The sequence below is a fragment of the Clostridium neuense genome, from assembly GCF_045310695.1.
Lineage (GTDB): Bacteria > Bacillota > Clostridia > Clostridiales > Clostridiaceae > Clostridium_S > Clostridium_S neuense.
In genome coordinates, this window is the sequence record NZ_JBJIAA010000003.1 from 69,443 (window position 1) to 179,141 (window position 109,699).

A 109,699-nucleotide genomic window follows, 5' to 3' on the forward strand; every position below is an offset into this window, starting at 1 on the left:
AAGAAACTGAAAGCAGATTATTAAGTGAGGCCGCGGGGTTTGGGCAGCAGAAGTATTATTAAATTTAGATTATGAGTTATGTATTAAGACTTAGTTATAAGTTGATTTGAAGGGAGCATATTAATTGGCTAAGGTTATTGGTATTGATGCAGGAATTAGCACTACTAAAATAGTAGGTTTTGATAAAGGTGAGATGTTTAGTCCAATGTTTGTAAAAGCAAGTGATCCTATTTCATGTATTTATGGTGCATTTGGAAGATTTATGAGTGTCAATAAGCTTGCAATTTCAGATATTGAGAGAATTATGGTAACGGGAGTTGGAGCGTCACATTTAAAGGAAAGAATTCATGGTATACCCACAGGTAGGGTAGATGAATTTGATGCAATAGGAAGAGGAGGACTGTTTTTAACTAAACTTGATAAAGCTATAGTTGTAAGCATGGGGACAGGTACTACTTTTGTAATGTCGGATAAAAATGGAGTTAAGCATATAGGAGGAAGCGGAGTAGGAGGAGGAACGCTTTTAGGGCTTTCTAATATAATGCTAAATGTACGTGATTTTAATGATATTGTAAAAACTGCACAAGGTGGAAGTCTGTCAAATGTAGATCTTAATATAGGAGATTTAATTACGGAAAGTTCAGCAGAATTACCTGTTTATGCTACTGCATCAAACTTTGGAAAGATAAGTGACCTTGCATCAAAAGGAGATATTGCGCTTGGAATAATTAATCTTGTATTTCAAACAATTGGAGTTATGGCAGTGTTTGCAACTAAAATATATGATACAAATGATGTTGTACTTACAGGAAATTTAACTAATGTTCCTCAATCTAAGGATATAGCAAAAGCTGTAGAGGATATGTTTCATATAAAATTCTATACTCCTTTAAATGCTCAATTTGCAACAGCAGTAGGTGCGGCGATAATGTATGGTCAGGGAATAAACTTTAGGGAAGTTTGAAATTCACATAATTTGGTTTGAATTATTCCTTCGATGATTTTACTTCGTTTCTCTAACAAAAAAATTAATTGGTTACAAAGATTTATACCTAAAATTCCGTAGGTACGGAGGAATTTTTTTCGTGCACTACCGTGGGAGTTAAGTAACAATGCTAAAGGAACAGTTTAAAAAAATTATAATAAATTTTTGAGGCTTAGATTTATAGAATTTTTTTAATGTGACGAAGCATTGTTACTTAGCAGTAGTTTGATTACATATGTGTAAAATTTGAATAATATAGATATAAAGGGTGGTGATTTTATGACTAAAAAGTTGTATTTATCTAGTGATGATAAAAAAATTTGCGGTGTCTGTGGTGGAATTGCAGAGTATTTTGATATAGATTCTACTATTGTAAGGATATTATGGATTCTTTTTATTATGGCTGGTGGCAGTGGAATAATTGGATATATTATTTGTGCTTTAGTTATTCCTAAGAATAGATATTATTAAAATAATATTGTGAATTTTAAGAACTAGGAGTTATATACTTTATGTTCTTATTTTTTTATACAACATACTTTGACAGGCGAGGTATATTATGATATTGTATATATAAGATAGAATACAAGGAAGTGATTACTTGTCTATAACATCAGATATAATAAGAGGTCATACAGAAACAATAATTTTATCGCATTTAGCTGAAAAGGATAGTTATGGATATGAGATTAATAAATCAATAAAACAGAAAACTAATAATAAATATGAGCTTAAAGAGGCAACGCTATATTCTGCATTCAAGAGACTTGAAAAGCTGGGATTAATTAGATCTTATTGGGGCGATGAGACTACTGGGGCAAGAAGAAGATATTATTCAATAACTCCTTTAGGCTTAGAAGCTTTACAAAAGAATAAGGCAGATTGGGATGAATCTAAGGTTTTAATTGATAAATTGATCAATGGAGGAAAGTAGTATGTATGAAAAATTAAGAGTTAGGGTTAATAAACTCTTTGAGAATGCGCCTAATACAAAAGCGGCATATGAAATTAAAGAGGAATTTACGGCTAATCTTATTGATAAATATGATGACTTGATAAAGGAAGGAAAAAGTGAAGATGAAGCTATTAATATTGCAATAGCTGGGGTTGGCGATGTAGATAGCATAATAAAAGAATTAGATGAAAAAGAAAATAACAATAAAGATGAATACGATAAAATAGAAAATCAAAGAAAAAAATCTGCTGTGCTTGTTGCAACTGCAGTTGCACTTTATATAATAAGTGTAGCAGCGGAAATGTTTTGCAATGATTATTTGAATTTGTCAAGTGGTATAGCTGATGTTGTAATGTTTGTAATAATTGCTGTGGCTACGTTTATATTAATATATAATGCGCTTTCAAAGCCTAAAACAAAGTATGATAAGGTAGATGACTCAATGGTAGAAGATTTTAAGGAATGGAGAAATCAAAATAATACTCAAAAAGAAGTAAAGAAATCATTGAGGGTTATAGTTTGGTGTATAGTTTTAGTCGTATATTTTGCAGTTAGCTTTACCTGGTATAACTTTGAAATATCTTGGATTATATTTATAATGGGAGTAGCAGTGGATAGGATTGTGTGTTTAGTATTGGAGCTTAGGAAGTGATAATATGAATAAAAGAATGATAAAGCTGACTATCGCAATACTAGTAGTAATAATTATATTGCTTATAGCTGTACTTGTTAGAGGAACAAAATATGGAGATAGTTTTATGATAATAAAAGGCAGCTCAAAGCTTCAAAAACAGGAAACAATGAGTATTGAAAATTGCAGTGAAATTAATTTTTTAGATTACTCAGGTTCCGATATAGAAATACAAACTACTGAAGATTCAAAACTTAAGGTTGTACAAACAGCATATAACAAAATTAATGATGATGAAAAATTCACCATAGGCAAAAGCATAAATGAAATAAATATAAAATGTGATACTGAGCGTAGAAGCTTTAATCTATTTAATTTTAGGTTTAATGAAAAGATATATTTGTATATTCCTAAAAATTATGAAAAAGATTTAATTATAGAAGATTCTTCAGGAAATATTAAGTTTTTATCTGCTATGAAATTAGATGAGTTAAGGTATACTGGACATTCTGGAAATATAAAAAGCAACTATAGTATTGATGCTAAAAAAGCTTCTTTCAAGCTTTCTTCTGGAAATATTGAATTAGAAAAATTAAAAGTTAATGAGTATGATGTAGATTCTCATTCGGGAAATGTATATATAAATTCTATTTCAGGTTCTGGAAAGATAAGCAATAGATCTGGTAATATTAGAATTTTATATGCGGATATAAAAGATTATTCAAGGGTTGAAGCAAGTTCGGGAAATATAAGATTAAATGTACCAAATAATTTGAGTTTTGAGTTTAATGGAAGTTATTCTTCTGGAAATATAAAAACTAATTTCCCTACAGATAAGGATGATGATGAAAGAACGGTATTGGGGAAAGTTGGAAATGGGCCTTATAAGAAACTAGATGCCAATATAAGTTCTGGAAGTATAGAAATAATAAAATAAATAATTTTTGCTAGGGAACTATTATAAATTTAGTAGTTCCCTAGCTCTATATTAAAGATTCCAGATACTAGGTGTAATAGTGAGCTGAGCTGATTGACCACTTACTACAGATTGAACAGCTGCACGTACATAAGCCATATGACCCCTAGTATTTAGAATAATGCTTTGACCAGGCTCCAGTGAAGGAAGCGTCATAACAGGTGATATATCATCTATCCAAGTTGTACCATCTGGACTAAGCTGCAAAGTAACATAACCGCTATTTGAAGTGCCAGTATTTTGTATAGCAAATGTTGCAGAGTTAGTTCCAAGAGGAATAGGATTTGAACCTATTAAAGTATCAGCAGTATTGATTGTTTGTGAAGGGGATTGAGTTATAGTTCCTTGGTTTACGTTTATAATAAGCGTAGGTGTAAAAGAGTTAATTGGATAGTTTGCACTTGTAAAACCAACTAAAGAAGTTTGGGTTTCATCACCCCTTAACAGAAATCCTAAATTTTTAGAGAGACCGCTGTACCAATTTTTTATAGAGGCTGTAACATCAATAGAAATTACGGTACCAATTTCATTTGTTATTGTGGTTGAACCTTCAGCAGTTGGAAAGGTTAATGGTTGATTACTGTAGGTTACGGTATTAATGTCATAGTTTTGCAAAATTCTATAAACATATATTGGCTTTGATAATGCTGGGACATCATTCCTAGCTATATAAAGTAATAATGTGGCAGAAACTATAGAATAATTTATAGGGATACTACTAATATTAAATTCGATTATACTTCTATAGTTATCTGTAGGTCCGGAAAATTGACCGACATATATCAAAGGACTTGAACTATAATTTAATGTTGGATTGTTTTGAGAAATAAAAGTTGTACCAGTTGACTGAAATGTCAATGTTGGCATAGTTAAAACACTTCCCAATTATAAAATAAAAAGCCATATTTATAGCTCTATATATTATATGCACATAATTGCATAAGGTGAAGTTATAAAAATTAATAGATAAAAAAATAATGGGCAATTAAAAAGATTAAAAGTATTTTAATTGCCCATTATTTTCTTATTTTAAATATCCTTCTTTGTATAAAAGTTCGGCTGTGAGAAGTGCACCACCGGCAGCACCACGAAGTGCATTATGTGAAAGTCCTACAAATTTATAGTCAAATAAAGAATCTTCTCTAAGTCTTCCAATGCTAATTCCCATGCCTTTTTCTAAATCTCTATCAAGTTTTGGCTGTGGCCTAAAGTCATCTTCAAAATAAGTTAGGAAATGCTCTGGAGCTGTTGGAAGTTGTAGAAGCTGAGGTTTTCCTTTAAAGTTTTTAAAACGCTCTAGTATTTCTTCTTTTGAAGGCTTTTTTTCAAAGGAAACAAATACAGCAGCAAGATGACCATCTGATACGGCGACTCTTATGCACTGTGAAGTTATTTTGGGGTTTACTGTGGAAACAATCTTATTTCCTTCTATATGGCCCCATACCTTAAGCGGCTCGTCTTCACTTTTTTGTTCTTCACCGGGTATATAAGGAATTGTATTATCAACGATATCTGGAAACTCCTTAAAAGTTTTACCGCTGCCGGATATTGCCTGGTAAGTGCAAACAAGTATTTTAGTTGGTTTAAATTCAAGAAGCGCACTTATAGCAGGTACATAACTTTGAATTGAACAGTTTGGTTTCGCAACTATAAAGCCCTTCTTTGTTCCTAATCTTTCTTTTTGCTTTTCAATTATTTCAAGATGTTCAGGGTTTATTTCTGGTATAATAACAGGTACATCAGGAGTAAAACGATGTGCAGAGTTATTTGATACAACAGGTACTTCATGCTTTGCATATTCTTCTTCTATTTTTTTGATTTCATCCTTTGGCATATTTACAGCACAAAATACGAAATCAACTTCACTTGAAATTTCATCTATTTCATAAATATCTTTTACAACCAAATTTTTAATATATTCAGGAATTGGCTTGTTTAACTTCCATCTATCCTTTACGTTCTCGTAGTATGTTTTTCCAGCAGAACGTTTGCTTGCAGCAATACATTTTACTTCAAAATATGGGTGATTTTCAAGGAGAGTTACAAATCTTTGACCAACAAGACCAGTAGCCCCAAGTATACCCACTCTTAGTTTTGTACTCATTTATGAATCCCTCCACGGTTTTTATATTTATACATCTTTCTATATTATAATAGATAATTATGGAGTTGTATATGCAATAAGAGTATAATTAAATTTGCATTTATCGCATTTATGAAAAAAATTGTATTGAGTATCTATTTTTGGTATTGTATATATGGAGGTGATGATGGTGGAAAAGATAATTATGCTTGGAAATGGAAGTGCAATGGTAACAAAATGCTATAATACTTGTTTTACAATTTCAGATTCGGATGAATATTTTTTAGTTGACACAGGTGGTGGAAATACTATACTTTCTAATCTTGAGAAGAAGAATATTGAAATAAGTAAAATTCATAATGTATTTATTTCTCATGCACATAATGATCATATTACAGGAATTGTATGGATTATAAGAGCTGTTTGCCAAAAAATTATAGACGGAAAGTATGAGGATAATTTGTACATATATAGCCATAATAAAAATATAGAAATTATAAAAACTATAAGTAATTTGCTTTTACAGAATAAATTTACAAAATATTTAGGTAATAGGGTTAAATTTATTGCCATAGAAGATAAAAAATGCTTGGACATACTTAATTGGAGGGTGGAGTTTTTTGATATAAAAAGTACTAAAATGCTTCAATTTGGATTTAAAATTACACTTAATAGTGGTAAAAAAGTTGTCTTCCTTGGAGATGAGCCCCTTAATGAAAATTTGGCGGATTACGTTAATAAATGTGATTATTTAATGCACGAAGCATTTTGTTTATATTCTGAAAAAGAGAAATTTAAACCTTACGAAAAGCATCATTCAACAGTTAAGGATGCATGTATCAACGCATCAAATTTGGAAGTGAAAAATATCATTTTAATTCATACTGAAGATAAAAATTTAAGCAATAGAAAAAGGTTATATTCAGAAGAGGGAAAGAAATATTTTGATGGAACTATAATAGTGCCTGATGATCTTGAAGAAATATATCTTTAAGCTGTTAAGTGTTCTAGGGAGAGAAAAATGGAAGAATACACTATAAAAAAAGTATTGAATAATAATGTTGTTATAGCAACAAATCACGATAAGGATTTTGTACTTGTCGGAAAAGCAATAGGTTTTAACAGTAAAAAAGGCGGTAAAATTTCAAAGGATAAGGTAGAAAGTACATTTGTTAAACAATCATTAAAGAAAACAAATTTTGATGAAGTTATAAAAAATATAGATGGAAAAGTTATAGGAGTTTGTGAAGAGATAATTTCTATGTGTGAGAAAGAACTTAATTTAAAGTTTACAGAAGCTATACATGTGTCTCTTCCTGACCATATAAATTTTGCATTTCATAGAATTGAGAAAGGTGTCAAAATTGAAAATCCTTTTCTTTATGAAATTTCAGCTTTATATCCTAAAGAATATAGATTGGCTCAAAGAGCATTGGATATGATTAATGGTAGATTTAAAACTAATCTTCCAGAGGATGAAATAGGTTTTATATGTATGCATATAAATGCGGCAATAAAGCAAAGGGGTGTAAGTGACACACTAGCATATACAAAAAAAATAGGAAGTATAATGGAGCTCATATCAAAATTATTGAGGAAGAAGTTCGATAAAGGTTCGTTAGCATATGTGAGAACTGTTACACATATAAGCTTTGTTTTAGATAGAGTAATAAATAAAAAAACAATTAAAAATGATTTACTTGACAACATAAAAAAAGAATTATATAATGAATACGATTTAGCAATTAAGGTTGTTATGAAAATTGAAGATTTGTTTTCTGTTAAGGTACCGGAAGATGAGATAGGCTATATAGCTTTGCATCTTAAAAGGTTAGAAGAATTATAAAAGTAGTGTTACTATTAAATTAGGCACGAGCTTTATTCATGATATAGGTTTATATTATGGATTTGCTCGTGTTTTGTTTTTTTGTTTAGGATTACAAATCTTATCATTGCATAGTTTAAATGCTAAATACTAACACTATTATTAAAATATATAGTGCAGTTAGATTTTTTTATTGTGTTATTAAAATACGCGCGCTAAATTTTAAAACACAAATATACAGAAATTTATTCTATATATAATGTAAACATTTGTTAAAAAACAGGAGGAGAAACGTATGAAGGGAAAGACTTTTGCAGTACTTCAAAGAATAGGTAAATCACTTATGCTTCCAGTATCAGTACTTCCAGCAGCGGGAATACTTCTTAGAATTGGTCAGCCAGACCTTCTTAATATTCCTTATATTGCTGAAGCAGGTAATGCAATTTTTAGTAATCTTCCAATGATTTTTGCAGTTGGAGTTGCTATAGGATTTTCAGGTGGTGAGGCTGTTGCAGCACTTGCAGCAGTAGTAGGACAATTGATTTTACAGGCTATTCAAACTTTAGCAAGTACAACAGCAGCAGCAACGCAAGCACAAACTGCAGCAGCTGCTAGACACATGACACTTGCAGCTTTTAAGGCTACTCAAGAATATAGCAATATAGTTACAAGAACAACAGTAAATATGAGTGTGTTTGGTGGAATAATAATAGGTTTAGTAGCAGCACTTTTATATAATAGATTCCATAATATTAAGGTACCTCAGGTACTTGGTTTCTTCGGAGGAAAGAGATTTGTTCCGATAATTACATCTGTAGCAGCAGTTATTATTGCTATAATTGGAGTTAACATATGGCTTCCAGTTCAAGGATGGATAAATGACTTTGCAAGCTTTGCAAGTAGTTCACCTGTTGGACCGGGAATGTATGCAGCTGGAAAGAGACTTTTAATACCACTTGGACTTCATCACATTTATTATCCAGTATTCTTGTATCAATTTGGACATTTTGTTGCAAATGGTGTGACTTACATTGGAGATACAGCAAGATACTTCCATGGCGACCCTACTGCGGGACACTTTATGGCATCTGAATATCCAATTTTGATGTTTGGTCTTCCAGGAGCAGCTTTAGCTATGATTGCAACAGCTAAGAAATCCAAAAGAAAACAAATAGCAGGTATGATGGTTTCAGCAGCTTTTGTAGCTTTTGTAACAGGTATAACAGAGCCAATTGAATTTTCATTTATATTTGTTGCACCTATTTTGTTTGTATTTCATGTACTTGCAGCATTTTCGGCAGGTATTATTACAAGCTTACTTAATATAAGACTTGGATATACTTTCTCAGCATCATTTATTGATTACGTACTAGGTTTTAAATATGCTGGTCATCCTTGGCTTATATGGCCAGTTGGAATTGCCTACTTTGCACTTTATTTTGTAGTATTCTATTTTGCAATTAGAGCTCTTAATATAAAGACTCCGGGAAGAGAAGACGAGGACGATGATGATGACATAAAGCCTATAAATGCTAAGGGAAGTGCAAAAGCAGCTAAGGTTCTTGAAGCTATAGGTGGAAAGGATAATATAAAGGTTTTAGATGCATGTATTACTAGACTTAGACTTAATTTAAATGATCCAACTGCTGTAGATAAAAAGACACTAAAAGCACTTGGAGCAGCAGGTGTTATGACATCAGGTGATAGCGTTCAGGTTGTTTTTGGAACTGAAGCCGAAAGAATTAAGGATGATATAAAAGCAATAATTCAAAATGGCGGTTTTGTAGAGACGTCTGCTGAAGAGGAAGCTGCCCCAGAAGAAGAAAAGAAAGTAGATAGTGGAGTTCATGAACTTATGAGCCCTGCTGATGGCGAAATAGTACCTCTTGAAAAAGTTCCTGATGCAGTTTTTGCTGAAAAAACTTTAGGAGATGGATTTGCAGTAGAACTTTCAGGAAACGAAATACACTCACCAGCAGATGGTGAAATCACTGTATTGTTTCCAACAAAACATGCTTTTGCAGTTACAACAACAAATGGTCTTGAACTTTTAGTTCATATAGGAATTGATACTGTTGAACTTAATGGGGAAGGATTTACTGCACATGTAAAACAAGGCGATAAGGTAAAACAAGGTGATAAAGTCATTACCATAGATAAAGCAGCAATAGAGGCAAAAGGTAAAAATACTATTACACCAGTTATCGTCACTAATATGAATATTGTTGAGGATATTAAAATAAAAGAAGGAAAGACATATCATGGGAATGTAGCCGCTGAAGTTACAATTAAATAGAAAAATGCGAATTAGCAATGCTTCGTCACATTAAAAACTCTCTATAAATCTAAGATAAAAAAATCCTAAAATCCTAAGATGTTTCAATAACTCGCCTTTGGCTCAAACAGATTGAAACATCTAAGGATTTTAGGATTTTTTTACCAAGATTTATTAGAGATTTTTTAAACTGTTCCTTCAGCATTGCTAATTCGCTCCCACGGTGGTGCAAGGAAAAAATTCCTACGTGCCTACGGAATTTTGAAGCAGTGAACAATTTACAGTTAACGCGGATTTAACTTTTATTGTTTTTCTTTACCTCCAGATTTCGTCTGCTATTTCATTTACAAGGTGAATTTTTGCCCACTGTTCATCTTCTGTTAAGGTATTTCCCTCTTCGGTAGATGCAAAGCCACATTGTGGACTTAAAGAAATTTGATTAATATTAACATATTTAGCAGCCTCTTCAATACGTTTTATTACAGCTTCTTTCTCCTCAAGCTTGCCAGTTTTTGAACTTATTAGACCTAAAACTACCTGCTTGTTTCCTAAAAATCTAAGTGGACTAAAGTCTCCTGCTCTATCTGTATCATATTCTAAGTAGAAGCCATCTACGTTAACCTCGCCAAGAAGAAATTTAGCAATAGGTCCATATCCACCTGAAGCAGCAAAGGTTGAGCTGTAGTTACCACGACATACATGAGTTGTAATAGACATATCTTTAGGATGATTTTTTATTGCTTCATTGCTTAAATTTGCATAAAGCTTTGCAATATCATCTACATTTATACCTTCACTTTGGCGTGCTTGCCAATAATTTTTATCGCAGAGCATTCCCCAGGTACAGTCGTCTAATTGGAGATTTCTACAACCTAGTTCATAAAATGAATTTATTGCATCACTATAGGCTTTTGCTATATCAGATAAAAGTTCATCTTGACTTTTATATATGCTTAAAGTTTTTTCTTTATTTTCTGCTCTTTGAAGTTCTGCAAGAAATTGAGCTGGGGCAGGTATTGTTTGCCTAGCTAAAACGTCATTTCCTGCAATGTTTTTTAAAAAGGCATAATGTTCTAGCATTGGATGATCCTTAAAACTTATTTTACCACTTAAGCTTGCTGTTTCTGCTCTAGTTTTTAAGCCATTAAAGCTATAGCCTTCTTTAATATTTTTCTTTTCTACGCCATTTAGCCCCCACATAAAATCTAAGTGCCACCAGGAACGTCTAAATTCACCGTCCGTCACAGCTTTAAGACCAGCAGCTTTCTCTTTATCTACAAGTTTAATGATTTCTTTGTCCTCAATTTCTTTTAATTCATCTATAGAAATTTTGTTTTGCTGGAATTTATGGCGAGCATCTTTAAGTTCCTTTGGCCTTAAAAAACTTCCAACTATATCTGCTCTAAAAGGAGCTTTATTTCTTTTTAATGCGTTCTTAAAAAGTTCACTCATACTATATACACCTCTATTTTTTAATATGTAGAGAGTATACCACTACTTAGTAACGCTGCATAACTCCAAAAAACTATTGCTTGTTATAGTTAAATTTTATAACAAGCTATTTCCAAATTTCATTGGCAACTTCAATCATAAGCTCTAACTTATTCCATTGTTCTTCTTCTGTTAGAATGTTCCCTTCTTCTGTAGAAGCAAAGCCACATTGAGGACTTAAACATAGTTTATCTATATTAATATATTTAGCAGCTTCAAATATTCTTCTTTTAAGCTGCTCTTTACTTTCAAGCCCACCATGTTTTGTAGTTATAAGACCGAGAACTACAAATTGATTGTTTATAAACCTTAAGGGATCAAAATTTCCGGAACGTTCATCATCATATTCAAGAAAAAAACCATCAACCTTGCATTTAGAAAAAAGTTCTTTTGCTATAGGTTCATAGCCACCAGCGGCAAACCATGAAGAGTGTAGGTTTCCTCTACATATATGAAGAACTATGGTCATATCCGTAGGCTTATACTTGATTGTTTCATTAATAAGGGTTACATATTTTTTAACTATATCATCTGGGTTTTGTCCTAATGCTTTTAAATATTCTCTATGTGAAGAGTTGCATAAAGTACCAAAGGAAGTATCATCAAGCTGAAGGTATCTGCAGCCTACATCGTAAAAAGCTTTTATTGCGTCTCTATATACTTTTACAATATCATGAAAAAGATTTACTTCATTATCATAAACATCATTCCCATTCCGATTTTGAACAAAATGAAATAATGCTGGTGATGGAATTGTAAATTTAGGGATGCAATCTTTTGATATAGCTTTTAGATATTTGAAATCTTTAAGCATTGGATGCCCTTTAAATTCTATTTTATCTATTATTTTAAAGCTTTCTGCCTTTATTCCTTGTATCTTAAAATTACTTAGATTTATCTTTTGTGTTCCTTGTATCCCAAGGAAGAAATCAAGATGCCACCAGCTTCGTCTAAATTCACCATCAGTAACGGCTTTAAGTCCTATACTTTTTTCCTTATAAACTAGCTTTTCTATTTCTATATCTTCAATATTTCTTAGCCCCGCCTTAGTTAGGTCGCCATTTGCATATTGCCTGCGAGCTTTTTTTATTTCATCTGTCCTAAGAAAGCTGCCAACTATATCATACGAAAAAGGCGGCATATTTCTTTTATGTCCTATGATTTTATTACTCATATATGTTTTCCTCCACTTTGATTATAATAGACAGTAATCCAAATTAAAATAATCCTTTGAAATTACATCATTCAATGAATTTATATATTTAAGAGCTATTTTACTTAGGTTCATATCTTTATGTGTAATCCAACCGACAGTTAAGATTTCTGTCTCTTCCAGTGGTAGTGCTTTTATTCTTTTTTCATTAAATTCAGAAATAATAATTCCTGTGCCAATGGTATAGCTGTCAGTGGAAACTAATAAATTTGAAAGAGTTGCTCTGTCACTTACCTTTATAGATTTATTGACATCAACTATGTTAACCATTTCTTCAGAAAAATGTACAGAAGAATTCTCTCCTTGCTCAAATTTAATATATGTAAAATTTTTAATATCATCAATTTTTATACTTTTTTTGTTTGCCAGAGGATGCTTTATACTTACGAATACATGGGGAGTTGTATTAAATAGAGGAGTGAATTTTAAATTATTATAACTAAATAATTTGTTTAAAATTTTTGAATTAAATTTGTTAATATATAGTACTCCTATATCACTTCTAAGTGTTTTAACATCTTCAATTATTTCGTAAGTTTTAGTTTCTTTTAAATTAAAGTCGTACTCATTATAATTAATGCCATTAATTAATTTTGAAAAGGCTTCAACTACAAATGGATAATGTTGAGTGGATATAGAAAAGCGGATTTTGCGTTTGCTTTTGCCATTATATCTGTTTTCTATTAATTCAGTTTGTTCTACAATCTGTTTGGCATACCCAAGAAATTCAGCTCCTTCTAATGAAACTTCAATGCCTCTATTAGTTCTGTCAAATATAGATATGCTAAGTTCATTCTCAAGTTCTTTTATGGCATTTGAAAGACTTGGTTGAGATATAAAAAGCCTTTTTGCAGCTTCATTCATAGAGCTGCAGTTTGCAATTTCGATGGCATATTTTAATTGCTGCAGCGTCAAAATATCCTCACTCCATTCAATTTTATATTTTAAATCATTGTAATACAAACTTAATGCACTTTCAAGAATTTATATAGTAAATATTATTTGGTATCTTGCATTATACACTACTAAGTGATATAGTATAGTTGTACAAATTAAACAAGGAGAGTAAAGATTATGAATACACAGCTAAAAAAAGGCATTTTGGAACTTTGTGTACTCGCGGTGCTTGATAAGAAAGATTGCTATGGATATGAGCTTGTAAATGAAATATCCAAGGACATAGAGATTTCAGATGGAACTATTTACCCTATTTTAAGAAGGTTAAGCAAAGAAGGTTATTTTACAACGTACTTGCAAGAGTCTACAGAAGGACCGCCTAGAAAGTATTATAGATTAACTGAGCTTGGAAAAGAAACGAGACAAAAGCTTACAGATGAATGGGAAAATTTTGTTAAAAAAGTAAATAATATTTTAAAGGAGGCTGACATTGATGAGTAAAAAGGAAGAGTTTATGGATGCCTTGAGACATTATTTAAGTGATTTTGGTGATGGTGAAAGGGAAGAAATTCTTTATGATTATGAGGAACATTTTAGAATAGGTATGGAAAGCGGCAAAACTGAAGATGAGCTTATAAAAGAACTTGGAAGCCCAAGGGACATTGCTGCTCAATATAGAAATACAGATGATAATGTGATAAATAATAGTAAAGTTAATTCAGGCCAGTCGTCTATCGGTTCTATAGGAATTTTTATTGCGTTGGCATTTTTTAATCTTGTATTTGTATTAGGACCATATCTTGGAATAGTATGTGCACTTATAGGAATGTGCTTTGGAGCTATTGGTGTTTTAGTAGGTGGAATTGCTACAATTGCCTGCATCATAATAAGGCCGATATTTCCTGGACTTGTTAGCATACCTAATGGTATTCCCGAGATATCAATATTTTTTGTAGGAATAGGAACAACTGCTTTAGGAATTTTGTTTTGTATAGGTATGTTTTATCTTGTAAAGTTTTTTATGGGAATTACAGTTAAGTACGTTAAGTGGAATATAAAAACAATAAAGGGGGAGTAGGAGGTCATGAATTTTAATAATAAATTTAATATAAAAAAAGTTGTTTTGTGCTTACTTGGAGTAATGTTAGTATCATATGGTATAGCAGCTTTAATATTTTTTTCTTTTGGAAATTTTTCATTTGTTAAAAATAGCAAGCCTGGAAAGCATGGACTTTTTCAACTAGCTGGTAGTACTTATGATTACCACGCTAGTAAGAGTATGGATCTTAACGGAATAGATGAAATATCAATTAATTTTTATTCTGGAGATATAAAATTTAATAATGACGGCACAAATAGTATAAAGGTAAAAGTAGATGGGGATATAACTGAAAGTGGTGCTTATAGAAAGCCAGAACTTAAATGTTATAAGGAAGGTAAAACTTTATATGTAGAATTGAATAAAAATCATATGGGTTTTTTCTTAAACTATAGTTCAGATATAACTGCAAATATAAGTATACCAACCTCATATAAAAACAGTTTAAAAGTAGTATCTTCAGCAGGAGATGTTAATATAAGTGGATATGAGCTTAAAAATTTGGATTGTAAGCTTAGTGCAGGTAAATTACAAATGGAGAATATGTCGGCAGATACCTTCATATATAAAAATTCTGCTGGTGATTTAAAAGCAGACAATTTAAAAACTAGGAGTTCAAATTTTAGAGCATCAGCAGGAAAAATTGAAGTCACAAAATTTACTGGCGATATAGAGGGATCAAACTCTGCAGGTAATACAGATATTCAATATGATAAATTTAATAATAATATTGATTTTTCAGCTTCTGCTGGACAAATAAAATTAGCACTTCCTAAGGATTCGCAATTTAAATTAGATGCAGAAGCAAGCGCTGGAAGTATAAAAAGTGATTTCTCTAGTATAAATATAAATGGTGAATTCGGTGAAAAAACAGCGAAGGGTGAGGTAGGAAAGAGTAATAATGTAATCCAGTTAAAAAATAGTGCAGGTAGTATAGAAATAAATAATTATTAAATAAGAATTTACAACAAACAATTTGCAAATTATAATTAAAAAGGTAATATTGTTATTTTAAGCTGTTTATTTTGCTTAACTAAATATTGTTTCATCTATTATTAAATAATAAAATCAACTAAGAAATTTAGCGCGGTAAGGTTATTTACCGTGCATTTTTATACTATAAAATACTGCTGGTGTTATTTTTGCCGCAGTATTTTTGTGGAAAAAAATATGAATTAGAGTAAAGCTTACAGAGTATAAAGTACAGTTAAGGATAGACTATAAAATTTAGTGGTGTGGATGAAGCTTTTAAAGATATAGAAGAACTTGCAAAGGAATGTAAATTTAGTGATTGTAAACATGAAAATGAGCCGTGGTGCCGCGTTAGAAAGGCAATAGAAGAAGGTATTTTAGATGAGAAAAGGCTTGAAAGATATTTAAGACTAAAAAGAGAAACTAGATTTATGGAGTCTAAGCAAAAAAGAATAATGATGGTGCAGCAAAAAAATTCAATTAATGGTAAAAGTAAAGGATATAAAAGGGAAAATCATGTAAGATATGAATACTAAAAGATTGGCTTGATATGGTTTAATTGTTGATGATAAAATATATGTTATAGACGAATAAATTGGAATTTGAAAAAGAGTAGAGTGAAGGAGTGTTTGTAAATGGAAAAGAACTTGGGGTTCACTAGTAAAGAAATTGAGGTTTCAATAGATAAATTAAGTATAGAGTCAATTTTAAACGTTACCTATTCACAGCCGCCTATATTAGGATACAGTAGTTCTCCACTTAAGATGGATATTTTAAGACCTAGAAGTGATGAAAAGTATCCTGCAGTTGTATTCGTAACAGGTGGAGGATTTTTAGCTTCCAATAAAGGTAGCTATATTCAGCAAAGACTTGCTATTGCTGAAGCAGGATATGTAGTTGCAAGTATAGAGTATAGAGTTGCACCTGCTAGTGTATTTCCATCAGCATTAGAAGATGTTAAAGCGGCAATTAGATTTTTAAGAGCTAATAGTGAAAAATATAATATTGATAAAAGTAAAATTGCAGTAATGGGAGATTCAGCAGGAGGATATTTATCTGCATTCGCAGGACTTACAAATGGAAATAGAAAGTTTGATAAGGATGATAACTTACAGGAAAATAGTGATGTACAAGCAGTTGTTGATATTTACGGTGTATCAGATTTAACTAAAGGTGATGAAGCTTTGGACAAACTCGGTAATTCTCCACAAGCGTTGTGGATAAACGGATGCCCAACATTCACCAATTTAAATTATAATGAATCAAAGAGATTTTTAGAGGCGAGTCCAATAAGTTATATTGATAAAAATAAGAGTATACCACCATTTTTAATTATGCATGGAGATGCAGATACAACGGTTTCACCAGAGCAAACAAGAATTTTGCACGAAGCTTTAATAAAGGTAGGAGTTGATTCAACTCGCTATATTGTTAAGGATGCTGATCATGCTGGAATTCGTTGGGTTCAACCTAAAATTGTTCAAATAATAATAGAATTTTTGGATAGAGTATTAAAATGTTAGACAACCTTAACTGTCCTCTGTTAATTGTCCATTGTTAACTGATATATGTTCAGATAACCAACATATTCGAAAATAGAATTCAGCTGATTTTAATATTTCAACTTGTCTAGATATAGTTAAAGAAGCCTATATGTTATAATAAAATATAATGTATAGGCTATAATTATTGAAAATTAGTATATAGTAAACACGCTGGGAAACCAAAGTTTTTTAATATTAAAAAATATGAGTTGATGTTATGGTTTGTTGTAATCCAGAAAAGTTTAAAGGCTCAAAGTATGTTGGAATTCCGGCATTGCATTACCGTGGGAGCGAAGTAACAATGCTGAAGGAACGATTTGAAAAAGTTCTAATAAATCTTGGCTCAAAAATTGTAAAATGCTTAGATATTTGAATTGTCTGAGTGTATGCGAGTTATTGAAATTTCTTAGCATTTTATGATTTTTGAACCTTAGATTTATAGGACTTTTTTAACGTGACAAAGCATTGTTACTTCGCATTATTTTTATAGTAGTGTGTTAAATAATTTTTCTAACTCTTTAGTGTCTGTTTTGCTTCTTTTAGCATAATCTTCTAGTTGATCTTTTCCTATTTTGTTTATTGTAAAGTATTTAGCTTCTTTATTTGCAAAGTATAAGCCGCAGGTGCTTGAAACAGGATCCATCATATAGCTTTCAGTTAAATTAACTCCAATGTTTCCTTCTTTATAAAGCATATCAAATAGCTTTGCTTTTTCAGCATGATTATTAAGACAAGGATATCCAAAAGCAGGGCGAATTCCTCTGTAAGCGCCTTTAAGTAAATCAGAAAGAGGCAAGTTTTCATTTGGTGCATATCCAAAGTAGGATTTTCTAACTTCAAGGTGGAGTACCTCGGAAAATGCTTCTGCGAGCCTATCGCATAGTATTTTAACCATTGCAGCTCCATACTCGTCGCCATTTTTCTTTAACTTTTCAGAGTATTCCTTTGCGCCAATACCAGCAGTAACAATAAAACCTCCAAGGTAGTCTTTTATTCCACTTTCTTTTGGGGCAATGTAGTCCGAAAGACACTTAAAGCTGTTACTTTTTAATACTTGCTGCTGACGTAGCATATTAAAGGTTATAACTTTTTCATTATGGTATACTTCGATGTCATCTCCAGTTGAGTTTGCAGGAAATATTCCAAGAACTCCATTTGCACTTATTATATTTTTGCTTTCAAACAAATCTAGCATTTTATTAGCATCACAAAGAAGTTTCTTTGCCTCAGTTCCATATTTAGAGTCTTCTAATATTTGGGGGTAAATCATACCCATATCCCAGGCTGTAAAGAAAAATGTCCAATCTATATATTTCCTAAGTTCTTTTAATGGGAAATTAATAAATTTCTTTATTCCAATAAAGTTTGGAGTATTGATTTCAGTTTTCTCAAAGTTAATGTTGAATTTATTTTTTCTAGCTTCTTCTATAGACACGAGTTCGGCTTTGTGTTCTGAAAAAGTTTTGCGTATAGTTTCATACTCATTATTAATTTTATCTATATAATTTTTACTACTAGAGCTCATAAGATTTTTAGTGACTTCAACTGCATTAGAAGCATCTGTGCTGTGAATTACCTTGTCATATTTAGTTGCAATTTTTAAAGCAGTGTGAGTTTTTGAAGTTGCAGCACCTCCAACTATAAGTGGAATATCTAAACCTTGACGTTTCATTTCTTCTGCAACATGACTCATTTCATTTAGTGATGGAGTTATGAGACCACTTAAAGCTATTATATCTGCTTTTTCTTTTACAGCAGTTTCAAGTATAGTTTCTGAAGGTACCATAACGCCAAGATCTATAACTTCAAAATTGTTACAGGAAAGTACTACAGAAACTATGTTTTTGCCTATGTCATGTACATCGCCTTTTACTGTTGCAAACACAACTTTTCCAGCACTTGTGCTGTTTCCTTTTTCAGCATTTATATATGGAAGAAGACACTCAACGGCTTTTTTCATAACTCTAGCACTTTTTACAACTTGAGGCAGAAACATTTTTCCAGCACCAAATAATTCTCCAACCTTCTTCATTCCGTTCATTAGTGGTTGTTCTATGATTTCTAAGGCACTTTTGTATTCTTTTCTAGCTTCTTCTATATCTTCAGCGATAAATTCTACATTTCCTTTAACTAGAGCATAACTGAGTCTTTCACTGCAGTTTTTTGTTCTCCAGGTATCGCTAGTTCTATTTTGAGCTTGTTCTGTGCTTTTGTAGGTTTCCGCAAATTCTAGAAGTTTTTCAGAAGCATCGCTGCTTTTATTTAATATTACAGCTTCAACTTTATCTAGAAGCTCTTTGTCTATATCATCATAAAGATCAATCATTCCGGGATTTACTATGCCCATATCCATTCCTGCATTTATAGCGTGATATAGAAATACTGAATGCATTGCTTTTCTTATTATATTATTTCCTCTAAAGGAAAAGGATAAATTACTAACGCCACCGCTAACCTTTGCATAAGGTAAATTTTCTTTTATCCACTTTACAGCTTTTATATAGTTTACAGCATAGTTGTCATGATCTTCAATTCCTGTTGCAATGGCTAAAATGTTAGGATCAAAAATAATATTTTCAGGTGGAAAGTTGATTTTTTTAGTTAAAAGGTCATAGGCCCTTTTGCAAATTTCTATTTTTCTTTCAAAGGTTTCTGCTTGACCCATTTCATCAAATGCCATTACGACAACACCGGCACCAAAATTTTTGATTATTTTTGCTTCCTCTAGAAATCTTTTTTCTCCAACCTTAAGACTTATGGAATTTACAATAGCTTTGCCTTGAATAGATTTAAGACCAGTTTCTAAAACTTCAAAGTTTGATGAATCTATCATTATTGGAACTTTTGAAATTTCAGGTTCACTGGCAACAAGTCTTAAAAATGTCTCCATTTCTACTTTTGCATCTAAAAGGGCATCGTCAAAGTTTACATCTATTATTTGTGCACCATTTTCAACTTGATGTCTTGCAACGGATAAAGCTTCTTCGTAATTTTTCTCACGTATCAGTCTTGCAAACTTGGCTGAACCAGCTACATTTGTTCTTTCACCTACATTTATAAAATTACTTTCTTTATTTATTTTTACGGTTTCAAGGCCGCAGTAAATGGTTTCTGGCTCTAACTTAGGAACCTTTCTTGGCTGTATATCTTTAACAGCGCTGCTTATAGCTTTTATGTGAGCAGGAGTAGTACCACAGCACCCTCCAACTATGTTGATATTTCCAGCTAATGCAAGCTTTTTAACAAGAGCAGCCGTTTCCTCTGGAAGTTCTTCGTATTCTCCAAGAGAATTTGGAAGACCCGCATTTGGATAAAACGATATATATTTATTTTGAGTTTCTGAAAGTTGTCTTATGAAAGGCACAAGTTCCTTTGCTCCAAAAGAACAGTTAAGACCTATAGCAATTACGTTTTCATTTTTCATACTTTCTGCAAAAGCATCAAGAGTTTGACCAGAGAGAATTCTTCCACTTTTATCTGCTATAGTTCCAGATATTATAATAGGAAGTTTAATAAATTTTTTCTCAAATACACTTTCCGCAGCTAATATAGCAGCTCTTGCATTTAAACCATCAAATACTGTTTCTATAAGAAGTAGGTCTACGCCGCCGTCAACAAGACCTTCAATTTGTTCACTGTAGGCTGAAAACATATCATCAAAGCTTATACTTCTAAAACCAGGATTTTCAACATCAGGTGACATAGACAAGGTTCTGTTTGTAGGACCAATAGAACCAGCTACAAAACGTGGTTGTTCTGGAGTTTCTTTTGTGAAATAATCAGCTGCCTCTTTTGCAAGCATTGCTCCATTAAAGTTAATTTCGTATATTTTATCCTCTGTGTTGTAATCTGCCTGAGATATTTTTGTTCCATTGAAAGTATTGGTTTCAATAATATCTGCACCGGCTTCGAGATATTTGCTATGAATAGCCTTTATTACTTCTGGATTTGTAAGGTTTAAAATGTCGTTATTGCCCTTTTGATTTACATGACAGTGGAGAGAACCACAAAAATCATGTTCGTTAAGATCATAGCCTTGTATACATGTTCCCATAGCGCCATCAAGTACGAGAATTTTTTTGTTTAGTAAATCTATTATATTTGAACTCATTTGTTAGCCCCCTTTAGTTCGGTTTAAAATGCACAATTCACAGTGCACAGTTGAGAATGATTTTCTTCCGCTTTGTTACAGAAAATCCACATTAACTGTGAATTGAAAAAAGCCCGAGAAAAATCTCGAGCAGCTACTTCACGGATTATTCTCATCTATCAGCTCATAGGTAAAAGTTACCTAGCTGCTGGAATTAGCACCATGTACCTATATATGTACTGGTTGCTGGGCTTCAAAGGGCCAGTCCCTCAGCCTCTCTTGATAAGATTGTAATTAAAATTTGATTTTATTATATTAGTTACAGTTACAAATGTCAATATAGGGGTAGTACCTGAAAAGTTTAAAATGTATTTTTGAAGTCTTACAAGTAAGCTAGAAAGGTTAAGAGCAGAGAGTAGAGAGTAAAGAGTAGAGTGAAGGAGGATTTACCTTTCGTTTCTCTCAGGTAAATCTTACTACTTATAAGTGTCGGCTGCGCTGAGCAACTTAAAAGATTCATGCCTAAAATTCCGTAGGCACGGAGGAATTTTTTCCTTGAACCACCGTGGGAGCAAATTAACAATGCTGAAGGAACAGTTTAAAAAAATTCTAATAAATCTTGGTGAAAAAATCATAAAACACTTAGATATTTCAATTGCTTGAGCATTTTTCCAGCGAGTATAAACATATACGAGGCTTGGGCTAATATATAGATGACTAATACAAGTTAAAGAAGGATAATGGGATTACATCCCAAGCCCCGTATATGATCGTTATCCTTCTTGAACTCAAAGCAAGCACTATTTTAAAATATACACCAAGATTTATAGAAGGTTTTTAATGTGATGAAGCATTGTTATTTCACACTTTTTTAAAACTTTATGAATATAGATGATAAAGTTAAAATATATATTTGGTATAAAGATTATATTTGTGACTTGTAATTTTTAAGTTTTGATTGGGAGGTGCGTTTATGGATTTTAAGGAGCTAATAAAACATGATAGGGAAAACTCAAATAAGATTAAATTTGAAGGTACATTTCTTGAATATCTTAATATAGTTAAGGAAAATCCAGATGTATGTAAGCTTGCGCATAAAAGGATATATGACATTATAAAAAGTAGAGGATTCGAGGTGCTAAAGCCTGAGGAAAATCCAAGGATAAGAAAAATATATGGTAATGAGCCTATAAAAAGATATGACTTTTTTAAGCATGATTTCTTTGGAATAGATAAGGTTATAATGAAGCTTGTAAACTATTTTAATGCTTCCTCCATGAAGGGTGAAGAGGCAAGACAAGTACTTTATCTTGTTGGACCTGTTGGAGCAGGAAAGTCATCATTAGTTGAAGCTATAAAAAAGGCACTTGAAGTTTCGGAACCTGTTTACAGTCTTGAAGGATGTCCTATGAGGGAGGAACCACTTCATCTTATACCAAAGCACTTAAGGAAAGAGTTTGAAAGAGAACTTGGTGTAGAAATTGAAGGTGACTTGTGTCCTGTATGTAAGTATAGGCTTACACATGAATATAATGGTGAGTATGAAAGATTCCCCGTTACAACTAGTGGTTTTTCAATAAGGTCAAGAAAGGGAATTGGAGTAGTCCCACCAGTAGATCCTAATAACCAGGATACTTCAATTTTAACTGGTTCTATTGATATATCCAAAATGGACTTATATTCAGAGGATGATCCTAGAATATTCTCACTAAATGGAGCTTTCAATGTTGGAAATAGAGGTATGGTAGAGTTTATAGAAGTATTTAAGAACGATGTTGAATATCTTCACACTATAATAACTGCAACTCAGGAAAAATCTATACCATCACCAGGAAAAGGTGCAATGATATATTTTGATGGTCTCATTATAGCTCACTCAAATGAGGCAGAGTGGAATAAGTTTAAATCTGATCATACAAATGAAGCTATACTCGATAGAATAGTAAAGATTGAAGTCCCATATTGTCTTGAGCTTAGCGAAGAAATAAAAATTTATGAAAAAATTCTTAAAAAGAGTAATTTTAAAGCTCACATAGCTCCTCACACCTTGAGTACAGCAGCTATGTTTGCAATACTTTCAAGACTTAAACCTTCTTCTAAGGTTGATCTCATAACAAAACTTAAAATATACAATGGTGAGGATATAGTAGAAAATGGTACAACTAAGAAAGTCGATATAAATGAGCTTAGAGAAGAAGCTGGAATAATGGAAGGTATGAATGGAATCTCAACAAGATTTATAGTGAAAGCAATAGACAATGCACTATCAAGTTCTGAATACGACTGTATCAATCCACTTAGTATAATGGAAAGCATTATAAAATCAGTAAAGGAGCTTGACATAGCAGAGGAGGAGAGAAAGAAATATCTTGGCTTTGTTCAAAATATAATAAGAAAAGAATACAATAAAATACTTGAAAAAGAGATAACAAAAGCATTTATAGAAAGCTATAGAGAACAAGCGGAAACCTTGTTTAATAATTATCTTGATAATGCAGAAGCCTTTGTAAATAAAAATAAAATAAAGGATAAATCTACAGGTGAAGAACTTAATCCAGACGAAAAATTCATGCGTTCCATAGAGGAACAAATTGGAATCTCGGAAAGCTCTGCAAAAGGCTTTAGAATGGATGTAACCTCTTACATGTTCTATGTTGTAAGAAATGGCGGCAGTATAGCTTATGATGCATATGAGCCTCTTAAGGAAGCAATAGAAAAGAAACTTACAGCATCTGTAAAGGAACTTTCAAGAATTATAACTAAATCCAGAGTTAGAGATAAAGAGCAGAATGAAAAATATAATTCAATGGTTGAGGAAATGAAGAGAAATGGATATTGTGATTATTGCTGTGATGTAATTTTGAAATATGCAGCCAACAACTTGTGGAAGGATTGATAGTATGGCTATATTTAGAGATTACAATGTTAATCCAACGGATCATGATAGGACTATAGGAGATAGAAGAAGGCATAGGGAACTTGTTGAGAAGGCTATAAAGGAAAATTTAGCTGATATTTTATCAGAAGAAAGTATTGTTGGTCAGGGAGCAAACAAGAAAATTAAAATACCAATAAGAGGACTTAAAGAATATGAATTCATATATGGAAAAAATTCGCCAGGAGTAGGAAGCGGAGATGGAAGCGAAAAAAGAGGAGATAGTCTTGGAAAAGAAAAAGTAAAAGCAGGTAAAGGGAAAAAAGGAGCAGGCAATGAAGAGGGGGAGGACATATACGAAACAGAAGTTACTATAGAAGATGTAATAAACTATTTGATTGAAGATCTTAATTTACCTAATCTAGACAAGAAAAAGTATTCTGAAATAATAACTGAAAGTTCTAAGAGGATGTCTGGCTACCAGAAGTATGGCATAAGACCAAGACTTGCAAAAAAGAAAACTGTAATTGAAAAGTTAAAAAGAGAACAAGGGAGAAAAAGGGCTATACGTGAAGCAGACCTTAAGGAGGATAAAGGGAATGATAGGTTTCCATTTAGAGAGGAAGATTTAAGATATCATAAAATAAAAGAAAAACCTAAAAAAGAATGTAATGCGGCTATAATGTGTATCATGGATTGTTCAGGCTCAATGGATACTACAAAAAAATATCTTGCCCGTTCCTTCTTTTTTATATTATCTAGATTTATAAGGCTTAAGTATGTTAGTGTTGAAATAACTTTTATATCTCACTCTACAGTTGGGCATGAAGTAAATGAAAATGACTTTTTCCATAAGGTAGAGTCTGGAGGAACCTATATATCAAGTGGAATAAATAAGGCACTGGAAATAATAGAAGAAAGGTATAACCCAGATATTTGGAATATATATGGCTTTTATGTAAGTGACGGCGATAACTTCACAGAAGATGATGAGAGGGCATTAAAAGCTTTCAATGATCTTTGTACTGTATGTAATATGGTGGGTTATGCTGAAATTTTGCCATATACTTATTCTGGGACTATGAAGTATAAGATTGATTCTAATATGAATAGAAAAAATTTTATATCTGCAACAATAAAGAACAAAGAAGATTTATGGCCGGTATTAAAAGCAATGTTAATAAAGGATTTGAAGGAGGGAGAGTCATAGAAAATTATACTTTAAAGGATCTAGAGAAGTGGAATGAAAAGATTGAAGAAAAAGTAAAAGAAGAAGGACTTGATTATTATGAACAAGAGTTTGAGATTGTAAGTTATAATGATATGCTTTCCTATGAAACTTATACAGGTATGCCATCTAGATATCCACATTGGAGTTTTGGAAAGGCATATGAAAAACAAAAGACCTTGTATAATTACGATCTTGTTGGACTTCCTTATGAAATGGTAATAAATTCGAATCCATGTCTTGCATATTTAATGAAAGAAAATACCTTTTTACTTCAGATATTAACTATGGCGCATGTTTACGGCCATAATGATTTTTTTAAGAATAATAGACTTTTTACATTGGGAACTGATGCCAGCTATACCTTACAAATGTTTAAGAATGATGCTGATATAATACGAGGATATATAAAAGATCCATCCATAGGAAATGCTAAAGTAGAACATATCTTGGATGCAGCTCATGCAATAAGATATCAAACTTCAAGAGTAGTAGGTATTAAAAGGCTGTCAGATAGCCAGATAAAAAAGAATATTATAAATGATTTTAATAAAGAAATAGATAATAGGGATCCATATGAACCTATAAAAGAAAGAAAAGAACCAAATTTAAATAAGATTCCTCTTGAACCAGAGGATGATCTTGTTTATTTTATTCAAAACCATGCTCGGCTTGAAGAATGGGAAAGAAACGTAATAGAAATTGTTAGAAAAGAAACCTTTTACTTCATACCACAAATAGAAACTAAGATAATGAATGAAGGGTGGGCAAGTTTTTGGCATTATACTATACTAAATGAGCTGAATCTACCAGAAGGACTTCATCTTGAATTTATAAAAAGACACAATGATGTAATCGCACCACTTTTTGGCTCATTAAATCCATATTATCTTGGCTTCATGCTTTTAAAGGATATTGAAAAAAGATATGGAAGAGAAAAAATCTTTGAAGTTAGAAAAATTGAAAGAGATGAGTCATTTATAAGAAGATACCTTACAAGAGAAATATGTGAAGAACTAAATTTGTTTCAATATTCAAATAAAAATGGGGAATATACTATTGATGATGTTGCTGATGAAAAAGGATGGATAAATATAAGAAATTCAATTTGTAATTCTTGTGGTATGAATAATATACCGCTTATACGTGTAATAGATATGTCAACTAAGGATAATACACTTACTTTAGAACATGTTTATGATGGAAGAGAATTAAATCTAAATTATGCCGAATCTACACTTAAGTATATAGTTGATTTGTGGAAAGGGAAAGTTGTGCTGATAACGAAATTAGAAGGAAAAGAATATAGGATAACCTGTGATGAATCAAAGAGGATTTTTGAAGCTTAATTAATGAAGAAGTTAAATATATTTTTTTATGTTTATTTGATGAATACACAGCTAATAAAAGAGTAAGAATTTAACTTGTTTTTCTTACTTTTAATAAAAACTTGATGCTGGGAAATTATTTTAAGGATATTTTCCTAGCATTTTACCTAATTTCATAATAATATTAAAATGTCATGAATTTTATTACATATGATGATATAATTAACATGTACATAATTGTTAAAACAGTGATTTAAAGTATGTAGTAGTTTGAAAAATACATATATAAAAGGAATTGGTTAGGAAAAAATTAGGAGTGTGATTGTTGTGGTAGGAATAGTAATAGTTTCTCACAGTTTTAATCTTGCGATTGATATAAAAGAGTTATCAAAGAAAATTGCTTCTAATGCCAAGATAGCAGTAGCAGGTGGTACGGAGGATGGTAGGTTTGGAACAGATGTAAAAAGAATTATTGACGCGATAAATGAGGTCTATTCAGATGATGGTGTTATAATAATATTTGATATGGGTAGTGCATACATAAGTGCGGAAATGGCAGTTGATTGCATTGATGAATGTAAAAAGAATAATGTTGAGATTGTTGATACAGCACTTGTAGAAGGTTCACTTACGGCAGCAGTAGAAGCTGGAATAGGAAAAAATAAAGAAGAGATTATGAAAAGCTTGAAAACAATGTGCTTAAATAAAACACCATAAATAAAGTTTATACATAGTGTAATCTAAATGAAGAATGCTTCAATGAGGAAATATGCAATTATTTAAGAAGAATATTGGGTAATTAAGTTTAAAATACTGAAGTTAAAAAGTAGAGAGAATATTTATCGTTAAAGGTAAGTTAGAGGAACGGATTAAATTTATAAATTAGAAAGACTGCTAAAAGTTGATACTTTAGCAGTCTTTTTTATATTCTAATTAATAAAATTAAGTATTGTATTAATAAAGTTAATATATAAATTAACTTTATTAATACAAAAAATAATTTTAATAAATATTTTTAATATAATACTTGAAAATATTAAATGATAATGTTATATTATATTCATAGGAAGGAAGTGGTAGCTTGGCATATAAAATTTTAAATAAATGCCCAGTGTGCGGCGGAAAGCTTCATATAACAAAACTTGAATGCAGCAAATGTAATACTGTAATTGAAAATAAATTTGAACTATCAACTAGATTTGAATATCTAACTAGTGATCAACTAAACTTTGTTGGTACTTTTCTCAAAAATAGAGGCAATATAAAGGATGTTGAAAAGGAACTGGGAATATCGTATCCAACGGTTAGAGCAAAGCTTGACGATGTTTTAACTGCTCTTGGATATAATGTTCAACAGGCTGCCTCAAATGTTGATAAAAAGAAAGTTATAGATATGCTAGATAAGGGAGAAATATCTCCTGATGAAGCAATTAAAATGTTAAATGAATAATAAATTGGAGGTTTTTAATATGAATGAAGAAATATCAAAAATTTTGAAAATGGTTGAGGATGGAAAAATAACTGCAGATAAAGCACAGGAGCTTATAGAGGCTATTGGTAATAAAAGCACAAATACAAGTGTTCAATTGGTTGAAGATGATGACATAATGAATAAAATGCTTAAGGTAAGAGTCAATTCACATGATGGTGATGTAGTAAACGTAAATTTGCCTGTTAAATTTATAAAAACTACGTTAAAAGCTGTTGGTAAGATTCCGCTAGATACCTATGCTAAAGGAATGGAAAATGTTGATTTAAATCTTATAGCTGATGCTATTGATAATGGAATTTCAGGGAAAATAGTAGATGTAAAAGCCGCTAATGGAGATATTGTAGAAGTTACAATTGAATAGGAGTGACACAGATGCGCGTATATGTTAAAGCAAAAGGAAGAAAATTTTTTATTCCTGTTCCACTTTGTATTGCTAATTTAGGAATATCAATCATGCAAAGTTCACTTGTACAAAGGCACATACCAGAAAAAGATAGAAAATATGTAAATATGCTTGATTATAATGCTCTAAGAAAATGCATTAGCGATTTGAGAGAGTATAAAGGATTAAAGCTTGTAGAAGTTAAGGCAAAGGATGGAACGGAAGTTACAGTAATAATTTAAGGAGATAGTGTATGAAGGATAAAAGAAATTTTATATTGTATTTAATGGGAAGATTTATATCCTTTATAGGAACGGGGATTCAGCAGATAGCAATTCCTCTTTTTATACTTGATTTAACACATTCTGGCGTGCTTATGGGGGTGTTTTCAGCACTTAATTTAGTCCCTAATCTTATAACCTCCCCTTTTGCAGGCATATTAGGAGACAGAAAAGACAGAAGAAAAATAATGGTTGCTACCGATTTTGGAAGAGGAATACTAGTATGTATGCTTGGCTTTTTAGCCTTTGGTGGAAGTCTTAATATTTATATTTTATTTGGAGTTCAAATTTTAATATCAATTATGGACAGCATATTTAATTCATCTTCAAGTGCGATTATAGCAGAATTACTTGATGAAGATGAACTTATGAGAGCAATGTCTGCAAGAGGTGGCCTTGATGCGATTTCTATGATAATAGGACCTGCACTTGGAGGTATTATTTATGGATTATTTGGAATAAAAACTGTATTTTTTATAAATGGCATTTCGTTTATTTTATCGGGAATAATGTCTGCCTTGATGATATATGTTTGTAGAAATAATAATAATGAAAAAATGACAATAAAGGCATTCTTTCATGAAAATGGAGAAGTATTAAGTTTTATGAAAAAAGACAAGGGTTTAATGCAGCTAGCTGTCTTTTGCATGATATCAAATTTACTTGTAGCACCATTCATGGATATAGTTATGCCATATGTAATTAAAAAAGGCATTGGATTTACGTCACAGCAGTATGGTTATATGATGGCCACTTTTACTTTTGGTGTATTAGTTGGAAATATAGTTTTGGGGATATTTTCTAAAAACTTAAAAACAAAGCTTATAATCAACTTAGGCTTGTTTATAGAAGCAATAATGTTTTTTGTCTTAGCAATAACTGTTTTCCCGATGCAAGTAAAGCTATTTGGAGGACCTTCCTGGATATTATTTGCAGTCCTTTCAGTCATATGTTTATTCATAGGAGCTTTTAACGCCTGTGTTAATACACCACTCCAAACTAATCTTCAAAAAATGGTTCCAAATGATATGCGTTCAAGGTTTTTTTCACTTCTCGGAATATTTTGTCAAGGTGCAATTCCTTTAGGTTCTATAATATATGGAGTTTTGCTTGATAGGTTTAAGTATAATTATATTTTACTTGTGGTTGTGATATTGAATACTTTGGTTACTTCCATATTTGTAATTAGGGCAGTTGATGAAGTATACGAACCAAAAACTGAAGAAGTAATAGTATTTGAGAATGTTAAATAAAAGCCATAAATCTAAGAGTCTAAATCTTAAAATTCTAAGAACTTTAAGATTTAGACACTAAGATTTATTGGCTTTTATTTAAATCATTCTTTCAATGCTATTATTTCTTCTAAACAGAGTTTAAGGAATATTTTCCTCCGTGCCTACGGAAAATAATTGACGCATTAGTCTTATAGTGGTACGCTGATACAATATATAATTTTGCTTTCGGAGGTGAAATGCTATGAGACAAGAAGAAGCTGTTAAAAAAGTTTATTCTGAAGTCATGAAAGACAAGCTAGTAAAGGCAGTATTTTTAAAGGGGTCTATTGCACGAGGGGAGTGCGATGAATACTCAGATGTAGATTTTTACTGCATGGTAGATAAAGAGAGAAGGGAAGAATTTTTAAGTAAAAGAATACTGTATTTGAAAAGCTATAAGCCATTAATTTATTATTCAGAAGAAAATTTTGTAGCACCTCAAATTGTAGCAGTCTTTGAGGATGGACTTCATTTTGACTTATATACTGTTACAAAGGAAAGTCTTCATTGTACAGATGAAGTAAAGGTTCTTTATGACCCGGCAGAGTTACTTAAGAATTATAAAAATGAGAAATTCCTATTAAATAATGAAGAAATAGCAAAATATTTTGATGAGATAACGTTTATGTTATTGGAATTTGAGGCTGCTTATATGAGAAATGATTTGATATGGGCTTCAAGACTTGGAAGCCATATTAGCGGTTATTTGTCAATAATATTAAGATATATTTATGATAAGGACAATGCAAGGCTCGGATTAAAAAGGCTTTATAAAAAGATGGATAGCAGTATGTATGAAAAATATAAAAATGCTGTTGACTTATTAGGACCCACCTATTTGCCTGAAGGTGTAGTTTTATTGTGTGAAATATCAGAGGAAATACTAGGAAAGTTGCCAGAAGAAATTCTTGAGAGGATAAATAAAAAGTTTTTTTACTTTATGTTTAGTAAAATAAAACAATTGTCTAAAGAGGATTAATGTTACAAATATAATTGACGTAATATTTTGTCAAAAGTATAATGACTTTATATATTGAGTATTGAAGGTGAATTTAAATGTATAGCGTTGATTTAAATAGTGATTTGGGAGAAAGCTTTGGAGTATATAAAATAGGACAAGATGATAAAATATTAAAATATGTTACATCTGTTAATATAGCCTGTGGTTTTCATGCAGGAGATCCTTCTGTAATGCATAAAACCGTTGAATTAGCACTTTTAAATAAAGTAGCAATTGGGGCACATCCGGGGTTTCAAGATCTAATTGGTTTTGGAAGACGAAACATGTCTGTTACACCTAAAGAAGCTTATGACATAATGGTATACCAAATAGGGGCTTTATATGGATTTGTCAAAGCAGAAGGAGGAACAATGCACCATGTAAAACCTCACGGTGCACTGTATAATATGGCTGCAAAGGACAAAGCTTTGGCGGAGGCAGTTGCGGAAGCTGTATATAAGGTTGATTCGGAACTCATTTTATATGGACTTTCTGGAAGTGAAATGATAAAAGCTGGAGAGAAAATTGGCATTAAAACCGCCAGCGAAGTATTTGCAGATAGGACTTATCAAATGGATGGAACACTTACTCCAAGAAAGCAAAGTGATGCTATGATAACAGATCAAAATGAAGCGGTATTAAGAGTTGAGAATATGATTAAGAATAAAAGGGTTATGTGTCAGCAGGGTGAGGAAATAAATATAAAGGCAGATACTGTATGCATTCATGGTGATAGTTTAAGTGCTCTTGAATTTGCCAGTAAGATAAACAGTTATTTAAAAGAAGCAGGAATTCTAATTGCAGCGAGGTTAAGATATGAGTAAAGATAAAATAACTGCAGAAATATTTTCTATTAGTGAAACTTCAGTTCTAGTTCAGTTTGGAAGTGAGATTAATAAAGAAATACATATGAGAGTAAAATCTTTTACAGATTATCTTGATAAAAATCCAATTAAAGGGACGCTTGAGTATATACCTGCATTTACAAGTGTTACAATTGTTTATGATCCTATAAGAGTTAAAAAAGCATATGGAGATATAGAAAGCTTTGCGTATAAAATAATGCAAAACAAGATAAGCGAAATTTTAAATAATGTGGTTACTGCAACAAGAGAGAAGTATAGAATTATAGAAATACCAGTTTGCTATGGAGGAGAATTTGGACCAGATTTGGAGTATGTAGCTTCTTACAACAAAATTTCTGTGGATGAGGTAATTAAGCTTCATTCGAATGTTGAATATTTAGTGTATATGATAGGTTTTGCACCTGGCTTTCCATATTTGGGTGGCATGTCACAAAAAATATCTACCCCGAGAAAAAAGTCACCGCGTACATCTATACCTAAAGGATCTGTTGGCATTGCTGGTATGCAAACGGGAATTTATCCAATAAGTACACCGGGTGGATGGCAGCTTATTGGAAGTACACCTATAGAACTTTTTAGACCTGAAGATGATCCTCCTAGTCTTCTTAGAGCAGGAGATGTAGTTAAATTTATTCCGATTTCCTATGAAGAGTATGAAGCATATAAGGAGGCAGAGGTTTGAGTTTAAAGATTTTAAAGCCGGGACTACTTACTAGTATTCAGGATTTAGGTAGAAAAGGATATCAAAAGCATGGAATTATAGTTAGCGGTGCTATGGATACATATGCCCTGAGAATTGCAAATATTTTAGTTGGAAATAAGGAAAGTGAAGCAGCAATTGAAATCACACTTCTTGGACCTTCTATAATTATTGAAGGAGGAACTCTCATTTCTATAACAGGTGGAAATTTATCGCCTACAATTGATGGTAAAGAAGTACCAATGTATAGACCTGTTTATATTCATAAAAAAAGTATTCTGAAGTTTGGAAATTGCAAATCCGGCTGTCGTGCATATTTAGCGGTAGCAGGTGGATATGATGTTAGAGAAGTTATGCACAGTAAAAGTACATATATGAGAGCAGGAATTGGAGGGTTTGAAGGTAGAACATTAAAGGAAGATGATGTAATTAAACTTAATCCGTATAGTGAATTATCGAAAAGAATAATAAGTTCCTTGTATAAGGAAAATTTAAGTTCATCATTTACATATTCAAATTGGTATTTAAAAAAGGAAAATTATCGCTACAGCCATTTTATAAGGGTTATTCGTGAAAGGCAATTTGATGAATTTACGGTTGAAAGCCAGAAGAGTTTTTTCTATAATAAATTTCAAATTAACATGCAATCAGATAGAATGGGGTACAGGCTTGATGGAGAGAGCTTGAAATTAAAAAGAAAATTTGAGATGATTTCAGAACCGGTTTCTTTTGGTACAATTCAAGTGCCTCCAGATGGAAAACCAATTATTTTGCTTGCAGACAGGCAAACTACAGGTGGGTATCCAAAGATTGCTAAGGTTATAGATATAGATATATATAAGGTGGCTCAAGGAAAACCAGGAGAATATTTTAGATTTAGGGAGATTTCTTTAGAAAAAGCTGAAGAGTTATATATTAATAGGGAAAAATGCATTAATAAGCTTAAAGCAGCAGTTAAATTAAAAGTATAGAATAATATACATAAGGATAAAACACCTTGAAATTTTAAATTGGAGTTGATACATATGTTGCTTATAAAAAATGGTAAAGTACTTACAATGACAGGTAAGGACTATGAAAAAGGATGTGTACTTGTAAAAGATGGCAAAATAGTACAAGTAGCTGAAAAAATCGAAGAGACTTCTGATATGGAGGTAATAGATGCTGATGGCTGCACCGTAATGCCTGGTATCATTGAAGCTCATTGTCATATTGGAATTAGTGAAGAGGACAAGGGGTTTGAAGGAGAGGACTGCAATGAAATGACAGATCCAGTTACTCCACAGCTTAGAGCACTTGATGCAGTAAATCCAATGGACACTGCTTTTGAGGATGCTGTAAAAGCAGGAGTTACAGGAGTTATGACAGGACCTGGAAGTGCAAATGTAATTGGTGGACAATTTGTATTTATGAAAACCAGTGGAAAATGTATTGATGATATGGTTGTTAAGGAACCTGCTGCAATGAAAATTGCTTTTGGAGAAAATCCAAAGAGAGTGTACAATTCAAAAGGGAAAATGCCATCAACAAGAATGGCAACAGCTGCACTTTTAAGAGAAGCTTTAACAAAAGCTAAATTCTACAAGGCTAAAAAAGAAAAAGCACTAAAAGATGGAGAGTTGTTTGAAGAGGATTTTAAATTAGAGGCACTCATTCCTGTGCTTGAAAGAAAGATACCTTTAAAGGCTCATGCACATAGAGCAGATGATATTTTAACAGCTATAAGAATAGCAAAAGAATTTAACGTTAAAATGACACTTGATCACTGCAGTGAAGGACAGTTTATAACTGAAAAAATAAAAGAGACAGGTTTTCCTGCACTTATTGGACCAACTCTTACTGCAAGATCAAAAATAGAGGTTAAGAATAAAACTTTTAAAACACCGGGAATACTTGCAAAAGCAGGAATTAAGGTGGCTATAATAACAGATCATCCAGTGGTACCAATTGGTTACCTTCCAATATGCGCTGGTTTTGCAGCAAAGAATGGTCTTGGAATTGAAGAAGCTTACAAGGCTATAACTATAAATGCGGCAGAAATTTGCAATGTTTCAGATAGAGTTGGAAGTTTAGAGCCAGGCAAGGATGCTGACATAGCTATTTTTACGGGAAATCCAATGGAAGTATTTACAGAAACTAAATACACTATTATTAATGGAAAAGTAGTATACAGAGCGGAGTAACAATGCTTCGTCACATTAAAAAAATTCTATAAATCTAGAATAAAAAAATCCCAAAATTCTAAGATGTTTCAATAACTCGCCTTTGGCTCAAACAGATTGAAACATCTAAGAATTTTAGGATTTTTTTATTAAGATTTATTAGAATTTTTTTAAACTGTTCCTTCAGCATTGTTACTCCGCTCCCACGGCAGTACAAGGAAAAAATTCCTCCGTGCCTACGGAATTTTAGGCGGGAATCTTTGTAGGAATATCATAAAAGCTTAATATGTTTCAATAACTCGCCTTTGGCTCAAACAATTGAAATATCTAAGGATTTTAGGATTTTTTTATTAAGATTTATTAGAATTTTTTTAAACTGTTCCTTCAGCATTGTTACTTCGCTCCCACGGCAGTACAAGGAAAAAATTCCTCCGTACCTACGGAATTTTTGGTGTGAATTTTTATAGTTCATTATTTTTATTGACAAAATTATTGAAAGGCACTACTATTATCTTAACTGGAAACTTAAAAAACAAAAATAGTTTCTAAAGTACAAATGAGGTGATGATTTTGAAAAAAGATAAAATATTAAAAAATGGAATGCTTCCAGTTTTAATGATTAGCTTAGTTTTGGGGATTAGGCAGATGGCAATGACAATGGTAGCTCCTTTTATATCAACTTATAGCAAAACGCTTAGTTTTTATACTCCAATGCTTGCTGGTATAGCACTTGGAATTTTTGGACTTACTCAAGCAATTTTTCAATTTCCCTTTGGAATGCTTAGTGATAAATTTGGAAATAAAATTATGATGATTATTGGGCTTTGTGAGGTTATAATTGGCTTATTTATAGCATTTTTAGCAAGAAATATTTATGTGCTTATTTTTGCTAGAGCACTTCAAGGAAGTGGAGCTATAATAGGAGTTGGTTATTCTTGGGCTTCAGAGGTAGTTAATAAGGAAAAAAGAACAAAGGCTTTGAGCATTCTTGGTACTTTTGTTTCAGCAGCGGCAGCGTTAGCATTTGCACTTGGACCTTTATTACATGAATTTATGTCCGTTAATATGATGTTTTTAATTTGCGCAATATTGCTTTTGATTAATGGAATTTATATAATTTTCTTTTTAAAGGATAACAGAAAAATTAATATTAGTAATGCTAACGTTACGACATCTGAAAGTTTAAAAATATTATTTAGAAACAAATCTTTTATAATAAATAATATTGCAGCATTTATTAATAATTTTATGATGATGTCAGTTTTTTATTTAGTGCCTGTATATCTTAATAATGTGACTGGAGAAAAGGGTACCTGGAAAGTTTTTTTGCCAGCAATATTTGTTGCGGTTATAGTAATGAAAATAGCAGTTGGTTTTGTAGAAAAGGGTTATAATAGAGAAGTAATTATAGCTGCCTTTCTTACAGCAGTTGTAAGTATATGTTTTTATTTTAAAAATAACTCATATATTTTTTTGTTAATTGGAACTACATTATACTTGAGTGCATATGTGACACTGGCAACTATTTTAGCTACTGATGTTAATAATTCTGTTGAAAATAGCTATAGGGGAACTGCAAATGGAATTTTTAATTCATTTCAATATATAGGTAATTTTGTTGGACCAGTGGTTTGTGGAATGTTTTTTTCAATTTCGCAAGACCTTACATGGATAATAGTTATAGGTGTTGGCATTTTAGGATTGTTAGTGGTATCTTTAAATAGGGCATCTTCAAAAAAGTAATAAGTCCATTTAGCGGCTAATTTCGCGTAATATTTCGTCAACTGAACCCGCTAAGACTGCTTAGTATTAACGAAACCAGTTTCCTTGTATTACACAAAATTATCTCGCAACATGGAATTATTATTTTCTTTCAGATGCCTAAGGAAAAAGAAGTGGAAGTGAAAGTATGAAGGAAAGAATTTTAGATGTGGCAGCTGAAAAAATAAATTCATATGGGCTTAAAAAATTTACAGTTGACGAAATTGCTGCGGAACTTAAGATTAGCAAAAAGACTATTTATAAATATTTTAAAAGTAAGGATGACATGATTTTACAATACTTTGAAGCTATTATTTCATCGGATAAAGAAAGTGTTGAAAAAACATTGAGAAGTAACAGCGAATTCTTAGAGAAAATTCATCAGATTGTTTATTCAAACCACAAATACAAGCTGCCAATTAAGCTTTTAAATGAAGCAAAGCTATTTTATCCAGAAGAGTGGAATGAAATTGAGAAATTAAAGAAATATAAATTAAATGTTATAAAAAAGCTATTAGAGGAAGCGGCTTTAGAGGGTAAAATAAATTCTGAGGTTAATCTTTCAGTACTTTCCAAGATGCTTGAAAAAATTAGTGATACGTTTGTTGATTATGATTTTTTAATTGGAAACAAGCTTAAAACAACTGAAGCTATTGATGAGGCATTTAAAATTATATTATATGGGATATTAAATAAATAGTTATAAAATTGAGCAAGAAATGTCAGACATCTATAATTAGATTTGTGTATACTTATATTAAATATATATGTTGAAGTTGTCTATAAATTTTAAGGGGTGATACAATGAGTTTAGTACCAATGGTAATAGAACAAACCAATAGAGGAGAACGTTCCTATGATATTTTTTCAAGGCTATTAAAGGATAGAATAATAGTTTTAAGTGGAGAAGTAAATGATGAGGCTGCAAGTTTAATTGTTGCTCAATTGTTATTTTTAGAAGCGGATGATCCAGAAAAGGATATTAATTTTTATATAAATAGTCCAGGAGGTTCTATAACAGCAGGACTTGCGATTTATGATACCATGAATTATATAAAATGTGATGTTAGTACAATATGTGCAGGACTTGCTGCTAGTATGGCTTCTTTTTTACTTACAGCTGGAACTAAAGGAAAACGCTTTGCACTTCCTAACAGCGAAATTTTAATACATCAGCCACTAGTAAGTGGAGGAATGCAAGGACAAGCTACGGACATAAAAATACACACAGATTGGCTTTTGAAAATTAAAGATAAGATGAATAGAATATACAGTGAAAAAACAGGTCAGCCCCTAGAAAAAATCCAAAAAGATGTAGAGAGAGATTACTTTATGGATGCAGATGAAGCTAAGAAATATGGGCTAATAGATGACATTTTAATTAATAAGTAAGGAGGCTATATTTTGGATTATAGTATTGAAGTTCAAAAGGCTATTGATTCAATTGAAGAAAATTTGGATGATGATATAAAATTAAAGGATATAGCTAAAAAAAGTCATTTATCGGAATTTTATTTTCATAGACTTTTTCATAAGATTACGGGAGAAACTGTAATGGGCTATGTTAGAAAAAGAAGGCTTTCTAAGGCTGCTTATGATTTAAAGAATACTGAACTTAATATACTTGATATTGCTGTGAAATATCAATTCAGTTGTGGTGAATCTTTTGCAAGAGCTTTTAAGAGAATGTATGGAATTACGCCATATGAATATAGAAGATCTAATAAAGCTATAAATTTATATAAAAAGATAAATATATTTAGAAAAAACAATGCTTCTATGCTTATGGCAGCATAAATAGTTGACAGTTTAAAGTGGGAAATTTATAGTTAGAGATTGAAGGTTAAGAGTTGTTGAATTAAGAAAGTTATTTTGAATGAATTTTAAAGTCTGGTGACGTTAATGAAAGTATTAATAATTGGTGGTACAAGATTTATAGGTACTTTTGTAGTTGAACTTTTATTAAGTAAAGGTCATGAACTTGCTTTATTTCATAGAAAGAAATTAAATAATGATGCTTTAATAAATGCTAAGCATATTTATGGTGATTTCGAAAAGGTTCAAGAAAAAATTACTGAAATAAGAAAATTTAGTCCGGATATTGTTTTAGACATGATTGCAAAAACAGAAGAACATGCAAATAGACTTATAGCTTTATGTAATAAAATAAATTGTAAAAAAGTTGTTGTAATAAGCAGCGGTGATGTCTACAGAGCATATGAAAATATAATTGGAATAAAGAAAGGAAATATTCAGCCTGTTCCAATAAAAGAAGGGGATGAGCTTAGAACTATATATTTTCCACTAAAAAGCTTTAATATGGGAAAAGCAGCAGATAAGTACGAAAAAATATTTGTTGAAAAAGTAATCACAAAAAATTGTACAAATTTGGCTTGGTGTATTTTAAGGCTTTCAGCGGTATATGGACCTCGTGATTATCAAATGAGGATGTTCGAATATATAAAACCAATGGTGGACAACAGACCATATATTCTAATTGACGAGGGATTGGCAGAATGGGTGCAATCAAAATGTTATGTAGAGAATGCTGCTGAAGCTATTGTAATGGCTATTGAAGATAATAAAGCAGAAAATCAGATATTTAATGTTGCAGAGGAAGCTTCAAGGTCAGAGTTAAAGTGGATTGAAGAAATTGCTAGAGTTATGAATTGGAATGGCAAAATTATAAAGGTACCAAGTGGAAGGATTTTAGATCATTCTGAATTTAATACAGAGCAAAATTGGATTATGGATACTTCAAAAATACGAAAAAATTTTGATTATAGTGAGAAAATTTCCTTTGATGAAGGACTTAAAAAAACAATAGAATGGGAACTTGGAAGTAAGTATAAAGAAGAAGCAAGTAAGAGAATTAATTATGAAAATGAGGATAATATCTTGAAAAAAGGCTAAAAATATAATTTTATTTTTGGTCTTTTTTTGTATGATGGGTAATTTTTTCTTGTACGAATATAAAAATAATAGATGGGTATCATAATATTGAAGTTAACAAGCTATAAATATTTATAACTTATTAGCTTCAATTATAATTTTACTAAAAAGGAGTAGATAAACTATGGATAAAAATAAGAGTGATTTACAGGAAGCAAGAGAATTAAATAAGCAATCAGCACAAAAAGCAGGTTCAGCTAGTAGTGGAATGAGTAGTTCAGTAGGATCAACAAGTTCAAGTTCTTCTAATGCTGATTTACAAGAAGCAAGAGAATTAAATAAAAAATCTGCAATGGGTAGCTCATTTAGCAGTGGAGTAAGTGGTTCTGGAATGACAAGTTCAGCTTCTTCTTCAGCTAGCGATTTACAAGAAACAAAGGAATTAAACGCAAAATCAAGATCAAAAAAGGGTATGCAATAAACTGTTAGTATAGGAATAATAACATTAGCCGTGATGGTACTAAGCTAATGTTATTATTTTTTTATTTTAATAAGATTATTATTTAGAGTTTTCAAATTCGTTTATAATATAAGAAGAAATATCATCTAAGGCTTCATTTGATTTGTTTGTAAGTTTACTCATTGTGATAAATCCATGAGGAACGCCTTTATACTCATTAAGCTTTACTTTAATACCTGAGCTTTTTAACTTATTTCCATAAGCAATGTCCTCATCACGTAGAGGGTCAATTTCGGCTGCGATGATAAGAGTATCTGGTAACTTACTCAGATTTTTAGCTAAAAGTGGAGAAGCATAAGGAGTTTTTCTTTCTTCCTTTTTTGGTACATACAATGATATATATCTTTGCATATCTTTAGTTGAAAGGTTAATGCTTTTAGAAAAATATGACCAGGATTTACTGTTTAACTTATAAATATTTGTAGATGGATATATTAGCACTTCACAAGTTATAGATGGACCATTTTTATCTCTTGACATTAAAGAAACTGCAGCAGAAAGATTTCCACCAGAACTGTCTCCTGAAATAGCAATATGTTTTTTGTCTCCATTTATATTCCCGGCATTTTCATAAGTCCACTGAAGGACAGAGTATACATCATTAACAGCAGCAGGAAAAGGATTCTCAGGAGCAAGGCGGTAATTCACTGATATAACTATTGCTTTTGTTTTATTTGATAGTTTTCTACAAACACTGTCATGGGTGTCAACACTTCCTGAAATCCAGAAGCCTCCATGAGAATAAATAATTATAGGAAGCTTATCTTTAGCTTCAGGCGTATATATGCGAACGGGAATTTTGTGGGAATTTATACTTATAACAGTATTTTTGATATTGGAAAACGGTATAGTTGTATTTGATTTATTTGACTGACGGTCTAAGTATTTTCTGGTTTCTTTTATTGAGTTATAATTGCCTGGCCTGGGATTGATTAACTTGTTTAACTCCAGATTTAATGCCACATACGTATTAAGCCTTCCATGGCCGGTTTCTGTTAAATTTTTAATAATGAAAAAACACACTATAACAAGGAGAAATGCAATGATTGATAGTATTTTAATTGCTTTTTTCATTTTTGCTACCTCCAAATTACATATAAATTCTGTACTTATGAATGTATTTTTTACTAAGTACAATTTAATATGCATATTAAAATTTAGAGGATAGAGCATATTAAAGTTTATTTTTTTCCCTAATTTCAGAATTACCAGTTACGTCTAAACTATCTTTATATTCGACTTTTTCAATGTTGCAGCTGTCGCCAATGGTTATTTTATTTCCACGAACTATTTTGGCGTTGGTATGTTCAAGATAGATATTATCGCCTTCAATGGTCTCAACTGTAAGGCCGCTGGATGAACTTGAAAGCATGCCCTTAATAATGTGCAATATCGAAGATGAAATGTCTGAAGAATATCTAATGTCTATATTTTGTCCTACGATTTCACATGCAGTGCAGTAATCGTATATAGTTATATTTATCTCATCTGCATTTAAAGTGCCACCAATGTTGAAGCTGCCTTTAGAGGAAAATTTATCACATTCGCAGTCCTTTTCTATTTTAATGCCCCCAGTTAGATTTATTTCTCCTCCAATAATTTTACCACCTGAACTAAATCCTCCTGATATATTAAGCTTAGAAACTTTTATATCACCACTAGTGCTTCCACCGCCGCTTATAGTAACCTCATCGCCTTTTAAATTTCCGCTTAGTTTAGATGCTCCGCTGCTTTTGAAGATTTCAGTATCTATATTACCTGTTGAACTAAAGCTGCCAGAGGTTAATAATTGCTTTGATGTAATATTTCCTTTAACGCTGCAAGCACCGCTGGTTTTCATAAAATTGCAATCAATATCTCCATTGATCTGGCATCCACCGCTTAATTTAACTTCATTATAAAAACCTCCGCTGGCAATTCCAGCACCAGATAATTTTAAATTTACTCTTTTATTTTCCATTATAAAAATCCTCCTAATCTATTTTTAATTGCTCAATTACTATAGCTTTTTTAACTGCAGTGAAATTTTCTTTATATTCAACCCTACCTATGCTGCAATTATTACCTATGGTTATATTGCTACCTCTAACTATTTTAGCATTTGTATTTTCAAGATATATTGTGTCTCCTTCGATAGTATCAGCTGTTAAATAGCCAATACCAATATTTGCACGTATTATTCCTATGCCGAATACGGACATTGAATTTAAGTTTTTAGGTATGCGTACAGAAATATTGTTGCCGCCGATTTCTTTAATAGAACAGTTTCCATCTAAGGTAATGCTAATTTCTTCAGCATTAAGAAGCCCACCAATTTGAAAAGAATCACTTCCGGTAAATTTTTCACATTCACAATCCTTACCTATTTTAACGCTGTCGTTAATTTTTATCTCTTCACCTTTAACATTACCAGTAATTTTAGATCCATCATGAGCATGTATTGTTTTTGAGGTTACATTTCCATCTATAATTGTTCCATCTCTTATAATTGTGTCTTCTGCATTTATATCTCCATAAACTTTAGAGCTATCATTTATTTTTGCAGTAATTGTTTTTATTCTACCATTTACCCTCGAACTATCTTTTATTTTTATATCTTTTGAGGATATATTACCAGCTACATATGATCCATCGTTTATACAAACGTCTTGCGCTTCTATGTTTCCGTTAATAGTTGAGCCATCACTACATTTTAAAAGAATACAGTTAATATCACCATCAATTTTAGAATTATCATTTATTTTAACCTCATTATATAATCCGCCTACACCAACACTACCATCATGTAAACTTAAATTTCTTCTTTCATTTTCCATGGCCGAAGCCTCCCTAAATATCTATTTCAATTTTAATTTTAATTCCTCAATGCATTTACCAATATTTAAATTCATAACAACTTTTGCAGAGTCTTCTACATAAAATTTATTTTTAGCAGAGCATAAAATGCAAAAGCCTACTCCCATTTTTCTTATAAAAATCACGTCAAAATCTTTACCATTAAAGTTTAAATAGCTTTTCATAAGAGTATTAAAAAGAGTCTTACTTTCGTCAAGTGATATATTACCTGATAACAAAAATTTATCACATACATACATATAAAGAACTTCTTCAAAGGATAACTCATGGATTTTTGGCAGTAGTTCTTTGCATATATTTAAGGTTTCACTCGTAACAATGTTTTGACTAAGTAAGTTTTCATAATTTAATTTAATCTCAGCAGCTTTATTTGAGAATAGATTAGCTAAATCATCTAATGAAGCATCATCCTTCAGGTCTTTAATTTTTTTTATTCTATCGATTACTTTATCCCTAGGAAAGAAAGTTTCTTGCCCTGTAAAGGAAGACTTTTTTATAAACCAATCCTCAGGTATAAGTTCTTTGCGTTTCCATCTATATAATTGGCCGTAAGATATACTCATGAGGTCAAGTAATTCTTTTTTTGATATTAAATTATTTTCATCCATTTTTAGGCCTCCTTTTAAAAAGAGTATAACATAACATTGTTACGCTGTAAATGAAAACTGTAAAAATATTAAAATAAAAATTATATAATTGTGTTGTATAATTTTAGATTAATATTATAATTAAAAACATCATACTTAGATATGCAACTTGGAAAGTTGAAATTGCTAATAGTAAGTTCATCGTGACAAATGCCAGTTTATTATGACCAACTTGGTATCAGTCATTTTAACCTTCTAAATTGTCTACATATAAAAAGGAGTGGTATTGTTTATGGTAGATTTATTTTTAGCTAAACCAGATATAAAATATAAAAAAAGTTTTGAGTATTATGTTGTTGCATATAAAGAGGCTGGAGAAACTGAGTATTTTAATATGTATAAACAAGCTTTAGAAAATTTTGATGGATATTTAAAGTATCTAAATAATTGGCTTAAAGGTATAGATTTGAAAGATGGTTTTGTTAAAACTTCAACCTTTTGGTTAATTGATAATAACGAGGTAGTAGGTGTAACGAGAGTTAGGCATGAAGAAGTAGAATGTGCTGGTCATATAGGATATGATATAGCTCCAGTTTACAGAAAAAGAGGTTATGGCACAGAAATTCTTAAATTGGCTTTGAAGGAAGCTGAAAAGATAGGAATAAAAGATGCAATAGTGACTTGCAACCTAGAAAACACAGCTTCAAGAAAAATTATAGAGAAAAATAAAGGTGAATTATTAGGTACTGTTTTCGATGAAGAAGAAAATGAAAATTTATATAAATATTTGATTAGAGTAGGGAGCGTATAAAATGAACATGGAAATAATAAGGACAGATAGCAAGAATAGTGACTTTCTTAAACTTATAAAATTGCTAGATGATGATTTAAATGGGCGTTATGGTGAATTGCAAAAGCAATTTGATAAGCATAATAAGGTTGATTGTATAAACGATGTTATTGTTATTTATAAAGACAAGCTTCCTGCTGCATGTGGAGGTTTTAAAGAATATGCATCTGATACCATAGAACTAAAACGCATATTTGTGGCAAAGGATAGCAGAAGGCAGGGATTATCAAAATTAGTAATTAAAGAGCTGGAGGAATTAGCTAGAAAAAAGGGATATAGGCATGCTGTATTGGAGACAGGAAAAAAACAGTTTGAAGCAATCAACTTATATAAAAATGCTGGATACAGTGAAATACAAAATTATGGACCATATATTGGAAACAACAATAGTATATGTATGAAGAAAGAGCTGTATTAATAGCTGTTTAAAATTTAATTAGTTACAAAAATTCACACCACAAATTCCGTAGGCACGGAGGAATTTTTTTCCTTGCACTGCCGCGGAAGCGAAGTAATAATGTTGAAGGAACAGTGTTATATAGTGAAACTTAAACTATTTATGTTCCAAAATACCAATTTTCAATGAATTATGTTGCATAAATAGTTTGTAGTTGAAGCAGTTTATTATCTTTACTTTGCAATTTTTTTAGTTTCCCGCCTTTGCAAAGCATTCCTGTGCTTCTTTGTTTTTACCAAGCAATTGTAGAAGAGAGCCTTTATTTTTATAAATATCTTTAGAACTTGGAGAAAGCTTAAGTGCTGTGTTGTAGCAATCTAAGGCATCATTTGGCTTGTTTAGAGTAACTAAAGAACAAGCTTTGTCGTTATAAGCATAGCTGTTATTAGGATCTATTTTTATAGCTTTATTATACGCTGTTATTGCATCATTATCCTTTCCCATAGCAGATAAACATAGTCCTTTAGCATCATAAGCGTTAGAGTATTTTGAGTTTATTGAAATTGCCTTATTAAAGCATTCTAAAGCTTCTGTGTAACTTTGTTTTGCGTATAGGGTTAACCCTTTATTGTAATATAAAACAGGATCTTTAGGATTTATTGAAAGTGCTTTGCTAAAAGCATCAACTGCTTCATCATATTTTTGAGCATTTTTTAGAGATAATCCCTTTTCATTATAAATTTTAATTTTATTCTTATCTACATTTAAGGCTGTATTAAAGTATTTATTTGCATCATCATATTTACCGAGAGAAACAAGACAAGAAGCCTTGTTGACCAGTGCACTTGAGAAATTTGAATTTAACTTAAGGGCTTCATCAAAGGAGGTTATAGCTAAATCGGTTTTGTTGTATAACATTAAGATTACTCCTTTTTCGTTATAAATTTCTGGATTTTTGTACCCTAGTGTTATTGATTTTTCAAAATATTTAAGCGCATCTATATAATTTTGTTGTTTATATAGGGCTAGACCTTTATAAGCATAAGCTTGGCCATACTTTGAATCTACTTTTATAGCCTCTTCGGCACAGGAAATGGCATTATTGTATTGTTGCATTAACAATAATGTATAACTTTTATTAATAAGAGCTTTTACGTTTCTCTTATCTAATTTTATAGCTTCTGAATAATAGTTAATTGCATCAGTATATTTTTTATTTGCTGCAGCATCATCCCCTTTTTTTAAATAACTTTCACTTCTTGGAGTGCAAGAGGAAAGAATAGCAATTGCAAAAATAGCAAAGATACAAAATAATAATTTTTTATGGCGCATAGAAGTCACTCCTAAAACTATATTTCAACAATATATATATTTCAATTATATAGTAAAAATGTATTTATATCAAACGCTTACTTGCCAATAGGCATAGCTGTTTTAAAGCATTAATTATGATATACTAAAGATAAATTGTAATGTTTTTTGAAGGATGTGTAAAAAGTGCTTAATTGGAAAGAATTATATAATGAATGTTTGGATTGCCATAAGTGTGAGCTAGGAAATAAGAGAACAAATATGGTATTTGGTGAAGGAAATTTAAAAGCAAAATTATTATTTGTGGGGGAAGCACCTGGAGCGGACGAGGATAGGCTTGGAAGACCTTTTGTTGGAAGAGCAGGGCAGTTATTAACAAAAGGGTTAACAGCTTTAAATATTACAAGAGAAAATGATTATTACATAGCCAATATATGCAAGTGCAGACCAGATAAAAATAGAACTCCCTATGAAGATGAGGCCAGGGCGTGCATTGGTTATCTTAGAAATCAATTTGCACTTATAAAACCTAAAATTGTAGTATGTCTTGGGGCAACTGCAATGAAATATCTAATGGAGCCTATATTTATAAAATTTTGTGATGGTTTAAATGAAGATAACATACCAGAAGAGTGGAAGCTTGCAAGTAAAAATAAAGAGATGAGAATTACAAGAGACAGAGGGAAATGGATAGAATTTAATGGCCTATATATTATGTGTACTTTTCATCCTGCTGCACTTTTTAGAGATGAAAATAAAAAAAGGGTATTTTGGGAGGATTTAAAAAAGATTAAAGTCAAATATGATGAATTATGAGGTGAGTCAATTTGTTTGACATTAGTGATGTAACAGTAAAGTACTGGGCCAGCGATGAGTGCTATAAGGAAGCAGTCAAATATTATGAGAATTCTATGATTAACAATGTAGAAATAAAAAGGCATTTTAATCCACTTTATAATGCTGATTTTACTAATATTAATGCGGAGGTAAAGGACAATAATTCTATTATTCATAATGTCCATATAATATTCAATGATAAAACGGGTATAGTTTCTATAAGCTGTGATTGTACGGAAATTAAAAAAAGACGTGGAAATGATAATATATGTACACATGTTGCAGCTGTACTTATAAAATATGCCAGGGATAAAGAAGAGGTAATTGAAGCTTCAAAGGATGTATTTACAAAAAAGTTTATTGGAAGACTTAAAAATTCTATATTGAACGATGAAATTTCAGGAAAGCCCTTAAACATAGAAGTAAAATACGAGTTTTCTTCTTCAAATGTTAAAAAATCTTCTATTGAGCTTAAAATAGGTGAAGATAAATTATATATTTTAAAGGATGTGGAAGCTTTTTGCAGGGCTATTACTAAAAAACAGGAAATAATAGAATATGGCAAGCAGTTTACGTATGATCCAAGGAAATACTATATAAAAGATGAAGATAAAGCTTTAATTAATTTTATAAAAGAAATTTATTTAAGTGAAAGTGAAGAGATTAAGGCCTTTCAAGCTTTTACTGAAACTATAGCTGGTAAAAAAGTTTATCTTTCTGAAATTAACCTAAAAGAGTTTTTTAGAATAATGAAAAATAAAAATTTTGAGGTTGTAATTGATAAAATTAAATATTCTAATGTAAAGATAAAAGATATGTTTCCAGAACTTAAAATGCATTTAAATGAAAAAATGGAGGCTATTGAGGTTGGAATTGATGGAGAATTGCCTATATTTTTGAATAATAGTCATAGCCTTATTTTTTATGAAGGCTGTATTTATAGTATAGATGAAAAAAGTAAAAGCATATTTGAACCTTTCTATGAAGAGCTTGAGAAGAATGGAGGCAATATAAGATTTAGTAAAAATTGTGCTGATGAGATTACATCATATGTTATTGCTATGCTCAATAAAATTAATGCAAAACTTAGTGTTAATAAGGAACTCAAGAAAAAAATCGTTAATGTACCTTTAAAGGCAGAGGTATTTCTTGATAAGCTTAATGATTGTATAATTGCTAATATAAAATTTAAGTACAATGAACTTAGTATAAACCCACTTAGAAAGAATAGAAGTGAAGCTTCTAAGAAAGAAGAAATTTTTATTAGAGACGTGAATAAGGAACTTAATATAACAAGGCTATTTGAAAATTATGGATTTCAAACCTATGGAGAAAGCTATATAAATAATTCAGAAGATCAAATAGTAGATTTCTTTATACATGGGCTTGAAAAACTTCAGAATACGTCTGCGATTTTTTATTCTAATAGTCTTAAAAACTTTAAAGTTTATTCATCAAACAGTTATAGAGGTGGAATAAGAGTTAATGACCAAAATTTTTTGGAACTTTCCTTTGATATAGAGGGTGTTGATAGGGCCGAACTTAAAGATATTTTTGAAGCGCTTAGGCTTAAAAAGAAATATTATAGATTAAAAAAGGGTGGTATTGTTTCTTTAGACAATGAAGCTATAAATGATATTGCTAATTTGATGGAATACCTTGATTTGAATTATTCCGAACTTTCAGGTGATAATATGAAGCTTTCTAAATATAATGCTTTTTATATTGATAATGCACTTGAAAAATCTAATTTGAATTTTTTTAAGAAAAGTGAGGATTTTAAGAAGATAGTAAATTCTATAAAGGAAATAAAAAAGGTAAATAACCTGTTGCCAAAGGAGTTTTTAAAGATATTAAGAAGGTATCAGAAAATTGGATTTAATTGGTTTCATACTTTAGCAGCGGGAGGATTTGGTGGAATACTTGCAGATGAAATGGGACTTGGAAAAACCATTCAAACTATTGCCTTTATTACCTCTGAAATTGAAGCTGGATTTCCTGTTATTGTAATAGCACCTACTTCTTTAGTTTATAATTGGAAAGATGAAATAGAAAAATTTTCGCCTAAACTTAAAACTTTAGTTGTTATAGGAAATAAGTCTGAAAGACAAAAACTGTTAAAAAAAGCTCTAGAGCATGATGTTGTATTAACATCCTATCCATTAATAAGAAATGACATAGATGATTATGAAAAGATAAAATTTAAGTACTGCTTTTTAGATGAAGCTCAACAGATAAAAAACCCAAATTCAATTAATGCAAAATCAGTAAAAAGGATAAAGGCTAATAATTATTTTGCACTTACTGGAACTCCAATGGAAAATTCACTTACAGAACTTTGGTCTATTTTTGACTTTATAATGCCTGGCTATCTTTTAAATCATTCTAAATTTATAAAAAAATATGAAACACCAATAATAAAAGATAAAAATCAAAACGTGTTGAAGGAGTTGTCTAAACATATACAGCCCTTTATACTGAGAAGATTAAAAAAGGATGTAATAAAGGAGCTGCCACCAAAGATTGAGCATAAGGTAATTGTTGAAATGACTGATGCTCAGAAAAAGGTTTATGCATCATACTTGATTAACACAAAGAATGAAATACAGCGTCAAATAAACGAAAAAGGATTTAACAAAAGCAAGTTTTCCATTTTATCACTTTTAACACGTCTTAGACAAATATGCTGTAATCCAGCATCTTTTATTGAAAACTTTGTTGGAGAAAGTGGAAAAATACTTGCGCTTCATGATATTTTAGAGGAAAGTATAAATAATAAGCATAGAATATTAATATTTTCTCAGTTTACTACAGTACTTAAAGCTATAGCTCAAAAGCTTAAACAAGATGAAATTGAATATATGTATCTTGATGGACAAACGGATATTAAGGATAGGGTAGGTATTGTAACTAATTTTAACAAAGGGCGCGGAGATGTGTTTTTGATATCTTTAAAAGCTGGAGGAACAGGATTAAATCTTACAGGGGCGGATGTAGTTATTCATTTTGATCCATGGTGGAATCCTGCTGTAGAGGAGCAAGCTTCGGATAGAGTTCATAGAATCGGACAAAAGAAGAGTGTAGAAATCATAAAGCTTATAGCAAGAGGAACTATTGAAGAAAAAATATATGAGCTTCAAGAAAAAAAGAAGAAAATAATAAGTAATGTGATAAATGACAAAAGCAGTGATAAGAATATACTTTCAACGATAACAGAAGATGAACTTAGAGACATATTAGCATAGAAAGTAAGGCTGTAGCACTAAATATTTTAAATCATGATTTATAAATATTGCGAACTAACTAGAAACAGTGGCAAATGACAAGTTTGCATCTAAAATTCCGTAGGTACGGAGGAATTTTTTTCTTGCACTACCGTGGGAAAGAAGTAACAATGCTGAAGGAACAGTTTAAGAAAATTCAAATAAATCTTGGCAAAAAAATCATAAAATACTTAGATATTTCAATTTGTTTGAGCATTTTCTCAGCGAGTTATTGAAATATATTAGGATTTTATGATTTTTTTGCCTTAGATTTATAGAATTTTTTTAATGTGACGAAGCATTGTTACTTCTTATGTACTTTTTCCATGTACTCGATTTGAAGATTATTTAATTTTTTCATTCCTTCTTGTCTAAGTTTTTTATTCTCTTCTTCAATTTTTTCAGTTTCATTTATTCCTTCCATTATAACCTTCCAGGTATTTTCAAGTGTTTCTATTTTTATAGAAGGAGTACCAGTTAATTTTGCTATATCTATACTTTGATCTTTTAAGTTTTGAGCATTTTTTAGAAGAAGCTCATTGGTAGCATTATCAAGGGCTTCCATGGATTTTGCAACAAGTTTTTGTCTTTTTAGTGTAACGGCTTGTATGAGACCATTTTTAAAGACAGGAATTGTAACTATAAATGCAGAATGAATTTTACCTATCAATTTATAGTTTCCTTTTTGTATTGTTCTTATCTGTGGAGCGGTTTGAAGAGCTACAATTTTAGCCATATTAAGATCATAAAGTCTTTGACTAAGCATTTCTAGTGAGTATTTAATTTCTTGAAGTTTTAGGTTGTCATCTGGAGTTCCGGATGCTGCTTTCTCCTCATAGTAAGGCAAATCCTCATTTTGTATTTCGTTTATTGCAAGCTCGCAGGCAGCACAATATTTTTCTAATTCTGTATAATAGTTAAAATTTTGAGTAAACATTTCTTCGAGCATTTTATTTGTTTTTTCAATTTCTGATTTATAGGAGGTTATTCTTGAATAAATTTTATCAATCTCTCCTCCTAGACTTTGATATTTACTTAAAATGCTTTGAATTGTTTTTTTGCTGGAACTAAAGATACGTGAAAGAAATCCTTCTGGTTTTTCTTCAAGTTCTTCTTTGTCAAATCTTTTCATAATAACTGTAAGTTCTTTTAGTAAGGCTCCAGAGTTTTCTACGCTGCTTACTTTTATAGTTTTTAAGATTTTATCTGAAAACTTTGAGATTTCATTTGCAGGTTCGCCGCCGAACTCCATTATCGCATTTATGTTAGAAACATCCAAGCTTTTAGAAATTTGGATTACCTCAGGTGAATTCTTAAGTTCTTTTTTTATATTTTCAAGCTTTTCTTCCAGCTCTCGTTTAGTATCATTAGGAATTTCACTGCTTTCTTGCGCGGCAGCATTAGTGTAAATTGAATTTTCTTCTTTGAATCTCAATTACTTCATCTCCTTTAAGAGTTTCTTTTTAGCTTTGAGTTTCCTTATCCATCTTACAAAGAAATTCACTCTTTTGTATTTGAATTTTGGATTTGTAAATTGAAGCTTATGAACGTCAAAATAGCCGTCCTTTACAAAGTTTTCAATATCACTTGTAGCTCCAGGATTATAGATTAATATATCTACTCCCATTGAATTCATAAACATTAAAGTTACAGCATCAGAAAAAGAAAAATTTCCACTTCTATAATTATTGAACACTATTATTTTAGGAACGTGAAGAGGGTAGTCAAAGTTTTGAAGTAAATCTAGAAGTCTTGAATCTAGATTCATTAAAACATTTAATGTAACAACCTTCATAATAAGTTCATCTCTAGCTTCCTTACTGTCCATGCAGGTTAAAAAGGTTGATATTTTATCCATTACAGATAATTTGATATTAGTAGTAAAGTATCTGTATTTCCAAAAATCAGGAAGTTTACAAAATTCTATTATTTTTTCTGCTATATTTTCTTGCAAACCAGGTTTTAAATTTGAATATTTCCAGTGTTTACAAGTTATTAGCTTGCTTTTATTTATTATGCCTTTTTTATCTAAAAGTGATGAATAGGTTCTACCTATATTATTATGTCTTTTTATATGAAATAGGGGAAAATGTTTGAAAAATAAAGTGTTACCTTCTTCTAAAAGAGAACTTATATCTTCTCTATATTGAATAGTGTCTTCATATATTCCACTTATTTTAGAAAATAAATTTGGAATATAGACTTTACTAGTATCTTCAGAGACTTTCCAACCGGGTCTTATAACAGCCTCTTGCTTTCCCCATATGTTTATTTCGTCATATGTAGTTTTTAAGGTATCTGCACAAACTTCATAGTCTGCAAATTGCCATGGTTCATAACAAAATGAATCATTATCGTGGAACATCTTTTTAAATTCCTCAGTTGCACGAAATGCGTCTGTTTCTGTTCTTTGATTATGAAGTTCATTATTTTCTTCGTTTAAACCGGACATTCGCCAATTTCCTCCCCAAATAAATATAGTACATATTTTATTATTAACATTATATCAAAAAAAAACAAATTATAATATATAAGATGAATATTAATTTAAGGAGACTTCTTCTCTGTTAGCTAATATTATTCCAGTACAAACTAGCACTAAAGCTGCTAAGTTTTTTATATCAAAGACCTTCTCCTTTAGTATAATTGCAGATAAGAATACGCCAAAGATAGGTATAAGAAAGTTGAACATTGACACAAAGCCAACTTTATTATACTTTAATAAAGCTGTCCAAATTGAAAAAGCAGCTGAAGACAAAATTGCAAGGTAAAATAGAAGTAAAGTTGATTTTGGTGTAAAAGCTGCTAAACTTCCTTTGTTTAATAAGCCTAGTATGGTTAAAACAAAGCCACCTATAAAAAGTTGGTAACCTGTTACTATCGTTGAATCAAGAATTTGGGTGATTTTTTTACCATATATGCTGGAAGCGGAGGCGGCCAAGGCAGAAAGTATTACAAGACCCTCACCCTTAAATGAAAAAGAGAATTTTAATACGTCTGAAGAAAAATTAGCAGCTATTACCCCCAAAAAACCTACGATGCATCCAAGTGCTTTATTAAAAGTCAATTTATCATTTTTATAAATAAAGTGTGCAAGTATAATACTGAAAAAAGTGCTAGTAGCATTAACGATTGAACCCTTTGAACCTGTAGTATATCCTAACCCTATATAAAAAAATACATATTGTATAGTTGTTTGTGTAAAACCAAGCATAGCAATTTGAGGTGTGTTCTTTTTTGTGAATATTAGTATATTTTTCCCGCTTACGGCGGCTGCGATAAGTACAAGAATACCGGCAAGGGTAAATCTATATCCTGCAAAGACAAATTTTGATGGAATATCATTGGCGGATATTTTAAAAAGAGAATATCCAGTTTTAACTCCTGGAAAGGCACTTCCCCATAATAAACAACAGATGGTTGCAAGTACGATTATAACTTTTTTATTTGTTAAAAGTTTTTTAGTGTTCAATTAAAAACATCCTTTCATCATTTGCGTTAAATAATACTTAAAATACACGAATAACATAATTAAATCTATACCATTAACATAAAAAAAGCAAGAATGAATAGCTTGACTAATATTGTAAATAATAAAATTATTGTATTTATGAAGTGAAGATTAAATTTGAAACTGAAAAGCATGGTTATGACTTGATAAATGTTATTTCAAAAAGTATTAAATTTTTAGAGTATGACAATTACCGCAGGAATGAGTAGAATGGCTATTAAAAGAGGAACTGTATTTTAATCAATTTTATAAAAAACAGAGAAGATATAATATCCTCTCCGTTATATAAATAAATGATTGTGGGCTTATTTATTTGCTAATTCAGTTAACTCACTAGCTAGGCTCATAACTTCTTCTACACTTGCATTTGTTTCTTGTATAGCAGCTGATTGCTGCTGAGTTGTGTTCAAGGTTGCATCAGCCGTGTCCAATGTTATGCAAACGGAATTTTGTATTTTTTCAATTAAAGAATTTATTTTTACAGCAGTTTCTTTAGAGTTTTCTGATAGTTTACGTATTTCTGTAGCAACAACTCCGAAACCTCTTCCTGCATCGCCAGCGCGTGCAGCTTCAATTGCTGCATTTAATCCAAGCATTTTTGTCTGATCAGCGATACTTTTTATGTATGATAAAATTTTATTGATTTCTTTTGATAAATTATCAACATTTAGTATTTCTTTATTTAAGTTTTCTTGATTTCCTGTAACTTCTACAGATGATGCCGCAAGTTCTTCCATAGCGGCAGATATCTGACTGAAGTTTTCTGAAAGAACGTTAGTCAGATTTTTAATTTTAAGTTGTTGATATCCAATTTGCGATAAAGCATTTATAACAGTAAACAAAATACTTGCTGAAGCTTTTACCTTATTCTCAGCTGATATATTTATTTTATTAGCTTCTTCCATATAATTTTTACTATCTAGTCCAAGTTCATTAGCCGTTTTTAAAATTATACTTTCATCAGGTTTTGAAAAAGCAACTTGTCCTCCTAGAATAGTAGCAAGCTGTTTTCCATTTACTATAATAGGAACTGCAAAATCAACTAATCCTGCATGACAGGTATATATGTACGGTTTACCGGTCCTAGCAGCTTCTTCGCCGCCAAGTTTATGAGCTTTTGCACATCTTTTGAAACCTTCTTCAGTTGACTGCGTATATCTAGAACAAAAATTTGTATATCTAGTTGGTTTTGTAATAGGTATACCATCCATATCAATAGTTATACTGGCCATGTCCATGCTTTCACCGAAATTATCTTGAAAGTTTTGTAAAAAGTTCAAGTCAATTATGTCTTGAAGTTTTACATTTTCTAAAGAAAAGTCATTATTAGGCAAATTATTCCTCCTTTAAAGATATTTTAGTTTGCGACCATAAATTCTCATTTTACCACAGTTAAAAAATTGGCTTTAATTATTATGTTACTCTAAATAAATTATAAAACAATTTATGTATTTTGTTTCATAAAAAATATTTGTAATGTTGCTAAATAACTATAATCATATCTGATGTGATATAATCTATTAATATAATATATAAAAATATTATGAAACGTTTTTTAATATGGTACATACAAATATTTAGGAGTGATATTATGGTAGTTGAACCAATAAAAGATAAAAACAAGATAAAACAGATGTATTATTATCTAAATGGAAAGAACCCCAAGTATGGTCTAATTTTTAAATTTGGTTTGAATACAGGACTTAGAATTAGTGATATTTTACCAGTAAAAGTAAAAGATATTTTTAATGAGCATGGTGAGTATAGATACTATCTTATATTAAAAGAGAAAAAAACAGGGAAAATAAAGAAAATAAAATTAAATAATGCCATCAAAAAAGTTATAAGTTCATTTGTAAAACAGCAGCAACTAACACAAGAATCATATTTATTCTTTAGCCGCAAAGGCGGTCATTTAAAGCGTATACAGGCTTATAAGGTTTTAAAGGAAGCTGCTAATATTTGTTATATTGAAAATTTTGGAACTCATAGCTTACGTAAAACATGGGGATACTGGACATACAGAGCGTCAAAATATAATATAGGATTAATTATGGATACCTTTAATCATAGTTCACAAAGTATTACTCTTAGATACATAGGAATTAATCAGGAGGAAAAGGATGAATTGTATTCACTTGTGCAATTTTAAATTAGGTGCCATAATAGGTAAATAGATGGCATATTGTGATTATTTTTAAATCCATGTAGAAATTTTCAAATATATGTGTTACTATGTATATGTGCTAAATGAAACAAAATACATATATTGTTTCATTTAGCTAAATTAGTGCCTTATTTTTATTTTATGGAATTAATAAACTTCTTAATTGCATAAAAAAATTCTACTGAATATTAATAAAAATCAGTAGAAATATAATAATGCCCTTAAAAATTTTCGACAATCTTGGAAAAATACTTTGGTGGAATGTATCCTTTCTTTACTCCTTCCGTAACTATTAGGTAAGTAGCAGTAGTATCAAATCTAGCATCATGAAAGTTACCATCACCTTGAAATAGCTTCTGGGTTAAGCTGCTAATTTGAGATGAAGTTATATTTAAAAATTTTACAACTTCTTCAAGTCTAGGATTTTTGTAATTGCCATTATAATTTATTATTTTGCATATGCTTTTGTAATAATTCATAGTGCAAAATATATGTTTTGGATTAAAGGATTCTCCTAAAGAAAGCATTTCGTGTGTAAAAAATTTTATATCAAAATTAATATTATGTCCTATAAATATATCAGCTGTTTTAAAATCTTCTGAAAAACTTTCCAAGCTATCCTGAAAAGCTCTTCCGCCACTTAATTCACGTAAAATTTCAACACTAAAACCATGAACATCTTCTGCACTTGGTTCTACGTAGTCTACAGTAAAAAATATGTTTTTCCCAATAGTTTTATTTGGTTTTACATTTGTATCTACGAGTATGTAGCTTAATTGGCATATATGCCCTGGTTTTAAGCCAGTTGTTTCTGTATCGAAAAATATCATCTTCATATCTTATCGTAACTCCTATATAATTTTTAGTATATTCAGTATTATAGACTAAAAGAAAGGGGACAGCAAATGTAACTAAATACTACCATGCATAAAGAGACATAATGTTGACAATAATAGATTTATGTACTAATATATAATCTATAAATGCAGTGATGGGAAGAGTAATAAATGGATGCATGCAAAGAGAACTGATGTATGGTGAAATTCAGTGATGCAAAAGTTTGTGAACATGGCCCCGGAGCAGAATATCTGAAGTTTAGTAGGATATTACGTGAGCATACGTTAAGATGCAGGGTGATAAAATAAATTTTAAATTTAGGAGTCACTTAGTGAGATTTTTGTCGCGAGATAAAAATAAAATAGAGTGGTAACGCGTAAATTCGCCTCTAAGTAAAAATATATAAGTTTTTACTTAGGGGCTTTTTATATTTTTAGAGGAGGAATTTTATAATGTCAGAAAAGAAACCATTTTATATTACAACCCCTATTTATTATCCATCTGCAAAACTTCATATAGGAAACACATATACAACGGTTGCAGCAGATGCTATTGCAAGATTTAAAAGACTTCAAGGTTATGATGTATTTTTCTTAACAGGTTCAGATGAGCACGGACAGAAAATACAGAGAATAGCAGAAAAAGAAGGAGTTACTCCTAAACAATATGTTGATAAAATAGTTGCAGGTATAAAAGACTTATGGAAAATGATGAATATAAGTTATGATAAGTTTATAAGAACAACAGATGATTATCATGTAGAAACTGTACAAAAAATATTTAAGCAGCTTTATGATCAGGGTGATATATATAAAGGCTCATATGAAGGTTGGTATTGTACACCTTGTGAATCCTTCTGGACTGAAACTCAGCTGCAGGATGGCAAGTGCCCAGACTGCGGAAGACCTGTAGAAAAAACCAAGGAAGAAGCATATTTCTTCAAGATGTCAAAGTATGCAGATAAACTTATAAAATATATAGAAGATCATCCACATTTCATTCAACCAGAATCAAGAAAAAATGAAATGCTAAATAATTTCTTAAGACCTGGACTTCAAGATTTATGTATTTCAAGAACATCATTTAATTGGGGAATACCAGTTACTTTTGATGAAAAACATGTTATTTATGTTTGGATAGATGCACTTTCAAACTATATAACAGCTCTTGGCTATGGCGGTAGTAACGATGAAGACTTTAAAAAGTATTGGCCTTGCGATGTTCATCTTGTAGGAAAAGACATAATAAGATTCCACACAATTTATTGGCCAATTATGCTTATGGCTCTTGGACTTGAACTTCCAAAACAAGTTTTTGGTCACGGCTGGCTTTTAGTTGACGGTGGAAAAATGTCAAAGTCAAAGGGAAATGTTGTAGATCCAGTGCTTTTAGTTAATCATTTTGGAACAGATCCTGTAAGATATTATCTTTTACATGAGATACCATTTGGAGCAGATGGATTATTCAATAATGAAATCTTTATAAAAAAGATAAATTCCGATCTTGCAAATGATCTTGGAAATTTAGTTTCAAGAACTGTAGCTATGATTGAAAAATATTTTGATGGAGTTATTCAGGCACCTACAGCAAAGGAAGAACTCGATAATGAACTTATAGATTTAGCAATTGGACTTCCAGGAAAACTTGATGCTGACATAAAAGATTTAAAGATACCTGAAGCACTTGATCATATATGGGATGTTATAAAGAGAGCAAATAAATATATAGATGAAACAACACCATGGGTTCTAGCTAAAGATGCTTCTAAGAAGGAAAGACTTGGAACAGTTCTATATAATTTGGTGGAATCACTTAGAATAGTATCAGTTGTACTTTCTGCATTTTTGCCAGATACAAGCGAAAAAATAAATGCTCAGCTTAATGTTGAAGCTTCAAGCTGGGAGAGTATTGCTTCTTTTGATGGAACAAGAGCAGGAACAAAGGTTAATAAGGGAGAGGTTATCTTCCCTAGAATAGATGTAGATAAAGCTATTGATGAGCTTAATAAATTAAAAGAAGAGCAGATGAAAAAAGCAGCTGGAGCTGAAGCGCCAAAAGCTAAACCAATAAAACCTGAAGTTACTATAGAGGATTTTGAAAAGCTTGATTTTAGAATTGTAAAAGTATTAGAGTGCGAGCCAGTAAAGAAATCTAATAAACTTCTTAAACTTAAAGTTGACTTAGGCGGAGAAGAAAGACAGGTAGTATCAGGAATATCAAAATTCTACAAGCCAGAAGAGCTTATTGGAAAATCTGTAATACTTGTTGCTAACTTAAAGCCTGTAAAACTTAGAGGTGAATTATCTCAAGGTATGATACTTTGTGCATCAGATGATGCAGATAGTAAATTATTTGCAGCAACTATTGAGGGCGAACTTCCAACTGGTAGTATAGTGAGATAATTTAAAAAAAGGTGGAAAAGATATTAAAGCTTTTCCACCTTTTTTTATAAGCATTTAATAAAACCATCTACAATCAAATTAAATTTGATTGTAGATGGTTTTATTTAGAAGATTATATATTTAAAGGACTAATGTTTTCTTACATTAATTGCCTGTTCACCCTTTTGACCTTCAGTTACATCAAACTCAACTTCCTGACCTTCTTCAAGAGTTTTAAATCCATCTTCTTTAATACCTGAATAATGTACGAATACATCATTTCCTTCCTGGGTTGTAATAAATCCAAACCCCTTTTGAGAATTAAACCATTTAACTGTTCCTAACATAAAAAGACCTCCAAAATAAAATATAAGATGAAAAATCATTCATCTAATTAATAGTATATCTATTAATTTGGATTATATACATATATTTTATAAATAATATAAAAATACTGTTATAATAAAATTGTATGTTAAAATATTATTGATAAGAAGCTTTACTTTGAAGTTTAAGATGAAATTTATATTAAAATGTAGGTAAGACTTTTATGAGGTGATTTTATGAAGCATAAATTTAATATATTTAAGGGAGAACATAAACCTAGTTTTGGAGCGAGAGATTTTTTAAAATATGTAGGACCTGGACTGCTTGTTACAGTTGGTTTTGTAGATCCTGGAAACTGGGCATCTAATGTATCAGCTGGTGCAGATTATGGATATAAGCTATTGTGGATGGTAACACTTTCAACGATTATGCTTATAATATTACAGCATAATGCAGCTCATCTTGGAATAGTTACAGGGGATTGTTTATCCGAGGCAACAACAAAAAATGTAAAGCCTGGATTAAATAAATTTATATTATTTAGTGGAGTGGGTGCATCAATATCTACAGCTATGGCAGAACTTTTAGGTGGGGCAATAGCTTTAAATATGCTTTTTAAAATTCCAATAAAAGTAGGAACCTTGATAATGTTGTTTGTTGTTATATGGATGCTTTTTTCAAATTCGTATAAAAAGCTTGAAAGATGGATAATAGGCTTTGTTTCGATTATAGGAATTTCATTTATATTAGAAATTACATTAGTGAACATAGATTGGAAAGTTGCAGCTATTAGTCTTATAAAGCCAGAAATACCTAGAGGATCTATGCCAATAATAATGAGCGTTTTAGGAGCAGTTGTCATGCCGCATAATTTATTTTTACATTCTGAAATTATACAGAGCAGGCAGTGGAATGTTGAGAAAGAAGAAGTTATAAAAAAGCAGCTCAAATACGAATTTTTTGATACGATTTTTTCCATGCTCATAGGTTGGGCAATAAATAGTTCAATGATATTGCTTGCAGCAGGCACATTTTTTTCAAGTGGTATTAAAGTTAATGAACTTACTCAAGCACAAAGTATGCTTAGACCAATTCTTGGAAATCGTGCATCAATAATATTTGCTGTAGCACTATTGTTTTCAGGCATATCATCAACAGTTACAGCAGGTATGGCAGGTGGAAGTATATTTGCAGGCATATACAAGGAACCATATGATATAAGAGATAGTCATACAAAGATGGGTGTGTTAATAACTATTGTTTTGGCAGCAGTTGTAATATTTTTTATAAAAGATCCATTTAAGGGGCTGATATATTCTCAGATGCTTTTAAGTGTGCAACTCCCTATAACTATATTTACACAAATATATCTCACGTCCTCAAAAAAGGTTATGGGGAAATTTTCGAATGGAATTGTTGATAAAGCACTTCTTATAATAATAGGAGTAATTGTTACTGGCCTTGATATAGGATTATTAATTACATCTTTTAACTGAAAAATATGGATTGTGTACTGATTCTTCTCAAGTTTGATATTTCTAAAAAGCTTTTTATTAATTTTAAACTTCTAATCTATATTTACAGCATTACTATAATGATTTATACTTATGATGCATATAAACTTTTAGATATGGGAGGAAGGAGTCAGAGTATATTCTGACGGTTAAAAATGGCTGAATCTATAGTTAAACCAGTTTATCAAAAAATAGCAATTGATATTGCAAATAGAATATTAAATGGAGATATTACAGTAGGCGGTAAATTGTATGGAAGATCTGTGCTTGCAAGTAAATACAATGTGTCACCTGAGACTATAAGAAGGGCTATAGCTATATTAAGTGATATGGGTATAGTTGATGTTGTTAAGGGCAGCGGAATCACAATAAAATCAGTAGATAATTGTCTGAAATTTATTGATAAATATAAAGAAATTGATTCTATGCAGTCTTTAAAGAAGGAAGTTGAAAATTTAATACATAAAAAAGATGAATATGAAAAGAAAATAAACAGCGTAATAAATGAGTTGGTGGACTACTCAAGCAGATTTAGCAAAAGTAATCCATTTACTCCATTTGAATTTGAAATATATGACGGCATGGAAATAGTGGGAAGAAGTATATCAGAAACAAAGTTTTGGCAAAATACAGGTGCTACGATTGTAGCAATAAGGCGATGTGAAAAACTAATACTTTCTCCAGGACCTTATGCTACTTTTGAAAGTAAAGATACAATTATTGCTATAGGTGATGAAACTAGTTATTATCGTTTAAGAAAGTTTTTATATAAAGATGAATAATAAAAATGAAGTGCCATGTAGCTAAGCTGTGGCACTTTATTTTTTATAAAAAAACTGTATGTAAAATATTACTATTTACATAATTAATATATTATAATATAATTAAAGAAACAACCTCATACATAAAGAAAGTTGTTTGTGATAAAACTATATATAAATAAAATATTAAAATTTTTTTTATAATAAAAGAAACAACTTTGAAATTTAAAAAGGTTGTTTATATAAAAGGAGGAATTACATGATAGAATTTAAAAATGTATGTAAAAGTATAGGCGGAAAATCAATAATAAAAGATGTAAACATAACTATAAATGATGGAGAACTTGTTACTCTTATCGGACCTAGCGGTTGTGGAAAGACTACTACATTAAAGATGATAAATAGGCTTATTAAGCAAACTTCGGGTGAAATATTGATCAATGGTAAAAAGATAGAAAATGAAAATATAATTAAGCTTAGGAGAAATATTGGATATGTAATACAGCAAACAGGTCTTTTTCCACATATGACAGTTAGAGAGAATATTATGCTAATACCTTCGCTAGAAAAAATTGATAAGAATGAAATAGATAATAGAATGGAAAAGCTTTTTAAGTTGATTGGTATGGAGGCTTCAACTTATATGGATAAATATCCAAGTGAACTTAGTGGAGGTCAGCAGCAGAGAATAGGTATAGCTAGAGCCTTTGCAATGAATCCAGAAATAATACTTATGGACGAGCCATTTAGTGCACTAGATCCTATAACAAGAAATCAACTTCAAGATGAGATATTTAACATACAGCAAACTTTCAAAAAAACTATAGTATTTGTTACTCATGATATGGATGAAGCACTAAAATTGGCGGATAAAATTTGTATAATGAAGGATGGTACAGTAGTGCAGTATGATGCCCCAGATAAAATACTTAGAAATCCTATAAATGATTTTGTTAAGAATTTTGTTGGCGAAAATAGAATATGGAATCAACCAGACTTAATTAAGGTTAAGGATATAATGATAAAAGATCCGGTAAAGGCAGGAAGTGAAAGAACTGTACTTCAAGCGCTGGAAATAATGAAAGCTAGTCATGTTGATAGTTTACTAATATTAGATAAGGAAGGTAAATTAGATGGAATTGTTACCTTGAAGGATATAAGAAGAAATATTAATAGAAATATTAAAATTAACGAAATTATGAGCAAAGATATTATAACAATAAGAGCCGAAGAGTCAATAATAAATGTTATGAAAAAAATGCAATATGAAAATATAGGATATGTTCCAGTTGTAGATAATGAATCTAAATTGGTAGGACTTGTTACTAAAAGCAGTCTCTTATCAGTTTTAACTACACAGTTTATTGAAAGTGAGGTGGAGATTTTTGGGTAGTTTTATTAATTTTACATTAGACAGAAAAGACCAAATATTCAATCTGTTTTTACAACATATAGAGCTTACAGTATTTGCAGTTGTAGTTTCAATAATTGTAGGTGTTCCACTGGGTATTTTAATAACAAGAGTAAGAAAGCTTTCAACACCTATAATAGGAATTGCTAATATAGCTCAATCCATACCAAGCTTGGCGCTTTTAGGATTTTTGATTCCTGTATTTGGAATAGGAAGTAAGCCATCAATAATAATGGTAGTTATATATTCTTTGCTTCCAATCATAAAAAATACCTATACAGGACTTATAAATATTGATGCACCTGTAATAGAAGCTGCAACAGGAGTTGGACTTACTAAAAGTCAAATCCTCTTAAAGATAAGTATTCCTCTTGCTATGCCAATTATAATGTCAGGCATAAGAATATCTGCGGTAACGGCGGTAGGACTTATGACAATAGCGGCTTTTGTTGGTGCAGGTGGCCTTGGATATCTGGTGTTTTCAGGAGTTCAAACGGTAAATAATTATATGATACTTGCAGGTGCAATTCCAGCTTGTTTTCTTGCCTTATTTTTAGATTTTGTAATAGGAAAAGTTGAAGGACTAGTTGTCCCAGAAGGAATTAGAATTGCTAAAGGAGAGAAAATTAAAAAGAGAAAGAAAAGGAATAAAAAGTTTGATAGAGTTATAGCTGCATCACTTGCAATAGTAGTAATAGTTGTGAGCTCAATTGCAATCTATAATGCTAAAAATAAAAAGGTTATAGTGATAGGGTCTAAGAACTTTAATGAGCAGCTTGTACTTGGAAATATGATTGCATCACTTATAGAACACAATACAGATTATAAAGTAGAACGAAAACTTAATTTGGGCGGAACAAATGTAGTTTTTAGTGCCATGAAAAGTGGCGATGTTGATTTATATGTTGAGTACACAGGTACGGGACTTGTGGATATAATGAAACAAAATTCTATTTCTGATAAGGATAAAGTTTATAATACTGTGAAAGATTATTTTGATAAAACATATGGTATGGAGTGGCTAAAACCAATTGGGTTTAATAACACTTATGTATTATCTATGAAAAAAGATATTGCAAATAAGTATAATGTAAATACAATATCAGATTTATCAAAAGTAAGTAGTAAATTTACGTTAGGAAGTACAATGGAGTTTTTAAATAGATCTGATGGATATTTAGGACTTCAAAAAATGTATAATATTAACTTTAAAAATACGAAAGGACTTGATGGTGGACTTAGATATTCTGCCCTTAATAAGGATGAAACACAAGTTACAGATGCTTTTTCAACAGATGGACTTATTAAGAAGTTTGATTTAAAAACTCTTAAAGATGACAAAAACTTTTTTCCACCTTATTATGCAGTTCCCTTAGTAAATAAATCAACATTAAATAAATATCCTAAGCTCAAAGGTGTTTTAGAAAAACTTGAAAATAAGATAAGTGATGAAGAAATGAGGAATTTAAATTATAAGGTTGATAGTGGTGAAAAGCCAGAAAAGGTTGCAGATGATTTCTTAAGAAGCAAAGGGCTTATCAAATAATTTTACGTTAGGCAAGGTAACAATATTTTGTTGCATACACATACGTGCAGTTTGAGCTTAAACCCGTTATTGCCCTTTAACTTATATTAGTTATCTATATATTAGTCCAAGCCTTATTTGGTATTGGTAATTTGAATCTTTCAGCTTGTTCATCTATATATAGTGAAACTAGCTCAACTATAAACTATTTATGCACCATAATCCCTTGAAAATTGATATTTTGGTACAAATAAATTTCAAGGGATTATGGTGGTTTATCTTTATTGAAGAAGTAGTTTAAATAAAGTTTATTAATTTGTTACTTTGATACTATGCTTTTTTAAGATGCTTGGTTTAACATAAACTTATGGATTACATGAGCAACACCATCTTCTTCATTTGTTTTTGTGACATAATTACATACTTTTTTAACTTCTGCAAACGCATTACCCATAGCCACGCCAAGTCCAGCATACTTTACCATAGCAATATCATTACCAGCATCGCCTACACATATAATTTCATCAGGACTTAAGCCTAAGTTTTCAGCTAAAAGCTTTACTCCAAAACCTTTATCAACTTTTTTGTTTAAGAACTCCAGAAAAATATCTTCACTTCTTACAACTGTATACTTATCATGAAATTCTTTTGGTATTAATTTTTCAGCTTTGTCCAATTTTTCTTTTGAATCTACGAGCATTATCTTAATTATACTTTCATTTTTATCAATAGCACTAAATGGTTTCTCAATAAGAGAAATATTATTCATACGAGCTTCACGCTGGCTGTAAGGATTTATTTTAGGGGTTATACATTCATTAACAGTAAGTGTATGAATATTTAATTTTAGTTTTAAACTCAAATCATATATTTTCTGTAGATCGCCGTATTCCATTAAATTTTCAGCTATTACATGACCAGTTTTTGTTTTTTGGACAACAGCTCCATTAAAAGCTACTGCGTAATCATCGTCCCCCATTAAATCAAGCTGTCTTAAATACTTTTCAATTCCTTTAGCTGGTCTCCCAGTAGCAAGGACTATTCTGTATCCATTTTGCTTTGCTGTTTTTATTGCTTCAAAATTTGCCTTGGATATTGTTTTATCGTCTTTTAAGAGAGTTCCATCCATATCAAGTGCAATTAGTTTGTACATAGAAAATCCTCCATAATAAAATTTAATGCAATAACTTTCATTATACTATAGATAGACAACCTGAAAGTTTGAAATGGCTAACACCAAGTTTATCCTACAAAACTAATATTTTACTTAGAGTACAATTGGCAGAGTACAGTGAAGAATGATTTTTCTCCTCTATAGCTTTGAAAAATCTAAAACTTAATGCTCGCGCATGGCTTAAAGTATAATACTAAGCGCGGCTGATACTAAATAAGTTCTAAAATTTACCTGAGAGAAACGAAAGGTAAATTTACTTTCACTGTACTCTGTCAGTTGTACTTTGAGTCAAACTATAATTTAACAGCATAAATTTGGTATTGTGAATTTAAATCTTCCATGTTGTATATCTATAGAATGGGTGAATATTAAAATATTGAGAAAGTTAAAGTACATATTTCTACATAATAATATTATAGCATTATATAGGATGATAAGATAACCCTTAAGTTTTCTTGTTTACGTTTACTAATCTTTTTTATTGAAAAAAAAATAATAAACTGATATAATTACTTTGTTTAACTACTAAATTTAGTGAATTTTAAGTTGTGATTAATATAGGAGATGAATAGTAAATTGAGATTGCATTGATTTGAAATTACTATATAGATATACAGTGAAACAGTTTAAATTGTAGGCTATATATTCCATGATCACTTTAATATTGGTATTTTGGAACATAAATAGATTAAGTTTCACTTTATCAAAGTCTGTATTAATTCAGGCTTTTTTGTTGTAACGAAATAAAGATAAACCACTTTAAGCTTTGAAAATAATTTGTATACTAGCATCGTTTTCTAAGTATTATGGTACAAATTGATTTTTGTAGTTGAAATAGTTTATTTATATGTAAAGGAGAGAAAAAATGGCTGATCTTATAAATGAAATAGAAAAGAGACGTACTTTTGCTATAATATCTCACCCAGATGCAGGAAAAACAACCCTTACAGAAAAATTGTTGTTGTATGGTGGAGCTATAAGACTAGCAGGTTCTGTTAAAGCGAGGAAAGCTTCAAAGCACGCTGTTTCAGATTGGATGGAAATAGAAAAGCAAAGAGGAATATCTGTAACTTCATCTGTTATGCAATTTAATTATGAAGGATACTGTATTAATATACTTGATACTCCAGGACATCAGGATTTTAGTGAGGACACATATAGAACTCTGATGGCAGCAGATTGTGCTGTAATGGTAATTGATGCTGCTAAGGGTATAGAAGCTCAAACTAAAAAGTTATTTAATGTATGCAGTCTCAGAGGAATACCTATATTTACTTTTATAAATAAAATGGATAGAGAAAGTAGAGATCCATTTGAACTTTTAGAGGATATTGAAAATGAACTTGGAATAAAGTCTTATCCAATTAATTGGCCAATTGGTTCTGGAAAGGACTTTAAAGGTGTATATGATAGAAAAAATAAGCTTGTACAAGTATTTGATGGTGGAAACCATGGTCAAACTGAAGTTGAAGCACTTGAGGGAAATGTAGATGATAAGGTTTTTAGAGATTTGCTAGGTGATGCACTTCACGATAAGCTTATTGAGGATATAGAGTTATTAAATATTGCTGGTGATAAATTTGATATAGAAAAAGTTAGAAAGGGTGAACTTACTCCTATATTTTTTGGAAGTGCTCTTACTAATTTTGGAGTTAAGCCTTTTCTTGAAGAATTTTTAAAATTAACTTCACCACCTATTCCAAGAGTGTCTGATAAAGGTGAAGTAGATGTATTTGATGAAAAGTTTTCAGCCTTTATCTTTAAAATACAGGCAAATATGAATAAAGCACATAGAGATAGAATTGCATTTATGAGGATTTGCTCTGGTAAGTTTAAAAAAGGAATGGAAGTATTTCATGTACAGAAAAATACTAAAATAAGGCTTACACAACCTCAACAATTCTTGGCTCAGGACAGGGAAATAATAGAGGAAGCCTATGCTGGTGATATAATAGGTGTATTTGATCCTGGAATCTTTAATATAGGAGATACACTTTGTGAGAGCAATGACAAGTTTAAATTTGAAGGAATTCCGGTTTTTGCACCAGAGCATTTTGCTAGGGTTAGAACAATAGATACAATGAAAAGAAAGCAGTTTATAAAAGGGGTAACACAGATAGCACAGGAAGGTGCAATACAAGTGTTTAAGGAAACAAATATAGGAGTAGAAGAGTTAATTGTTGGAGTTGTAGGTGTACTTCAATTTGAGGTTCTTCAGTATAGACTTAAAAGTGAGTATAATGTTGAGATTAAAATGGATATGCTTCCATACAAAAGTATCAGATGGATTGAAAATGAAGATATAAAAGTTGAGGATTTGACATTGACTTCAGATACTAAGCGCGTAAAAGACATGAAAGATAGAAATCTTTTATTATTCCAAAGTGAATGGTCAATAGGCTGGGCACTAGATCATAATAAGGGGTTAGTACTATCCGGCGTAGCAAAAAGTGATGATTAAACCATTTGGTTTAGAAAAAGCTCAGTTGTTTTACTATATTGCATGACATTAAATAAAGGTCATAAATCTAAGAGGCTAATTATCAAAAGCTTCCAAGATTTATGACTTTTATTTAATGTGTTTTGCATAAAGCTTTACGCTTAAAATTCCGTAGATTAAGGAAGAAACTTTTCTTTGTAATACTATGGGAGTGAAATAACAATGCTGAACGAACAGTTTAAAAAAATCCTAATAAATCTTGGTTCGAAAATTGTAAAATACTTAGATATCTCAATCTGTCTGAGCGTATGCAAGTTGTTGAAATATCTTAGTATTTTATGATTTTTGAACCTTAGATTTATAGGATTTTTTTAATGTGACGAAGCATTATTATTTCACACTGCTTTAAGATGAAATAGAATTATTATCTATTTCAAAAGCTGAAGTAGTACTTCTGTAGTAGTATTTATCGAGTAAAGGCTGTATTTTTTTCTGTATTTTTTCAATAACAAAATCTGCTAGTTTAACAGAGCAGTAAGCTAATACTAAACCACCTAGTACGTCAATTACCCAGTGTACTTCAAGATATAATGTAGAGTATATAACGCTTAAACAGAAAAATCCCCATACGCATTTAAATACCTTATCCTTTTCACGCAAAACAAGTAAGAAAGCGGCAAAGGCTATAGAAGTATGCATCGATGGAAAACAATTAAGTGCTGTACCAGCCATTTCAGCGTACGAGTGAAAGTGTCTTCCAACACCGTCAGGATGACCATATACAAACCATACCTCTTGAAGATGAAAAATTATATAAAATGGACTTATTAGGAAAATTTGAAATACATGGGCAGAACACATATATCTAATAATTTTCTTATAATCCCTTATTATTACAGACCTTAATATACATATCATTGGTGGGAGTATAAAACCATTATTATAAACTAGCCTAAAAAACCAAGTTAAGTTATCACTCTTATACATTCTGAATATAGCACCATTATTGAATGGTATTGATTTAAATATAGGATTAAAATCTACAACTATTTTGAGTTTTCTTTCAAAGTTTAACATTTGGCCCCAAATTGTGTAACCATTTTTGTTTATATACCACAAAAAAACGCCAAGTGGTATGCTAAGAAGAACAAATGGAAGCCACTTAACATCTTTTCTCATGTCTTTATATGCAGTAAGAAAGACAAACCAATAAATTGATACAATAACTTTATAACCAGGTGTTGCATTGATAAAATAAACATGCAATGTATTTATAAGAAGTATTGTTCCAATTATTATGGGATAATATTCTTCTACAAAATTAAAAATCTTCTTAAAATTATTTAGCGCAGCTTGTCTATCTAAATTTAACATTCGTTCACCTCCATGACAGAGTAAATTATAACATATTCAATATACAAAGTTAACTAAAATAATAATAAATTTTGTGTATTGAATTGTGGAAATTAGTATAAATAAAACAAATGCACTTAAAATTTTGTGGTAAATGCGGGATTTACTAAGATGATTAACAGATGCGTAACAAATATTTACATTTTGATTACATTTACCTATTTTTATAATGTTGCTACATAAAATTCCATAATTAAAGGTGCATTGTATAATAAAAAAAATTAAAATTAAGGCTTTTGCAAAATAATATTTTTACTTTAATACAGATATTATTTTGCAAAAGTCATTAAAATAGTGACTTTTAATTATAGACTTTTTCTTTTGTATAGCATTGCGTCTATTATGAAAACAAATGCTGATATGCTTAATAGTATATTTATAGCATTAATACCTGTTCCTATTATTAAAGCTGAAATCCATATTAAAAAACTAAAACCACAAATCCACCTAAAAATGTTCATGAAATCATCTCCTGTTTTATAATGTTATGTCGTTTTTACAGTGAATTGATTATAGTATTTGCATTATAAAAATTAATATTCACAAAATTGTATGGGTACATTTGCAATAAAGCTTATAAAATTATATTATAATTATTAAATGAATTCATTTATAAATAATAGGTTAAAGTGAGGATGAATAGATGGAACAGAGGGTTAATGATATAAAATACAGCATAAGGGATATCGTAGAAATATCAGTTATGGCTGCAATAATTTTTGTGGCAACTAAACTTACAGGTATACCAGTTGGGCTTGGGTATAAGGGAGTTGTGCATGTTGGAGACAGCATGGTGTTTATAGCTGCTATAATTTTTAGAAGGAGAAATGCAGTTTTAGCCTCAGCTATTGGAATGGGACTATTTGATTTATTATCAACAGCTCCTATGTGGACACCATTTACACTTATTGCAAAAGGGGGAATGGCATATATAGCAGCTAGTGTTGCTTATAGGAGTGATTACAAAGGGGAAAATGTAATTAATAATATATTTGGTTTTATTATTTCTGGAATATTTATGATAATAGCTTATTATTTTTCTGGGGTTGCAATAGATCATTATCTGATGAATATGCCATGGAAACAATGCTGGATTGTACAAGCAACTCATATAACACCTGATGTAGCTCAAGTAGTAGTTGGAATGATAATAGCAGTTCCGGTAAGCAAAATTATTAAAAAAGCTAATATAATAAAATAAATCATGTAAAAAATCCTGATAAAAATTTATCGGGATTTTTTACATAGCAAAGAATATTAAACAGAGTAACTTTGCACAAGTATAGATAAACCGCTTCAACTATTGAAATTTGTGTGCACGATAATCTTTTAAAAATTGGTATTTTGGAACATAAGTAGTTTAAGTTTTAAGGTGGTTTATCTTTAGTAAAAGAGAAAAATCATCTTTAAAAAGGCAAAATAAAAAGAGAGGAAAACCTCTCTTTTGCTATCTAGAAAAATCTTTTTGGAAATTATTTCTTTTAGCTTTTCTTGCCTTTCTGCATTCAGGACATCTTACAGGATCGTTTTCAAATCCTTTCTCCTTATAAAATTCCTGTTCCCCTTCAGTAAAAGTAAATTCCTTTCCACAGTCTTTACAAACAATTACCTTATCTGCCATGATAAAATCCTCCTTAAACCATAGGAATAATTAATCTTGGACAAAGTTTCTATCTCCTATAAATTTAAGGAGTAAATAAAACAATACCTTGATAATTAACCTAATAATATAAAATATACTGATATTATATCATAAAATACATAAAATTCAATATAATAATAGTACAATTAATGGTAAAATATTAATGGCGTAATAAAGGATTTTGGGATAAATTGTAGAAATTAATATAATACTATATTATATTAATGAGGTTATAATATAGTAAAAAATTGAGTACATAGGATATGGTGAGGTGTTTATTCTGATTAAGAAGAGAGAGGATAACATGGAAAATCATGAAGAACTCTATGAGCAATATTTAAAGTTAAAACAAGAGTTTAGCACTTATCAAAATTTTGCTGAAAAGCAAATACAAATAATGAGTGAGAAAAATACAGAGTTAGAAAAAAAGCTAGATGTACTTGCTAATGTGGTAGAGGTAAGTAAATATATAAATTCTAACATAAGTGATGACAATTTGATACCAATGATTAATGATATGATTATAGGAATTTTAGGAGTTACATATTCAACAATATATTTAAGAGAGTCAGATGGAGATCTAATTGTTAAGGCCTGTAATGTTGAGGTGCCAAATTACAATATAATAGAAAACAAAATTTTTTCACTTCTTGGTTCAGAAGAGCCTATAGTTATAAATTCAAGAGAACCAATGTTTAATGAGTTTAAAAATAAACTTAACATACATTCAGTTATAGGTGTACCTATAACTTTGCGAGACAAATTTAGAGGGTATATAGTTGTTGAGCATACTCTATTTGATTTTTTTGGACATGGGCATATAAAATTTATATCAGCTATAGCGAACCAAATAGGTATCGCTATAGAAAATAATATTCTTTATAAAAAGATTAAGGAAAATTCAATTAAGGATCCTTTACTTCCAATAAATAATAGAAAGCATTTTTTTGATATAATAGAAGAAAAGGTGGCAAAATATCCTAAAAAGAGCTTTGCAATTGTAATGGTAGATATAGACCTTTTTAAGAGTTTTAACGATTCTTATGGACATCAATTTGGGGATAAAGTTTTAATAGAAACTGCAAGGGTATTATCTAAGAATATTGATCAAGAAAAGGATGAAATAGCAAGGTATGGTGGAGAGGAAATAGTAATTTATATTGATGATGCAAGTTCTCATGATAAGGTTTTTAAAATTGTTGATGATATAAGAAGGAAACTTAGCAATAATGTAGTTAAATATGGTGGAATAGAAAAATCAGTAACGGCAAGTTTTGGAATAAGCTATTACCCTGAAAATGGTGATACGGTTCAAAAGGTGTTAAATGTATCGGATTCTATGTTATATAAAGCTAAAAAATCTGGAAGGAATAAGGTAGTTTCAGCTTAAAAGTTAAGATTTGAAATTTTTATAGTAGTATGATTTAATATATAAGTGAATGCATTAAAGGGAGTGGTATTTATTATGGCAAATGTTCTTGACGAATTAATAGAGCGCGGATATATAAAACAATATACTCATGAAACAGAAATAAAGGAGTTACTTGAAAAAAAGAAGATAACTTTTTACATAGGATTTGATCCAACAGCAGACAGCCTTCATGTAGGACATTTTATAGCACTTATGCTTATGTCTCATATGCAGAAAGCAGGACACAGACCTATTGTACTTATGGGTGGCGGAACTGCAATGGTAGGCGATCCAAGCGGTAAAACTGATATGAGAAAGATGCTTACAAGGGAAGAAATTGAAAGTAATGTTTCAAATATAAAGAAGCAGATGCAAAAGTTTATAGACTTTAGTGATGGTAAAGCAATTCTTGCTAATAATGCCGATTGGCTAATGCGATTAAATTATATAGAATTTTTAAGGGATATTGGAGTTCATTTTTCAGTTAATAAAATGCTTACAGCAGAATGTTTTAAACAGAGAATGGAAAAAGGTCTTTCTTTTCTTGAATTTAATTATATGCTTATGCAAGGATATGATTTTTATAGATTAAATAAAGATTATGATTGTATAATGGAACTTGGTGGAGATGATCAATGGTCTAACATGATAGCAGGAGTAGAACTTGTAAGAAGAAAAGAGAATAAACCTGCTTATGCAATGACTTGCTCTCTTCTAACAAATAGTGAAGGCAAAAAGATGGGTAAGACTGAAAAAGGAGCATTATGGCTTGATCCGAAGAAAACATCACCATACGATTTTTATCAGTATTGGAGAAATGTGAATGATTCTGATGTTGGAAAATGCCTAGCAATGCTTACATTTTTACCTATGGATGAGGTTAGAAGACTTTCTGCACTTCAAGATAAAGAAATAAATGAAGCAAAGAAGGTTTTAGCATATGAGGTGACAAAGCTTGTTCATGGAGAAGAAGAGGCTAAAAAAGCGGCTAGTGCCTCTGAAGCTTTATTTGGCAGTGGAAGCAATATGGATAACGTTCCTGTAGTTTATATACCAAAAGATATGGAAAATGCTGCTATACTTGAGGTTATGGTGTATACTAAAATACTTCCATCAAAAGGTGAAGGTAGAAGGCTTATTCAACAAGGAGGCCTTACTCTAAATGATAATAAAGTTGAAGATTTCAATAGAACTCTTTCAGAGGAAGATTTCAAGGATAATGGATATGCAATAATTAAAAAAGGAAAGAAAAAGTTCTTTAAGTTAATTATTAAATAGAAGATATTAATTAAGGAATAGTATTGCATCATACTATTCCTTAAATTTTATATTATTTTAACAAAAATGTTTGTAAAAAGGGTATTGATTGTATTGATATTATTTACGATAATAAGCTTAGGTAATTAAGAATAAGCTGCCTTAAAACAAAATAAGGTAAGATGCTTATAATAGTTTTAGGGGTGAGTGTTTTGGCAAATGTTTCAAATGTAAATAGTTATTCTAGTAAGGACAATTTATCGACGACTAAGAAAATTTCTTTTGATATAGGTGAAGTTTTTACAGCACAGGTTTTGGGAGCAGATACTGAATCGGGAGAGGTTGTTTTAAGAACTTCAGATGGTTGGAAATTTGATGCTAAAGTTGAAAATTTCAATCAAATGGACAGCTTTAGTGGTAATGGTAAGTTCGTGGTTGATGGTGTTAAAGATGGAAAAGTAATAATAAAACTTTTAGACATGCAAGAAAAAAAACCGGATGATAAACAAATAATAAATGAAGAATTACTTAAAGATTTAGGACTTACAAATTCAAAAGAAAATATTGATTTATTAAAAACACTAATCGAACATAATATGCCTCTAACTCAGGAAAATATATCAAAAATGAAAACTATAATTGATTTTAAAAGGGATTTAAATGATGATTCCAATAAAGCAAATGAATTTATATCTAAATTTCTTGAAAATAAAAATATAGATATAAAGAGTGAAGAAGGGCAAACAATTTATAGCAAATTAAAGGATTTCTTTCAAGAATTAAAAAATTTAACTTCAGAAGATATACTTACTTTTTTTGAGAATAAACTTGAATTAAATGAAAATAACATAAAAAGTTTTAATAAGCTTTTTAAAGGAGAAGGTTCATTATATAAGGAACTAGAAAATATAGACAAGTCAGTAAATAATAATTTAAAACGCACTGATAATTTAAAAAACTATCCAAATGATAGTAGTGTAAAAAATACAAATAGTATTAAAAATGAAGAAATGGCAGAAAATATTTCTGAGGCTATTAAAAATCACAATAAAAATGTAGAAACTAACAGCGAAAAGCTTGAAGCTAATATCAAGCCTAATTCTAATATAGATAAAGGTGAGAACTCAAAAAAAATTAATTCAGAAGAAATTATAAAGTTAATTAATAATTCAAATGAAAATATTAGTGCAGATAAAAAAACTAATTTAATTAACAATATAAAAACATTAGATAGTTTAAGAAAAATCGTTGAGAATTCTGGCAACAAGAATGAGACTATTTTTAATAGCGGTAATGATGTAGTCGCTGAAAAAATTAAAAATTATATACTTGAAAATGCAAAAGATTTACAAAATATAAGTGGTAAAGACGTAATAAAACAGGTAATGAGCAATATTGAAGGAAATTTAAAGCTTAGCGATGAAAATGCAAATGATATTTTAAAAGCTCTTCAAAGTTTAGATGGTAAAGAGGGAAGCAAAAGCATAATTGAAAAAAATATAGTTGAAAGTAGTGCAAATAATGTTAAGCTTGAAGAAACAGCAAAATTAATAAAGAACTTAGTTAATACAAACAATATCGATAAAGTACAAGCTAATTCAGCCCAAAATGTTAAGGAACAGATAAATTTAAAAATAGAGAATATGAAAGATTTTATAAGTAATTTAATTGATGCAAATAAGGGTGATAATAGCAGTTTAAGCCAAAAAGTATATGAAATCATAAAAAATAATATAAATGACTTTAAAGTATTTAATAATATAAGTAATGAGTACTATTATATGGACATACCAGTGACCAATAATCAAAATGATTATAAGTGTAAACTAATAATTAAGGATGATAGAAAATCTGGGAAAAAAGTAGATAGTAAGAATGTAAAGCTGGTTACTTCTGTAAAAACCGTTAACATGGGTGTTGTAGATGCGTATGTAAGGGTCTTTGATAATAATATGAATGTAAATTTGAAGTGCGAAAAGCAGTGGGTTAAAATTTTTAATAGAACTAAAGACACTATAATTGGTAAAATATCAAATATGGGATATAATATTAATATGAGTGTAGATAAAAAAGAAGATAAAGAAGAAGTAGATATAGTTAGTTGCAGAAGCTTTTTTAATGACAATAGTTCTTACAGCAAAATAGATGTAAGAGTATAGCAATTATTATGCATTGCATATAATGGGGTGATTTTATGGAGAAGGAAAGAAAGAAGGCAGCAGCATTAAAATATGAAGTTGGATACAAAGCTCCTATTGTCACCGCTGTGGGAATGGGGTTTATTGCCGATAAAATAGTTGAAAAAGCTGCTGAAAATGAAGTGCCAATTGTATATAATAAAGAACTTGCAAATTTACTCTCAAATGTTGAGGTTGGGACTAATATACCTTATGAATTATATGATGTAGTGGCTGAAATAATTGGATATATTATGGATATAGACAGTGATGTAGGAAGGTGAATAAATGGCTTTATATGCAATATCAGATTTACATTTGGATTTTAGTGGTGATAAGCCTATGAATGTATTTGGTCAGTTTTGGGATAAACATGATGAAAAAATAAAAAATAATTGGCTTAATCATATAAAAGATGAAGACACTGTTCTTATTGCAGGGGATATATCTTGGTCTATTAATATTGAAGATGGCAAAAAAGACCTTGATTGGGTACATGAGCTTCCAGGAAGAAAGATAATTTCTAAAGGGAATCATGATTACTGGTGGACAAGTATAAATAAATTAAATAATATGTACGAAAAAATCTCTTTTATACAAAATAATTTTTTTACCTATAAAGATTATGCTATTTGTGGAACAAGAGGATGGATAAGTAGGGACTTTGATGGGTTTGATGAGCATGATGATAAAATATATAATAGAGAGATATTAAGACTTAAATTATCCTTAGATTCAGCAGTAAAGGCCGGATATAATAAAATTATAGTTATGATTCATTATCCACCATTTAACGATAAGTACGAGGATTCAGAATTTACAGATGTAGTAGAAAGCTATGGAGTTGAAAAAGTTATTTATGGACATATTCATGGGCCAGCTTTAAAAAATGTAAATGGCTATTTTGTTAAAAATAATGTGGAATATATATTGACATCATGTGATTATCTTAATTTTGAACCAATAGAAATAAAGCTAGTTTGATACTAGCTTTATTTTATATTAGCTTTTAAATTCTTTGCATATGTATTTAAATCAATTACATCAGAATTTTGAGTGTCTAATTTGCTTGAGATTTCAGAAAATAACCCATCAACTGTAGAAGCTGCATTTGATATATTATTTACACCATTATACAGTATTTCCTTTTTACTCATAAAATCAGAAAGTGAGTCACAGGCATTTGAAGTTTCTGAAGCAGAATAATCAATTGAAGATTTTATTGATGATAAAGTTTCTTTTGTTCCAGCTATAGTAGTATTTTGAGTTTCAATACTATTTTCTGCTGATGACATAGAAGTAGATGCATTCATTATGTCATTTTTTATTTCACCTAATATTTTTGTGCTGTTTTCAACTGCTGATTTTGTGTTTTCAGCTAATTTTCTTATTTCATCAGCAACAACTCCAAATCCTTTTCCAGCTTCCCCTGCTCTTGCAGCTTCAATAGCGGCGTTTAATGCTAGTAAATTAGTTTGTTCTGCTATTTCGCTTATAGAATCTGTTATAAGGTTAACCGATTCTATTTTTGACACCATATCATTAACTATAGATGAAGATGTTTTAAAAATAGTTTCGAATTCACTTAAAGATGAATTTAATATTTCTGCACTTTTAAGTCCGTTATCGGCTAAAGAATTACTTGATGATATTGCTTCATGAACATTTTTAATTTTTTCAGATAAATCACTGATATTTTTACCAAAGTTATCTAAGATTGAAAGCATATCTGACATATTATTTTTTTTAGTTTCGTTTAATGAAGCAAGTTTATCAAATGATGAAGCTATGGATGAATGGTTAGATGAAACTTTTTCACTGCTTGCACAAAGTTCATCTACAGTTTTATTTAGTGCACTATTGAAAGACGCTTCAGCTTTAGGTGTTTCGATATCCTTTTCTACAGGTGTTGGTTCTTGCAAATTCGAAGATTCATGTGTTGAATTTTTTTTAAAAAACATAGTTTTCACCCCAAATTATTATTTTATCTCTTATAAAATACTCGTATAATAAAATATAAACTGAATGGTCTCACTAGAAGAATTTTGAAAAAATACCCTTCTTTTTTTCGTCATTTAAGGTATCTTCATCTGTTAAATTAGTTTCGTTTTTAGGAGATGATTTAATTAAGTCTTTTTGATCCCTAATTTTATTTTTTAATTTTTGAGGAGCGTTAGTCTCACCAATTACTCTTCCGAACCATAGTAGAGCTTGGTCGTCATCACCAATTCGTCTATTTAGTTCTCCTATTAAATACATCATTGTAAATTTGTCCATTCCATATATAGGAAACCTTTCGCTAAAATAAGCTTTGTTAAACTCGTCAATTGAATTTTTTATATAAGAAATTTCAAGTTTAGAGTTTCCCAGTATACGATACATCCAGGCGATTTTTAAGCAGTTCATTGCCTTGCAGCTGCTTTTGGCATCTATTGTTACATAATTCAATAGAGAAATCTTAAATCGTTCTATTGCTGTGTTTACATTATAAACTTCTGGATAATTTTTAGCATGCCATTTTATAGATATTTTATCCATAACAAGCTGTTTTTGGGACTCTCGTATTTTATTGAAATCAGTTTTCATTGCAGCATATCCACATACGTTGCAAAGCCAAACATCATAAAAGTACGGATTTATATTTTTATATTCATAACAGAAATCACTATCTTGTTTTAAAATTCTATAAGAAGATTTTTTTATAGCTCTTGCTTTAAATATACTTCCACAAACAGGACATGTTATAGTTTTATCGTATAGGTAAATCAATTGATCATTGTCATTTTTTGCATTCATATTATTGTCCACAAAATCACCTCATCAAATAAACTACATAATAAATTATTATGTAGAAAGTACAGTACATAATATTATTATAACAAAAAATAACTTATATGCCACAAGTTTTTATAGTGAATCCAGTATTTTTTTTATATATATAATTTTATATTTAATCTCATTGAAAAAATTATTTATGTATTATAATATATTATAGGTATTTATTTAATATTTGTTTAAAAGGGAGAAAAATTATATGGCAAAATTTGAATGGAAGGCATTTTTAATACCTTATGAGCAGGCAGTAGAAGAATTGAAAGTTAAATTTAAAAGTATAAGAAAAGAGTATAGAAGAAGAAATGAATATTCACCAATAGAATTTGTTACAGGTAGAGTAAAGGAGATTTCTAGTATATTAGAAAAGGCTAATAAATTTAATATTCCTATGGATAGAATAGGGTATGAAATGGAGGATATAACTGGCATAAGGATAATGTGTCAGTTTGTTGATGATATAAATAAAGTTGTAAACATAATACGTGGAAGAAAAGATATGCAAATAATGTATGAGAAGGATTACGTCGCTAATGTTAAAAAAAGTGGATATAGAAGTTATCATATGGTTATAAAATATCCAATAAATATGGCAGATGGCCCAAAAGAAATACTTGCGGAACTTCAAATAAGAACTTTGGCAATGAATTTTTGGGCGACTATAGAGCATTCACTGAATTATAAATACAAGCAGGATATTCCTGAAAATATAAAGGCAAAATTAAAAAGGGCTGCAGATGCTGCATTTCAATTAGATGAGCAAATGCTTGAAATAAAAGATGAAATTATGGATGCACAAAAATTATTTGAAATAAAATCAAGCCTTATTTCTAACATTATAAATAATATTTCTCTTATTTCGTCAACAGGTAAAATTTCAGATGCTTTAAGATTTAGAAGCAAGCTTAATTTACTTATAGAAAAAGGAGAGGTAAATGAGTTAAATAATTTATTGAAGGATACTGAAAAATCCCTTCGTACTAATAAATAAGTAGTAGTTGAGTTTTAGATTTTTTTCGTTCTACTCCTTAATATATAGATTACAAATATGATTGCTGGAAATACTATAAAATTTGCAAAAGATATATATGTGTAATAGTTTAATGCTCTAAAAAGAATTACTGTATTTTTACTTAAAAAATAAGAAGCTATGAAGACAATTGCACTTATAACATATATAGTATATTTCTTATCTAATTTAGAGTACTTTATGAGTATTTGCAGTGAGTAGAAGGTTAGTATATATTTTATGAACCAACCACCAACTACTTGAAATAGAACGTAAAATTCACCACTTTCAATAAAATCGAAATAATTTATAAGCTGTGTCTGTATAAGTCTTGGATAATACATGTTATTCAATCTTTTTTCTGAAAATGTCATTAAAAGTCCTATTGTTGTGAAAATTTGAATTTCTGCGAGTATGGCTAAGCCTATTAAAATAGGTTTAGCTAATTTATTTTTTTGCTTTACTTTATTTATTATAGGAAATACTATTCCAAACCCTGAATACATTGCAAATCCTTTTAATGAGCATATAAGCAAATTTTTATCAAATCCGTTTTTTAAAATTGGAAGAAGATATCTAGCATGCCTGTATTTGATGAGCAGTGAAGATAGATTTATTCCAGATAGCATTATAAGGGGGATTCCGATTAGTGTGACTGATAGTATTGCGCCTTCGCCCTTATATACTGTGTATAATGTTGGAATCAGAAAAAAAGCAATAAAGTACCATTGAGGAGTTTCAAATAAAATATTAACATGTAAAAGATTCGCCTCTACTGATGAGCATTCAATTAAAGTTAATATTAAGCATATTGCAAAGAATATAATAAAAAGCGTACCTAATGGCTTACCTAATGAATTACAGTATATATCTTTTAAGTCATCGTCATGATTGTTAGCTTTAAATGCTTTTATTACTAGCAAGCAAAATACTAGTAGAAGTATTGTCGCTGCAATGACAGCTATCCACGTATCTCTCCCGCCTAGTGTTGTCATAAGCATTGGATATGTTTTCATTGAAAGCATTGGAACCGCTACTATAATTGGTATAAGATAGTTTTTATTAAGGCTTTTCATATTTGAAATGTTCCTTTCAGTAAAAATTGAATATGAATTTATTATTTTCTAAATGCATGAATATTATTCAATTTTCCAGAGGATAATAAGCTTGGGTGGTAAATATGAATGAAGAGAAGCTTAAATATATAAAAGAAAAATTTAAGGGAAATGTAGATGTAAAATATAGAATAATTGACTCAGAAAATGGGACTATAACTATGGTTTTTATCGATAATCTTTGTGATTCACATTTTATAAGTGAATATATAGTAGCACCAATACTTGAATGTAAAGACAGCATTAAAAGTTTAGAAGATATCAAAAATAATGGGCTTTTTGCATTTTCTATAGGTGATGTTAAAGATAAAGGTGATGCAATACTTCATATACTTCTTGGTGATGTGGTTATAATATGTGATTTTTGTGAAGGAATGATGTTTTGCGAAGCTAAAGGCTTTGTAAGAAGGTCTGTAAGTATACCAATAACAGAAAACGTTGTAAAGGGACCAAGAGAAGGCTTTACAGAAGCATTTGTGGATAATATTTCACTTATAAGAAGGAAAATAAGAGATGGAAATTTAAAATTTGAAAGTGTGATGGTTGGTGATAAATCACAAACAGTAGTGGTTGTGGCATACTTAAAGGGTACCGCTCCAGCAGAACTTGTAGAGGATGTTAAAAACAAAATTAAGCAAATCAGCACAGAGTATATTCTTGATACTAGTTATATAGAAGATAAATTAAAAAGTAGAGGTACGGCATTTGATACAGTTGGTTATACGGAGAAAGCGGATATAGCAGCTGCTAAAATATTAAAGGGAAAAGTTGGAGTAATAGTTGATGGAACCCCCTTTGTGATAACTGCACCATATTTCTTTTATGAAAACTTTCAAGCAGCAGATGATTATTATCTAAATAAATATGTTGTCAATTGTACAAGAGTTTTAAGATGGATTGCATTTTTTATAACGCTAATTTTACCAGCAATGTTTATTGCAATTACAACCTATCATTTTTCTTTAATTCCATCACTATTTATTTTTAGGCTGTCACTTTCAAGGGCAGGAGTACCTTTTCCTACTATAGTTGAAATACTTATGATGTCTTTGTTTTTTCAGATATTAAGAGAAGCAGGAATAAGACTTCCACAACCTGTAGGTCAGGCAATGAGTATAGTTGGTGCTTTAATTTTAGGTGAATCTGCAGTTGGTGCAGGGCTAACATCAGAAATAACAATAATAATTGTAGCACTTAGTTCTATATCATCATTTTTGATTCCAAAGCTTTATGGTGCAATTTCAATTTGGTCTATAATAATGACGTTATTTGCAGCATTCTGTGGGCTCCCTGGACTTTACGCTGGATTTTTTATGTTTATTTCTCAGATAGGTTCTCTTAAAACTATGGGATATCCTTACATATATCCTATGAAAACAATAAGGAATGTCAAAAATGAGGATCAAGTGTTAAGAGGTGACCTTGATGAAATAAGCAATCAATCATTGAAAAAGGATGATAAAACATGAAGAAGAAATACTTATCCATATTTTTGATTTTAAGTTATCTTACTACTTTTACAGGCTGCTTTAATTATAGAGATATTGATAAAATTATTTTTGTAACTACCCTGGTGTATGATATAGATCCAGATAATAATGTTTTGGTTTACCTAGAAGCTTTTGAGGCACAAAGAACTTTAACTAAAGGCAGTGAAAAATCTCAAAGATTGATATTTAGGGGAAGAGGAAAAACTGTATTTGAAGCAATAAGAGATATAAGTTTACAATCTGGTTATGAAATAAATTATACTCAAATTAAAGCTATAATATTTTCTGAAAAGGCAGCGAGGGCTGGAATTAAAGGTTTTATAGATGTTTTAACAAGAAATCCTCAATTTTATTTGAAACCCTATATGGCTGTTTATACGGGAAGTGTCGAAGAAATCTTGCAAGGTGGCTTTAAAGAAGAGCAATATGTGGGCATTTTAATAAATGATTTAATGAAAAATGTAAGAGTTTCATCAAGAGCAATACGAATTCAATATGCGGATTTTTTAAATCAAAGGACTGAACTTGATAGAGCAAGTATAATGACGGTTATAAGTCATGGGAAAAATAAATATAGGAATTCTGTTGAACTTAATGGAGGAGCTGTTTTTATAAATGACAAAATGGTAGACGTTATTGAAAGATCAGAAACTGAGGCATATAATTTTATGGTTAACAGAATTAGTTCTGGTGTTATGGAAGTAGTTAGTCCTATAAATAAAAATAGATTTATTTCCCTTGAGATACTTAGAAATAATACAAAAACAGATATAAATTATTATAAAAATAAAGTATATTTAACAAAGAAAATAGATGTGAAGGCATCTATAGCTGAGAGTCAAGGACAGATAAATTTAAATAAGGAAAATGTTAAAAAAATAGAAGTAAATGCGGATAAAAATTTAATCAATAATGCAAATAGAATATTTAATAAATTTAAAAAGAAGGGTATAGATATATTTAATATTCAAGATGATTTAGAGAATAAGTATAAAATAAGAGAAAAGAATTTGATACAGAAGACACAGCTTAATGTTGAACCTACAGTTAAAATTGAAGGCGGTGGAAAATCATCATCCTTCTATTAATAAAAAATGCTTAGAACTTTAATTTTTGAAAGTTCTAAGCATTTTTAGCCTATGAATCGTATGAAGGAGCTACTTTACAACTATGTTTACTAGTCTGCCCTTTATTACGATCACTTTAACTATATTCTTGCCTTCTGCAGCGGCTTTTATTGTTTCATTGTTTAGAGAAGCAGCTTTTATTTCTTCATCACTAAGATTGCTTGGGATCGTAATCCTTGCTTTTATCTTTCCATTAACTTGAATAGCTATTTCTACCTCATCTTTAACTAATGCAGCTTCATCAAATTCTGGCCATTTTTGATTGAATACAGAGTAGCCCATTCCAATATTACTCCATAATTCTTCACTAAAGTGAGGAGCAAAAGGAGCTAAAAGTCTTATAAAGTCTACCATTGAATCTTTTAATAGAGAAAGATTTTTATTTTTTGTATTTAGATATTTTGATAATGCATTTGAAAATTCCATCATTCTTGCTATACATGTGTTAAATTGAAACTTATCCATATCATTTGTAATTGATTTTATTGAGTGATTTCTTGTATAATTAAGTTCTTTTTCATCGCTGCCAAAATCAGAACGTGAGTTAGAACTATTATTTATTTCCTCTTTGTAAGAAGAAACAATTCTATCAATTCTATCAACAAATTTAGCAATTGATTTTATACCATCATCACTCCAAGCACCACCTTCAGCATAATCAAAACCGAACATTAAATACATTCTGAATACATCAGAGCCAAATTCTTTTATGCAGTCATCTGGTGAAATAGTATTTCCTTTTGACTTACTCATTTTTTGACCATCAGGTCCTAAAATTAAACCTTGATGTCTTAAAGATAAGAATGGCTCATCAAAATTAAGATATCCCATATCTCTAAGAGCTTTTGTCATAAATCTTGCATATAATAAATGCATACAAGCATGCTCAGGACCACCTACATATTTATCTACAGGAAGCATCTTGTTAATAATTTCTTTATCAAAGGCTTTATCACTATTTTTATTGTCTGCATATCTTAGATAATACCAAGATGAGCATACAAAGGTATCCAGTGTATCAACTTCTCTTTTTGCATGACCACCACATTTTGGACATGTAGTATTAGTAAATTCTTCTGATTTAGAAAGAGGGGACTTTCCATCAGGAGCAAATTCAACATTGTAAGGAAGTTCAACTGGAAGCTGTTCTTCTGGAACAGGCACTATGCCACATTTATCACAATAAACTACAGGAATAGGAGCGCCCCAGTATCTTTGTCTCGATACAAGCCAATCACGAAGTCTATAATTTACCTTCCATCTTCCTAGGTTTTCTTTAGACAATTTTGCTACAATAGCTTCCTTAGCTTCGTTGCCCTTGAGACCGTTAAATTCTCCACTGTTTACAAGTTTTCCATAACCTGTGTAAGGAAGTTCTTCTCCACCTTCAACAACTCTTATTATAGGAAGATCATATTTTGTTGCAAAAGCAAAGTCTCTCTCATCATGTGAAGGAACAGCCATAACTGCACCAGTACCATAACTATATATTACATAATCTGCAATCCATATAGGAACCTTTTTGCCGTTTATAGGGTTTATAGCATAAGAACCTGTAAAAACACCTGTTTTTTCTCTAGTTAAGGATTGTCTTTCAATTTCTGATTGCTTTTGTGATTGATTCTTATATTCTTCAACAGCTTTTTTGAATTCAGGCTTTGTAAGTTCATTAGCAAGTGGACTTTCAGGGGCAAATACAACATAAGTTACACCACATAGTGTATCTACTCTTGTTGTGAATACATCGAAAGTTTTGTCACTATCACATATTTTGAAAGTAACTTCTGCACCTTTAGATTTGCCTATCCAGTGCCTTTGCATTGCTTTTGTTTTTTCAGGCCAATCCAGTGTGTCAAGTTTTTCTAAAAGTTCATCAGCATAGTCTGTTATTTTAAAGAACCATTGAGTTAAGTCCTTTTTTGTAACCTCAGTGCCACATCTTTCACAGCAGCCATCAACAACTTGCTCATTTGCAAGAACTGTGTTGCAGCTAGGGCACCAATTTACAGGAGCCTTTTTTCTGTAAGCCAAGCCTTTTTCATAAAGTTTAAGGAATAACCATTGAGTCCATTTATAATAATCAGGCATGCAGGTTATTACTTCATGATCCCAATCGAACATAGCACCCATTGCTTTAAGTTGTTTTTCCATTGTATCAATATTTTTTAAAGTTGAGTCCTTTGGATGAATGCCTGTTTTTATTGCATAGTTCTCAGCTGGAAGACCAAAGGCATCAAAGCCCATAGGCTGAAATATATTGTATCCCTGCATTTTCTTAAATCTTGCCCAAGAATCTACAGGTCCATAGTTAAACCAGTGACCAGCATGAAGCTTTGCACCTGAAGGATAAGAAAACATTTCAAGGACATATAATTTTTTTGCGAGACTTTTTTCGTCGAATTTATATAACTTAGTTTCTTCCCATTTTTTTTGCCACTTTTCGTCTATTTTAGTACTGTAATTGCTCATTAAACTAAACCTCCTATTAATATTGTTATATATAAATAAAAAAGCTTTCGTCTCACATAATGAGACGAAAGCTATACTTCCGCGGTACCACTCAAATTAGGAAAATACCCCACTTAAAAATTTTAACGGATAAATCCGTACCTGCTTTTCTTCAGGTAAGTTCCCAAGCGAGTTCACATTGTTCACTACTGTTTTTCACCACACAACAGTTCTCTTAAAATGAATGAAATGCTACTATTCTTGTTCAAAACTTTTAGTATTTTATTTTGTTAGTTACTAATTATAGTTTAACAATAGATTATTGTCAACATTTATAAAGTTAAATATATATAAAAAACTTCAAGAACATCTTGAAGTTTTTGGCTGCCCTAGCAGGACTCGAACCTACACAATGCCTGATCCAGAGTCAGGTGCCTTACCAATTTGGCTATAGGGCATTAGCTTTCATCACCGCAGCGACAAATATTATTATAGCATTAATTAGAAATTTGTCAACATTTTATTTAAAAATTTTAATAAAATGTCTATTCATGTAGTCTATAAATAAGGTGATTACATAGTCACAGAGCAAAAATATTGGCTCTGAAATAAGTACAATTAAATAAATAGGAAGTTTTGTAGTACTGGAACTAATGAATAAGGTCTTATATAGGATAAATATAATAAAAATTGCTGCATTATAAAATGCTAGTTTTAAGAAAATCTCAAGATACAGTTTTCTTAATTTTTCAATATATAATTTTACAAATCCATAAATTCCAAAGAATATTATATACGAAAACACACTAACTTTTATTCCTAAAAGAAATACACTAAGAAGAGAAGCAGCTGCATAGACTAAAACTGAATATCTAATATTTGTAGTTAAAATTGAAATTGGTATAATACAGCAGGCAACAGCTAAGATATATAACCTTCCTATAGGCATTACTGTAGACAAATATATTAATAAAACGGATAATGCTGTATAAAAACTGCTTCTTGTTAACTTTTTAGTTTTATCCATACTTTAAATGCTCCTTTACTATAAACAATGAAATAAAATTATTTTAAATGAATGTATTTTTATAGAGCAGAGAATAGGGAGTAGGGTGAAGGAGGATTTATGTTCTTTATGTCAGGCAAATCTTAAAATATGTAAAAATAAATGATGTTTTATATCAAAATTGGCGTCATCATTAATCTTACTTCACTATACTCCCTACTCTGTAAAAAGATTAAAGGCTCAAAAATAAATTTTAATTAGTTTAAAGCTTAAATGTATTTTATATCATACATTTAGACTTATTAGCATCCTCCCATACCGCCGCCTAAGCAGTCACATATATTTTCTGCGCACCATAAGCTTATACATAGATTGCAGAGAGAGTTGTCTCTATCATTATATCCTCGATTATTGTAAGGATTTCTATATGAATTATTTTGTCTACTCAAATTTTCGTATGCTGATCTGTATTCTGGATTTGAAGGATTCAAATTATATGCATTTTGTATATAGTTATAAGCTCTGTCATACCAACCTTTTCTTAAACATACATTTCCCATAAGGTAAAACCATTCTGCATCCCTTGTTTTTATACTGTTTAATTTACTTTCAGCAGAACCCACATTTCCGTTATTTATATCAGCTCTTATGGAATTATAATCTGCTGCGTAGCTGCTATTTTCATAGTTGTTATTTGAATTATTAGAATATGTATTTCCACTAGCGTTTTTTGTAAGATAATCATAAGCTTCATTGATTTCACGCATTTTTTGTTCAGCAAGATCTCTTAGAGGATTATTGCCATATTGATCAGGATGATACTTTTTGGCTAATTCTCTATAGGCTCTTTTTATTTCTTCTTGGGATGCACCTTCATTTAAACCTAGAATTTCATATGGATTTTGCATTAATACTACACTCCTTTTCGACAATAAAATATTTCTGCTGTTTATAAATTTAATTTCTCCATTTTACTTAAAAGACCATATTGAAGTATATTGTATAGAATATCTACATTTGTTTGCATTGGAAGTTTTTTTAAAGAATCAAGACAGCTTTTTCCACATAGACCTAATATAAAGCTGACTTTAGGTTTAATCATACTTAAAAATTCATCGTAAGGCAAATTATTTTCGTTCATGGAAAAATTCAATGCATTAAATTTATTTTTTTCCATATCGTTTTTTAAATCATCATAAGCATCGATTATATAAATCCATTTTCCAAGATTGTAACCAAGGCTATAGAGAACGCTACTTAAAGTTATATCTTCAATATATTTAGAGATAATGAATCCTGTTAAGTCAGCAAAGGGATGAGACAGCTCATCAATATTTAATTTTGAACTGCTCTTTTCTAGCTTAGAAAGTTCTAATAAACTCTTTTTTATGTAATTGGTATTATCTTTAAGCTTTTTAGGAAATTTGTTAAAATAGGATTTTAGTAATATTGACTTAACTTTACTAGCTTTGCTATTTTCATCATAAACGTCATCCAAAAGTTTATAATAGGTTAAAGCTATATTACAAAAGGCGGCATAGTCGATTGCAGCATTTTGCACTATAAAGTATTTTTTCTGCATAGGATGAAACATACAACGACCTAAATGCACCTTGCATTTTTCATCAGAAATTGAATCTAAAAGTACTGCAAGAAATGTCATATCATAATTTAAGACTAGCCTTGGCAAATTTCCGTAATTTTTTTTTATGGAAAGACAAAGACCACAATAATAGGATTTGAACTTTTCATAATCCTTTATTTTTAACTCAGGTTTACATGGCATTACATATCCAAACATTTTATATACCTTTAAGGCACCTGAAAGAAAATAATAAGTCAATATTAAGAGATAATTTTGTGTAATATAAAGAAACTAGTTCTGTTAATACTAGGTAGTCTTAGCGGGTTTAGTTGAGGAAATATTACGCAAAATTAACCGCTAGATGAACTTGTTATTTTTTTTAAATATGCCTAATTCCTTTTTCATTTAATATTTCATATATTGTTTTTGAAGTTGTATCAGCTAAGGTATAACCTAAAAATTTTACGATTTCTTTAAGTTCGTCTTCATTTGATGTCTCTATTTCGATATAAGGAAACGGGCAAAAAGATTTATCATTAATATCAATTTCTATTAAAGAATTTTTATATTTATAACTTTCTCTGTATTTTTTTATTGAGCTTATGTTAGAAAGTCCAAGAGCAGTTAAAATTTTTTTGCCTTCATCACCACTTAAAATTTCAGTTTCATTTTCTTCCATAACCTTGTATTTTTCTTGACTTAATAGTTTCTTTACGGTCATGTAATAGTGAGTAGTACTATCAAGCATATTTTGAACTGTCCTTATTCTGGCATAGCCTTTATTATTTAGAAGTCTTTTATCATCAAAATCATAGATATCATTTATTTGATTTTCTTTTTTTACTAAGGGTAAATTTAAGTCAATCAGCTTTTGCCTTATAATATCTACATTTATATCTAAAAGTCTTGTTTCAATTTCATTCAAAATATTCACCTCTTAAGTTCTGTGCTTTATTAAGTATTATATCATAATTTACAAAAATATTGTCTTTTAATTGTAAATTTAAAAGTTTCAAGATAAAGGGGGGATATGCTATAATAACAATAAAATAAATAGTTAATTTATATATGTTGTAGAGTTTTATGAATTTTGGAGGTAGATCAATATGCAGGACAATTTTTACGAACAATTTGTAGGTGCACATGAAAGTACTTTGTATAAAGTGGTGAACATTGAGATGAAACTAAGTATAGTCTTTGGAGTAATATGCTTATTCTCAACAGCAATTTTAGGGCTTTTAGGTATTATATTATGCGTATTATGTGCTATAATATATTTCGGTTTGATTATTTTAAAAAGAAAAACATATGTGGATTATGAATATGACTTCACCAATGGAGAAATAGATATAGTAAGTATAGGGGATAAGATAAAAAGAAAGCTGATTGTTAGTTTTGATGTTAAAGATATAGAACTTTTAGCAGCTAAGGATAGTGATGAAGTAAGAGAAATTTCAAATAAGCCTGATAAAATTTTAAAATGCTATCCTAAAGATACAGAAGAAAAGATTTATACAATAATTTTAAGCGGCGGAAGTGGAAGAGCACGGATTGAATTTGTACCAGATAAGGACTTTTTAAACTTGTGTTTTCAAAAAAATCCTAGAGCAGTTAAAAGAGGATTTTTTTAGATAATAATTAGAGTGGTGATATTTTGCAATATATAAATGATGTGAGTATAAACGAAGCAGTTATTCATGTTTTGGATAATAATTCTGATGAGGTTATTTTTGATGATATTGGTCTTGTCTTAAATGATGAAACCTATGAGTATATATTAAAACACGTAAAAAAATGCCTCAAGGATGAAGAGCTTAAATATGCAGTTTTTAATTCAGAAAGAAATATAGTAAAAGAATTAAGCCAGGAATATTTAAGTGGTAAAACTGGACTTATACCTGTTTCAAAGGAGCTTGCATCTCAGCTCTTTATAATTATGAAGTCAAAGGGAAATATACCATCTTGTGATGTAATTGTGGTATCGATATCAACAGAATATGGTCCAATGCTTGCAATTCTGAAAATGGACTATGTAAAAAACTATACACATAGCATAGATGTTGTTGAGGATAAGGTTGGTATAAATATAATTCCACAATTTATTGGACTTCCATCAAGTGGACAAAGGATACAAAAGTGTGCTTTTATAAAACCTATTCAGGAAGATAATAAGTTTGATCTTATGGTTATAGATAAGCAACCTAAAAAAGAAGATGAGGATTATGGCTCAAATTATTTTATAGGAAATTATTTAGGATGTACTGTGATAAATAATGAAAGGGATCTTACAAAAACCTTTGTAAAGGCAGCTGAAAAATGGACACAAAATAACCTTAAGGACAATGCAGATGAGGCTGAAAAAGTAAGAAGTTCAATTAAGAAAAAGCTTAAGCAAGATGATGTTATAAATGTAGAACAATTTTCACAAGAAATATTTAATGGAAATGAACAAGTATCACAGGACTTTTCACAATTTGTAAAAGAACAGGGAGTAGAGGAAAAGTTAGAAGTAGACAAGCAATGGGTTGAAACTAAGCTCACAAGAATAAGATTAAAAATAGACAAGGATATAGACATATATATAAATGAAGAAGCGTACAATGATTCCTCTCGATTTGAAATAGCCAGAAATGGTGATGGAACCATAAACCTAGTAATAAAACACGTAAGAAACTATATAGAAAAGTAAACATATGGGGGTTTGGGCGTTAGCCCATGTGATTCATGAACTATAAATTAGTCCTCTCTATAATGGGGCTAAAACTGATATATTAGTCTCACTAAGCTAGGGGGTTTGGGCGAAGTTTTTAAATGACTAAAATTATGTTCTAGAAGGATAATGGGCTTAAGCCCAAACCTCGTATAGGTTTATGTGATTCATGAACTATAAATTAGTCTTCACTATAATAGTACCAAAACTAATATATTAGTGTCACTAAGCCAGGGGGTGAGCAGGAGCAATTGTAAGAATACTGCCGCTTTTGCATTAATTAAAATTTTTTAGAGTTTCGTATTTACAAAATTAAAAAGTGATTAATTAAAATGAAAACAGCAGTCAAGTGTAAAAATAGACTGCTGTTTTTATATTCAAAAATGATTATTGACATGCCTTTGATATAAGGGTGTTTTATAGGAGAATAAATATTCGTTTAAAAAGAAGGTTATAATATGCTAAAAACAAAAATAAAATGTGAGCAAATAAGAGAAAAAATGAAGAAAATACCCCATAGAATAGAATTCTTATTGTCTATACTATAGAGTATTTTTGATATATAGCGTCTTTTTTATTTATAAATTTAATTATAAGAATCGATAAGCGCTTGTATCTTTGGACCGCATCTTCTTCCGCAGCAGCCTCCTGAGCCAGAACCAGTTGCTTTGTTAACAGCATCAACGGTTTTTGCACCATTTTTTATTGCATCTTTTATTTTTGACCTAGGAATAGCCTTGCATATACAAACCTTGGTCAATTTATCCATTATATCCATATTAGCATTATTATCCATATTATTCTCCTTTATATATAAATAAAATATAAAATTCATAAATTTTATTCTTACAGTTATTATTATAACATAATTGATAATTGGTATCCATAAATAATTATTATTCTAAAAAATATTTTGTATATTTATTTTTTCAAGATCTCTAATGTGGTTTATAAGAAATTCTATTGTATGTGCAGATTCCATGGAATCCTTAGCATCCTTATATCTTATAGCTTGAGATAATTTTTCTACTTCCATGCTTATATCATCTGTTTCTGCATGGTGTACGTATACTGAAAGCAGGTTCGAATAGCTATCCCATTGCTTAGAAAATTTATTTAAGTTTTTTTCAGCCTGTTTCCATGAACTATCCTGTATTGAATTTTCTAATTTTGCGTTTATTGCAAGCATAGAGTTGCAGATTTTATTTACGTGAGCTATTGAATAAATACTAAATCCTAATACACATATAAAAAGGGCAGCTGAAAATATTACATTCTTCATGATTGTTCCTCCTTAATCCTTATGTATTTTTGACAGTAAAATTTTTGATTAGAATCTAGTATTGCTATAAATGCGTCTTTAGGAGAGTCTATACTTTGCTTTTTTAGTTCATTTACTAGCCAATTATAATCCTTATTTATTAAATTTAAACTTTCATAATTTATTTTTCCATCTAGAATTAAAGTTACAGGCAGTACTTCTTGGGAACTTTGTATATTTAAATCTTTTTTTGTTGTAGGATTAAGTGGAGTCTTTGGAATAATCGATAATTGACCGCTTGTTTCTAAAATTGCAAATTCAATGTCATTGATATTAAAAAAGCTTTTTAATCTTAATTCTTCAAGGAGATCATTCATATTAATTCTTTGGTTTTTTAGAGCATAGTAGTCTATCTTACCATTATTTATTAATATTGTAGGTTTACCACATAAAATTGATCTTGCTTTTTCACTTTTAAGTTGAAGCACAGATAAAATTATTTCAAGAACAAGAAGCGTAATTATAGGTATTATTCCATGAATAAGGGGAATTCTAGTATCTTGCATAGGAAGAGATGCAAGTTCTGAGATCATTATGGCAATTACAAGTTCAAAGGGTTGAAGTTGACCTATTTGCCTCTTTCCCATTATTCTCATTGTTAAAACTACTAAAAAATATAGAATTATTGTTCTTATCATTACGATAATCATAATATCAATCCTTTTTTTATTTTAATGGTTTATAATATAAATAAAATTAACTAATGGTTTTATTCTTTCAAAAAAAGCAAAAAATTATTAGTAAAGTAGGGTACATTTTTGGTGTTTTAAAGTATAATATTAAAGATTTAATTAAGTTTGGAGATGTTATTTGTGGATAATGTGACTTTAAAATTGAAAAACGGCGAGAGTATTTCGGTTAAAAAAGGTAGTGAATTTTTTGATGTTGTAAAGGAAAATAAATTGGATGCAGATGCGCCTGTAGTTCTTGGAATATTAAATGGCTATATACATGAACTAACCTATAAAATTTATCACTCGGGAACCTTTGATGTAATAGATATAAGAAATCCGATTGGAATAAAAGTATATGAAAGGACTCTACAGTTTGTACTTATAAAATCAGTACTAGATCTTTATCCCGATAGTAAAATAACTATAGAGCATTCTTTAGGAAATGGAATCTTTGGTGAAATTCATAAACAAGATGGTGAATTAAATGAGGATGATATAGAAAAAATCAAATCTAAAATGAAGGATATCATAGATAAAGATATTGCTATAAAGAAGATATCTGTAAGCAAGAAAAGAGCTATAGAAATATTTGAAAGCTATGGCATGGATGATAAAGTTAAATTGATGAATCAGGTTCATTTTCATCAGCTTAAACTGTATGAATTAGAAGGAAGATACGATTACTTTTATGGAACTATGGCATACTCAACAGGAATACTTAAAAATTTTGATTTAAAATATTATAAGCCAGGATTTATACTTATGATTCCAAGTGAAAAGGAAATAAACAAATTGCCACAGTTTGTTGAACAAAAAAAATTATCTCAAATTTTTTATGAAACTGAAAAGTGGGGAAATATTATTGGAGTTGCTGATGTAGGATCTTTAAATAATAAGGTTAAAAATGGTGAGATTACTGACATGATACGAGTTTCAGAAGCATTTCAAGAAAAAAAGATTGCGTATATAGCTGATATGGTATATGCTAAAAAAGATATTAAAGTAGTGCTTATAGCAGGGCCTTCTTCTTCTGGAAAAACTACCTTTGCTAGAAGACTTGGAATTCAGCTTAGGGTAAATGGAATGATACCAATACCGATATCATTAGATGATTATTTTGTAGATAGGGCGCACACACCTAAGGATGAAAATGGTGATTATGATTTTGAGTCTATATATGCCCTCGATATAAAGCTTTTTAATGAAAACCTTAATGATTTAATGAAGGGGAAAGAAACTGTATTGCCGATTTTTAATTTTAAAACTGGGCAAAGAGAATGGAATAAAAATAGCATAAAACTCCCAGAAAACGGCATTATAATTATTGAAGGAATTCATGGTCTTAATGAAATGCTTACGCCATTAATACCAAGAAAAAATAAATTTAAAATATATATAAGTGCGTTAACTCAGCTTAATCTTGATAGTCATAATAGAATTTCTACAACAGACACTAGAAAAATAAGAAGGATTGTAAGAGATTATTTGTCTAGAGGGTATGGGTCGGAGGAGACTTTGAAAATGTGGCCATCGATCAAAAAAGGTGAGGAAAAGAACATTTTTGTATTTCAAGAAGAGGCAGATGTTATGTTCAATTCATCTTTAGTTTATGAATTGTGTGTACTTAAAAAATATGCGCTTGCAGAATTGTCAAAAATTAAGGCTTCTAGTAGTGTTTATTATGAAGCAAAAAAGCTTAGAAGTTTTCTTAATTTCTTTAAGGATGTGGATATGAAGTTTGTACCTGATAATTCTATATTAAGAGAGTTTGTAGGTGGAAGCTGTTTTTATAAATACTAAATTTGGTGGTGCTAATGTGAAAGAATATAGTGCATTTGATATTTTAGGTCCTGTTATGATAGGACCATCAAGTTCTCATACTGCTGGAGCGGCGAGGCTTGGGAAAATAGCAGGGATAATAGCAGGTGGAAAAGATAATATAGATGAAGTTAAATTCATTTTACATGGTTCCTTTGCAAAGACGTATAGGGGACATGGTACAGATAAAGCTTTAGTAGCTGGAATTTTAGGAATGAATCCATGGGATGAAATGCTTAGAAATTCTATGGAAATGGCAGAAAAATTAAATTTAAAAATAAGCTTTGTAGCGGGTGATTTGGGTGACGTGCATCCTAATACAGTAAAATTTATAATTCATAAAAAAGATAAAAGTATTATGGAAATAACAGGTTCATCAATTGGCGGTGGAAGTATAAAAATAATAGAAATAAACAATCAAAACATGGATTTTTCAGGTGATTATCCAACTTTGATAGTATATCATAAGGATATTCCGGGTATGATATCAAAAATAAGTACGATGCTTTATGATAATAACATAAATATAGCTTTTTTAAAGGTTTATAGAAGCATTAAAGGTTCATCAGCATCAATGATTTTTGAAACAGATAATATAATTCCAGAATGGCTTATTGATGCAGTTAAGAAAATAGAAAACGTAAGAGATGTAATTTTTATAAAACCTATTATGGAGAGTGAATAATATGTTTGCGGACAATGGGATACAAATGTTAAATGAGTGCAGAAAACATAATATTAGTATAAGTGAATATACTATTAAAGAAGAAATTAAAAAGACGGAAGATACTCTTTTTAATGTGTTAAAAAAGATGAATAAAAATTTACAGGTTATGAAGCAGGCTGTTGATTATGGTACAAAAAATAATGTTAAATCCTTAAGTGGTTTTATAGGCGGAAATGGATTTAAATTAAATAATTATGCTAGCAGTGGAAATACTTTAACTGGTGAATTTATTGTAAAAGCAATGGCAAGGGCAGTGGCGTGTTCAGAAGTAAATGCAGCTATGGGTAAAATTGTAGCAGCTCCAACTGCAGGCTCATGCGGAATACTTCCTGCTGTAATAATAACTGCAGGTGAAAAATTGCAAAAGAGTGAAGAAGAACTTGTAAGAGCGTTATTTACTGCGTCTGGTGTTGGAATATTAATTGCTAAAAATGCTACTTTATCTGGAGCAGAAGGTGGATGTCAAGCTGAATGTGGATCTGCGGCAGCTATGGGAGCAGCCGCTGTAGTTGAAATGATGGGAGGAACACCAGATATGGCACTTGATGCAGCTGCTATGGTTATAAAAAACACTCTTGGACTTGTATGTGATCCTATAGCAGGGTTGGTAGAGGTTCCATGTGCTAAGAGAAATATAGCTGGAGCTGTAAGTGCACTTACAATGGCGGACATTGTAATGGGAGGAGTTAAGAGTATAATTCCATTTGATGATTGTGTTACTGCTATGTATAGAGTTGGAAAACAACTTCCATGTGAACTTAGAGAAACGGCTATGGGGGGGCTTGCAACTACAAAGACTGGCGAAAAGCTTCGAAAACAATTAGAAGATAGTAAATTATATAAGTAATAAGTATGGTAGGTGTAAAATGTGTAAAAAAAAGATAATAGAAGATTATTACTGTGATTTAAATAACTTATCTGGCTTGCTTACTAATTGTGTGAGTTCATACAGACTTTTAATAGGAGGGGCGTCAGAATTAAATCAAATTACACCTGCAACAAGGCATGATGTTAAGAAGGCAATAGAAAGAGTAGATAAATTAGGTGATATAATTGATGAATTACTTGAAACTATGGAATGTTATGAAATTGATTATATGAATTACTGCAAAATAAAAGCAAATGTTATGAAATGCAAATTGAATAGAAAGTTTGTATTAGCTCAAATAGAGGATGAATTAATAATTAAAAGAGACAATACACCCAAAACGCCTCCGCCTAAATAAAATTCCATATGGTAAAATACCATATGGAATTTAAATATACTTACAAAACACTTTTCATACTAGAACTTTTTAATTTTTATTTTACTTACCATTAAATAAGAGAATAAAAGCATAAGTATAATTGTTAAAATTGGATTTGAATATATGTCTAATGAAAGTAAAATTAAAAAGTATAAAGCCATAACCATTCCGGCAACTGTAATTGGAATACCTCTGAAATTTCCATCAAAAGTTGATAAATTATATCTAGCTAATCTATAAGCACCTGATATAGGGAATATTAGAAGTAAGATATAACTTACAAACTTAAAATCCGAATTAATACCAAGCAGGTTATAAGCTAAGATTGATGGAGCAACGCCGAAGGATACAAGATCAGCTAATGAATCAAGTTCTTTACCTAGTTCACTTGATACATTTAAAGCACGGGCAACTCTACCATCATATCTATCTATAATTCCAGCCAACAATATAAAAACACAAGCTAATTTATAATAATCTGAGTTATTTTGTGGTGCAGCAGCCAAAGTCATGGTTAGTGATAGTAAACCACATGATAAATTACCAAAAGTAAAAATGTTGGCAACTGAACTTTTAGTCATAAATAATCACTCCTAATACATTTAAAAATAAATTATTCCATTAATAATAGTTAACTATAAGAACATGATACATAGCAAATATTATTATAACACATAAGTATATAGTTTGTAATGTGTTTTTAGTAAAAAAAAGTATACAATAATGTAACAAATGTGATATGATAAATTAGTTGGGGAAATAAGTTTATAAGTTATTAAATGAGGCTCGGAGGAAATAAATGAATTCTAAAGCAAAAAAAATACTTATGTATGTATGCTTAATTATTTTTATAATGTTGGCAATTATTTTGGCCTTTAAATTTAATAGATATCATTTAGGCAGAGTATGGCATAAAGTTAATGGACTTAGAATTTTACATATTAGAACTAAGGATATAAAAAGATATATATTGAGTTATGGTGAATTTGCCGCTGTAGTATTTGTTATAATATATTCATTAAAACCAATACTTTTTGTTGTTCCAGCATCTCTTTTATCAATAATGGCAGGTGGAATTTTTGGACCATGGAAGGCTTTTCTTTTAAGTATGATAAGCTGCTTTTTTTCAGCTACATTTGCTTTTTTTCTTGCAAAACAGCTTGGAAAACCATTTGTTGATAAAATTCTTAAAGGTAAAGTTATGAAACTACATGGTGAAATAGAAAAACATGGTTTTATAATTATGCTTTTAATGAGACTCTCTTTTATATTTGCCTATGATCCATTAAGTTATGCAGCTGGACTTACATCAATGAAATATAAGGATTTTATTTTGGGAACAGTTATAGGCATTATGCCAGAAATGATTTGTTACTCTTTTATGGGTAAAAATTTTGAAAAAGGATTTTCTTTAAGGTCTTTTTTTCCTTTAATTATAATATTAATTATAGCACCAACGGCAGCTGTTATTTATAAGAGGTATAAGTCTAAAAGTAACACATAATATTAGTAGGTTTGTAAATAGAATCAAGGTTTGCATTATAAATAAAAAGTGCTTTCATGGGCAAAATATCTCTGGAGGTGTTTTTATGAAAATAAAGGATATAATGACTAAGAATATAGCGAGTCTGAATTCAAATGACACAGTTGAAAGAGCTGCTCAACTTATGAAAGAGCATGATGTTGGTGTTGTTCCAGTTTGCGATGAGGAAAAAGTTATAGGAGTCATAACAGATAGAGATATAGCACTTAGGACTGTTGCAGATGGAGAAAATCCAACACAGCAGACTGTAAGAAATGCTATGACATCGACACCAGTAGTTGCAAATCCTGATATGGATGTAAGAGAAGCAGCTAGAATTATGAAAGAAAGACAAATAAGAAGACTTCCAGTTATTGAAAATGGAAATTTAGTTGGTATAGTTTCACTTGGTGATTTTGCCGTAGAGGAAAAACTTGATCATTGTGCAGAAGAAGCTCTTTGCGGAATTTCAGAGCCATGTTCACCTAAAATTTAGATTGGTATTTTGTTAAATCCACAAGATATATGTTAAATCTTGTGGGTTTAATGTAAATAATGATATAATATATGAGAAATGTAAATAGCTAAATGATATAAAATGTAATTTTAGTTTTGAGGGGAGTAAACTTATGAATAAAGTTAAGTTTATATATAATCCTTATTCAGGAGAAAATACGATTATAGGAAAAATAGACAAGATAATAAAAATTCATCAAAAATATGGTCTTACAATAGTGCCATATAGAATTTCACTTGGTAATACCGTTGAAGAAGCATTTGAGGATATAGATAATACATATAAGTATATTTTGATGGCAGGCGGAGATGGTACTGTAGATAATATTGTAAATTACATGAGAAAATTAGATATAAACTTACCTATAGGGATATTACCAACGGGTACTGCAAATGACTTTGCAAAGTTTATAGGTATGCCTCTAAATATAGAAAAGGCATGTAAGCAGATAATTGAGAGTGAACCTCAGGAAATTGACTTAGGAAAAATTAATGATAAATATTTTATAAATGTTGCTAGTTCTGGACTTTTTACAAATGTTTCTCAACAAACGGACATAAATATGAAAAATACTATAGGGAAACTAGCTTATTATGTAAAGGGTATAGAGCAGCTTCCTAACTTTAGGAAAATAAAAATTAAGGTTTCCTCAAAAGAAAATGAATTTGATGGTGATATGATATTAATGTTTGTATTTAATGGACAGACAGCTGGAAATTTTAAATTTGCTTATAAATCATGTGCAAATGATGGAATGCTTGATGTAATAATAATTGAAGCTGGCATGGTAAAAAATCTATTTAATATTCTTATCAAGATGATAAGAGGAGAGCACCTTGAGGATGTAAATGGTCTTACATATTTTAAAACAGATAATTTAAAAATAGAATGTAATGATGATGTTGTTACAGATATTGATGGAGAAAGAGGACCAGATTTTCCAGTCGAAATTTCATGTATAAAAGGTGGAGTTAAGATTTTAGGAGTAAAGAATATTTACTAGTTATTTGTAGTAATAATAGGTGATAGCATTTTTGGGAGATAATAAAACTTGATAGTATATATATATCTATTTTTGTTGTTACTTAGTATTTACCTAACTATTTTACTTTTAAAAAGGAGTTTTAGATGTCCTACTAAAATAAAAGTTATATGCATATTTGTTCTAAGTACTCTTTTACTAAGGTATTTTTCATTGGTAGCACTGTTTGCTTTAAAAAAAATATATTATATACAGTTCATAAAGTATTTTGTATTGTTTAATCTCATATGTATACCTTCTTTAAGTGTATTGCTTATATTTATATTTATGAGAAATAAAAAATTCAACATAACATATTTATTTATTGCTGTATTTCTATTTGTAGGTCTATATTTGTATATAGTTATAACGATGGAACCTAATATAGTTCCTGCTTCTAATTATGGTTTTGGATATATAATTAGTTTTATGAATTGTCGTGAATATGTACTAGCCATATATACAATAGTAAATATTTTATTTATAACCTTCTGCGCATTTTTTATAGGGAAAAATTATGTGAATAAAAAAGGAATAAGCATAATAATGGTAGCACTTTTAGCCTCCTTCATTGAAAAGATAATACTTTTAGTAGGAACAAAGGTTATGCCGGAATACTTGCTTGGAGAAATCATATGCCTTCTGTGTCTGGATTATGCTATTTCACTATTTAAATAAAAGCTTAGACGTTAGTTTATATAATTTAAGTGCAAGGTTACTAAATATTTTTGAGATGTGGAGTTCTTAAAACATAAAGTAAATTAAAGAACTAAAAAGACCTATAATTAGGACTTTTTAGTTCTTTTTGTTTTATTAATTCTTTTTAATTTAGGAGGTCTTTCAGGAATTAGACAGTTAGGACCATTTCCTATTAAATCCTCCCTATGAGCTTTTTCAAGAGCTTCTCTAACTATTCTATAATTTTCTGGTTTTGAAAATTGAAGTAGGGCTCTTTGCATATTTTTTTCATGCTGATTTTTAGGAACATATACTTTAGTACCTGTTAAAGGATTTATACCAGTATAATACATTGTAGTAGATAAACTGCCTGGCGTAGGGTAAAAATCCTGTACTTGCTCCGGCATATAACCCATTTTTTTTATATATTCAGCTAATTGTATAGCAGAACTTAAGTCACTTCCAGGATGACTCGATATCATATATGGAACAAGATATTGTTTTTTATCTATAGCTTTATTAATCTCGAAAAACTTCTTTACAAATCTATCATATACGTTCTTCCCAGGTTTACCCATTTGATTTAATACTTTATCACTTACGTGTTCAGGGGCAACCTTAAGCTGACCGCTGACATGAAATTTACAAAGTTCTTGAAAAAATTCTGGATTTTTATCATATATGAGATAATCATATCTTATTCCAGAGCGTATAAAAACCTTTTTTATTTTTGGAAGTTTTCTAAGTTTCCTTAATAAATCTAAGTATTCACTATGATCTACTTTTAAATTTTTGCAAGGTGTTGGGAAAAGGCACTGGCGGTTTTTACATACACCTCTTGTTTTCTGAAGTTCACAGGAGGTGTGTCTAAAGTTTGCAGTAGGACCTCCAACATCATGTATATAACCTTTAAAATCATTTAATCCTGTAAGTGTCTTAGCTTCATTTATTATTGAAGTTTGGGATCTATGCTGTATAGTTCTCCCTTGATGAAAGGTTATCGCACAAAATGAACATGCACCAAAGCATCCTCTATGGCTAGTGATTGAAAATTTAACTTCTTTAAGAGCTGGAATTCCTCCGTCTTTTTCATATATAGGGTGATAAGTTCGTGTATAAGGAAGATTATAGACTATATCCATTTCTTCTTCTGTAAGTGGTGCTGAAGGTGGATTTTGTACTATATATCTGTCTCCATGTTTTTGTACTAGAACTTTACCATTTATTGAATCCTGCTCTCTTGATTCAAGTTTAAAGCTTTCTGCATATTTGCTTTTATCAGAAGCTACTTGTTCAAAGTTTGGAAGTTCAACATAGTCATTTAAGCTAGTTATATCTTTTGAAATATATACAGTTCCCTTTATGCTGTTCATTGAATGTATATCTTCACCATACTTAAATAAGTTTGCAATCTGAACTATTGACTTTTCTCCCATTCCATATGAAAGGAGATCTGCTTTAGAATCAATTAAAATACTTCGCCTTACCTTATCTTCCCAGTAGTCATAGTGTGCAAATCGTCTTAAACTTGCCTCTACGCCTCCTATTACTATAGGCACATTTTTAAAAGCTTCTCTTACCCTGTTACAATAAACTATAACGGCTCTATCTGGTCTGAAATTACCCTTACCACCAGGAGAATATAAATCGTCATGCCTTCTTTTCTTTGCAGCAGTATAATGATTTACCATAGAATCTATATTTCCTGAGTTCACTAAAAAGGCATATTTAGGTTCGCCAAGTTTTTTGAAGTCATCGACTTTTTTCCAGTCTGGTTGAGGAATAATTCCAACGGTGAAACCTTCATGCTGCAGAATTCTGCCAATTATTGCAGTACCAAAAGAAGGGTGATCAACATAAGCATCACCCGTAACAATTATAAAGTCTAATTGCTGAATCCCTTGTTCTTTTAAATCTTCCTTACTTATAGGTAAAAATTTGCTGTCAGTATTTTTCATTGCTAAAAATAATCTCCCTTCAAAGGATACAAAATTTATTTATAATCTTGCAGCGCGTCGTAATCTTCTTCGCCTGTTCGGATTTTAATTACTTTACTTACATCATATATAAATATTTTCCCATCGCCGATTTTGCCTGTATTAAGAACTTGTTTAGCAACTTCTACAACTTTTTCAACAGGAACAGCGCAAACAACAATCTCTACTTTTATTTTAGGATTAAGATTGATTTCAACAGGGTTACCTCTATAGTATTCAGTAACACCTTTCTGAAGGCCACAGCCAAGTACATTAGTTACAGTCATACCTGTAACACCTATTTTATTGAGCTCATTTTTAAGTTCATCAAATTTTTCCGGTCTAGTAACAATGTCAATTTTAGATATTTTATGTTCCATGGCACATTCAACTCCTTATATTAAATTAGGGAAACAATAATAAATTATAAAAACATTGTCTCCCTATATTATAAACTATATTATAAACTATTTAAATAAAAAATATTAAGATATATGATACCCTTTTTCACCATGCATTGAAATATCAAGACCTAAATCTTCTTCATTATCATCTGCACGAAGTTTAAATACAAGACTTACTACCTTTAATATGATAATTGTCATAATTATGGAGTAAGCATAAACTGCTATAGTAGCAATAAACTGAGTTAATACAAGTGAAGGATTTCCATAAAGAAGTCCATTAGCACCTCCAGAGTTTACTGCCTTTGTGGCGAAAATTCCAGTAGCAATGCTTCCCCAGGTACCACCAATTCCGTGACATCCAAAAGCATCTAAGGCGTCATCGTAATTGAATTTGGGTTTTAAGTAGGATACAGCAAAGTAACATATTATACTTCCAATAGCACCTATAACTATTGATGATGCAGGAGTTACAAAACCAGCAGCAGGAGTTATAGAGACAAGTCCAACTACTGCACCGGTAACGGCACCTAAAACAGTAGCTTTTTTAGTTACTATCCATTCACATGCAACCCATGAAATTGTTGCAGCAGCTGCAGAAGTATTTGTTGTAATAAATGCTGTCATGGTAACATTATTTAGGCCTAAAGCACTCCCAGCATTAAATCCGTACCAACCAAACCACAATAAGCCTGCACCAAGTATAGTCATTGGTAAATTATTTGGTGATGTTTTTCTGATTTTTCTTTTACCTATATAAATAGCAGCTACAAGCCCTGAAACTCCAGAGGAAATATGTACTACAGTTCCTCCAGCAAAATCAAGTGCTCCTAAATTTTTTATCCATCCACCTGTTCCCCATACCCAGTGAGCAACAGGATCATAAACAACAGTTGTCCATATCAATATGAAGGCTAAAAATGCAGGGAATTTTATTCTTTCTGCAAAGGCTCCGGTAATTAAAGCAGGTGTTATTATTGCAAACATTAATTGATACATCATAAATAAATTGTGTGGTATTGTAGGTGCATATGCAGCTAGGGGTTTAAAACCTACATTATTTAAAAAAGTCCAACTTAAGTTTCCAGTTATATGAGAAATGTCAGGTCCAAAAGCTAAGGAATATCCAACGAGTATCCATTGAATAGAAACGATAGCGATGCAACAATAGCTGTGCATTGTTGTACTTAATACATTCTTTTCTTTAACCATTCCACTGTAAAAAAGCGCAAGGCCAGGTGTCATTAGCATAACTAAGACAGTTGATAAAAACATGAATGCAGTATCTCCAGTATTCATTTTTAATGATCTTCCCTTCGTAATTTTTTATTTGTAAATTTCAAACTTTATTTGTGTTAATATAATAACATCTAAAACTATTTTTTGCAATAATATTATTAAAAAAAGGGGCGAAAAATTGATAAAAAAGCAAATTACCAATAACTTATCTTTAAAGTTGATATTGAATGTAGAAAGTTAATGTTATGTAAAATAAAATTAATATAAAAAAACACATAAGTTTCAATATTGTGGTTGAAAAGTTCACATTTTATACTATAATTAAAAGGTAAGAACTATTTAGGATAATTATATTTATTATGCGTTGATTTTTTTCATTTATCTAATGATATTTGATGAAATTAATTAAAAGAAATACTTTGTGGAAAGTGATTACCTATTTAGTTATGTTAACTTGCGAACTCGTTGAAATTGTTTTTAATTTTATATGGAAAGCTAAACGGGTTTGAGTTTACTAAAATATTTTGAGCCTTAAAGGCTCTTTATTTATGATAGGTGGTGAATATTTAATGGAAGGTGGACCGGATACCCGGAGGAATCTGGTATTAAGAAAAAGAAAACTGCAGAGGTGTTCTATAAAAAGCAAGCGGCAGGTGTATTTATGGCGTTTGAATTTATAGTTTATATAATTTGATATCAAATTCATTCACAACAAATCTGCATTTTCTTTTTAAAAATATACCAGTTCCATTGTTAAGCATATTATATATTGGTAATAATATGTTTTGAATTAAATAGTTTAGGCTGTTTAATAAACAATTTGGAAAGGGAGGATTAAAATGCAGAGATTAAATGACTTTTTTTTAAGCAGTGTACTTTATAAAAAAGTATACGATGAATACGGAGAATATGTTGGAAAGCTTTGGGATATTTATGTCTCCACAGAAGAAAGCTATCCTAGAGCAATAGGTTATAAAATAAAAAAAAGTGGTGAATATATAAACTATGAATTTAAAACCATAGATTTCTATAAAGAGGAGGAAAATGGTAAGATATCTATTAAGGTTAAATCGGTTAAAGATACTATAATGCGAAAATACTCATATTTGCTTTCAAAAAATCTTCTAGATAAACAGATAGTGGATATAAATGGCAAGAAACTTGTAAGAGTAAATGATCTTAGAATGGCTCAAATTGCTGGGGAGCTTAAAGTTATAGCAGTTGATACGGGGATAATGTCTCTTGGAAGAAGAATTGGTATAGAAGGTTTTATAAAAGGCATGTACGGAATGTTAAATATCAAACCTAAAGACAGCTTTATAATGTGGGATAATGTAGAATCACTTGAAATGATAAATGATAATTTAAAGCTATCTGTTCCATATAAAAAGTTATCTGCACTTCACCCAGCAGATTTAGCAGATATACTTGAAGATATGAATTCAAATTATAGAAAGAAAGTATTTGAAAGTCTTGATGAAGATTTTGCGGCAGATATACTTGAAGAAATTGAGCCAGATATACAGGCGGATCTTATTGAAAATTTAAGTAATGATAAAACTACAGAAGTTCTTGATAGTATGCCTAATGATGAAATAGCTGATATTTTGGATGAAGTAGACGAGGAAACTGCTGAAAAAATTCTTTTAAATATGGAAAAAGATGATGCTGATGAAGTAAGAAGTCTTATGGAATATGAAAAAGAAACAGTAGGAAGTATAATGAACAAGGATTTTATATCTTTTAATATAAACATAACACTTAAAGAAACTCTTGATATAATAAAAGAGATGAAGCCTGAAGAAGAAGTAATGTACTATATATATATTACGGATTTAAATGGTGCACTTGAAGGTGTTATATCATTAAAAGATTTAATATTTATGCCTCAAGAGAAGAAACTTAAGGATGTAATGAATACAAAGTTAGTTACAGTTAGGGATTCTGATAAACTTGAAGAGGCTATAGAAGTTTCAGTTAAATATAATTTATTGGCGCTTCCAGCCGTAGATGATAATAAAAAGTTATGTGGAGTAATTATAATAAATGATTTAGTTGATCAAGTGTTATTTCCAACATGGAAAAAGAAATTTAAGAAGGTTGGATAGAGAATATATGGATTTCATATTCATAATTTTTTACTTATAAATATCTTGTAAAAACTGTTAATGCGGTTTTTACAAGATATTTAAATGTAAACATACTGTCAGCTAACTTTTAACAAAGGGGTGGAGCGCATGAAAAAGAAATTTGGAAAATTATTTTTAATATTTAGTATAATTGGACCTGGAATAATTACAGCAAATGCAGGAAATGACGCTGGAGGGGTGACAACTTATTCTGTAATTGGAGCACATTATGGTTATTCTATGCTTTGGGGATTATTTGCTATAGGCATTGGTCTTGCTGTTGTGCAGGAAATGAATGCTAGAATGGCTGTGGTTACAGGAAAAGGACTTTCAGATTTGATAAGAGAAAGATATGGAGTTAGATGGGCATTTTTTGCCATGTTAGTACTTATAGTTGCAAATCTTGGTGTTTGCATAGGAGACTTTGCGGGTATAGCTGCAAGTTTGGAATTATTTAAAATAAGTAAATATATTTCAGTACCTATACTTACTATTATGATATGGGTTGTAATGACAAAAGGTAATTACTCGAAAGCAGAAAAGGTATTTCTATTACTGACCCTAACTTTTTTTGCTTATATTATCACAGCAATTATGGTTAAGCCAGATTGGGGAACTGTAATTTCTAGGATTACAAGTCCTAAAGCAAACTTGACCAGTGATTATTGGCTGCAATTAATAGGAATGGTAGGTACAACGATAACTCCATATATGCAATTTTACCTTCAGTCATCTATTGTGGATAAGGGTATTTTATTAAAGGAGTATAAATATGAAAAGCTTGATGTATATCTCGGGACTGTATGGGGGATATTAACTGCTTTGTTTATAACGGTATGTACTGCTGAAACTTTGTTTAAAGCTCATAAACTAGTAGAAACAGCACAAGATGCAGCTGTTGCACTTAAACCTTTGGCTGGCTCATATTCCTTTGCACTTTTTGCAATAGGACTTTTTGGAGCATCGTTTTTGGCATGCTGCATAATTCCACTTTCAACTTCATATGCTGTATGTGAAGCGTTTGGTTTTGAAAGCGGACTTGATAATAAAATTAAAGATGCACCTATATTTTTTGGACTATTTTTATTTATGCTTATAGTAAGTATGATAGTTGTTCTTATACCAGGATTATCACTTGTAAATATAATATTAGTAACTCAGCAGATTGCAGGAATATTATGTCCCGTTGTTTTAATCTTTATGATTAAGTTAGTAAATGATAAAGAAATAATGGGTGAGCATGTAAACAATAAATTACAAAATTTTATAGCAAAGTTTACTGTTATACTTATAATAGTACTTGTAATATTGGGCTTTGTGGGTAACTTTATTTAAATATTAAAAATTTTGAATTAAAATTTCACTTTGGAGCAAAATAAGCTTGTAATACAAAATTAATGTTTTGCTGGAGGTGAAATTTGTGAACTTAATAAAAAAGTATAAATTAAGCATTGTTATGTGCATGGCTATACTTATGACTTATTTTAGTATGTATATATGGCTTTTACCTTATAATAGTGCAGTTAAGGCTGTTGCATATACTTATGGTTCTTCAGGTAGCGTTGTAACTAGAATTCAAACTAGATTGAAAAGTTGGGGTTACTATACTGGCAGCATAGATGGGAGATATGGATATGTAACATATCGTGCTGTTATGAGATTTCAAGCGAATAATGGAATTACTCCAGATGGAATTGCAGGCAATAGTACTCTTTCAGCACTTGGACTTCCAACAGGTACTGCAGCTGCAGCAACTCAAAGATATTCTAATAATAGCCAAGATTTAGTACTGCTTTCCAGACTTATTAATGGAGAGGCAAGAGGAGAGCCATATACAGGACAGGTGGCTGTTGGGGCTGTTGTTTTAAATAGAACAAGAGATCCTAAATTTCCATCTAGCGTGGCAGGAGTTATATATCAGCCAGGAGCTTTTACTGCTATTGTTGACGGACAAATTCATGCTAATATTGAGCAGAGCTCTATTAATGCTGCTAGAGATGCTTTAAATGGATGGGATCCTTCTGGTGGAGCAATATATTATTTTAATCCTGCAAAAACAACCAATAATTGGATATGGTCAAGACCGTTAATTAAGATCATAGGAAAGCATAGATTTTGTAGGTAGATGCACAAAAAATAATGTTGACAAACAAAGAGATTGGTATATAATAATAGTAGTATAATTCTTAGTAAATCACTCGGATATACGTTGATGAAGTAAAGTAGTGTAAATAAAATTTTCAGAGAGAGAACTACAGGCTGAGAGGTTCTTAAATGGAGTTTGCATGAAGTGCACTTTGGAGTACTGCATCTGAACAAGTTAGTATGATGCAGCGGTTGCAACCGTTATATTGACTAAGCATGATTGTGTTTTTGGAGTGTGAATTATTTTAGAGTGGAAAAACAAGAAGGCTTTGTCTCTAATTTGAGGTGAAGCCTTTATTTTTAATATTAATGGGATGGTGAGTATAAATTGTTTAAAGCATTAAGATATGATATAAAAAAAGTGATGGAAAATGATCCAGCAGCTAGAAATGCACTAGAAGTATTTTTATTATATCCATGTATACATGCACTTATATGGTATAGAGCTGCCCACTACTTTTATAATCATAAGATGTTTTTTATTGCAAGACTTATTTCTCAAACAAGTAGATTTTTTACAGGGATAGAAATTCATCCTGGAGCGAAAATTGGAAAAGGACTTTTTATAGATCATGGTATGGGAGTTGTTATAGGAGAAACAGCAGAAATTGGTGATGATGTTGTTATGTATCACGGTTCAACTCTAGGGGGAACTGGCAAGGATAAAGGAAAAAGACATCCTACTATAGGTAATAATGTAATGATAGGTAGTGGAGCAAAGGTATTAGGTCCTATTACTGTTGGAGATGGTTCCAAAATAGGTGCTAATGCTGTTGTATTAAAAAATATACCTGCTAATGTAACAGCTGTTGGCATACCAGCAAGAGTTGTGGTACCCAAAAGCAAGCAGCAAGAATCCCCAATAATCAAAAAAGAAAACGTAATAAACATCAATAAATTCTGTGGAGAATAATCCACTGGGGTTTGGGCGGTAGCCCATGTGATTCTATAACCATAATGAATTACTCTTTAATTAGAGGCAGATACCTAAGAACAAGACCAAAGTAGATATGGGGTTTGGGCGGTAGCCCATGCGATTCTATAACCATAATGAATTACTCTTTAATTAGAGGCAGATACCTAAGAACAAGACCAAAGTAGATATGGGGTTTG

General features: G+C 30.5%; 103 protein-coding genes, 1 tRNA gene, 1 riboswitch and 3 other annotated features. Of the genes, 67 read left to right on the forward strand and 37 right to left on the reverse strand.

The genetic code is table 11. The annotated features are described in order from the left end of the window. The first annotated feature begins 124 nt into the window (after nucleotides 1–124). The 5 genes from coaW (at nucleotide 125) to ACJDT4_RS04155 (ending at nucleotide 3,508) form a co-directional block, all read left to right on the forward strand. Entirely contained in the window at nucleotides 125–964 is an 840-nt protein-coding gene (coaW, locus tag ACJDT4_RS04135) for a type II pantothenate kinase (protein ID WP_406786270.1), read from the forward strand. Between the two features lie 300 nt (nucleotides 965–1,264). Continuing rightward, nucleotides 1,265–1,456, forward strand: coding sequence for a PspC domain-containing protein (locus tag ACJDT4_RS04140; RefSeq protein ID WP_406786271.1), 192 nt, complete (start codon nucleotides 1,265–1,267; stop codon nucleotides 1,454–1,456). Nucleotides 1,457–1,586: 130 nt separating this feature from the next. Beyond that, entirely contained in the window at nucleotides 1,587–1,919 is a 333-nt protein-coding gene (locus ACJDT4_RS04145; protein ID WP_406786272.1) for a PadR family transcriptional regulator, read from the forward strand. A gap of 1 nt (nucleotide 1,920) precedes the next feature. Beyond that, nucleotides 1,921–2,592, forward strand: coding sequence for a permease prefix domain 1-containing protein (locus tag ACJDT4_RS04150; RefSeq protein ID WP_406786273.1), 672 nt, complete (start codon nucleotides 1,921–1,923; stop codon nucleotides 2,590–2,592). Between the two features lie 4 nt (nucleotides 2,593–2,596). Continuing rightward, nucleotides 2,597–3,508, forward strand: coding sequence for a DUF4097 family beta strand repeat-containing protein (locus tag ACJDT4_RS04155; RefSeq protein WP_406786274.1), 912 nt, complete (start codon nucleotides 2,597–2,599; stop codon nucleotides 3,506–3,508). Between the two features lie 51 nt (nucleotides 3,509–3,559). On the opposite strand, the gene ACJDT4_RS04160 is transcribed toward ACJDT4_RS04155, so the two are convergent. Then, nucleotides 3,560–4,414 carry a DNRLRE domain-containing protein gene (locus ACJDT4_RS04160; protein ID WP_406786275.1) on the reverse strand — a complete coding sequence of 285 codons (855 nt, stop codon included), beginning with the start codon at nucleotides 4,412–4,414 and terminating at the stop codon, nucleotides 3,560–3,562. A 157-nt stretch (nucleotides 4,415–4,571) separates the two neighbouring features. Next, the gene (asd, locus tag ACJDT4_RS04165; RefSeq protein ID WP_406786276.1) at nucleotides 4,572–5,651 is read right to left on the reverse strand and encodes an aspartate-semialdehyde dehydrogenase; all 1,080 of its coding nucleotides are present in this window, start codon (nucleotides 5,649–5,651) and stop codon (nucleotides 4,572–4,574) included. A gap of 169 nt (nucleotides 5,652–5,820) precedes the next feature. Between asd and ACJDT4_RS04170 the strand changes: the two genes are divergently transcribed. The 3 genes from ACJDT4_RS04170 to ACJDT4_RS04180 all read left to right on the forward strand — a co-directional run bounded on the left by ACJDT4_RS04170 (nucleotide 5,821) and on the right by ACJDT4_RS04180 (nucleotide 9,751). After that, nucleotides 5,821–6,624, forward strand: a complete 804-nt coding sequence (locus ACJDT4_RS04170) for an MBL fold metallo-hydrolase (protein ID WP_406786277.1) — start codon at nucleotides 5,821–5,823, stop codon at nucleotides 6,622–6,624. 27 nt (nucleotides 6,625–6,651) lie between these two features. After that, the gene (locus ACJDT4_RS04175; RefSeq protein WP_406786278.1) at nucleotides 6,652–7,476 is read left to right on the forward strand and encodes a PRD domain-containing protein; all 825 of its coding nucleotides are present in this window, start codon (nucleotides 6,652–6,654) and stop codon (nucleotides 7,474–7,476) included. A gap of 274 nt (nucleotides 7,477–7,750) precedes the next feature. Further along, nucleotides 7,751–9,751 (forward strand): glucose PTS transporter subunit IIA, encoded by a 2,001-nt coding sequence (locus ACJDT4_RS04180; protein WP_406786279.1) that lies wholly within the window; start codon nucleotides 7,751–7,753, stop codon nucleotides 9,749–9,751. Nucleotides 9,752–10,045: 294 nt separating this feature from the next. On the opposite strand, the gene ACJDT4_RS04185 is transcribed toward ACJDT4_RS04180, so the two are convergent. From ACJDT4_RS04185 to ACJDT4_RS04195, 3 genes are all read right to left on the reverse strand, one after another. Next, nucleotides 10,046–11,182, reverse strand: coding sequence for a 5-methyltetrahydropteroyltriglutamate--homocysteine S-methyltransferase (locus ACJDT4_RS04185; RefSeq protein ID WP_406786280.1), 1,137 nt, complete (start codon nucleotides 11,180–11,182; stop codon nucleotides 10,046–10,048). A 106-nt stretch (nucleotides 11,183–11,288) separates the two neighbouring features. Further along, nucleotides 11,289–12,395, reverse strand: a complete 1,107-nt coding sequence (locus ACJDT4_RS04190) for a 5-methyltetrahydropteroyltriglutamate--homocysteine S-methyltransferase (protein WP_406786281.1) — start codon at nucleotides 12,393–12,395, stop codon at nucleotides 11,289–11,291. Between the two features lie 21 nt (nucleotides 12,396–12,416). Then, the gene (locus tag ACJDT4_RS04195; RefSeq protein ID WP_406786282.1) at nucleotides 12,417–13,349 is read right to left on the reverse strand and encodes a LysR family transcriptional regulator; all 933 of its coding nucleotides are present in this window, start codon (nucleotides 13,347–13,349) and stop codon (nucleotides 12,417–12,419) included. A gap of 159 nt (nucleotides 13,350–13,508) precedes the next feature. Here ACJDT4_RS04195 and ACJDT4_RS04200 point away from each other — a divergent pair, with 159 nt between their 5' ends. The 6 genes from ACJDT4_RS04200 (at nucleotide 13,509) to ACJDT4_RS04225 (ending at nucleotide 17,319) form a co-directional block, all read left to right on the forward strand. Continuing rightward, nucleotides 13,509–13,832: a PadR family transcriptional regulator gene (locus ACJDT4_RS04200; RefSeq protein WP_406786283.1), complete on the forward strand. Its 324-nt coding sequence runs from the start codon at nucleotides 13,509–13,511 to the stop codon at nucleotides 13,830–13,832. Next, the gene (locus ACJDT4_RS04205; RefSeq protein WP_406786284.1) at nucleotides 13,825–14,409 is read left to right on the forward strand and encodes an HAAS signaling domain-containing protein; all 585 of its coding nucleotides are present in this window, start codon (nucleotides 13,825–13,827) and stop codon (nucleotides 14,407–14,409) included. Before ACJDT4_RS04200 ends, ACJDT4_RS04205 begins: the two co-directional genes overlap by 8 nt. A gap of 6 nt (nucleotides 14,410–14,415) precedes the next feature. Further along, nucleotides 14,416–15,384: a DUF4097 family beta strand repeat-containing protein gene (locus tag ACJDT4_RS04210; protein ID WP_406786285.1), complete on the forward strand. Its 969-nt coding sequence runs from the start codon at nucleotides 14,416–14,418 to the stop codon at nucleotides 15,382–15,384. A 281-nt stretch (nucleotides 15,385–15,665) separates the two neighbouring features. After that, complete coding sequence (locus ACJDT4_RS04215; RefSeq protein WP_406786286.1) at nucleotides 15,666–15,938, forward strand: ribosome small subunit-dependent GTPase A; 273 nt, start codon at nucleotides 15,666–15,668, stop codon at nucleotides 15,936–15,938. Nucleotides 15,939–16,037: 99 nt separating this feature from the next. Further along, nucleotides 16,038–16,925, forward strand: coding sequence for an alpha/beta hydrolase fold domain-containing protein (locus ACJDT4_RS04220; protein WP_406786287.1), 888 nt, complete (start codon nucleotides 16,038–16,040; stop codon nucleotides 16,923–16,925). 238 nt (nucleotides 16,926–17,163) lie between these two features. Further along, the gene (locus tag ACJDT4_RS04225; RefSeq protein WP_406786288.1) at nucleotides 17,164–17,319 is read left to right on the forward strand and encodes a hypothetical protein; all 156 of its coding nucleotides are present in this window, start codon (nucleotides 17,164–17,166) and stop codon (nucleotides 17,317–17,319) included. A gap of 111 nt (nucleotides 17,320–17,430) precedes the next feature. On the opposite strand, the gene metH is transcribed toward ACJDT4_RS04225, so the two are convergent. Beyond that, on the reverse strand, nucleotides 17,431–21,057 hold the full coding sequence (metH, locus tag ACJDT4_RS04230; protein ID WP_406786289.1) for a methionine synthase: 3,627 nt from the start codon (nucleotides 21,055–21,057) through the stop codon (nucleotides 17,431–17,433). Nucleotides 21,058–21,205: 148 nt separating this feature from the next. Continuing rightward, a riboswitch (SAM riboswitch) is annotated at nucleotides 21,206–21,325 on the reverse strand. Nucleotides 21,326–22,009: 684 nt separating this feature from the next. Between metH and ACJDT4_RS04235 the strand changes: the two genes are divergently transcribed. From ACJDT4_RS04235 to ACJDT4_RS04325, 19 genes are all read left to right on the forward strand, one after another. Further along, on the forward strand, nucleotides 22,010–23,932 hold the full coding sequence (locus ACJDT4_RS04235; RefSeq protein WP_406786290.1) for a PrkA family serine protein kinase: 1,923 nt from the start codon (nucleotides 22,010–22,012) through the stop codon (nucleotides 23,930–23,932). Nucleotides 23,933–23,936: 4 nt separating this feature from the next. Next, entirely contained in the window at nucleotides 23,937–25,121 is a 1,185-nt protein-coding gene (gene yhbH, locus ACJDT4_RS04240) for a sporulation protein YhbH (protein WP_406786291.1), read from the forward strand. Continuing rightward, on the forward strand, nucleotides 25,067–26,488 hold the full coding sequence (locus ACJDT4_RS04245; RefSeq protein ID WP_406786292.1) for a SpoVR family protein: 1,422 nt from the start codon (nucleotides 25,067–25,069) through the stop codon (nucleotides 26,486–26,488). The genes yhbH and ACJDT4_RS04245 overlap by 55 nt, the downstream gene beginning before the upstream one ends. A 306-nt stretch (nucleotides 26,489–26,794) precedes the next feature. Then, nucleotides 26,795–27,184 (forward strand): dihydroxyacetone kinase phosphoryl donor subunit DhaM, encoded by a 390-nt coding sequence (dhaM, locus tag ACJDT4_RS04250; RefSeq protein ID WP_406786293.1) that lies wholly within the window; start codon nucleotides 26,795–26,797, stop codon nucleotides 27,182–27,184. Between the two features lie 364 nt (nucleotides 27,185–27,548). After that, complete coding sequence (locus ACJDT4_RS04255) at nucleotides 27,549–27,917, forward strand: DUF2089 domain-containing protein (protein ID WP_406786294.1); 369 nt, start codon at nucleotides 27,549–27,551, stop codon at nucleotides 27,915–27,917. Between the two features lie 19 nt (nucleotides 27,918–27,936). Next, nucleotides 27,937–28,320: an SHOCT-like domain-containing protein gene (locus ACJDT4_RS04260; protein WP_406786295.1), complete on the forward strand. Its 384-nt coding sequence runs from the start codon at nucleotides 27,937–27,939 to the stop codon at nucleotides 28,318–28,320. 11 nt (nucleotides 28,321–28,331) lie between these two features. Then, nucleotides 28,332–28,583 carry a hypothetical protein gene (locus ACJDT4_RS04265; protein ID WP_406786296.1) on the forward strand — a complete coding sequence of 84 codons (252 nt, stop codon included), beginning with the start codon at nucleotides 28,332–28,334 and terminating at the stop codon, nucleotides 28,581–28,583. Nucleotides 28,584–28,594: 11 nt separating this feature from the next. Further along, nucleotides 28,595–29,875 (forward strand): MFS transporter, encoded by a 1,281-nt coding sequence (locus ACJDT4_RS04270; protein WP_406786297.1) that lies wholly within the window; start codon nucleotides 28,595–28,597, stop codon nucleotides 29,873–29,875. A 223-nt stretch (nucleotides 29,876–30,098) separates the two neighbouring features. After that, nucleotides 30,099–30,875, forward strand: a complete 777-nt coding sequence (locus ACJDT4_RS04275; protein WP_406786298.1) for a nucleotidyltransferase domain-containing protein — start codon at nucleotides 30,099–30,101, stop codon at nucleotides 30,873–30,875. Between the two features lie 77 nt (nucleotides 30,876–30,952). Continuing rightward, the gene (locus ACJDT4_RS04280) at nucleotides 30,953–31,720 is read left to right on the forward strand and encodes a LamB/YcsF family protein (protein WP_406786299.1); all 768 of its coding nucleotides are present in this window, start codon (nucleotides 30,953–30,955) and stop codon (nucleotides 31,718–31,720) included. Further along, nucleotides 31,713–32,444 carry a 5-oxoprolinase subunit PxpB gene (gene pxpB / locus ACJDT4_RS04285; protein ID WP_406786300.1) on the forward strand — a complete coding sequence of 244 codons (732 nt, stop codon included), beginning with the start codon at nucleotides 31,713–31,715 and terminating at the stop codon, nucleotides 32,442–32,444. The genes ACJDT4_RS04280 and pxpB overlap by 8 nt, the downstream gene beginning before the upstream one ends. Beyond that, nucleotides 32,441–33,433: a 5-oxoprolinase subunit C family protein gene (locus ACJDT4_RS04290; protein ID WP_406786301.1), complete on the forward strand. Its 993-nt coding sequence runs from the start codon at nucleotides 32,441–32,443 to the stop codon at nucleotides 33,431–33,433. The genes pxpB and ACJDT4_RS04290 overlap by 4 nt, the downstream gene beginning before the upstream one ends. A gap of 54 nt (nucleotides 33,434–33,487) precedes the next feature. Continuing rightward, nucleotides 33,488–34,645, forward strand: coding sequence for an amidohydrolase (locus ACJDT4_RS04295; protein ID WP_406786302.1), 1,158 nt, complete (start codon nucleotides 33,488–33,490; stop codon nucleotides 34,643–34,645). A gap of 549 nt (nucleotides 34,646–35,194) precedes the next feature. Further along, on the forward strand, nucleotides 35,195–36,367 hold the full coding sequence (locus tag ACJDT4_RS04300) for an MFS transporter (RefSeq protein ID WP_406786303.1): 1,173 nt from the start codon (nucleotides 35,195–35,197) through the stop codon (nucleotides 36,365–36,367). A gap of 166 nt (nucleotides 36,368–36,533) precedes the next feature. Continuing rightward, the gene (locus tag ACJDT4_RS04305; protein ID WP_406786304.1) at nucleotides 36,534–37,085 is read left to right on the forward strand and encodes a TetR/AcrR family transcriptional regulator; all 552 of its coding nucleotides are present in this window, start codon (nucleotides 36,534–36,536) and stop codon (nucleotides 37,083–37,085) included. Between the two features lie 104 nt (nucleotides 37,086–37,189). Further along, nucleotides 37,190–37,777, forward strand: coding sequence for an ATP-dependent Clp endopeptidase proteolytic subunit ClpP (clpP, locus tag ACJDT4_RS04310; RefSeq protein ID WP_406786305.1), 588 nt, complete (start codon nucleotides 37,190–37,192; stop codon nucleotides 37,775–37,777). A gap of 12 nt (nucleotides 37,778–37,789) precedes the next feature. Then, entirely contained in the window at nucleotides 37,790–38,182 is a 393-nt protein-coding gene (locus tag ACJDT4_RS04315) for a helix-turn-helix transcriptional regulator (protein ID WP_406786306.1), read from the forward strand. Nucleotides 38,183–38,287: 105 nt separating this feature from the next. Beyond that, nucleotides 38,288–39,298, forward strand: a complete 1,011-nt coding sequence (locus ACJDT4_RS04320) for an NAD-dependent epimerase/dehydratase family protein (RefSeq protein WP_406786307.1) — start codon at nucleotides 38,288–38,290, stop codon at nucleotides 39,296–39,298. A gap of 163 nt (nucleotides 39,299–39,461) precedes the next feature. After that, nucleotides 39,462–39,758 carry a hypothetical protein gene (locus tag ACJDT4_RS04325; protein ID WP_406786308.1) on the forward strand — a complete coding sequence of 99 codons (297 nt, stop codon included), beginning with the start codon at nucleotides 39,462–39,464 and terminating at the stop codon, nucleotides 39,756–39,758. 78 nt (nucleotides 39,759–39,836) lie between these two features. Here the strand turns inward: ACJDT4_RS04325 and ACJDT4_RS04330 are convergent, their stop codons facing one another. The 4 genes from ACJDT4_RS04330 to ACJDT4_RS04345 form a co-directional block, all read right to left on the reverse strand. Further along, entirely contained in the window at nucleotides 39,837–40,871 is a 1,035-nt protein-coding gene (locus tag ACJDT4_RS04330) for an alpha/beta hydrolase (protein WP_406786309.1), read from the reverse strand. Nucleotides 40,872–40,971: 100 nt separating this feature from the next. After that, the gene (locus ACJDT4_RS04335; RefSeq protein WP_406786310.1) at nucleotides 40,972–41,757 is read right to left on the reverse strand and encodes a cell shape determination protein CcmA; all 786 of its coding nucleotides are present in this window, start codon (nucleotides 41,755–41,757) and stop codon (nucleotides 40,972–40,974) included. 13 nt (nucleotides 41,758–41,770) lie between these two features. Then, on the reverse strand, nucleotides 41,771–42,613 hold the full coding sequence (locus tag ACJDT4_RS04340) for a polymer-forming cytoskeletal protein (protein WP_406786311.1): 843 nt from the start codon (nucleotides 42,611–42,613) through the stop codon (nucleotides 41,771–41,773). Between the two features lie 21 nt (nucleotides 42,614–42,634). Further along, the gene (locus ACJDT4_RS04345) at nucleotides 42,635–43,261 is read right to left on the reverse strand and encodes a YhbD family protein (RefSeq protein ID WP_406786312.1); all 627 of its coding nucleotides are present in this window, start codon (nucleotides 43,259–43,261) and stop codon (nucleotides 42,635–42,637) included. 271 nt (nucleotides 43,262–43,532) lie between these two features. Here ACJDT4_RS04345 and ACJDT4_RS04350 point away from each other — a divergent pair, with 271 nt between their 5' ends. Then, entirely contained in the window at nucleotides 43,533–44,051 is a 519-nt protein-coding gene (locus ACJDT4_RS04350; RefSeq protein ID WP_406786313.1) for a GNAT family N-acetyltransferase, read from the forward strand. A gap of 1 nt (nucleotide 44,052) precedes the next feature. Continuing rightward, entirely contained in the window at nucleotides 44,053–44,508 is a 456-nt protein-coding gene (locus ACJDT4_RS04355; RefSeq protein WP_406786314.1) for a GNAT family N-acetyltransferase, read from the forward strand. Between the two features lie 228 nt (nucleotides 44,509–44,736). Here the strand turns inward: ACJDT4_RS04355 and ACJDT4_RS04360 are convergent, their stop codons facing one another. Then, complete coding sequence (locus ACJDT4_RS04360) at nucleotides 44,737–45,819, reverse strand: tetratricopeptide repeat protein (RefSeq protein ID WP_406786315.1); 1,083 nt, start codon at nucleotides 45,817–45,819, stop codon at nucleotides 44,737–44,739. A gap of 165 nt (nucleotides 45,820–45,984) precedes the next feature. Here ACJDT4_RS04360 and ACJDT4_RS04365 point away from each other — a divergent pair, with 165 nt between their 5' ends. Further along, nucleotides 45,985–46,614, forward strand: coding sequence for a uracil-DNA glycosylase (locus ACJDT4_RS04365; protein WP_406786316.1), 630 nt, complete (start codon nucleotides 45,985–45,987; stop codon nucleotides 46,612–46,614). An 11-nt stretch (nucleotides 46,615–46,625) separates the two neighbouring features. Further along, a complete protein-coding gene (locus ACJDT4_RS04370) occupies nucleotides 46,626–49,880 on the forward strand; it encodes a DEAD/DEAH box helicase (RefSeq protein ID WP_406786317.1) in 3,255 nt (1,084 codons plus the stop codon). Between the two features lie 322 nt (nucleotides 49,881–50,202). Here ACJDT4_RS04370 and ACJDT4_RS04375 read toward each other — a convergent pair whose 3' ends face one another. The 4 genes from ACJDT4_RS04375 to ACJDT4_RS04390 form a co-directional block, all read right to left on the reverse strand. Continuing rightward, the gene (locus ACJDT4_RS04375; RefSeq protein ID WP_406786318.1) at nucleotides 50,203–51,333 is read right to left on the reverse strand and encodes a toxic anion resistance protein; all 1,131 of its coding nucleotides are present in this window, start codon (nucleotides 51,331–51,333) and stop codon (nucleotides 50,203–50,205) included. After that, nucleotides 51,334–52,350: a YceG family protein gene (locus ACJDT4_RS04380; RefSeq protein ID WP_406786319.1), complete on the reverse strand. Its 1,017-nt coding sequence runs from the start codon at nucleotides 52,348–52,350 to the stop codon at nucleotides 51,334–51,336. Between the two features lie 90 nt (nucleotides 52,351–52,440). After that, nucleotides 52,441–53,370 carry a DMT family transporter gene (locus ACJDT4_RS04385; RefSeq protein ID WP_406786320.1) on the reverse strand — a complete coding sequence of 310 codons (930 nt, stop codon included), beginning with the start codon at nucleotides 53,368–53,370 and terminating at the stop codon, nucleotides 52,441–52,443. A 344-nt stretch (nucleotides 53,371–53,714) separates the two neighbouring features. Further along, on the reverse strand, nucleotides 53,715–54,743 hold the full coding sequence (locus tag ACJDT4_RS04390) for a PocR ligand-binding domain-containing protein (protein WP_406786321.1): 1,029 nt from the start codon (nucleotides 54,741–54,743) through the stop codon (nucleotides 53,715–53,717). 257 nt (nucleotides 54,744–55,000) lie between these two features. Between ACJDT4_RS04390 and ACJDT4_RS04395 the strand changes: the two genes are divergently transcribed. Then, nucleotides 55,001–55,561: a tyrosine-type recombinase/integrase gene (locus ACJDT4_RS04395; RefSeq protein WP_406786322.1), complete on the forward strand. Its 561-nt coding sequence runs from the start codon at nucleotides 55,001–55,003 to the stop codon at nucleotides 55,559–55,561. A gap of 236 nt (nucleotides 55,562–55,797) precedes the next feature. On the opposite strand, the gene ACJDT4_RS04400 is transcribed toward ACJDT4_RS04395, so the two are convergent. Next, entirely contained in the window at nucleotides 55,798–56,412 is a 615-nt protein-coding gene (locus ACJDT4_RS04400) for a 3'-5' exonuclease (RefSeq protein WP_406786323.1), read from the reverse strand. 143 nt (nucleotides 56,413–56,555) lie between these two features. Further along, nucleotides 56,556–56,806 (forward strand) — a binding site (T-box leader). A gap of 59 nt (nucleotides 56,807–56,865) precedes the next feature. On the opposite strand from ACJDT4_RS04400, the gene metG reads away from it, so the two are divergent. Next, complete coding sequence (metG, locus tag ACJDT4_RS04405; RefSeq protein ID WP_406786324.1) at nucleotides 56,866–58,815, forward strand: methionine--tRNA ligase; 1,950 nt, start codon at nucleotides 56,866–56,868, stop codon at nucleotides 58,813–58,815. A 128-nt stretch (nucleotides 58,816–58,943) separates the two neighbouring features. Here the strand turns inward: metG and ACJDT4_RS04410 are convergent, their stop codons facing one another. Continuing rightward, a complete protein-coding gene (locus tag ACJDT4_RS04410; RefSeq protein WP_406786325.1) occupies nucleotides 58,944–59,141 on the reverse strand; it encodes a cold-shock protein in 198 nt (65 codons plus the stop codon). Between the two features lie 216 nt (nucleotides 59,142–59,357). Between ACJDT4_RS04410 and ACJDT4_RS04415 the strand changes: the two genes are divergently transcribed. The 4 genes from ACJDT4_RS04415 (at nucleotide 59,358) to ACJDT4_RS04430 (ending at nucleotide 64,353) form a co-directional block, all read left to right on the forward strand. Beyond that, nucleotides 59,358–60,617, forward strand: a complete 1,260-nt coding sequence (locus tag ACJDT4_RS04415; RefSeq protein WP_406786326.1) for an Nramp family divalent metal transporter — start codon at nucleotides 59,358–59,360, stop codon at nucleotides 60,615–60,617. Between the two features lie 173 nt (nucleotides 60,618–60,790). Next, nucleotides 60,791–61,417 (forward strand): GntR family transcriptional regulator, encoded by a 627-nt coding sequence (locus tag ACJDT4_RS04420; RefSeq protein ID WP_406786327.1) that lies wholly within the window; start codon nucleotides 60,791–60,793, stop codon nucleotides 61,415–61,417. A gap of 238 nt (nucleotides 61,418–61,655) precedes the next feature. Next, nucleotides 61,656–62,789: a betaine/proline/choline family ABC transporter ATP-binding protein gene (locus ACJDT4_RS04425; protein WP_406786328.1), complete on the forward strand. Its 1,134-nt coding sequence runs from the start codon at nucleotides 61,656–61,658 to the stop codon at nucleotides 62,787–62,789. Continuing rightward, a complete protein-coding gene (locus ACJDT4_RS04430) occupies nucleotides 62,782–64,353 on the forward strand; it encodes an ABC transporter permease/substrate-binding protein (protein ID WP_406786329.1) in 1,572 nt (523 codons plus the stop codon). Before ACJDT4_RS04425 ends, ACJDT4_RS04430 begins: the two co-directional genes overlap by 8 nt. A 319-nt stretch (nucleotides 64,354–64,672) precedes the next feature. On the opposite strand, the gene yidA is transcribed toward ACJDT4_RS04430, so the two are convergent. After that, the gene (gene yidA, locus ACJDT4_RS04435) at nucleotides 64,673–65,485 is read right to left on the reverse strand and encodes a sugar-phosphatase (protein ID WP_406786330.1); all 813 of its coding nucleotides are present in this window, start codon (nucleotides 65,483–65,485) and stop codon (nucleotides 64,673–64,675) included. A gap of 886 nt (nucleotides 65,486–66,371) precedes the next feature. On the opposite strand from yidA, the gene ACJDT4_RS04440 reads away from it, so the two are divergent. Further along, nucleotides 66,372–67,967: a peptide chain release factor 3 gene (locus ACJDT4_RS04440; RefSeq protein WP_406786331.1), complete on the forward strand. Its 1,596-nt coding sequence runs from the start codon at nucleotides 66,372–66,374 to the stop codon at nucleotides 67,965–67,967. 384 nt (nucleotides 67,968–68,351) lie between these two features. On the opposite strand, the gene ACJDT4_RS04445 is transcribed toward ACJDT4_RS04440, so the two are convergent. Together ACJDT4_RS04445 and ACJDT4_RS04450 are read right to left on the reverse strand one after the other, a co-directional pair. Further along, nucleotides 68,352–69,320, reverse strand: coding sequence for a phosphatase PAP2 family protein (locus ACJDT4_RS04445; RefSeq protein WP_406786332.1), 969 nt, complete (start codon nucleotides 69,318–69,320; stop codon nucleotides 68,352–68,354). 344 nt (nucleotides 69,321–69,664) lie between these two features. Further along, nucleotides 69,665–69,820: a hypothetical protein gene (locus ACJDT4_RS04450; protein ID WP_406786333.1), complete on the reverse strand. Its 156-nt coding sequence runs from the start codon at nucleotides 69,818–69,820 to the stop codon at nucleotides 69,665–69,667. A 182-nt stretch (nucleotides 69,821–70,002) separates the two neighbouring features. Between ACJDT4_RS04450 and ACJDT4_RS04455 the strand changes: the two genes are divergently transcribed. Then, nucleotides 70,003–70,560: an ECF transporter S component gene (locus tag ACJDT4_RS04455; RefSeq protein ID WP_406786334.1), complete on the forward strand. Its 558-nt coding sequence runs from the start codon at nucleotides 70,003–70,005 to the stop codon at nucleotides 70,558–70,560. A 246-nt stretch (nucleotides 70,561–70,806) separates the two neighbouring features. Here the strand turns inward: ACJDT4_RS04455 and ACJDT4_RS04460 are convergent, their stop codons facing one another. Next, nucleotides 70,807–70,980: a zinc-ribbon domain-containing protein gene (locus ACJDT4_RS04460; protein WP_406786335.1), complete on the reverse strand. Its 174-nt coding sequence runs from the start codon at nucleotides 70,978–70,980 to the stop codon at nucleotides 70,807–70,809. 325 nt (nucleotides 70,981–71,305) lie between these two features. Here ACJDT4_RS04460 and ACJDT4_RS04465 point away from each other — a divergent pair, with 325 nt between their 5' ends. The 5 genes from ACJDT4_RS04465 to ACJDT4_RS04485 all read left to right on the forward strand — a co-directional run bounded on the left by ACJDT4_RS04465 (nucleotide 71,306) and on the right by ACJDT4_RS04485 (nucleotide 76,830). Next, on the forward strand, nucleotides 71,306–72,391 hold the full coding sequence (locus tag ACJDT4_RS04465) for a sensor domain-containing diguanylate cyclase (RefSeq protein WP_406786336.1): 1,086 nt from the start codon (nucleotides 71,306–71,308) through the stop codon (nucleotides 72,389–72,391). Nucleotides 72,392–72,466: 75 nt separating this feature from the next. After that, complete coding sequence (gene tyrS, locus ACJDT4_RS04470; protein ID WP_406786337.1) at nucleotides 72,467–73,690, forward strand: tyrosine--tRNA ligase; 1,224 nt, start codon at nucleotides 72,467–72,469, stop codon at nucleotides 73,688–73,690. Nucleotides 73,691–73,881: 191 nt separating this feature from the next. Next, complete coding sequence (locus ACJDT4_RS04475; RefSeq protein ID WP_406786338.1) at nucleotides 73,882–75,828, forward strand: ring-infected erythrocyte surface antigen domain-containing protein; 1,947 nt, start codon at nucleotides 73,882–73,884, stop codon at nucleotides 75,826–75,828. A 35-nt stretch (nucleotides 75,829–75,863) separates the two neighbouring features. Further along, nucleotides 75,864–76,130 carry an EscU/YscU/HrcU family type III secretion system export apparatus switch protein gene (locus tag ACJDT4_RS04480; protein ID WP_406786339.1) on the forward strand — a complete coding sequence of 89 codons (267 nt, stop codon included), beginning with the start codon at nucleotides 75,864–75,866 and terminating at the stop codon, nucleotides 76,128–76,130. Between the two features lie 4 nt (nucleotides 76,131–76,134). Beyond that, nucleotides 76,135–76,830, forward strand: a complete 696-nt coding sequence (locus tag ACJDT4_RS04485) for a metallophosphoesterase (protein ID WP_406786340.1) — start codon at nucleotides 76,135–76,137, stop codon at nucleotides 76,828–76,830. Nucleotides 76,831–76,838: 8 nt separating this feature from the next. Here ACJDT4_RS04485 and ACJDT4_RS04490 read toward each other — a convergent pair whose 3' ends face one another. Together ACJDT4_RS04490 and ACJDT4_RS04495 are read right to left on the reverse strand one after the other, a co-directional pair. Next, complete coding sequence (locus tag ACJDT4_RS04490; protein WP_406786341.1) at nucleotides 76,839–77,807, reverse strand: methyl-accepting chemotaxis protein; 969 nt, start codon at nucleotides 77,805–77,807, stop codon at nucleotides 76,839–76,841. A 73-nt stretch (nucleotides 77,808–77,880) separates the two neighbouring features. Further along, on the reverse strand, nucleotides 77,881–78,654 hold the full coding sequence (locus ACJDT4_RS04495; RefSeq protein WP_406786342.1) for a DUF2225 domain-containing protein: 774 nt from the start codon (nucleotides 78,652–78,654) through the stop codon (nucleotides 77,881–77,883). A 226-nt stretch (nucleotides 78,655–78,880) separates the two neighbouring features. Here ACJDT4_RS04495 and yjbM point away from each other — a divergent pair, with 226 nt between their 5' ends. Beyond that, nucleotides 78,881–79,669, forward strand: coding sequence for a GTP diphosphokinase (gene yjbM / locus ACJDT4_RS04500; protein WP_406786343.1), 789 nt, complete (start codon nucleotides 78,881–78,883; stop codon nucleotides 79,667–79,669). Between the two features lie 14 nt (nucleotides 79,670–79,683). Here yjbM and ACJDT4_RS04505 read toward each other — a convergent pair whose 3' ends face one another. Then, nucleotides 79,684–80,763, reverse strand: a complete 1,080-nt coding sequence (locus ACJDT4_RS04505; RefSeq protein ID WP_406786344.1) for a GerAB/ArcD/ProY family transporter — start codon at nucleotides 80,761–80,763, stop codon at nucleotides 79,684–79,686. Nucleotides 80,764–80,867: 104 nt separating this feature from the next. On the opposite strand from ACJDT4_RS04505, the gene ACJDT4_RS04510 reads away from it, so the two are divergent. Continuing rightward, the gene (locus ACJDT4_RS04510; RefSeq protein ID WP_406786345.1) at nucleotides 80,868–82,271 is read left to right on the forward strand and encodes a spore germination protein; all 1,404 of its coding nucleotides are present in this window, start codon (nucleotides 80,868–80,870) and stop codon (nucleotides 82,269–82,271) included. After that, a complete protein-coding gene (locus ACJDT4_RS04515) occupies nucleotides 82,268–83,380 on the forward strand; it encodes a Ger(x)C family spore germination protein (RefSeq protein ID WP_406786346.1) in 1,113 nt (370 codons plus the stop codon). Before ACJDT4_RS04510 ends, ACJDT4_RS04515 begins: the two co-directional genes overlap by 4 nt. Nucleotides 83,381–83,449: 69 nt before the next feature. On the opposite strand, the gene leuS is transcribed toward ACJDT4_RS04515, so the two are convergent. The 6 genes from leuS to ACJDT4_RS04545 form a co-directional block, all read right to left on the reverse strand. Beyond that, nucleotides 83,450–85,888: a leucine--tRNA ligase gene (gene leuS, locus ACJDT4_RS04520; RefSeq protein ID WP_406786347.1), complete on the reverse strand. Its 2,439-nt coding sequence runs from the start codon at nucleotides 85,886–85,888 to the stop codon at nucleotides 83,450–83,452. A gap of 57 nt (nucleotides 85,889–85,945) precedes the next feature. Next, nucleotides 85,946–86,145, reverse strand: a binding site (T-box leader). A 103-nt stretch (nucleotides 86,146–86,248) separates the two neighbouring features. Next, nucleotides 86,249–86,325: transfer RNA gene (locus ACJDT4_RS04525), tRNA-Gln, on the reverse strand. A 62-nt stretch (nucleotides 86,326–86,387) separates the two neighbouring features. Further along, a complete protein-coding gene (locus tag ACJDT4_RS04530) occupies nucleotides 86,388–86,894 on the reverse strand; it encodes a hypothetical protein (protein WP_406786348.1) in 507 nt (168 codons plus the stop codon). Nucleotides 86,895–87,175: 281 nt separating this feature from the next. Then, the gene (locus ACJDT4_RS04535) at nucleotides 87,176–87,781 is read right to left on the reverse strand and encodes a J domain-containing protein (RefSeq protein WP_406786349.1); all 606 of its coding nucleotides are present in this window, start codon (nucleotides 87,779–87,781) and stop codon (nucleotides 87,176–87,178) included. A 41-nt stretch (nucleotides 87,782–87,822) separates the two neighbouring features. Further along, nucleotides 87,823–88,674, reverse strand: coding sequence for a DUF5685 family protein (locus tag ACJDT4_RS04540; RefSeq protein WP_406786350.1), 852 nt, complete (start codon nucleotides 88,672–88,674; stop codon nucleotides 87,823–87,825). 163 nt (nucleotides 88,675–88,837) lie between these two features. Continuing rightward, entirely contained in the window at nucleotides 88,838–89,383 is a 546-nt protein-coding gene (locus ACJDT4_RS04545; protein WP_406786351.1) for a class IV adenylate cyclase, read from the reverse strand. A 181-nt stretch (nucleotides 89,384–89,564) separates the two neighbouring features. Here ACJDT4_RS04545 and ACJDT4_RS04550 point away from each other — a divergent pair, with 181 nt between their 5' ends. Together ACJDT4_RS04550 and ACJDT4_RS04555 are read left to right on the forward strand one after the other, a co-directional pair. Then, nucleotides 89,565–90,089: a hypothetical protein gene (locus tag ACJDT4_RS04550; protein WP_406786352.1), complete on the forward strand. Its 525-nt coding sequence runs from the start codon at nucleotides 89,565–89,567 to the stop codon at nucleotides 90,087–90,089. A gap of 23 nt (nucleotides 90,090–90,112) precedes the next feature. Continuing rightward, nucleotides 90,113–91,147, forward strand: coding sequence for a nucleoid-associated protein (locus ACJDT4_RS04555; protein WP_406786353.1), 1,035 nt, complete (start codon nucleotides 90,113–90,115; stop codon nucleotides 91,145–91,147). Nucleotides 91,148–91,754: 607 nt separating this feature from the next. Here ACJDT4_RS04555 and ACJDT4_RS04560 read toward each other — a convergent pair. The 3 genes from ACJDT4_RS04560 to ACJDT4_RS04570 form a co-directional block, all read right to left on the reverse strand. After that, nucleotides 91,755–91,964 carry a (2Fe-2S)-binding protein gene (locus ACJDT4_RS04560; protein ID WP_406786354.1) on the reverse strand — a complete coding sequence of 70 codons (210 nt, stop codon included), beginning with the start codon at nucleotides 91,962–91,964 and terminating at the stop codon, nucleotides 91,755–91,757. A gap of 105 nt (nucleotides 91,965–92,069) precedes the next feature. Next, nucleotides 92,070–92,450, reverse strand: coding sequence for a DUF4363 family protein (locus ACJDT4_RS04565; protein WP_406786355.1), 381 nt, complete (start codon nucleotides 92,448–92,450; stop codon nucleotides 92,070–92,072). After that, on the reverse strand, nucleotides 92,447–93,139 hold the full coding sequence (locus ACJDT4_RS04570; protein ID WP_406786356.1) for a DUF421 domain-containing protein: 693 nt from the start codon (nucleotides 93,137–93,139) through the stop codon (nucleotides 92,447–92,449). The genes ACJDT4_RS04565 and ACJDT4_RS04570 overlap by 4 nt, the downstream gene beginning before the upstream one ends. Nucleotides 93,140–93,301: 162 nt before the next feature. On the opposite strand from ACJDT4_RS04570, the gene ACJDT4_RS04575 reads away from it, so the two are divergent. The 4 genes from ACJDT4_RS04575 to ACJDT4_RS04590 are packed head-to-tail and all read left to right on the forward strand — an operon-like array spanning nucleotide 93,302 to nucleotide 96,934. Beyond that, nucleotides 93,302–94,963, forward strand: coding sequence for a nucleoside kinase (locus ACJDT4_RS04575; RefSeq protein WP_406786357.1), 1,662 nt, complete (start codon nucleotides 93,302–93,304; stop codon nucleotides 94,961–94,963). 16 nt (nucleotides 94,964–94,979) lie between these two features. Beyond that, complete coding sequence (gene sdaAB / locus ACJDT4_RS04580) at nucleotides 94,980–95,666, forward strand: L-serine ammonia-lyase, iron-sulfur-dependent subunit beta (protein ID WP_406786358.1); 687 nt, start codon at nucleotides 94,980–94,982, stop codon at nucleotides 95,664–95,666. Between the two features lies 1 nt (nucleotide 95,667). Further along, entirely contained in the window at nucleotides 95,668–96,555 is an 888-nt protein-coding gene (gene sdaAA, locus ACJDT4_RS04585; protein WP_406786359.1) for an L-serine ammonia-lyase, iron-sulfur-dependent, subunit alpha, read from the forward strand. 19 nt (nucleotides 96,556–96,574) lie between these two features. Further along, nucleotides 96,575–96,934 carry a hypothetical protein gene (locus ACJDT4_RS04590; RefSeq protein ID WP_406786360.1) on the forward strand — a complete coding sequence of 120 codons (360 nt, stop codon included), beginning with the start codon at nucleotides 96,575–96,577 and terminating at the stop codon, nucleotides 96,932–96,934. Nucleotides 96,935–96,993: 59 nt separating this feature from the next. Here ACJDT4_RS04590 and pssA read toward each other — a convergent pair whose 3' ends face one another. Then, nucleotides 96,994–97,536, reverse strand: coding sequence for a CDP-diacylglycerol--serine O-phosphatidyltransferase (gene pssA / locus ACJDT4_RS04595; protein WP_406786361.1), 543 nt, complete (start codon nucleotides 97,534–97,536; stop codon nucleotides 96,994–96,996). 218 nt (nucleotides 97,537–97,754) lie between these two features. Here pssA and ACJDT4_RS04600 point away from each other — a divergent pair, with 218 nt between their 5' ends. The 4 genes from ACJDT4_RS04600 to ACJDT4_RS04615 all read left to right on the forward strand — a co-directional run bounded on the left by ACJDT4_RS04600 (nucleotide 97,755) and on the right by ACJDT4_RS04615 (nucleotide 100,693). Then, complete coding sequence (locus ACJDT4_RS04600; protein ID WP_406786362.1) at nucleotides 97,755–98,459, forward strand: TVP38/TMEM64 family protein; 705 nt, start codon at nucleotides 97,755–97,757, stop codon at nucleotides 98,457–98,459. An 85-nt stretch (nucleotides 98,460–98,544) separates the two neighbouring features. Beyond that, on the forward strand, nucleotides 98,545–98,973 hold the full coding sequence (locus ACJDT4_RS04605; RefSeq protein ID WP_406786363.1) for a CBS domain-containing protein: 429 nt from the start codon (nucleotides 98,545–98,547) through the stop codon (nucleotides 98,971–98,973). Nucleotides 98,974–99,106: 133 nt separating this feature from the next. Then, nucleotides 99,107–99,997, forward strand: coding sequence for a YegS/Rv2252/BmrU family lipid kinase (locus ACJDT4_RS04610; RefSeq protein WP_406786364.1), 891 nt, complete (start codon nucleotides 99,107–99,109; stop codon nucleotides 99,995–99,997). 372 nt (nucleotides 99,998–100,369) lie between these two features. After that, on the forward strand, nucleotides 100,370–100,693 hold the full coding sequence (locus ACJDT4_RS04615) for a hypothetical protein (RefSeq protein WP_406786365.1): 324 nt from the start codon (nucleotides 100,370–100,372) through the stop codon (nucleotides 100,691–100,693). Between the two features lie 107 nt (nucleotides 100,694–100,800). Here ACJDT4_RS04615 and ACJDT4_RS04620 read toward each other — a convergent pair whose 3' ends face one another. The 3 genes from ACJDT4_RS04620 to ACJDT4_RS04630 form a co-directional block, all read right to left on the reverse strand. Next, the gene (locus ACJDT4_RS04620; RefSeq protein ID WP_406786366.1) at nucleotides 100,801–102,651 is read right to left on the reverse strand and encodes a YgiQ family radical SAM protein; all 1,851 of its coding nucleotides are present in this window, start codon (nucleotides 102,649–102,651) and stop codon (nucleotides 100,801–100,803) included. Between the two features lie 35 nt (nucleotides 102,652–102,686). Then, a complete protein-coding gene (locus ACJDT4_RS04625) occupies nucleotides 102,687–103,049 on the reverse strand; it encodes a P-II family nitrogen regulator (RefSeq protein ID WP_406786367.1) in 363 nt (120 codons plus the stop codon). 105 nt (nucleotides 103,050–103,154) lie between these two features. Continuing rightward, nucleotides 103,155–104,372, reverse strand: coding sequence for an ammonium transporter (locus tag ACJDT4_RS04630; protein ID WP_406786368.1), 1,218 nt, complete (start codon nucleotides 104,370–104,372; stop codon nucleotides 103,155–103,157). 779 nt (nucleotides 104,373–105,151) lie between these two features. On the opposite strand from ACJDT4_RS04630, the gene ACJDT4_RS04635 reads away from it, so the two are divergent. The 4 genes from ACJDT4_RS04635 to epsC all read left to right on the forward strand — a co-directional run bounded on the left by ACJDT4_RS04635 (nucleotide 105,152) and on the right by epsC (nucleotide 109,499). Beyond that, nucleotides 105,152–106,420, forward strand: coding sequence for a magnesium transporter (locus ACJDT4_RS04635; RefSeq protein WP_406786369.1), 1,269 nt, complete (start codon nucleotides 105,152–105,154; stop codon nucleotides 106,418–106,420). 129 nt (nucleotides 106,421–106,549) lie between these two features. Next, nucleotides 106,550–107,776, forward strand: coding sequence for an Nramp family divalent metal transporter (locus ACJDT4_RS04640; RefSeq protein ID WP_406786370.1), 1,227 nt, complete (start codon nucleotides 106,550–106,552; stop codon nucleotides 107,774–107,776). Between the two features lie 121 nt (nucleotides 107,777–107,897). Further along, nucleotides 107,898–108,566 carry a spore cortex-lytic enzyme gene (gene sleB, locus ACJDT4_RS04645; protein ID WP_406786472.1) on the forward strand — a complete coding sequence of 223 codons (669 nt, stop codon included), beginning with the start codon at nucleotides 107,898–107,900 and terminating at the stop codon, nucleotides 108,564–108,566. Nucleotides 108,567–108,641: 75 nt separating this feature from the next. Further along, nucleotides 108,642–108,866: a binding site (T-box leader), on the forward strand. An 84-nt stretch (nucleotides 108,867–108,950) separates the two neighbouring features. After that, nucleotides 108,951–109,499, forward strand: a complete 549-nt coding sequence (gene epsC / locus ACJDT4_RS04650) for a serine O-acetyltransferase EpsC (RefSeq protein WP_406786473.1) — start codon at nucleotides 108,951–108,953, stop codon at nucleotides 109,497–109,499. Nucleotides 109,500–109,699 lie beyond the last annotated feature (200 nt).

Bases quoted from the DNA above. Each gene is read 5' to 3' on its own strand.
- ACJDT4_RS04380 (WP_406786319.1), bottom strand. From the start codon at position 52,350: ATGTCCGGTTTAAACGAAGAAAATAATGAACTTCATAATCAAAGAACA.
- ACJDT4_RS04410 (WP_406786325.1), bottom strand. From the start codon at position 59,141: ATGTTAGGAACAGTTAAATGGTTTAATTCTCAAAAGGGGTTTGGATTT.
- leuS (WP_406786347.1), bottom strand. From the start codon at position 85,888: ATGAGCAATTACAGTACTAAAATAGACGAAAAGTGGCAAAAAAAATGG.
- ACJDT4_RS04570 (WP_406786356.1), bottom strand. From the start codon at position 93,139: ATGATTATCGTAATGATAAGAACAATAATTCTATATTTTTTAGTAGTT.
- ACJDT4_RS04440 (WP_406786331.1), top strand. From the start codon at position 66,372: ATGGCTGATCTTATAAATGAAATAGAAAAGAGACGTACTTTTGCTATA.
- ACJDT4_RS04535 (WP_406786349.1), bottom strand. From the start codon at position 87,781: ATGCAAAATCCATATGAAATTCTAGGTTTAAATGAAGGTGCATCCCAA.
- ACJDT4_RS04550 (WP_406786352.1), top strand. From the start codon at position 89,565: ATGCAGGACAATTTTTACGAACAATTTGTAGGTGCACATGAAAGTACT.
- sleB (WP_406786472.1), top strand. From the start codon at position 107,898: ATGTGCATGGCTATACTTATGACTTATTTTAGTATGTATATATGGCTT.
- ACJDT4_RS04245 (WP_406786292.1), top strand. From the start codon at position 25,067: ATGGCCGGTATTAAAAGCAATGTTAATAAAGGATTTGAAGGAGGGAGA.
- ACJDT4_RS04465 (WP_406786336.1), top strand. From the start codon at position 71,306: ATGGAAAATCATGAAGAACTCTATGAGCAATATTTAAAGTTAAAACAA.
- ACJDT4_RS04360 (WP_406786315.1), bottom strand. From the start codon at position 45,819: ATGCGCCATAAAAAATTATTATTTTGTATCTTTGCTATTTTTGCAATT.
- ACJDT4_RS04330 (WP_406786309.1), bottom strand. From the start codon at position 40,871: ATGAAAAAAGCAATTAAAATACTATCAATCATTGCATTTCTCCTTGTT.
- ACJDT4_RS04515 (WP_406786346.1), top strand. From the start codon at position 82,268: ATGAAGAAGAAATACTTATCCATATTTTTGATTTTAAGTTATCTTACT.
- asd (WP_406786276.1), bottom strand. From the start codon at position 5,651: ATGAGTACAAAACTAAGAGTGGGTATACTTGGGGCTACTGGTCTTGTT.
- ACJDT4_RS04140 (WP_406786271.1), top strand. From the start codon at position 1,265: ATGACTAAAAAGTTGTATTTATCTAGTGATGATAAAAAAATTTGCGGT.
- ACJDT4_RS04160 (WP_406786275.1), bottom strand. From the start codon at position 4,414: ATGCCAACATTGACATTTCAGTCAACTGGTACAACTTTTATTTCTCAA.
- ACJDT4_RS04450 (WP_406786333.1), bottom strand. From the start codon at position 69,820: ATGAACATTTTTAGGTGGATTTGTGGTTTTAGTTTTTTAATATGGATT.
- ACJDT4_RS04335 (WP_406786310.1), bottom strand. From the start codon at position 41,757: ATGGAAAATAAAAGAGTAAATTTAAAATTATCTGGTGCTGGAATTGCC.
- yhbH (WP_406786291.1), top strand. From the start codon at position 23,937: ATGGCTATATTTAGAGATTACAATGTTAATCCAACGGATCATGATAGG.
- ACJDT4_RS04155 (WP_406786274.1), top strand. From the start codon at position 2,597: ATGAATAAAAGAATGATAAAGCTGACTATCGCAATACTAGTAGTAATA.
- ACJDT4_RS04260 (WP_406786295.1), top strand. From the start codon at position 27,937: ATGAATGAAGAAATATCAAAAATTTTGAAAATGGTTGAGGATGGAAAA.
- ACJDT4_RS04605 (WP_406786363.1), top strand. From the start codon at position 98,545: ATGAAAATAAAGGATATAATGACTAAGAATATAGCGAGTCTGAATTCA.
- ACJDT4_RS04275 (WP_406786298.1), top strand. From the start codon at position 30,099: ATGAGACAAGAAGAAGCTGTTAAAAAAGTTTATTCTGAAGTCATGAAA.
- ACJDT4_RS04640 (WP_406786370.1), top strand. From the start codon at position 106,550: ATGAAAAAGAAATTTGGAAAATTATTTTTAATATTTAGTATAATTGGA.
- ACJDT4_RS04610 (WP_406786364.1), top strand. From the start codon at position 99,107: ATGAATAAAGTTAAGTTTATATATAATCCTTATTCAGGAGAAAATACG.
- ACJDT4_RS04340 (WP_406786311.1), bottom strand. From the start codon at position 42,613: ATGGAAAATGAAAGAAGAAATTTAAGTTTACATGATGGTAGTGTTGGT.
- ACJDT4_RS04345 (WP_406786312.1), bottom strand. From the start codon at position 43,261: ATGGATGAAAATAATTTAATATCAAAAAAAGAATTACTTGACCTCATG.
- ACJDT4_RS04540 (WP_406786350.1), bottom strand. From the start codon at position 88,674: ATGTTTGGATATGTAATGCCATGTAAACCTGAGTTAAAAATAAAGGAT.
- ACJDT4_RS04565 (WP_406786355.1), bottom strand. From the start codon at position 92,450: ATGAAGAATGTAATATTTTCAGCTGCCCTTTTTATATGTGTATTAGGA.
- ACJDT4_RS04305 (WP_406786304.1), top strand. From the start codon at position 36,534: ATGAAGGAAAGAATTTTAGATGTGGCAGCTGAAAAAATAAATTCATAT.
- ACJDT4_RS04180 (WP_406786279.1), top strand. From the start codon at position 7,751: ATGAAGGGAAAGACTTTTGCAGTACTTCAAAGAATAGGTAAATCACTT.
- pssA (WP_406786361.1), bottom strand. From the start codon at position 97,536: ATGACTAAAAGTTCAGTTGCCAACATTTTTACTTTTGGTAATTTATCA.
- ACJDT4_RS04630 (WP_406786368.1), bottom strand. From the start codon at position 104,372: ATGAATACTGGAGATACTGCATTCATGTTTTTATCAACTGTCTTAGTT.
- ACJDT4_RS04200 (WP_406786283.1), top strand. From the start codon at position 13,509: ATGAATACACAGCTAAAAAAAGGCATTTTGGAACTTTGTGTACTCGCG.
- ACJDT4_RS04420 (WP_406786327.1), top strand. From the start codon at position 60,791: ATGGCTGAATCTATAGTTAAACCAGTTTATCAAAAAATAGCAATTGAT.
- ACJDT4_RS04530 (WP_406786348.1), bottom strand. From the start codon at position 86,894: ATGGATAAAACTAAAAAGTTAACAAGAAGCAGTTTTTATACAGCATTA.
- ACJDT4_RS04280 (WP_406786299.1), top strand. From the start codon at position 30,953: ATGTATAGCGTTGATTTAAATAGTGATTTGGGAGAAAGCTTTGGAGTA.
- ACJDT4_RS04510 (WP_406786345.1), top strand. From the start codon at position 80,868: ATGAATGAAGAGAAGCTTAAATATATAAAAGAAAAATTTAAGGGAAAT.
- ACJDT4_RS04620 (WP_406786366.1), bottom strand. From the start codon at position 102,651: ATGAAAAATACTGACAGCAAATTTTTACCTATAAGTAAGGAAGATTTA.
- ACJDT4_RS04485 (WP_406786340.1), top strand. From the start codon at position 76,135: ATGGCTTTATATGCAATATCAGATTTACATTTGGATTTTAGTGGTGAT.
- ACJDT4_RS04295 (WP_406786302.1), top strand. From the start codon at position 33,488: ATGTTGCTTATAAAAAATGGTAAAGTACTTACAATGACAGGTAAGGAC.
- sdaAA (WP_406786359.1), top strand. From the start codon at position 95,668: ATGTTTGCGGACAATGGGATACAAATGTTAAATGAGTGCAGAAAACAT.
- tyrS (WP_406786337.1), top strand. From the start codon at position 72,467: ATGGCAAATGTTCTTGACGAATTAATAGAGCGCGGATATATAAAACAA.
- clpP (WP_406786305.1), top strand. From the start codon at position 37,190: ATGAGTTTAGTACCAATGGTAATAGAACAAACCAATAGAGGAGAACGT.
- ACJDT4_RS04205 (WP_406786284.1), top strand. From the start codon at position 13,825: ATGAGTAAAAAGGAAGAGTTTATGGATGCCTTGAGACATTATTTAAGT.
- ACJDT4_RS04225 (WP_406786288.1), top strand. From the start codon at position 17,164: ATGGTTTGTTGTAATCCAGAAAAGTTTAAAGGCTCAAAGTATGTTGGA.
- ACJDT4_RS04150 (WP_406786273.1), top strand. From the start codon at position 1,921: ATGTATGAAAAATTAAGAGTTAGGGTTAATAAACTCTTTGAGAATGCG.
- ACJDT4_RS04220 (WP_406786287.1), top strand. From the start codon at position 16,038: ATGGAAAAGAACTTGGGGTTCACTAGTAAAGAAATTGAGGTTTCAATA.
- ACJDT4_RS04625 (WP_406786367.1), bottom strand. From the start codon at position 103,049: ATGGAACATAAAATATCTAAAATTGACATTGTTACTAGACCGGAAAAA.
- ACJDT4_RS04600 (WP_406786362.1), top strand. From the start codon at position 97,755: ATGAATTCTAAAGCAAAAAAAATACTTATGTATGTATGCTTAATTATT.
- ACJDT4_RS04185 (WP_406786280.1), bottom strand. From the start codon at position 11,182: ATGAGTGAACTTTTTAAGAACGCATTAAAAAGAAATAAAGCTCCTTTT.
- yjbM (WP_406786343.1), top strand. From the start codon at position 78,881: ATGGCAAAATTTGAATGGAAGGCATTTTTAATACCTTATGAGCAGGCA.
- ACJDT4_RS04325 (WP_406786308.1), top strand. From the start codon at position 39,462: ATGGATAAAAATAAGAGTGATTTACAGGAAGCAAGAGAATTAAATAAG.
- ACJDT4_RS04235 (WP_406786290.1), top strand. From the start codon at position 22,010: ATGGATTTTAAGGAGCTAATAAAACATGATAGGGAAAACTCAAATAAG.
- ACJDT4_RS04350 (WP_406786313.1), top strand. From the start codon at position 43,533: ATGGTAGATTTATTTTTAGCTAAACCAGATATAAAATATAAAAAAAGT.
- ACJDT4_RS04445 (WP_406786332.1), bottom strand. From the start codon at position 69,320: ATGTTAAATTTAGATAGACAAGCTGCGCTAAATAATTTTAAGAAGATT.
- pxpB (WP_406786300.1), top strand. From the start codon at position 31,713: ATGAGTAAAGATAAAATAACTGCAGAAATATTTTCTATTAGTGAAACT.
- ACJDT4_RS04395 (WP_406786322.1), top strand. From the start codon at position 55,001: ATGGTAGTTGAACCAATAAAAGATAAAAACAAGATAAAACAGATGTAT.
- ACJDT4_RS04425 (WP_406786328.1), top strand. From the start codon at position 61,656: ATGATAGAATTTAAAAATGTATGTAAAAGTATAGGCGGAAAATCAATA.
- ACJDT4_RS04480 (WP_406786339.1), top strand. From the start codon at position 75,864: ATGGAGAAGGAAAGAAAGAAGGCAGCAGCATTAAAATATGAAGTTGGA.
- ACJDT4_RS04400 (WP_406786323.1), bottom strand. From the start codon at position 56,412: ATGAAGATGATATTTTTCGATACAGAAACAACTGGCTTAAAACCAGGG.
- ACJDT4_RS04590 (WP_406786360.1), top strand. From the start codon at position 96,575: ATGTGTAAAAAAAAGATAATAGAAGATTATTACTGTGATTTAAATAAC.
- ACJDT4_RS04190 (WP_406786281.1), bottom strand. From the start codon at position 12,395: ATGAGTAATAAAATCATAGGACATAAAAGAAATATGCCGCCTTTTTCG.
- metG (WP_406786324.1), top strand. From the start codon at position 56,866: ATGTCAGAAAAGAAACCATTTTATATTACAACCCCTATTTATTATCCA.
- yidA (WP_406786330.1), bottom strand. From the start codon at position 65,485: ATGTACAAACTAATTGCACTTGATATGGATGGAACTCTCTTAAAAGAC.
- ACJDT4_RS04210 (WP_406786285.1), top strand. From the start codon at position 14,416: ATGAATTTTAATAATAAATTTAATATAAAAAAAGTTGTTTTGTGCTTA.
- epsC (WP_406786473.1), top strand. From the start codon at position 108,951: ATGGAAAATGATCCAGCAGCTAGAAATGCACTAGAAGTATTTTTATTA.
- ACJDT4_RS04265 (WP_406786296.1), top strand. From the start codon at position 28,332: ATGCGCGTATATGTTAAAGCAAAAGGAAGAAAATTTTTTATTCCTGTT.
- ACJDT4_RS04635 (WP_406786369.1), top strand. From the start codon at position 105,152: ATGCAGAGATTAAATGACTTTTTTTTAAGCAGTGTACTTTATAAAAAA.
- ACJDT4_RS04505 (WP_406786344.1), bottom strand. From the start codon at position 80,763: ATGAAAAGCCTTAATAAAAACTATCTTATACCAATTATAGTAGCGGTT.
- ACJDT4_RS04455 (WP_406786334.1), top strand. From the start codon at position 70,003: ATGGAACAGAGGGTTAATGATATAAAATACAGCATAAGGGATATCGTA.
- ACJDT4_RS04320 (WP_406786307.1), top strand. From the start codon at position 38,288: ATGAAAGTATTAATAATTGGTGGTACAAGATTTATAGGTACTTTTGTA.
- ACJDT4_RS04560 (WP_406786354.1), bottom strand. From the start codon at position 91,964: ATGGATAATAATGCTAATATGGATATAATGGATAAATTGACCAAGGTT.
- ACJDT4_RS04355 (WP_406786314.1), top strand. From the start codon at position 44,053: ATGAACATGGAAATAATAAGGACAGATAGCAAGAATAGTGACTTTCTT.
- ACJDT4_RS04175 (WP_406786278.1), top strand. From the start codon at position 6,652: ATGGAAGAATACACTATAAAAAAAGTATTGAATAATAATGTTGTTATA.
- ACJDT4_RS04415 (WP_406786326.1), top strand. From the start codon at position 59,358: ATGAAGCATAAATTTAATATATTTAAGGGAGAACATAAACCTAGTTTT.
- ACJDT4_RS04460 (WP_406786335.1), bottom strand. From the start codon at position 70,980: ATGGCAGATAAGGTAATTGTTTGTAAAGACTGTGGAAAGGAATTTACT.
- metH (WP_406786289.1), bottom strand. From the start codon at position 21,057: ATGAGTTCAAATATAATAGATTTACTAAACAAAAAAATTCTCGTACTT.
- ACJDT4_RS04490 (WP_406786341.1), bottom strand. From the start codon at position 77,807: ATGTTTTTTAAAAAAAATTCAACACATGAATCTTCGAATTTGCAAGAA.
- ACJDT4_RS04270 (WP_406786297.1), top strand. From the start codon at position 28,595: ATGAAGGATAAAAGAAATTTTATATTGTATTTAATGGGAAGATTTATA.